Origin of the sequence: Desulfonatronovibrio magnus (assembly GCF_000934755.1) — a bacterium.
Taxonomy (GTDB): Bacteria; Desulfobacterota; Desulfovibrionia; order Desulfovibrionales; family Desulfonatronovibrionaceae; genus Desulfonatronovibrio; species Desulfonatronovibrio magnus.
This window is the reverse complement of the sequence record NZ_JYNP01000016.1, coordinates 1-115,343: the sequence shown is the minus strand read 5'-3', so window position 1 is coordinate 115,343 and position 115,343 is coordinate 1. Positions and strand designations below refer to the sequence as shown.

Sequence of the window (115,343 nt, the reverse complement as noted above, 5' to 3'; positions counted from 1 at the left end):
GCGTCCAAGGCGTTGTTCAAAAGATTCAAGAGAAGTTGACGCAACAAATAAGGTTCACTGAATATTATTGGCAGATTTTTTTCATAAATCTTGTTGATCGTGATATTATCCAGAAAAGCATCCTGTTCGCGCATGCTCACCACTTCATCAACAGCTTCCTTCAAATTTACATCACTGAAATTTGAGTCCATTTTTCTAGCAAAGCTCAGCAACTTATGGGTAACTTCCTTGCACCTGCGCACCTGATCCACAATGGCATTTAAAGAGTCTCTGAAATCATCTCCATATTTAAAGCTCTTTGCATCTTCCTTTTTTAAAAGATCCTGAAGCCACCCAGCTTCTTCCCCAATTACAGCTAAGGGATTATTGATCTCGTGAGCTACTCCAGAAGAAAGCTGGCCTATGGCTGCCAGTTTCTGGGACTGGATCAACTGTTCATCTATCTCGCATTTCTTTGCATCTGCCTGGCGGATTTTTCTCATAAGCACACTCGATGTTAGACTTCCTATTATGATAATAAAAATTACGCCCAGAAATACTATCATTCCAAAGCCTGTCTTGACCATGGAAATATCCTGGACAGCTTCTTCCATATCCTGCCCGACCACAACTAACCAGTTATGGTTGCTTTTTAGAGTGGCAACAGCGGCAAGCGCTTCCCGGCCCTGGTCATAAAAAGTGGTTGTTGTGATTTTATGGGCGTGAAGGTCTTGCAAAGGTATATCAAATATCTGCCCAAAATCCCTGTCTAAGCTGGACCTGGACTGGATTATGCCATTTGAGTTAACGATAAAAGCTTCTCCACTTTTACCAAGACGAACGGTTTCCACAAATGAACTGAGCCATCCACCATCCACCGAGACCATAAGGATGGCCCGATCTTCAGGGTGGTCAAGATGCACTGAAATTATGAAATAGGGATTCTTACGGGAATCAATATATATATCACTAACATACACCTGATGCTCGCAAGACATGACATACCATTGTTTACTGCTTAAATCCGCATACTTGCAGTCACTAAGTAAACTACCGGCAACAACATTTCCGTCATGATCAACCAGGGCTAAGTCCTTGATTACATTTCCTGTTTTCATTTCCAGTCTGGAAAAAATCCATTGGAGTTTATTATCATCTTGAAGGTCTTCCAGCCTGTCAGAAATGGCGAAAAAACTCAGCCCTCTGCAAAGATCAGTAATTCCAGCATCCAGATTGTATCTGATTTCAGCAGCAAAGTCGGACAGCTTAGAGTTTGCACGCTGGGTGATGCTGTCTTTAATGTACTGGTAGCCTGTGAAGTAGACTATAGCGATAACCAGAACAAATGGTACACTTAGAACAAGAAAGATAACCAGGGTGACATGCTGGCGAATCCAGGTATAGGTTGCTTGATAGTGGTCCGCCATAAAAAAGTCCTCCAGAAGGTTAAGACAGGGCAGGTCCCTTTCTCAAAAGGTGCTAACCCTTCTTGCTGCTTTTGGCCTCAAATGCGTTCTGAATTTTGACCATCAAATCTTCAAGGTCACAGGGCTTCATCAGATAGTCAAAAGCACCGAGCTTCATTCCCTCAATGGCTGGATCCACTGAGGCATGGCCTGTTAGCATGATAACCTCGGTTTCAGGGGAAATGTTTTTTATTTCTGTAAGTGTTTCAAGACCGCTCAAGCCGGGCATGCGCACATCCAGAACTACAACATCCATGGGGTCGTCCCGAATCATCTCTAATGCCTGAATTCCGTTGGCGGCATCAAAGACTTCGTAATCTCTGGATGAAATCCTTTTTTTTAAGGTTTTTCGAAACCTGTCTTCATCATCTACCAGAAGTATCCTGGGTCTAATCATTTTCTTGATATCCTTTGGTCTTATGATTTGAGTTTTAAGTTTTAAGATTTAAGATTTGAGATTAAGAGAAAGCTGGAAGGCCAGAGGCATCAGTCTGATCCTATTTCCAGCGGAAGCCTGATGGTGAAAGTGGTACCTTCGCCAACCTTACTGGCAACAAATATGGTTCCTCCGAGTTTCTCAATGATGCCGTGACATATGGACAAACCAAGTCCAGTGCCCTTGCCTGGTTCCTTGGTGGTAAAAAAAGGATCAAAAATCCTTGTGAGGTTTTCTTGATGTATCCCTGTCCCGGTATCCCTGATTGTTATGGCAACAGAACTATCTTTGTTTTTTCGGGTAGACAGATGTATCTCACCGTTTTTATCTATGGCATCAATGGCATTGTTTATCAGATTGAAAAGAACCTGCCTTACCTGGGAAGAATCGGTGAGGATCATGGGAAGAGTTTCATCGTAATCTCGGATGAACTTTATGGAGTATAGGGTTGCTTCCTTTTCCCGCAAAGCAGCTACCTCATCTATAAGCTGATTCAAATCCACCTTACGCAAAGTTGCATCCATTTTTCTGGAGAAGCTTAAAAGCTTGTGAGTTATTTTTCTACACCTGCCAGCCTGAACGCTGATCTCGCGCAGTGAGTCAGTCAATTCATCGTGCTCAGGTATTCCCTGCATATTTTCCCGTTTAAGTATATCCTGCATCCAGCCAGCTTCTTCCCCGATAATGGCCAGAGGATTGTTGATTTCATGAGCGATGCCTGCTGACAGCTGCCCAATGGAAGCAAGCTTATGAGATTGAATAAGCTGCTCGTCAAGAAGCTCCTTTTCCGCATCTATCAGCTTTACCCTGCGTAGCAGAAATTTCATGCTCAATAAGCAAAGTATTAGAAGCAATGAGCCGCCAAGTCCGAAAAAAATAACTGCATTCTGACGCAAGTGGTAAAGCTCGCCATAAATATCGTCTACGTCCTGCTCAACAACCAGAAGCCATTCATTATCCTTAATCCAGGTTTTGGCACGAAAAAAACTTCTCTGATCCTGATCGGTTTCCCAGAACCTGACCCCTTCAAAAACTTCCAGATCAAGATGGCCGGGCATAACCTGGTCCATGACCATATGGCCGTCCCTGGATCGGGTCTGATAGTATCCATCACGGCTGACTATGTAGGCAAAGCCGGTCTTGCCAAAGCGGACATGCTCCACAAGGGATGCAAATTTTTCAGCATTAACAGTTGCCCTGAGAATCCAGGATTCATTTCCGCTGGTCTGCTTGACCGCAATAATAAAGTGGGGAAGTTGGCGAAATCCCAGAAAAACATTGCTGATCACCAGGTCCTTTTCCAGAACATCCTGAAACCATCCAGCCTGACTGTAATTTCTGTCCATAAGATCAAAAGGACCCACATATGCCAAATGATCACCTTCAAGGTTCAGCACCCCAAGATCCTCAAATGAAACATCGTACTCTCTTTCCAGGGTGGAATAAACCTGCTCAAGAATATGCTGATTCTTCAGGTTATCAAAATCTTCCAGCAGGGTCACCATGCGCATGGTATTTGCCAGCTCAAATAGAAAGTTCTCAATGGTGCCTTTATGCTCCATAACCACTGAAACAAGCCTGGCAGTAGCCTGCTCACTGATGGAACTTTTGTACTGAAAGTATATGGTCCCATAAATCAGCCCAATTGAAATTATTGCTGCAAGACAATAGGAGATGATGATGTGCCAGCGCAGTTTAGTGCTGTATACACTTGGTCCTTTTATCTTTCTTTTCATGTTTTCGCCGTTGAGGTTGAGGTCTTGGTAAGGTTTAGTTAGTTGAAAAGAAATCCCAGATATATGGATAGATATAAAAAAGAATAATGATTACCACAGCGCTCACAGGCCAGAACCAGCGTTTCTTTATAAACTGAGGGTCCCAGGTGTTTTTACCTCTTGGAAGATTATGAAGGGGTTTGAGCATCTGGTAAAGGGGATCAACCTTTTCATCTGGAAGTTCACCCCCACATTTTATGCCCTTGCATTTTACAGGTGTTTGATCTCCTGTCCTGGCTTCAGCCTGAACTGGTTTGGGGGTTGTTTCAGTAAAAGATGATTTTTCCAGGTCACTCGTTCTTTTATCTTTTATGTTCATAGCCTTTACTGGTACCTGAAGCTATTGCTTAAAACCTGATAGCTTTTTCAAGTTTATCAAGACGGCTTCTTTCTTCAGCTTGCTTGATTCTTTGATCCCGCTCTACTTTGACAGTAAAAGCGCCATTTACTTTTTCCATCAGCTCGTCAAGTTCACATGGTTTTAAGAGATAATCATAGGCACCGGATCGCATGCCTTCTATGGCTGTTTCCACTGTACCATGACCTGTCAGCAGGACAACCTCTGTACCGGGAACAAGTCTTTTGACTTCGCCCAGGGTTTCTATTCCGTCTATTCCCGGCATCTTGATGTCTAACACCATTACGTCGACATGGTTGTTCCTGATATAATCAAGTGCTGCCTGACCACTGTCCACATCTGTTACATCAAAACCCTTCTCATGAATTCTTTTGGACAGCGTGGTACGAAAGCGCTCTTCATCGTCAACCAATAAGATTTTGGGTCCTGTGCTATCCTGCATGGTCATAAAGTCTCCTTAGTAATATAAGCTTAAGTATAGACTCGCACTTGCTTCGTCTACCAAGAAATTTGTAACATATTCGTCTGTTTGAGGAAAACATGTCAAGGTTTTTTTAACAAGGTCTGATTCTTTGCCCTGCTTAGAACCACAATCGTACGTATTGCAATTTTTTGATACTTGAGCTAATGAGCAGGCACATTTACATGGATGAAGCAACTTTAACAGCAGGCATTGTCAATGCTTACTGCCATGAAGGAACTTAGCTTGTTACCACTGCAACTTTAGTTTACGGGTAAAAGTTTAGCCTTTTGCTTGGTCAGGCGGGAGCAGGCACCTCAGTCCTTGTTTTTTACTGATAACTTTTAACTTTCAAGTTTTTAAAAGAAGGGGAAAATAATGTCCGGTTTTCTGGACTTTTTGATCAGCAAAATAAAGCGCAAAAACTTCGACAGTATTGAAGATGCTTTATTTAAGCGAAAATATGAGTACTTCAAAAGCCTTCTCGCTAACAACAATAAAGCTCTGGTGCTTATCAGCTCTCTTGAAGATCTGGTTCTTGAGCACAGAACTTTTGACTACAATGAGATTGTGTCCCAGTGCGAACAGCTCATCAGTACTGTGTATGATATTTCTGAAGATGTTAATGCCATTTCAGGAGGTAAATATTCCGGACTATTTGAGGCTACTGAAAAAATCGGCATATCCATTCTGCATGAATTTATGGACAAGAGAGAATTGGAAAGTGCAGAATGGGCCATTTCCCTCAAAGATCTTACCCGTGACAAGTATTACGAAGTCGGGGGTAAAGCTGCCAACCTGGGAGAAGTCCTAAACAGGGTGGGACTTTCTGCCCCTTCAGGTTTCAGCATTACAGCATATGCATGCCACCAATTCCTCAAGCAGGGCGGTATAAGCGAGCTTGTAAAGAAGAAGCTCAAAAACCTAAGTGTTTCAGATACAGAAAAGTTAAATAACATTTGTGCCGAAATCAAGGCAGCAATCATGTCTGCCCCACTTCCCCGGGATCTGGAAGAGTCTATAATGCAAGAGCTTGGCCTGATCCAGCAAAAGCATGGCAGCACTATAAGAATGGCTGTACGCAGCAGTGCCACAGGAGAGGACTCAGAGTCTTCCTTTGCAGGACAGCACAGCACCCTGCTCAATGTTCCTCCGGACAGCATTATCCAGGCTTACAAAGAAGTGGTTGCCAGCACTTTTAATCCTCGGGCAGTATTTTACAGACGCAGCAAGGGGTACCGCGACACTGATGTGGTCATGAGTGTTTTGTGTCTAATTATGGTTGATTCAGCAAGCAGTGGGGTTTTGTACAGCGTGAATCCCACCAGTGAACAGGATGACGATCTGTATATCAGTGCAAACTGGGGGCTTGGGGTAAGCGTGGTGGATGGTTCAATGCCAACTGATTTCTGGCGCTTCAGCAGAGAGTCCGGTAAAGTTGTCAGCAGCGAAATTAAGCTCAAAAAAGAAATGATTATTATGGACAAGGAGCAGGGCATTGTCACCAGGGAAGTTCCTGCTGATTTTCAAAATGCACCATGTCTTAACCAGAAACAGATAGAAACGCTGGTTGATTATGCCCTTAAGCTTGAAAAACATTTTTCCTGGCCTGTGGACATGGAGTGGGCAGTTGACAAGGATGGGACAGTACTCATGCTTCAGGCAAGACCTTTGAATCGGATTCAGGAAGATTACGAAGATGATGAATCCATAGAGCATGATCTGTCGCATCACGACCTCATTCTTGAAGGAGGCATGACTGCTTGTTCAGGTACGGCAACAGGCCCGGCCTATCATGTTCAGTCGGATCACAATCTATCTGCTGTTCCTGAGGGAGCTATAATCATCGCTCCTCAGACCTCGCCCCGCTTTGTATCCATTATGTCAAGAATATCAGGCATTATTACCGATGTGGGCAGTGTAACGGGTCATATGTCTTCAGTTGCCCGGGAATTCAGACTTCCAACCCTGGTAGCCACCAGCAATGCCACAAAACTCATACCAAATTACCAGGTCATAACTTTAGATGCTACCCGTAAAAAGGTTTACAGTGGTGAAATACAATCATTGCTCAGACAGGCTAAACCAGTAAATCTGATGAAGGATAGTCCGGTCTGGAAACTGGTTCATAAAACTATTAAAAAAATCATTCCCCTGAACCTGATTGATCCCAAAAAATGCAATTTTATACCCGCAGGCTGTGTTACGCTCCATGATATAGTCCGTTTTTCACATGAAATGGCCATGCGGGAAATGTTTAACCTGAGTCGGGACATCAGCACAGGAAGATACAGAAGTACACACTTAGACACAGACCCTGATCTGAAAATAGAAATACTTGATCTCGGCGGGGGGCTCAAATCCATTACTCCTGAAAGTAAGGCAACTCCGGGACATATCCTGTCCATGCCATTTAAAGCTCTCCTTACAGGAATGTTTAATGAAAACGTCCATTGGGCAACTCCTGCAGATTTAGACATGATGGAGTTTGCTTCAATAATGAAAAAAAAGGTTATGGAAGAACCAGGCCCCAAAACCCGCATGAGCAGGCCCAATTACGCCATCATTTCAAAAGAGTATCTGAACTTTAATGCCAGTCTTGGCTATCATTATGTTACTGTTGATGCCTATTGCTCTAAGTTCGTTAATGATAATTACATTACCTTTTCTTTCAAGGGCGGTGCTGCAGATGTACTGCGCAGAACTAGAAGGGCTGGCTTAATCGGTGCCATACTGAAGAAGCTTGGTTTCCGGGTTGAGCTTAACGGCGATATGGTCAGAGGGGAAATGAAAAAATATGACTGTAAAAGACTGGGAGACAGGCTTGACCACATTGGACGTCTGCTGGGCTCGATACTTCTGCTGGACATGGTACTTTCCAGCGATCAGGAAATTGACTGGTATGTTGAGCAGTTTATGAAGGGAAACTATACCTTTACCAGCGAACCTGCAGGACATAAATAGTCAAGACAGCATCCAGCATCATCCCGATTTTTTTGAAAGGGGCTGCTGTCCAGCAGCCCCTCTCTATAGTGATGCAAAAAACTGACATGAACAGTTCTGTAAAAACAGCTTAGAACCTTACCGCTTTCTCAAGTTTGTCTAACCTGCTTCTCTCCTCAGCCTTTTTAATTCGCTCGTCCCGCTCCTTCTTCACGTCATAGGCTCTCTCAATCTTGTCTATCAGGAGCTCAATTTCGCAGGGCTTCATGAGGTAGTCATGGGCTCCGGCCCTCATTCCCTGAATGGCTGTATCCACTGTACCGTGGCCGGTCAATAGAACGACTTCAGTTCCCGGACTAACCTTTTTGACATTTAACAAAGTTTCAATGCCGTCCATTTCCGGCATCTTGATGTCCAGAACCATTACATCTACACTGCTTTTTTTAAGATATTCCAACGCCTTAATTCCGCTTTCAACATCAGCGGCATCGAATCCCTTTTCCCGCAGTCGTTTGTTCAGGGTTTTTCTAAATCTTTCCTCGTCATCCACCAGTAGAATCTTCATGTCTGAATAATTTTCCATTCCTGTTCACCTCCACAGAATACATTTATTCTCTATTTATATGTAGTTTTGATTTGAACTATAGAGCTTCTAAGTAACTTATCACCTCAACCCTGCATCAAAAAAAGAACTGTTTTAACTTTGACATTGACAAGAGCAAAAAGGGCCAAGATCCGAATTCTTCAGCCTTCAGCCTTCAGCCTGAAAAGTCAAGTTATCGCCCCAGCTTAACGTTCCTTGTTTAAGGTAAGTTGTGGGCACAGCCCGCATTAGATAAATCCCAGCAATGGCCAGTAAAACATTACACAAATAACACAAACAACCAGCAGGATCAGACACCAGGGTACTGCAACCTTGATGAATTCAACCTGGGTAAAATACCCGGAACTGTAAGCAATAATTGTCGGAGGACAGCCAATCACCAGCATGATAAATGAAGTTGTCATGGGTGAGAGCAGAGCAACTGCAGTTGGAGACAGCCCCATCATATCAGCCATGGGCAAAGTAATGGGCAAGGTCAGGGCCACTGCTGCTGAATTACTCATGAGGCTGGAAAGGAAAGAACCAAAAAAGCCGAATCCGTAAAAAGTTACAAATGAGCTCCTGCCGTCAAGAAGCGGAAGAAAGGCCTCTGCAAGAAAAAGCCCTGCTCCTGTACTGAGCATAGCCATACCCAGAGAAACACCTGCTCCGAACACGATCCATGATTCCCATGGAAACTTGTCGCAGATAGTCTTAAATGAAATCCATCCTGGCGCGCAGAAACCTACCATGGCAATTACAGCAGGAACACTGACGTGCCAGCCTGTAATATCGCCCATAAACCAGAGCACAAAAGTGCTAATAAAAACTATCAGGACGCCAAGTTCTTTGGTGGACATGGGGCCCGGGGCATCCATCTTTACCCCAGCGAGCTCTTTTTCCTTGGGTCTGAATAATACCCAGAGCACAAGCCAGGTTCCGAGAGCAGTGAGAATGGCTATGGGGAACTGGATAATCATATACCGTAGGAAACTTATGGTTATGGCTCCATCTGAAAACTGATACAGAACCTCTAATGCCAGAGGGTTTCGTCCTCCGCCGAGAAGCGTTCCGAAACCTCCGGCCGAGGCAGCAAGAGGAATGAGAATAATGAAAAACTTGGGAAGACTGTGTCCCTGGCCAGGCTTAAGGCCCATAGCCATAAACACCGGTACAAAGGCAAAAACCATGATTACGGTTACAGTGGCATCATGAAATATGGTAGCCATCATTGTGCAGCCAATGGCCAGAATAAAGCTCAGACGCTTCACCCCGGTTCCAGCAAACTTAAGCAGATAATACATGAGCCTTCTGGCCAGCCCGACCTCATTGAGAACAACGCCGAACATAATGATCATCAGAACAAACATAACTGCTGAGTTGGCATACGGGGTCCAGGCTTCATTACGCCCTACTATGTCGAACATGATCATGCCACCGCCGACGCACAGAGCAGTAATGCCTATGGGAATAGCTTCTGTAACCCACAATATTATCACTGTTGTTAACAGGGCCAGAAGTCTGTGGCCCTCAGGGCTTAAATTTTCAGGAGTCGGCAGCAGCCACACAAAAAGTCCAAGGGCTGCAGCAATCACCGACTTAATGATGATGCTCTTTCCTGATTGCTGAGGGGATTCAGGATGCTCATCAATTATCAACTCACCCTGATTATTGTTGATTGTCTTCTCTGACATATTATCCTCCATGTATGGACTCCGGCTTTTTCCGGAATTGCTGAATGGTTACAAATCTTAAATCTTAAAACTTCAAACTTAAAACTTTTTCAACTACAACTACAACTTACACTCCTCAACAATAGTCATATAAATTTCAGCATAAAGATCTGAAAACTTGATAATACCCGTCAACTTCTCACCATCAAGAACGAATAATGAGTCAAATCTCCCAACAATAAACTTATGTAAGGCCTCGTTCAGACTGCTTTGGGCTTTGATGGTCTGAGCCTCTATTACTGGTTTCAAAAAGTCTTTGACCTTTGATTCACCTGTCTTCCGGCATAAGTCATTCAAAGGCTTTTCCAGAATGGACATTTGTTCTCTCATGCTTTTGATCACATATTCGTAATTGGCCACAAAAGCACTTTTACTGACATCAGCAAGCCTGTGATACTGTGGTTCCAAGCCGCGCATTAAGTCCAGGGGTGAGAGTTTACCCAAAATTTTTCCCTGCTTATTCTCAACAAGCAAAATTCTCTGCTTGCCTTTCCCAGATAAGTAGTTCTCCTGTGCCTGATGCAGGGCCTTTGCAGCTTCAGCAAAATTTGCTTCTTCGCTTATTCTTGGGAAATCTTTTATGGGAGCAGTCAATTCATAAACCTTGGTCTTTTCCATTTCATCCTCCAATTGTTTTTAGTATAGTTTAGCCCTTAGCATGTGGCTCTGGGCCTGTTAATTTGGTTAAATTGTTCAATGGGTAATAATATCAACTGAATATCTTATCATTAAGTGATTGATCCATTGATTGAAAGAGTGCTTCCACATTCAGCGGCATGAAAAAATAGTCCAGTGCCCCATACTTCATAGCCTCCATGGAAACAGCCTGATCATACTGGGGGCTGATAACAATCACTTCTGCTGCAGGAGACATTTTCTTTAAAATGCTCAGTTGGGATAAGTTTGAAGTGTTTACGTCCTGAACAACGAGAAGGATGATATCGATTGGCATCCTGCAAGCATGCTCTTCAACTTCTTCCCATGAAAAAACTGCAGCAACATAATACCCTCTTTCTTCGAGGGTTCTTGCCAGAACTTTGCAGAATCTCCTGCTTTCATCGAGAATCATTATATTGCGTTGCTTCATTATTTGCTCAGTGTGTCATTAACAGGCTTCTTGCCCTGAAATCCCACCAAACTTGTGAGTAACTGGACAATATGGAAATGATCATTTAGATCCAACCACCCCCAACCTCTCCTTTGTCAAGTATATAGTCAGCAATCTGTATGCCAGAATATATGTTAAATAAATTCAAGGTCTTATGTGAAAGCAGGACATGTAAGTGTTGCCTGTATGTTTCATTTAGTTCTGTAATCGTTCCCTGCCTGTGATTCATAATGACACATGTGGGTACGATATTTCTGTTTTCTGTCAAGATTGTGTTGCTTTTCAAAGCACTTTAAGTTAGTGTTTATTAGTCAAATCAACCATACAGATATGCAGGTGCGACTGAAATTGCCTGTGATTTTTTATACCTGAATTTTTTCAGGTCCTATAAAGGCCCACACTATGCGCAAAGCCATTGAATACGTTCTGGACAATTTAAAAATCCGCATGAAAATTGAGGATGTTGACGATGCTGATGTCAAAAAGAAGTATGACTATTTCACTAGCCTGCTTGCAGGAAATAATAAGGCTCTGTCCCTGATAAACGATCTGGAAAATCTTCTTATTGAACCGAAGCCTTTTGACTATGATGAAGTTGTGGAGCAGTGTGAGAAGCTGGTGAGTGTTGTTTATGATATAAGTGAGGATCTCAACGCCATTTCCAACGGAAAGTATCAGGGTATTTTTTCTGCCACAGAACGTATTGGAACTGAGATAATCAGTGATCTGGCCACGAAAAAAAAGTTGGACAAATCCTCATGGACAATACCGCTGGAAAATCTTACCAACGACAATCATCCTCAGGTGGGAAACAAAGCAGCAAACCTGGCAGAAATTTCCAACAGAGCTGAATTGCCAACTCCTCAGGGCTTTGCCATTACCGCATTTGCCTGCCATCATTTTTTCAAACAGGCTGAAATTTACTCCATGATCAGGGATGAGATGAAAGGCTTAGATCCTGATGATACCGAGAATCTGGAAAAAGCCTGCAACCGCATTCAAAGTATTATTATGGATGCAAGAATTCCCACTGGTTTAGACAAATCCATTAAAAGAGAGATTTCCAGACTGCAGGACAGGCTGGGAGATGATATCAGGCTGGCTTTCAGGAGCAGTGCTACAGGAGAGGATTCTGAGGGGACCAGTTTTGCAGGTCAGCACTCATCTGTGCTCAATGTCTCAATGTCTAATGCACTAAGGGCCTATAAAGAAGTAGTGGCAAGCACTTTTAATCCCAGGGCAGTTTTTTATCGCAGAAAAATCGGTTACAGGGATGTTGATGTTCTGATGAGTGTTCTTTGCTTAGTAATGGTGGACGCAAGGGCAAGCGGTTGTCTGTACACTATAGACCCCAACAATGCTGATGTTGATGATATTTATATTAATGCCAACTGGGGGCTTGGGGTTAGTGTGGTGGATGGCTCCATGCCTACTGATTACTGGAGGATTTCCAAAGAAGACAGAAGTATTATGATGGAAGAAATCGCTGTCAAGGATCAGATGATGGTAATGGACAGCGAATATGATCTGAAAACCGTCCCTGTGCCTGAAACTGATGCGGCTGTTCCTTGCCTTAGTCCTGAAAATATCGCCTGCCTGGTTGAATTCGGTTTGCGTCTCGAGGAACATTTTGGCTGGCCTCTGGATATGGAATGGGCTGTGGACAAAAAAGGAAAAGCTTATGTACTGCAGGCCAGGCCTCTTTACAGAGCAATGCAGGAAAGCCCCATCAATGCCCTGGACCGTGACTTTGACGATCAGGAACATGAAATTGTCCTTGCCGGGGGAATGACCGCCTCTCCAGGTACTGCCAGCGGCCCTGCTTATGTGCTTGAATCTGAGCACAACCTGTCAAACATCCCTCAAGATTCCATCCTGGTGGCGCCTCAGACTTCGCCCCTTTATGTTTCTGCCATGTCCAGGGTTAAGGGCATCATCACCGATGTTGGAAGCGTAACCGGCCACATGGCGTCTGTTGCCAGAGAATTTGGTATCCCCACCCTTGTGGGCACCTCAACGGGCACCCAGGCCATTGAGCCTTATGAAACAATCACCCTGGACGCATCCAGAAGAATAGTCTTCAAGGGCAGGGTTGAAAACATTCTCAAGGAAAGGCCAAGGCCTAATCTGATGAAATCCAGTCCGGCATACAAGACAGTCCAGAAGACCCTCAAACAGATCGTTCCCTTGAAACTTGTGGACCCTGCAGCTGAAAACTTCACTCCAGAGGGATGCATCACCTTGCATGACATTGTCCGCTTTGCCCATGAAATGGCCATGCGGGAGATGTTTCGACTGGGCGACGACATTCAGGGACGGGGAAAGTACATGGCGGTCAGACTGAAGACTTCCCTGCCTCTCAATATTTATTTCCTTGACCTTGGGGGCGGGGCAGCACTTGAACCGGGGAAAATGAAAGTTACCAAAAGAGATATCACATCCAGCCCATTCAAGGCATTACTTAACGGCATGTCTTATAAAGAGGTCAAGTGGGCGGGACGTTTGAGAAAAAAAGTCAAAGGACTGAAAGCCGCTTTCTGGGAAAAAATATCCGGAGACCCTGACAGGGAAATTGATCTCAGCACTCCCAACTATGCAATTATTTCAGACGAATATGTAAACTTTAATCTTCGTCTGGGACACCAGTATGTAACCATAGATTCTTTTTGCTCCCCCAGAATCAATGACAACTACATCAAGCTCTCTTTCAAAGGTGGGAAAGAAGATCCTGAGCAGAGAACCAGACGAGCCACGCTCATTGCCTTGATCCTGAAAAAGATGGGTTTTCGGGTTGAGCATAAGGGAGACATGCTCATGGCTGAAATGAAAAAATATGATGAATCAAGAACCAGGGAAAAACTGGACATAATCGGCAGACTTCTGGGCTCCATCAGGCTTCTGGATACAATTCTTAATAACGACAGCGAGCTTCGCTGGTATGCTGATGAGTTTTTGAGAGGTAATTATTCTTTTAAAAGTAATTAAGTGTTAAGTTTTAAGTGTTAAGCTTTAAGTATTAAGCTTTAAGTATCTCACCGGGGGGGACTGGGACCAAACTTGAGAGTAGCTTGAAATAGCCTTGGCGCGAGATTGCTTCGCTTAGCTCGCAACAAGGATTGCCACGCTCGCCCCAGTTGAATGGCTGCGCCTACACTGCGCCTGCCTCGTTGAATAGCTCGAAGAGCTGGCCCGCAGGGCATTCAACTGGGGTGTACTCAACGAGGTAAAATGACTCGCTCGCAATGACACATGAGGTGTCACAGATGTAGTTACGCAGAACCTGTCATTGCTAGGGAGCCTAAGCGACCGAAGCAATCTGTACGGTAAGACCATAACAATTATAATTTGCGTAACTGCTCAGCACAGCTCTTTCACTGGATAAAGCCTCTGGCCTGTTTGGTTTCCGGATTGTTGCGTGTTTGACCGGCCTTGAGCCCGTTAGCCAAAAGCATGGCTGAAACACAGTCTCCCGACAAATGGAAAACATAATGATTTTGGCTTACGGGCTTACGCCGGGAGTTTGCAGCAAAAGAAAACCAAATTGGGCAGAGGCTGCCGAGGTATTGAATAGTTACGAATTTGTTTCTGATTAAGTTTTTAAGGGCCTGCAGGAAGCAGGCCCTGTTTTGTACAAGTCCGGTTTTCAACTTATGAAAACCCGATAATGGGCCAATAGATCATCACACTTAAAGCGCAGACCACCAGCAGGAATAAACACCAGGGCACTGCGTACTTAACAAACTGCCCCTGTGAAAAATAGCCAGTGCTGTAAGCAATAATTGTTGGAGGACATCCAATGACCAGCATGATGAACGATGTAGTCATGGGGGCCAGAAGGGCCACTGCCTGAGGAGACATGTCCATCATCTCAGCCATGGGCAGGGTTATGGGCAGCATGAGTGCTACTGCTGCGGAGTTGCTCATCAGACTGGAGATGAAAGAGCCGAAAAATCCGAACCCGAAATACACCACGAACTCATGCCTGCCTTCGAGAAGTGGCAGCAAGGATGCAGCAAGGAACTCACCTGCTCCGCTGTGCAGCATGGCCATACCAAGTGACACGCCTGCTCCAAAAACAATCCATGATTCCCAGGGGAACTTGTCACAAATGGTCTGAAAAGATATCCACTTGGGTCCGCAAAATCCTGCTATGGCCAATGCTGCCGGAATGCTAACATGCCAGCCGGTCAGATCGCCCATAAACCACAGTGCAAATGTTGCAATAAACACAATCAATACACCAATTTCCTTGACCTGCATAGGACCGGGATGTTCAAGCCTTATCCCGGAAAGCTCCTTTTCCTTGGGTCTGAAAGCGAACCATAGTACTGCCCAGGTGCCAATGGCCGTTAATATGGCTATGGGGAACTGAATAATTATGTATTGCATGAATCCTATGGAGACTGCCTCTGCAAACTTTGGAGATTCCTCGGTAAAGACCTGAAGAATCTCTACAGCCAGAGGGTTACGTCCACCACCAAGCAATGTGGCAAAACCTCCTGCTGAAGCAGCCATGGGGATAAGCATCATAAAGAACATGGGAAGCCTGTGCCCCTGACCTGGCTTCATGCCCATGGCCATGAACACCGGAACAAAGGCAAATACCATGATAACCGTGACCGTGGCATCGTGAAAAACACTGGCGGTCATGGTGCAGCCAATGGACAGAATCAGGCTCAGTCGCTTGACCTTTGTACCAGCAAACTTCAGCAGATAATACATGATCCTCTTGGCCAGGCCGACTTCATTCAGGACCACCCCGAACATGATGATCATGAGCACAAACATAACCGCCGGACTGGCGTATGGGGCCCAGGCATCATGAGGGGTCTGAATGTTGAACAGAATAAGTCCAGAACCCACCAGAAGTGCAGTAACTCCGATAGGGATGGCCTCGGTCACGAACAAAATGACCACAGTGGTCAACAAAGCCAGCAGTCTATGTCCTTCAGGGGAAAGATTGTCAGGGGTGGGCAGTAAATACACAAACAGACCCAGTCCAATGGCAATGGCCAGTTTTACAGCAATAACCAACGGGCTGGCTTCTTTTCTAATAGATTCTACTTCTGCCATAGATATTTCCTCGCTTTTGTCATAAGACATTGAAGGTTAGGATTCACACGAATCATAATTCGCATGTGTCCTTGATCTTTCTGGAAATATGTTCATAAACATCAGAAAAAAGAAGAAGACCTACAAGTTTTCCCCTTTCAACCACAAAAAGAGAGTCATGACGACCCACAACAAACAGATGCAGGGCCTCGTCAATGTTATCTTCCTTCTTAACCTGGTGACCTTCTGTAGGCATCTTTAAGAAATCTTTGATCCTGGCGTTTTGAGCAGTCTGACACAAGTTTTCAAAGGGCCTGTCCCACAGAACTTTCTGATGTTTCATGGAAGTAATTACATAAAATGTATCCTTGAACTTGAGTCTGTTGGGATCAATAATATTGGAGTACTTGGGCTCAAGCCCCTGAATTAGATCCATAGGGGACAATTTCCCCACAATCCTGTCATTATCATCCTTAACAAGAAGTGTTCGATACTTGGACTTTCCTGTCGTAAAATCTTCGTTAGCCCTTTCCAGGGCATGGAAAGCCTCGATAAAAAGCGCTTCTCTTGAAATGGCTGGAAATTCATCAAGTCCAACCATTAAATCTTTAACAGTTAAGGGATCAGATTTATTATCAGACATAAACAGGAACCTCCTTGAATTTTCATAAAACATGAAACAAAATAAAACACTGATTGTGATAAGATTATCAAAGAGCAATTTGTGTTCAATGTTTTAAAACAAAAAACAGGTTAAAGTGTCAACAGGAAAAATGGAACAAAGTTAAAAAAAACAAAAAGAAACATTTAGAATCAAAAACCGGGGGCACAAGGTCGGCTCATGATCTGTACCAGTGCTTCTGCCAGTGCTCCATATCCTTCTTTACCTTATCACTGACTCGTTTTTCTTCTCTTTGGGTCTTGACCGCGTAAGCAGCGCTGATCTTTTCAAGCAGTTGTTCCAATTCACAGGGCTTCATAAGATAATCATAAGCTCCGAGCCTCATGCCTTCTACAGCTGATTCAACATTGGCATGACCAGTCAGGAGGATCACCTCAGTATCAGGGCTTATCTTTTTAATTTGCCCCAGAGTCTCAATCCCGTCCATTTCCGGCATCTTGATATCTAAGACAACAATATCAAATTCACTGTTCCTGATCATCTGCAGAGCCTCAATTCCTCCTGGAGCGTCCTTGGGATCGAATCCTTTTTCTGAAAGTCTTTTGACCAGAGTGGATCTGAATCTTTCTTCGTCATCCACCAGCAAAAGTCTTATTTTTTTGTACATTTCCAAATCATCTGAGTAATCCATAATTGTCTCCTTTCAGTAGTTTGGGCTATTTACAGTTTTTAGTAACTTACCGTTTCAATCCTGTAGAAAAGAAAGTTTTTTAACCTTGAAAGAGCAATAATGCCCAGGAACCTTAGTCTTCAGCCTTCAGTCTGAAAAGTACGGTTATCGCCCCCAACTTGACAAGCCTTGTTTTAATTGGGTTGTGGGCACAGCCGGCATTAGACAATTCAGTTATCCGGAACTTGATCCGCGGGCCAGACCTTTCAATTCGATATTGTCGAGTAGCTGCCAGGAGTTCTCAAAATCTATTGCCTGAATATCGTATCTTCCTTGAGTTCATCAAGTCGCCATGCTTCAACTGCAACGTCGGCAGGGCCGATGACGTTATCAAACACCCTGATCTTTTTCCATGTCAGATATTGAAAAAACTCCTCTTCAATTCCTCCACAAATTACATCCTGAACTCTTTCAGACTGCACAATGGAACATAGTTCTTCAGCAGAAGGTTCGGAAAGAAGAAGATTCTTCTGATCCAGAATGAGCCCGTTATCAGACTTTTCAACAATGAGAACTTCCAGGGTCATATCAAAACGGGGTGAAACATCATGGTCATGAACCGTTACAAGTACCCGTCTTACATCAGAGACAGAAAAGGGAACCATAGTTTACTCCAGTCCCAGCTTTTTTAATTTTCTCCACAGGGTACTCCTGCCCCAGCCAAGGATATCCGCTGCCTTGCTTTTTCTGCCTTTGGCAGCAACCAGCGCCTCAAGAATCATCTTTTTTTCCATGTCCTCCCATGTGCAGCTTTTGGAATCACCGCGATCCACCTGCACGGGAGGAGAAACAGGAACTGAAAGGCGGGCGGCCTGCTTTTGCCTCATCCCCTGTTCAAGTACATATTCTGGAAGATGAGAGGTTAGAATTGATTCCCCCTGACAGACATTAACCGCATACTCCAAGATATTTTTCAGCTCTCTGACATTGCCGGGATAATGATAGTCCAGAAGAATCTGCAAGGCATCCTGAGATACATCGGTAATGTTTTTTTTAAGCTGACTGCTTAGCTTCCTCAGCATCTGTTCGAGCAAAATCCGAATATCTCCTTCTCTCTCCCGCAAGGGGGGAAGATGAAGCCGCACAACATTCAGCCGAAAGAGCAAATCGCTTCTAAAGTTACCATCAGAGACCATTTGTTCCAATGGGCGCAGGGTAGCAGCGATAATCCTGACGTCAACCTTGATTCCCCTGGTGCTTCCAAGGGGGAATATTGTCTTGTCATCCAGGAAGGTCAAAAGCTTGCTCTGAAGCCCTGTGGGCAGATCTCCGACTTCGGTCAGGAATATGGTTCCATTGTGGGCCAGACGGAATCTTCCGGGTTTATTTTCAGTAGCGCCTGTGAATGCTCCCTTCTGATGCCCAAAAAGCTCTGATTCAAGTAGTGTTTCAGGCAGTGCAGCACAATTTACTTTGACAAATGGTTCCTTGGCCCGGTCTGATGCAAGATGAATGGCCTCGGCAACTACATCCTTGCCTGTGCCGCTCTCGCCGGTAATCAGGATGGAGGAATCTGTTTGAGCTACCATGGGTAATATGCTGAACACCTTTTCAATCTGGGGGCTTGTGCCAATCAGGGTTCCAAACCTGGCTCCGTGATCCTTTTTCCAGTCAGATTTCTGCTGAGCTCTCAAATCCTCGACTAACTGAAAATACCCTGCATGCTTTCCGTTAAGACCGTTTATGGGTGAAACAGAAATCCTCACTGGAATCTTCTGCCTCTGCCTGTTGATAATATTGCTCTGAATAAATGGATACTCCCGGGAATCACAATCATTCAAAGGACACTGCTGCAGACACATACTGCTACGAATAATACTTGAGCATACAAGGCCTCTGGCTTCAAACTGGTCATATCCTGTCAGGGCAGCCAGAGCCCTGTTTATGAGCAGTATTCTGCGTTCTCCATCCAGCAGGGCGGCTCCAACAGGAATTTCGTCAAGTATCCTCACCAGCTGCACTGGTGAGTCAAATAGCCCTTCAACCACAGCGCTGTTCAATTTGATTTCTGAATTTTTCATAATGGTTTAAGTTTTAAGTTTTAAGTGTTAAGTGTTAAGTTTTAAGCTTTGAGCTTTGAGTGGAGAGCCGAGATGTTATTGGTAATGTTGCAAAACGTTCTGGAATGAAAACAGGCATGAAACGATTTTGAACTTTTAAAAACAAAAAATCAAGCATAGATTCTCCCATCTCTCATAAAAAATGTTGAAGAGTTGAGAAGGTAAATTTCTCAGTAAATGATAAAGTAAAATCAAGTTCACTCCAGCTTGACTGAAAATCATTAAAAACTTACAAACCGCAGTTCTGCAACTGCTACAAAAAACAAAAACAATCACATGAATAATTTAGACCGTGAAGTGTACAAAAGAAGAACATTCGGGATTATAAGTCACCCAGACGCAGGAAAAACCACCCTGTCTGAAAAACTTCTGCTTTTTGGAGGGGCCATTCAGATGGCCGGATCCATAAAGGCCAAAAAAGCAGCCCGCCATGCCCGTTCCGACTGGATGAAAGTAGAACAGGAAAGAGGAATTTCAGTTACTTCATCTGTCATGAAATTTATTTACCAGGATTATGAAGTTAACCTTTTAGATACACCTGGTCACCAGGATTTTTCAGAAGATACCTACAGAGTGCTTACAGCTGTGGATTCAGCCCTGATGGTTATTGACAGTGTTAAGGGAGTTGAAGCCCAGACCAGAAAGCTTATGCAGGTCTGTCGCATGCGCGCTACCCCCATAATGACTTTTATCAACAAACTTGACCGCGATGGCCGTGACCCTTTTGAACTTTTGGATGAAATTGAGCAGACCCTGGGTATTCAGGCAACACCCATGACCTGGCCCATTGGCATGGGTAAGATCTTTCAGGGAGTCTATGATTTGAGGCGCAAAGAGTTGCGTTTTTTTTCTGCCGCTGACAGTAAAGGTCGAAAGCCCAAAGAAAACACAATCGTTAATGACCTTGCCGACTCCAAACTTGATGATCTTCTTGGTCCGACAGCTGCTGATGAACTGCGCCAGGATGTTGAACTAATAGAGGGAGCAGGCTACCCATTTGATGAGAATGCGTATCTGCAAGGCAAACAGACCCCGGTCTTTTTTGGCAGCGCTGTGAACAACTTTGGTGTTCAGGAACTTCTTGACACTTTTGTTCTGCTGGCACCCCATCCCAGGCCAAGGCAGGCTGAAACCCGTGAAGTTTCTCCCTTTGAAGAGCAGTTTTCAGGTGTGGTTTTTAAGATTCAGGCTAATATGGATCCTGCTCACCGGGACCGTATAGCATTTATGCGGGTCTGTTCAGGCAAGTTTGAAAAAGGGATGAAGGTCCGACACCACAGAATTGGCAAGGATATCCAGATATCCAACGCTATCATCTTCATGGCCCAGGACCGGGCTGGTGTGGAAGAGGCCTGGCCAGGTGATATTATTGGTGTTCACAATCATGGGACAATCAAAATCGGCGACACTCTGACCACAAGAGAAGAATTAAAATTTACAGGAATTCCCAACTTTGCGCCGGAGTTTTTTCGCAGGGTGATCTTAAAAAACCCCCTCAAGTCCAAGCAGTTGGAAAAAGGGCTGAAACAGCTGACAGAAGAAGGGGCAATACAGCTTTTTCGCCCTTTATCAGGTAATGACTATATTCTGGGAGCTGTGGGAGCTCTGCAGTTTGATGTAACAGCGGCTCGACTGGAAGCTGAATATGGTGTTCAGGCCCAGTACGAACCACTGAATTTTTCCACAGTTCGCTGGATTGATTCAGCTCAAAAAGCAGCACTGAAAGACTTCAGACAAAGATATTTTTCTTCACTGGTTCAGGATACTGAAGAAAACCTGGCAATTCTGTTTGCCAGTAAATGGCGACTGGAAAGAACAGCTGAAGAGTGGCCGGATATAAAATTCCTTGAGGTTCGTGAACATTAATCAAAGAACCAGGAACCAGGAACCAAGAACCAGGAACCAGGAACTCTCAAGACAGGGATCAATTATGAAAAAATTCAGAATTTACGAACATCCTCAAAAAGGTCTGGAAGCTGTAAAACTAGGATTTTCCTGGCCAGCCTTTTTCTTCGGCATCCTGTGGATGGTGTTTAAAAGTCTATGGAAATATGCTGGAATATGGTTTGTGCTTTATATTTTAATGGCCTTAATGGAGTCACATCTCAAGTCAGGAGATATTGAAACCGGCCTGACAGCAACATACGATATCATGCTTATGATTTTCTACCTCATTGTTATGCTTATACCTGCATTTATCGGCAACAGCTGGGTGGAAAAAAAGCTTCAGAACCAGGGGTATGTACTTTTAAAGGAAGTTACAGCATCTAATCCCAAGCAGGCTTTGGCAGACCTGTCCGCACAACAGGACCAGGATTAGCCTTTTTGGGTTAAACATGGCCGGTTTTTGTTTTTGCTACAGGATTGGAGCTGTGAATTATTAACGCGGGTTGTAACCGTAACCACAAAAAAGATATTTTTACCGCCCGTTCGAAGACTCACTCAAGACGCAAAGGGCGCAAAGGAAGAAAGAAGTTTTTTCATTTGCCGGGGAACGGCAAATAAAAAGGCAGCCTTTTTGAAAAACCGATGCCCGGTTTCCAAAAATATATTTTCCTTATTGTCTTTAACTTTGAGTCCTTTGCCTGCCCAGTTGAATTGCTCGCAGAGCAAACCCGAAAAGCATTCAACCGGGGCGTCTTTGCGGTTCAAATTTTCTTGTTATTTATAACATGGTTTCAGGAGTAAGTTACTGATCAAAAAATGTAATCTCACCGGCTTTATCAGCAATCATTTTAACTCGATTCTTGGCAAGAGCTTCCTTCTCAGCGATTTTTTGCTGATAAGTGGACTGGACGCGTTTCAGATAGACATCACCTGTATCGGTGAGAAAAAAAATCTTGCGTGAGTCCTGCCCCCCTACATCCTGGCTGACTACTCTTATGCCTTCATTGTGCAGAAATCCCTGCACAAAGCTGACAATCTTTTCTCCTACTCCATTTTGCTTAGAAATGCTCGATATCATGTGAGCACCGCCAAAAACCTTGGCAATGAGACTTCGTCTCGACGCACCAAGATTCATCATTCTGTTGATGAGCAGTTCCATGGCATTGACTCCATACCTCGCTGATACATCGTACTTTTCCAGGTCTGCCTGGCCGGGCAGAAGAATATGGTTCATTCCTCCAATTTTGTTCAGGGGATCAAAGAGGCACGCTGCTACACAAGATCCAAGTATGGTATGAATTATTGTCGGATCTTTGCTGGCATGATATTCGCCGATATGGATATGGATTTTCTTTCGCATCAATTTTCAGTAAAGATTATTAAGAAGTGTAACAGCTAAGCCATATGCTTGCAGCAACAAGGCTGGGATCTTTCTGCTTTCATAAGAAAATGGCAATACTGTAATTTTATGGTAATGCTTAGAGAATCACTGTGAAGCATAAAACAATACCACATTTGAAATCATGTGTAAATGATAGACGAAAAAATGGCAACACAAATGTTTAAAGTTGTCTGTGCCCAAAACCTGGCTGGAAAAAAACTCGAGATTGGGATGGTTAAGTAATCAGAGCGGTCAGGGAGCCAGGTGAAAAGTTTTTAATTCCGCATACAGTTAAAATCTGTCCACTCAACGAAATGACTTTTAGCTGATAAATGTTTTTATATAATAGCAATAACGGCATAAGGTCAGGAAAGTTTTGCAAATTTCCAAGTTCAGCGCTTTGTGAAAAAATGATTTTATTGACTATGATCAAACTAATTGGAATAAACTATGTAATTCTTGATATTTACATGCGAGAAACCCGTATAATTTATGTTTACCCCAATATAATGGATGGTATCAGTTTATGGAAACGGTAAGTTTTAAAGGTGGGCTCAAGCTCCCTGTTGTCCATGGGGGCGGAGACAGACCCATTATTTGTGTTCCCCCCGGAGAGCAGGTCATTGTACCCATGAAGCAGGATCTTGGACCTGAGTGTGAACCTCTGGTAAAAAAGAAGCAGATTGTTCGGACTGGTGAACTCATCGGGCAGAGCTCTCTCGAGCATGGAGCATGTATACACGCTCCTGTGGCTGGAAAAGTAACTGATGTTACCAAGTCCTTTATTCATTTTTCCGGCAAACGAATGTCAGCAGTTGTCATTTCCAGGGAAGGGCCGGTGAATAAAGCCAGGAGGCAGGAACAGGATGATTTTCTGTCTACCCTTGTTACATCTGGAATGGTGGATTTTGATAAGGATACAGTCCCCCTGGCAGTCAAGCTTGATGAGGCCAAACTCAATCATGTGGACAGCCTCATAGTCAATGCCATGGATGTGGAACCTTTTTTCTCCAGCAGGGTCAGGGTACTTTCTGAAAGAATACATGATGTTATGGCAGGCATCAGCGCAGTCAAAGACTATTTGAATATTCAGCAGGTTTATATTGTCCTTGATGAGCAGCACAGAGGGCATATTTCCGACAATCAGGCTCGACTGCTGCAGGATGTTACTCTGGTGCCTCTCAAATACAAATATCCTCAAGCCATTGACTATCTGCTGGTAAAGGCCATTCTCGGCAAAGAGGTGCTGTGTACCATTCCCTGTAGAGATATCATGCACAGTCAGGACATAGACGGGCTTGTTATAAGCGTTGATACTCTTGCCTCTCTGGGGTCAAAGGTGGTCTCAACCGAAAGAATACTGACCATCCGTGATCTTAACGGCGACCTGAACGAAAATGTACACGTTCAAATTGGTACACCTATTAAGGAAATCCTCAGTGCCTGTTCATACGAAGTGAATCCTGAGGCAAGGATCATTGCCGGAGGCCCCATGATGGGGCAGATTTTTGCTGACGCGCAAATGCCAGTAACCAAGGATTTGCAGGGCATTTTTATCCTCAATAAGGAGCAGCTGACTTTCAATAAGCCAAAGACCTGTATTAAGTGCGGGTTGTGCGTGGATGTGTGTCCTGCAAGACTTCTTCCGTTCATGATTTCCGGTTTTGTTGAAAAGGCACAATATGATCAGGCCCAGAGATACCAGCTGTCATCATGCTTTGAATGCGGCTGTTGTTCTTATGTCTGTCCATCCAATATTCCTCTTTTGCACTGGATTCAATTCGGCAAATTTGAAATCTTTAAACAAAGGAGCAAGTTGTGAACACTTCCAGGATGATAGCTGCGGCCAGTCCGCATATTCACAGCAGAAACTCCATTTCCAGGATGATGCTCAACCTGATCCTGGCATTGCTCCCGGTTACGCTTGTTGGAGTCTATCTTTACCAGATGGATGCAGTTCGGCTTATTGCCATCACTGTTTCGTCCGCAGTTGCCTGGGAAGTAATCCTGCAGAAACTTTTCCAGAGACGAGTCGCTGTCATGGATTTCAGCGCAGTAGCCTCCGGGCTGATGCTGGCCCTGCTGCTGCCTCCAACAGTGCCCTGGTGGATGATTGTCCTTGGAACATTTATGATGATCTTTCTGGGCAAGGAAATCTTTGGTGGTCTTGGCTGTAATCCTTTCAATGGAGTGCTGATTGCCTGGGTGGCTCTGAAAATATCCTATCCCATGGCCATGGAAGACTGGCCCTTCCCGGACAGAGATATTTTCGCTGACATGCCTCCATTAGATATTCTGCGTTATGACGGCATGTTCATGGTTGAACAGTTCTACCCATTGAGCACTTTGTTTACGGGTTTAGATGTTATAGGTCCGATAGGGGAAACATCCAAGCTGGCACTTCTTGTTGGAGGAGCCTGGCTTGTGGCCACAAGAACAATCTTCTGGCATGTACCTGTGGCCATGTTACTTGGTGTGGCAGCATTTTCCGGAATATTCTGGATGATTGATTCCCATGAATATCCATCTCCAGTCTTTCATATTTTTGCCGGCGGAACAATTTTTGCCGCCTTCTTTCTGGCAACTGACTCCAGTTCATCACCGGTCACCAAGCCGGGGATGATCATGTACGGACTTCTGGCCGGCATACTTACAGTAACCCTGCGCATGTGGTCTCAATGGACCGAAGGAGTATATTTCGCAGTCTTTTTAATCAGTCTGCTGACTCCTTTGTTAGATAAAATGAGGCCCTCGGCTTTTGGTAAAAAGAAATTTCTAAGGCTGCCTTCCGGCAGATGATGCAAGTGCGGGCTTTCTGGAAAATGGCAGTTAATCTGCTGACCCAAAAGGCCTGCTTTCAGGAGAGATATCAGTGACACGTAAAGATCTTATCCAGATGGTTTTCATTATGACGCTGGTGGCGTCCCTTTGTGGCGGTGCTCTCGCCATGGTCAAGATAGGCACTAAGGATCAGATAGAGTACCAGCAGATATTATTCATTAAAGAACCGGCACTGGTGAAAATACTGCCAGAAGGCTATGATAATGATCCTGTATCAGACAGACTGACCTTGAATATTGAAAGAAATGGACGTGAAGAAGAAATGACTTTTTTCATTGCCAAAAAGGACGGTCAGACTGTTTCCGTGGCCTTTGAAAGTTATGCAGGAGGGTATGCCGGGCCTGTAGGTGTTATGCTGTCCATAAATCCGGCTGAGGGAAAGCTGCAGGGTGCTGCTGTTACAACCCATTCAGAAACTCCGGGGCTTGGAACGCGCATTATTGATGTAGCCAGTTTTGTCCGCCAGTTCCAGGATCAGCCCTTGGACAAGGATTTTCGTCTTCGTTCTGATGGAGGTACCATTCAGGGTATAACCGGAGCTACTGTATCAGCAGCTGCCAAGGCCAATGCCGTGCACAGGGGTATAGCTGTTTATCAGGAAGTAAAAGACAAGCTGGAATTTGATTAAAGGTAACAATTTAGCCATTTGCATGTGGCACGGGGACTGGCTCTCCCAGTCCTTGCTTTATTAAGTCTGTGTTTTACATCAACAAAAAACAAGGGCTGGGGTGCCTGTTCCCTGCTTTCCTTAGAAAAGGGCTAAACTATTACGATTAAAGTTGTAAGTCCAGCGCCTGCTCCCAGGAAGCAGGCATGGCGCTGAATTGTTCAGGATAAAGGAGATTAATATGGCTGATTCTATGGTGAAGGTTTTTACAAGGGGCCTGTGGAAAGAAGTCGCCCCGCTGCGCTTTGCGCTGGGCATATGCCCGGCTCTTGCTGTTTCAACCAATGTAGAAAGCGCCATTGGCATGGGCATGGCTGTTCTTTTTGTATTGCTTTTAAGCAATGGGCTTGTTTCTGCTATTCGCAACGTGGTTCCAGACAAGGTGCGCATTGCAGTCTTCATAAGCATTATAGCCACAGGAGTGGTCATTGTTGAGCTGGTCATGCAGGCATATTTTTATCCTTTGTTTCTGGTTCTTGGTATCTGGATCCCGCTTATTGTTGTCAATTGTTTAGTGCTGGGACGCGCAGAAGCCTTTGCCCGGAAAAATCCTGTGCACCTGTCACTTGCTGATGCAGTGGGTATGGGGCTTGGATTTACATTGTCCCTGGTAGTTATCTCCTCCATCAGGGAGGTGTTTGGCAACGGGACCTGGCTTGGAATGAATGTGATGCCTGAAGGATACCCGGGATTTGACTATCTGTTAATGCCTGCCGGGGCGTTTCTTGTTTTTGGCCTTGTGCTGGCAGCCATGAACCTGATTTCAGCCACGCTGGAAAAAAATAACATTCAAAAAGTAGGATAAGGCCATGGAAGATTATCTTTTGATGATGGTTTCAGCCATGTTTATCAACAATATCGCCCTTATCAGGTTTATGGGCAACTGTCCCATTGTGGGCGTTTCAAGCTCTATGAGCAGCGCCGTGGGCATGTCCTTTGCGGTCATCTTTGTAACTACTCTGGCAGGAACCACTTGCTGGATTATTCAAAAGGCTGTGCTTGAGCCATTCAGCATTGAATATCTGCAAACTCTGGTTTTTATACTGGTTATTGCATCCAACGTGCAAATTACAGAAATGGTGGTTCAGAAAGTATCTCCACCACTTTACAGGGCTCTGGGTATATATCTGCCTCTGATAACCACAAACTGCATGGTTTTCGGAATATCGCTGCTTAATATTCAGGATGAACGATCATTTATGGAAACCCTTGTCTACTCTATATCGGCTGCCGGGGGATTTGCAGTTGTGCTCATCATTCTGGCCGGCATAAGAGAAAGAATGGCGGCTACTGCTTATGTGCCCGCTGTTTTGCAGGGAGTTCCCATTACACTTATCACTGCCGGAATCATGGCTTTGAGCTTTGCTGGGCTGCTGGGGCTTGATTAGATTATGCCTGCTTTGCCTGGCTGGATAATTTGTATCTGTTTAGCGCTTTGGATGTGGCACGGGGACTGGCTCTTCCGGGATCCACTTGTCCCAAAAATGAGTCATTTTGAGCACAAATTGATGCTCAAGTGGGTCCCGGAGTGCCTGTCCCCTGCTCTCCTTAAAAGCGCTAAACAGATACGATAATTTTAAGTTAAAACGTAAAAGCATAGCCCATTGTAAAGAAAGCAGGGGGGGCATGCTCTCGGAATCCAGTTGAGCATCAACCGATGATTTAAACGTCTCATTTTTGGGCAGGTGGGTCTTATAAGAGTCAACCTTCGTGCCGCACTGGAAGGCTCAAACTGTTACGTGAAAACAATTTAAGGAATACAGTATGGAACAGATACTTATTGCAATAGCAGCCATGGGACTAATGGGTCTGATGTTGAGTCTGATCCTTGGTATTACAGCCAAGGCATTTTATGTGCCTGTTGATCCCAGAATTGCCAAAGTGAATGATGCATTACCCGGAGCAAATTGCGGAGCCTGTGGTCTGGCAGGGTGTTCTGATCTGGCTACAGCCATTGTCTTAGGATATGCCGAGCCCAAGGCCTGTAAGGCTGGCAGCAGTGAAACCATTGCTGCCATATCAGACATTATCGGTGTAGAAGTTGATGCAGAAGAGCAGCAGGTTGCCCAGATGTTCTGCAGCGGAACCAAAAATTCTTCTGATCATAAATTTAAATATTTTGGTATTGACGACTGCAGAGCTGCTGAGCTGGTTTCAGGAGGGGACAAGGCCTGCAGTTACGGGTGTCTTGGATTGGGAACCTGTGAAAGGGTATGTTCTTTTGGAGCCATCACCATGCTCAAAAGTGGACTGCCTGTAGTTGCAGCAAAAAAATGTACTGCCTGCGGCAATTGCGTCAAGGTTTGTCCCAAGGGTATACCCAAACTTGTGCCCATCAGCCAGAAATCGGTCTGCTTTTGTCAGTCCCATGATCCTGGAAAAGTTGTCAAAAAAATATGTTCCGTAGGCTGTATTGGCTGCTCTCTCTGCAAAAAGGTCTGCCCCGAAGAAGCTATCAACATGGTGGACTCGCTGGCAGTGGTCAATCCGGAGAAATGCACAGGGTGCGGGATATGTTATGAAAAATGCCCCACTGGCGTTATACATAAACTTGTGGTTTAGTTTTTTTTGGTATATTAGAAATATCTTTATCAACTGATAAAGACTGTTCAGCCAACCACAAGCCATAATACAGGAGGGGACCATGCAGCACAAAATACTTATTTCTGTGGATGAGTCAAAAAATTCACTAAGTGCGGTTCAATATGTAGCCAATATTGTCAGGCCGGATAAAGTCAAAATTACATTGATCAATATTTTAGATACCCCTCCCGACCTGGACAGCCAGCCAACTATACATCCTTTTTTCAAGAGCAAGCTGCAGGAGCTTAAAGGCCAGAGCGGTATACAGCAGAAGCTAATTGAGCAGGTACTTGGCGAGTACTGTAATATTTTATGTGCTGCAGGCATACCAAAAGATTCAGTTCAAACCAGGATTGAAAAGGTTCGGGACGGTATTGCCAAAGATATAATCTCTGAAGCCAAGGAAGGGCAGTATGACACGCTGGTCATAGGCAGAAGAGGGGTTACGGGTATGGAAAAAATTCTACTGGGCAGTATTTCCAGTAAAATTGTGAAATCCATTAAAAACTGTTCAGTATGGATTATTGACAAACAATGAGTTCTGCCGGGGTCAAAAACGGAAAGGTGCTGTCTGTACATCAGAACATGGCCAGGGTCAGGATCAAACGTACCAGCTCCTGCGCCACCTGCTCATGTGCTGGAATGTGCAGTCCGTTTGGCAAAGACTGGATGATTATTGAGGCCCAGAATCTTCCGGGAGCAAGGGAGGGGCAGGATGTTGTAGTGACTTATGAAGTGGAAAATGAGCTTAAGGCTTCATTTATACTTTATATAGTTCCACTTATCAGCCTGATTCTGGGGGCTGTGCTGGGGGCCTGGGCAGACCCCTTAGAAAATGAAGATCTTTCAGCAGTGACCGGTGGTTTTGGCTTGCTGGCCCTGACCTATATTGGCATCAAAATGTATTCCAGAAAGAAGTACAGCACGCAGCAGAATTTTAATCCTGTCATCAGCGATATTCTTCCAGCTGAATCCAGTTCTTCCTGACAAAATTTCGGGCAAAAGCGGAACCTGCTCAACAGCCTGGGGGGATTACGCGTTTCTAAAAAGGTCAATTGGGGACAGTCCGCGCGAAAGACTGTCCCAACTTTTAGTAGCTTACTGCCTCAATCATGTAGAAAAAAACAGGAAAATTATTTAACCTTGACAAGAGCAGTAATACTCAAGATCCTTATTCTTCAGCCATCAGCCATCAGCCATCAGCCTGAAAATTAATGTGGTGGCGGCTTTCAGCTATCCTGGACTTTAATAGCCTGCAGGATGCAGGCTCCACTCGTCAATGCATTTACTCTCAGGTTGGTCCCGAGCCCCGGGTGAGGCGCTTATATATCAATTCCCCATTTTTTGAGAAGCTTCATACCTCCATAAACATTCAATGTATTATCTTTGCCATGTTTTCTCAATTTGAGTTGAGACTCATATGAACGTCCCCCTGTGTTGCAGACCAGCACAATAGTTTCAGCTTCAGGTACCTTGGCCAAATTGGCTTCGAGAGATTCATTGGCAATATTTCGCCATTTTTCAGGGTATTTTTCAAGGAACTCCAAGGCATTTTCCACATCACGGCAATCCAGAAAAAGCACATCTTTCTTGTCCCGGTTCTCCCAAAGCCTTGCAAACTCAGCCGGACCAATGCCGACATTCCTGCCCAGCATAATATTTTCAGCTGTATGACCCAGATTGTTCAGTGCATCCATGGCTGAATTGAAAGGTGGGGAATATGCCAGTTCCAGATTGCTGATATCCTTAGTTGTGGGCTTTTGAGGTAAAATTACTCCCACTGCATCAATTCTACCCTTGAGACTGTCTCCGTTAGTACTTAACCCTTGCAGGCCCAGAACCCTGCCGGTATTTTTCTCTACGCAGAGCTCTAATATAATCAGATCTTTTTCTGGATAAAAATGAGACTTGTCAAACTGGACCACAAATGCCCGTATGGCATCAAAACCATGTTTGGAAGCCGATTCAAAGCTAAGTCCTGTGCCGGATACACCATGATCAAAGATCTTAATTACAAAAGAACCAACAGCACCGGGAAAAGTGTCTGTGCCGCCTGCCAGATTGGTTCCAATAACCCTGCCCTGTCGATTGGCCATGGATCCGAGAGGAAAATAACCGGGCTTGCCGGTCACTAAGTTCTCTATCTCGACACAATCTCCACCAGCGTAAATATGAGGATCAGAAGTTCGCAGGTATTTGTCTACCACGATGGCGCCTGTATCTGAAACTTGCAGTCCAGCCTCAAGGGCCAGTTCTGAATTGGGCTGAACCCCCACAGCCATGATAACCAGGTCGGCCTGGATTTTCCTTTTATCAGTGGTAACTGTTTCGACACGACCGTTGCCGGTGATTTCAACAACTTTTTCTTCGGTCAGGCAGGTTATGTCGTTGTCATGCATGACCTGTTCCACCATGGCAGCCATGTCTTGACTTACAAAACCGGGAAGTAACTGAGGCGCTATCTCTATCACAGTAGTCTCAATTCCCCAGAGATCTGTCAGTGCTTCAGCCATTTCCAGGCCGATAAAACCGGCTCCAACAACAACAGCCTTACCCACTGCACCCTTGGTGATGGTTTCTTTGATGCGAACTGCTTCCTCTAATCCTGATACAGTAAAGACGTTTTCCAGTTGGCTGCCGGGCAGGGGAATCTTTCGGGGTCTGCTGCCGGTGGCCAGCACTAACTTGTCATAATCCAGGGTTTTCTTTTCTCCTGTGTCCACATTCTGCACAAGGACCTTCCTGGCAGCACGATCAATCTGTAATGCCCTGGTCCTGGTCAATACCTCTACCCCTTTGGCTTCCTGAAAAAACTTCGGGTCACGCACCATATGAAAAGTGGTGGACTGAAGTTCTCTGGCATCGCTTACATCTCCGGAAATATAATAGGGTATTCCGCACCCTCCGTAAGATATAATTTCGGACTCATCGATCATGATGACCGAGGAATCAGGTTCAAGCCTTTTAAATCTGCAGGCGGCCTTGGGACCCAGGGCCACAGCACCTATGATCAATACTTTCTTTGACATCTGTAAACTCCATCTGATATTGTTGCAGATAAAATAATATCTAATGCGGGCTGTGCCCACAACCCAAAAAAGATGTTTTAACCGCCCGTTCGAAGACTCACTCAAGACGCAAAGGGCGCAAAGGAAGAAAGAAGTTTTTTCATTTGCGGGGGACCCCAGTTAACCCCGCCTGCGACGGTGACTTCGTCTGTTTAACAAGGCAGGCGGCAAATGAAAAGGCAGCCTTTTTGAAAACCGATGCCCGGTTTTCAAAAAGATATCTTCTTTATTATCTTTAACTTTGAGTCCTTTGCCTGCCCAGTTGAATTGCTCGAAGAGCAAGCTCGAAGGGCATTCAACCGGGGCGCCTTTGCGGTTCAATTTTTTTTGTTTTTTATGACAGGGTTTCAAGAGTAAGTTACTAAATTTCAAACATGGAATCACAACACATATGCAGCACTTTTGTAATAAAGATCTGATCAGGGAAACATTTTCCAATTCCTGGTTCTCCCTGACTGTGGTGTGGAGTAAAGATCATATACATAAAACTGAGCTTGGTCCACCCCTGAACAATGCATGTAATTCAATACTCAGGCCATACTCGCGGCATATTGCCCGAGCTGTTGAAAAATATGGTTTATATGAGACAGTAACCTGGACGGCTCCGCCGCTGGACTGGATTCAGGTTACAGATTTTGGACGCAAGGTGCTGTCAACTTTGCTGGACAATGTCCTGTTTGGGCAGCACACCACTTATGGAAGGCTTGCAGCCATGGCTGACCATCCTTCAGCTGCCAGGGCAGTTGGCAGGGTAATGTCAACAAATCCCTGGCCATTGATTGTGCCCTGTCACAGAGTGCTGTCCTCTCAGGGGGGGCTGGGTGGTTTTTCTTCCGGCCTTGATTTAAAGAAAACTCTTCTCATGCTCGAAAAAAAGGCTGTGGCTGCTTCTCGACATTCGTAAAAAAAGTTGTGAGCACAGCCCGCATTAGTGCCTTACTCTTGAAACCCTGTCATAAAAAAACAAGATTAAGATCAGCATGAGGCAGGCACTCCTGGCCCCACGGGGGAGGTGCTTTCAATTCAAAAAAACTTGACAAAGGCCAATCACTATATCAGACAAATATTCTTCTGGGCATTCCTGATGACGTTCTAAGCCGTATCATTGATGAGATGTCATCCGATGACCGGGTGGTCATGATTAGAAATAATTGACTTTTGCACTCTTAATATTTAAGTAAAAAAGTTCATGGGGGAGTAGTCGCTTTGCTCATATGCGAGTAAAGGAATACGTCAACACAATCGACCGCAAAAAGGTCGTGGCGTACTCGGCTCAAGGCTTGACGAGACCTGTGACATCTATTCTGCCAGCCTTTATTGTCAGAGGCTGAACCTTTAACCGGGCGCAGCAGGATAATGTCATAGTCTGAATCAAGCGCCCGGCTAATCCACACTATGAATGCTTTTCTCATTTCCACCCTTACTGTGGGCATTGCTGAAATAGGCGATCGCTCTCTCTTTCTCGCTATCCTTTTAGGAATTCAATATAGACGTCCATGGCCAGTTTTCTGGGGCATGAGTGCAGGCTTGTTTGTTAATCAGCTTTTGTCGGCTATCCTGGGAGTGTGGCTTTTCAGCATTATCCCGGCAAGCTGGCAGGCTATGTTGGTGGGCTCGGTTTTTCTGATCATGGCTGTCTGGGTTCTTGTGCCTGAAGATGAAAATGTAGAAATTAAAAGCTCTGCCCGAGGCATATTTTTTTCTTCAGCTCTGGCCTTTTTTATTCTGGAGATGGCTGATAAAACACAGATTGCGGTAATAACTCTGGCCGGATATTTTGAAAGTGTAGTTCCAGTGGTTATGGGGGCAACTCTGGGTATTCTTGCAGTCACCACTCCTGCCCTGTGGCTGGGCTGCAAATTTTCGCACAGGCTGCCAGTCAAAAGCATCAAGGTCATTGCATCTGTATTATTCGCAGTAATTGGGATGTGGATAATTATTGATTCTTTTTCCAGCTTTTGATTGTGTTAATACATTGAAATATTTTCTTTTCTCCCATTCGGTCAAAATCTTTCGGCACCTGAATCTGTCCGGACAGGAAGCCTACGTGCCCTGTTTGCTCAGTGTCGGGAGTATCAATGTCTGTTACCCTGGCGATGGGCCTGCCTGCCTTGGCAATGACAAAAGGTTTTCCCAGCTGCACTTCTTCAAGGAGACGTGACAAATTAGTTTTGGCCTCACGGATATTCACTGTCTGCATATTGTTTGCCCCATGGTAACTGTTCACCACATATGGTATAAGGCTATTAAAACACCCTGGATTCCGGCTTTCGCCGGAATGACGGAAAAAGGCAATTATTTGCTTTAACCGTCACCCCGGTCCCGGATCGAGTCCGGGATGACGGATCCGGGGTCCAGGTCTTCTTATTCGATCGTACTGAATAGTTACGCTCCATGTATCATAGCATTTTATCTGTGAGTGTAGTTTTTGGGACTAACGTGGTCACATATATTGATTTAGTAGGCTGCCATGGTGATGGATAAACGGTTTTGTTGCTCTGGCAGCATATCCTGTGTTTAAAACGCATTAAAACAAAAAGCTCAGCACATACCTGCCGCCGGTAAATACCAAAATAAAGGCCAGCATCCATTTAATGGCCTTGGCAGGAATAAATTTCTGCACTCTGGCTCCGGTGTACATGCCTATCATTCCGCCAATGCCCATGAGAATTCCCAGCATCCAGTCAGGTGCAACGGCCATGTCCGGATAAAATGGAGCCAGAAACTGAAAGAAAAGGGCTGCGACAACTGAGGTGATGAAAGTGCCCATCAGGCAGGCTCCGGCAATGGTGTATACCGGCAGATGAAAGACAGCCACGAAAAAAGGCGCGATGATGGCACCTCCGCCGATTCCGTACATTCCCCCTACAACCCCGACAATGGCGCTTAACGTAAAAATGCCCATTGTGGGCGCTTTTATGTTTTCTCCGTAAAAGGAATAGTCAATGGACTTCAGTCCAAAGTGATGCAGCTGTACCCTGGGCAGAGGCTCCCTGGTTGCAGCATCCATTTTATGGAAACGACTGACCAGTTCCTGAAATCTTTTTTCAGAAGAAGCCTTGTCTGTTCCTGGAGGAGGACCCTGGATAAGTGAGCGGACCAGGACATAGCCGATATAAAGAAGCACCAGGCCGGCAAAGATGCGGAAGTGGGCTGGATCAGGGAGATACTGGATTCTGAGAAAGACCCCGATAAAAACTCCCGGCACAGTTCCGGCAATGACAATCCAGGTCAAAGGCCAGACCATTCGGCCCTCTCTGATAAACCTGTAAACTCCGCTGGGAATGGCGACTATATTGAAGAGATGGTTGGTGGCGCTTACAGCGGGTGTGACAAATCCCAGGACACTGACCTGAAATGGCAGCAGAAGATTTGCGCCTGACACTCCTCCCATGGAGCAGACAAAAGCCACTGCAAATCCGGCAACGAAAGGTATCCAGGGAGCAATTTCAATTCCGGCAACCGGGAAGTACATAAGCAGCCTCCTTTAATCTATGATGGCAGAGCTTAATCCTGGCTCTACCGGTAGTTTGCAGTTTAATGGTAAGGCTTACACTATTTTCTCAAATTCAGAATATCTATTAAAAAACACTCACTCGTCAAAGATTAATCTATCTTTGAAGAAAGGTATCTGTTTAGCGCCTTGGATGTGGCATGGGGACTGGCTCTTCCGGGACCCACTTGTCCCAGAAAATGATTCATTTTAAGCACAAATTGATGCCCAAGTGGGTCCCGGAGTGCCTGTCCCCTGCTTTCCTTAAAAGCGCTAAACAGATACGAAGAGAGCATGTGATGACATATCACCAGTTACTGCTGGTCCTAAATTGCTGTCCTGGCAGAAATAAGAGCTGCAATGACCTGGCGGTGGATTTTCTGGGCTGTGTCAGGGTCGTGCCTTTCAATGTCCAGCAGGGCTTCAGGAGTGAGCAGAGCAATTCTGACAGGGGTTTCAGCAACATAGTCACAGTGTGAGGGCATTGGAGTGTAGGCCGAGGCTTCACTGAAAAGCATTCCTGGTCTCAGAGTTCTGAGAGCTGTACTGCGGCCTGATGAATCAATAACCTTTTCTGTCACTGTGCCCTGCTGCACAAACATTATTCCCGGACTGAGATCGCCCTGAGCCAGCAGCTTTTGTCCAGCGGCAAAGCTTCGTGATTTCAGATACCCTTCAATCTTCTTGAGCAGGGTTTCAAGCTGTTCCTGTTGTTCCAGCTCTTTAAGCAGATCATCAGCCACCTGCTCAAACAGATCTTCCTGCCTTTTTCTGGTCTGAGCAGGATCATAAGTCACTGCTGCCTGCGCATCAGCAATAATACTCTCCTCGCACCATTCCAGAGCGGAATTTATATCTGGAAAAATCAAGTATGCATCAGACAGTTCACTGCCGCCTATCTGCCGGAACAGGTTTTGAAACAGTTTTGAGGGACCGGCAAATACAAACAACATGTTCTGAGATGAAATCTGCTGAGCCAGGCGGACAAAATTATTCACAGCCGAAACATCAAAGCCGGTAACTTTCTGAAAATCAACAATAATGAAGCGAGTGGTCCTGTTTTGCAGTACATTGCTGACCGCAGTAGTAAGTGAACTTACAGATCCAAAAAAGAGATAGCCGCTGAGTTCAAAAAAATGGGCTTGTTGACCGTGAATGGTCAGAATCTGCTGGTGTGGCAAAGGCCTTGTCCTGCGGCTTCGGGCATGGGTGATGGAGGAGCTGGACGACACGGCAGGTATGCTGCTGATCTTGGTGGTGAACAGGATTAAGGTGGCCATGAGCCCAAGAAGCACTCCGTAAAGATATCCGAATAGGCCGATGGTTGCAAAAACCAGGAGTACTATAATGTAGTCGGAAAGGGGCATGCGCAAGCGTGTGTCTACGATCCAGTCGGACAGAAAAAGCAGTCCCAGCAGGAGCAGGAAGCCGCCCAGAAGGGCTTTGGGAAAGATGGAAAGAACCTGGCCGCCGAAAAAAAGAGTGACACCAATTATAATGGCTGCTGTAAGTCCTACGATGCGCGTGTCTGCGCCGGTCTTAAATCCAAGCATGGACAGACTGAGTGTATTGTATCCGGCAGGTGATCCAGTCAAGGCAGCCAGAGCATTGCCTCCGCTGCTGACCATCAGTTCCCGGTTAAGGTCCAGGTCTTTTTGAGCTGCCAGTTCAATGCCGCCGGTATTAAGCAGCATGCCAATCAGGGCGATGAAAGGTATTACAGCCAGTATAGGAATTTCTCGCAGAATTGCAGACCACTGCACATGGGCAAAGTCAGCCGGGCTGAATGCCGGCCAGATGCTGGATGAAGGAAATGATGTAAAGAAAAGGCCGATTTCACGGGCCTGCTCCATGTTCAGCCCCAGAAGGGGCAGGGTCAGATGGTAGAGAATAAGGGCAAGGATCATGGAACCGGGAAGGATTAAGAAGTGGGACCAGCGTTTCAGGCAGAAAAACAGTAAAAGCGCATAGAGCGCACCTGGCAGCCAGAGCAGAATGATATTGCTGGACAAAAGTGATGGCAACACGTGCCATGACAGTGTGAGTCCGGTCATTACTTCTAAGCTGCCCTTAGTCAGCAGCCAGCCTGTTCCTGCAAGAAAGCCGGCCACCACAGGATAAGGCATGAAGCGGATGTACTTGGACAGTCCGGTTCTTGCAGCGAGAAAGAAAAAAACGGCTGTGGCCATGCTGGCAATCATCAGGGCTGCGACCACGGTGATAAAGGCAGTCTGACTCTGTCCTGTCCCCAGGCTAACTGCAATACCGGCTGCAGCCCCGGCAAAAATGGCCACCGGCGCATCCTGCGGAGAACTGACGTTGGGCCGAAATCCACTGAAAAGCGCTGTTGATACAGTAAGCACCAGAGCGCCGGCCAGAGTCAGCCCCATGCCGCGCTGAGCATAAACTTCCAATGGCCCGGAAAAGATCATGGCAGCAAATGATATTTCTATGACAATAATCATCAGACTGACGACAAGTCCGATGCTTATGCCGGACAAGGCTTTGGGAGAGCTCAGGTCCGTAAAAATATCCATTGGAATAAAGAGGTTATGGCGCATCATTTTATCAGCTTGAATTTTTTGACCACATCTCTGGCTTCAATTACTGGTTGGACTGACTTGTTGTTCATGACAGAGTTTTTACACCTGCTGAGCGCTGATGTAAATAGCACTACAGCGGCACTTATTTAAGCTGGAAGGGGACTGACACTTTTGTCGCAGGATAGTTTGCCTATTTTACTGCCTGAGGATTTCTTATTCCTTGGCATAGATTGGCAGTCAGCATAGTGTTGATGCTTTTCCCGGCTGGATTCGGGTCAGCCTGGTCCAGCAGCCGGTGATGGAGGAGTTTTGCCGGGCGTTGGGAGTGGTCTTGCATGGGTGAGATTGTCCGGTGCCAATGTTTCAACTGGCTTTGAACCAGCCCTTATCTGTGTGTTGAAAAAGTCCTAATCCGGCAGTCCGTTCAAAAATCCCAAGTGCAAGGAGCAAGAAAAGTTCAAGGTCGAAGCGTATTTATCCATACGTGAGAACTTGAACTTTTTGCAGCGACGCAGCAATTGGGAGTTTTTCAACGGACTGTTATTCTTTCATGATTGTAATAACCCTCTCATCCAGGCAAGAGCGCAGAAAGGTATTCATCGGCTTCTGATTGCCGGTTTCATAAAAATCGAGCATCAATTGATTGAACTCCAGTTTTCTTTTCGCGAGAAGATTAATCGCGGGGTATCCGCTGTTCAGCAAAAGTCCATTCATGACAAATCGTCCCATGCGCTTGTTCACATCATAAAAAAATTGGCATCTCGCCATTGTCAAGAAGAAATGGATAGCACGATCGTAAATATCCGGAATGCCATATGAGTCGTCAACCATTTTTTCAAACAGCTCCTGCAGCGAATCAGCCTGCGGCGGCAAATAGTCCGTCCCTGCTATAGTAACCCCACCGGATCTGAACTTCCCCCACTCCAATGCCTCGTCCTTGCCCGCTATGAGATGGATGGCGCAGACATTTTCCTGGGTGATTTCAAACTGATTGTTATCAATCAACCAAAATAACGCGCGCCATGCATCGGCTTGGTTCAAAGCTATTTGCTGGTCAGATATTTTATGTCCTCCAACGGTAATCCCATCCAGTAGCGTCTGGATTTCCGGCAAGGTTAAATTAATTCCTTCCAGGTTTACCGCGTCGCATACAAACTCAGCCAGTTGACGCTTGGCAAGCATTACTGCTTTGGCCTTGTTTGGCTTCATATTCCAGTGGGTTTCATTCATTTCGCTTGCCGCATTGATAATATGGTAGATGTTTTGAACGAGAAAATTCAGCATTCAGCCAGTCTATCATATATCCCTTTGCCCCGATCTGACTTGCTGAATTGAATCCTTTTATCCTGTCTAAAAAACCATTCATGCACTATTTTTTGATTTAACAAATATGGGAAACAAAAAGTTTCAGCTATTTTCAGGCTGTCAAGATCTCCGCAAACTTTCCAGCATCTTTCACTAACCTGATCAATGTGGTGCTCTAATTGTCTTGAGTATACAATTCTGGATTCCGTTATTTCCCCGATAGTTTTAGACTCTTTTTGAAGCCCTATCAATTTTAATCCACAATTTTGCAAAAAGTATAATGTTTCAAAATAGATTTCTTCCCAGTCCTTCTGGGCTATCATCTGAGGCAGTACATTTAATTCAACATAAACACCCATGTAAACCATCTCCTGCTTGTTTAGTAATAGGCACTTATTTGGAAATTTCAAACCAGCATGCTGGTCGTTAAAATTGCTTTAGGATTCAGGACAATCAGCACAGGTCGAAATCTCTACCTTGCTTACTGAGTAAATCTTAAACCATAATTCATTGATTTTATTGGTGCCCGGGGCCGGAGTCGAACCGGCACGCAGCTAAGCTGCAAGGGATTTTAAGTCCCTGGCGTCTACCAATTCCGCCACCCGGGCTTGTTTGGGGGAGGATTGATCTGGAAAGTCAGATAATTTAACCTTGTCTTTGGCAGGCGTCAAGAATTCATTTTCTACTCCTTAAAATAAATTTTGGTCCTGTCCTCATGTATTGGACTGTGAACCGGCATCATGGTAAAGAACCTTTATACGGACATTATCAAACTCAAGGCTGTAAAGCTCAGCCTGCATGAAGACCATAAGGAGAAGATACTTTTGGATAAATATGTAGATACATCGCTTGGTGCTCTTCTTTACGCCTTCACCGTTTTATGCAGTCGCAACCGACAGGTAATCACTGTAGTTCAATATGAAAATGGTAAAGAACAGACCCAAAGTGGAAAATTTATTCTAACCATTGGTAAAAAGGCTGTTTTTTTAACCCGGGATCGAGAGCCTGTCATTGTTAAACGATGGACTCAATTGGCTATCAAGGACTATTTAGACCAAGCCAGGATTGATGCACTTTCTCTTTCCGGAGCTACGATTGCCGGAGTTTATCGAGATATTGACGGCTGGATATGGGAAGGAACTGTCAAAGATAATGTTAATTATTTTAATATCTTTGCTAAAAACAAGTTATTGTTTACCATATCATTTTAGTTTTATAACGGACAGTACCATATCCCCAATGAAACAATCCCCCTTCAGTCAGGGAATAAATTAAAACTTCAGGGTGAAGGCTGGCGATTTAGGACATTGGACAAGACATAATATGCTTAAACCTACTCCCAAAACAGTGGTTCTCGGCATTGACGGACTGAGTCAAAGCCTGGCCAGAACTCTTTCAGAAAAGGGCGTATTCCAAAACCTCTCCCACCTTGTTAAATCAGACAAGTGTCTTGCCATCACCTCAGAACTTCCAGATGTCTCGCCTGTAAACTGGGCTTCTTTTTTTACTGCCAAAGGACCTGAAGAACATGGGATATACGGTTTTACAACAATTAATTCGTATTCCTACCAACTGAGCCTGACTGATTATACCCATGTCAGGGCCGGAGCTATATGGGATAAAATGGGCCAGCAGGGCAAAACAAGTAAAATAATTAATCTGCCATGTACTTATCCTGCCCCTGCTATCCGCGGCATGCTTATATCAGGATTCATTGCCCCTGATCTTGAAAATGCAGTCTATCCCAAGGCTGTTTTGCCCATGCTCAAAAGTATTGATTACAGACTTGAAGCCGACACCATAAAGGGGCTGACTAAGCCGCAGGTGTTGCTGTACGAACTTATGCAGACCATTTCATCACGCATCAGAGCCTTTGATCTTTTCTGGCCTGACCTGGCCTGGGATTTTTTCACCATTGTCTTTACAGAGCTTGACCGCATGAGTCACTTTCTTCAGGATGCCATCTTGGATGAAAATCACGGTCTGCACTCTTTATGTATGGACGTACTCAAAACCTTGGATAAAGCTGCAGGCCATGTATTAAGCAGATACGATGAACTTGAAGACCCCAAAGAACTGTTCATTGTGGCTGACCATGGGTTTAACAGTCTGGAATGTGAGGTGGATATCAACTGTCTTCTAAGAGCAGAAGGGTTTCTTTCCCTCATAAAACAACCAGAAAATGAGTTGGACCTCACTTGTGTGGATTTATCAAGCCGGTGTTTTGCCTTAGATCCAGGAAGGATATATATCCATACTCGACGGCGTTTTTCGCGAGGAAATGTATCTAATATTGAATACTCAAGCCTTCGGGAAAAAGTCAGAAACAGCCTCTTGAGCCTCGAATATAAAGGCAGAAAAGTGATGCGTGCGGTTTATCCGGGAGAAGAAATTTATCCGTCTGGAAAAGGTATGCCCCCGGATCTTTTATGTGTTCCCAACAAAGGATTCGATCTCAAGGCCAAATTTGACCGCAGCCTCATTTTTGGACATTTTGGCAGAACAGGTACACATAATTGTGATGATGTATTTTTTTATCACTCCAGGGGGGATAAACCCAGAAGAATCAGAGATATATTGTGTTCGAAATTTGATAACAGTCTGAAATGAATTAAAGCTGGTATTTCCCTCAATCCAACCTTTTAACTCTCAAGATCTATCTGGACAGTCAAAAGTTCTTGTGCAACCCCTTGGATTTATTGCCATTTTCCAAGCTTTAGATATCCAGACGTTTTCAAGGCCTAACCATGTGAAATCATAATTTTTTTCTTCAACTAATATTAATTAACTGATAACTTTTAACTCTCAAGATCCATGAGCAAAATCATTTAATTACAGTAACAACACATTAACACCATGATTAATTACAAAGAAAGCCTCAATACAGCCCAGTTAGAAGCAGTAACCTCCACACAAGGACCTATCCTGGTCATTGCAGGTGCGGGCAGCGGCAAGACCAGAACCATTGTCTACCGCCTGGCCTACCTGGTGGAACAGGGAATTGTACCAGAGAATATCCTTTTGCTGACCTTTACCCGCAAGGCGGCCAACCAGATGCTGTATCGCTCAGGTCAACTGCTGGAAAGAGAGATGAACAGCGTAAGCGGTGGCACTTTCCATGGCTTCAGCTATATGATGCTTAAAAAATTCGCCAACGTTCTGGGTTTCACCACTGGGTTTAATATCATGGACTCAGGGGATAGCGAAGAAATAATCAAGGGCATTCGCTCTGATCTTAAATTGGGTTCAGGAGATCGCTCATTTCCTCGCAACAGAACAATTTTGTCCTATATCAGTAAATCCAGAAACAAAGAAATTTCTCTTGCCCAGCTGGTTGAAAAGGATGCTTTTCATCTACGAGAATACATAGATGATCTGGAAAAAGTTGCTGAAATGTATAAAACTGAAAAGCAGCGGCTTGCCCTTCTTGATTATGATGATCTGCTGTTTTTTTTGGAAACCCTTTTAATGGAAAACAGCGAGGTGCTTGATTTCATCAGAAACGTTTACAAATACATAATGGTGGATGAATACCAGGATACTAATCTGGTCCAGGCCAGGCTGGCCAGACTCATTGCATCCCATGACGGAAACATAATGGTTGTTGGAGATGATGCCCAGTCCATTTATGGTTTCAGGGGTGCAGATGTGGGCAATATTTTGGACTTTCCCAAGCTTTTTCCCAAGGCCAGAATGATTCGTTTGGAAGAAAACTACCGTTCCACCCAGCCCATTCTGGAGTTAACCAATGACATTTTGTCCCACATGGAGCAAAAATTCGATAAAAACTTATTCTCAAGCAATACATCAGCAGATTTGCCTGAACTTATCCGTCCAGTAAGCGATATGAGCCAGGCCAGAACAGTGCTGGCTAAAGTGATGGAACTTTCCAAAATACATCCTCTGCACGAGATTGCTGTACTGTTCAGGGCAGGGTATCAATCCTATCCTCTTGAAGTCGAGCTCAACAAAGCATCCATACCTTACCAGAAATTTGGAGGCATAAAGTTCTCAGAAGCAGCTCATATTAAGGATGTCCTTTCTCTGGCCCGCATGGTTGATGCACAGCCTGATTATTTGTCCTGGAAAAGAGGTCTGGGGCTCTTACCGGGCATCGGGCCCAAAACCGCAGAGAAATTGTTTCGTGCCTATGAACAGGGCAAACATGAAGATCTGGAAAAATTCGGGGCAAAAAACAAAAATTTCCGCCAGTTAAGAGAGCTTCTGGTCAGCCTTGGAGGACTTGAAAATGATCCTTCCAGGCTGATGGAAGCAATCATTGAATTTTACCACCCCTATCTCGAGCAAAAATATGCAGAAGACCTTCCCAAACGGATAAACGGGCTGGAACAACTGCAGCAGATAGTTGCCGGCTACAACAATCTTGACTCATTTCTTTCAGACATGATTCTGGAAAATCCTGATCCTTTCGGTACCGGCATTAAAGATGACGCGCTTGTCCTTTCCACCATTCACTCATCCAAAGGCCTTGAGTGGTCTGCTGTTATGGTAATTGACCTTGTTGAAGAGCGGTTTCCTTCAAGACAGGCCATGTTTGATGCCAAGAGCATGGATGAAGAGCGCCGCCTGCTATATGTGGCATGTACCAGAGCAAAGAGCTATCTTGGACTTTTAGTTCCTTCTGCTGTGTACTCAAGAAACAGTGGTTTTAACCAGCCTGTCCAGGAAAGCCCTTTTATCAGAGAACTGTCAGTATCCAAATGCGTTGAATTTCTGGAAAATCATCTCGGGCAACTCAAAAAGAAAAAAAAGCCGGCTGAAATGAGCCGAAACCACAAGATCAAGACACCACCCAGCACTTATTGTACGCATAAAATCTTCGGTCGGGGAAAGATTATTTCCTCCATTCCACCCAATAAATACAAGGTGAACTTTCCCGGAGTCGGCCTTAAAGTCATCAATGGTGACTACCTTCAAATTGAGGATTAGCTCATGATTAGATCAGAACAGCATTTTATTGATATTATTGATTCAATTTTTCCAGGCAGCCACAGCCATATGCTGGTAGGCAGAGGAGATGACTGCGCAGTCTTGGCCTGTCCTCCCAAACTTTGCGTCAGCAGCGATCTTTTTCTGCAAAACATCCATTTCCGACTTTCCTACTTCAGCCCGGCAGACATTGGATACAAGGCCCTCGCAGTCAACCTCAGCGATCTCGCCGCACATGGCGCAACCCCTCTGGGATTTAATTTGAATATTACCTGGCCGGAACATCTTCAGTCTGACTTCTGTGTGGCTATGCTCAAGGGAATGGCAGAGCTGGCAAGTCAATATGAGCTGGGGCTGACTGGAGGAGATATCAGCTTCGGTCAGCATCTTGGTCTTTGCATAACCATATGGGGCGCAGGCCCGGAAAGGAACCTGCTGCGAGGTAAATGCCGACCCGGTGATATACTGTTTGTTGCAGGTGATACAGGACTTGCCCGTTGCGGACTTGCCTTGCTTGAGGGAAACAGCCCATTGATCAAAGACTACCCCATATCCATTTCCAGGCATCTGCGCCCCCTTCCTCTGATTATGGAGGGTCAGATTCTGGCGGATATAAGTATTGTCCGGGGGCTAATGGATCTATCTGACGGCCTGGCCCGAGATCTGCCGAGATTTCTGGCCCCTGATACTGGAATTGATATTGATCCCGACTTTATGGTGCATGAAGAAGTGCAGAAGTACTGCTATGAAACTAATAACGATCCGCATATCTTCTCTTTGCTGGGCGGTGAAGATTACGCCCTGCTGGGCGGCTGTCCAGCTGAGCAATGGCCACTTGTTCGCAGTCGCCTGGCTTCAGCCTGGAAGCTTGGCAGGGTTGTTCCGGAAATCGGTATATTTATCAGAGGAAGGAGAGTGTCTATCAAAGGCTTTGATCACTTTGAAAGGTAATACACTTTGACAGAATACGTTAGACTGCTACCACTGATCATAAAAAAGGCTTACGCCTCCTGAACAGAGACGTAAGCCTGAATAACATAACATGCGCGTTTTTTTAAGATCTACTTACCTTCAGGAGGTAACGTGCAATCTTCCAGACCACACTCACAGAGTTTCTCCTCAAGATAAGTTCTTTCATCAGGACCAAGTACACCCATGGCCAGAGCAATTATGGTCCAAAGGTGAACTGCCTCATAACCGCCCTCAAAGTGCTCTGACAGGTCATGAACCTGAGAGTGACAGTTGTGGCAGGGAGTTACAACATATCTTGCCCCGGTTTTCATGAACTGATCGTGTTTGAGCTTTCCGTACTGTCGGCGGGCTGAGGTATGACCTGCCTGCAGAAATCCGCCACCGCCGCCACAGCAGAAGTTGTTGGACTTGTTGGGCCAGGTGTCAATAAAATTCTCTTCGCCTACACAGGCCTTGAGTACATATCTCATGTCATCAGCAACAGGATCGCCGAATGTTTTGCGAACCAGATTGCAAGGATCCTGAATGGTGAATTTCATTTTAAGGTCTTTGTTCCAGTCAGAAGAGACTTTCAGCTTGCCTTCACGAAGCCACTGGGCATAAAGGCGCAGGATTGATTCAATTTTGAAGTTGTGAGGAATGTTGAATTTTTCGAGTCCGAACCGGACTGCGTAAAGTTCGTGTCCTCACTCAGTGTTGAGCCAGTACTCGCACCCAAGGTCATCTACCGCCTTGGCCTTGATCCTGACTATTTTCTCCCACTCTTCATCATTGGCTGCAAACATGCAGTAGTTTTCAGCTGCCCAGCCAACGGAACCATATGTCCAGTCAGCATCCACAGCTTTCATGATTTTCCATAAAGGAACCATTTCATCGGGTTCAGCCATGGGTTCACGTGAATTCTGATTCAGGAAATACTTGGCACCTTTACGGTCCATATCAATTTTGAGATCCTGATAACCTCTCTGCTCCTCATGAACTTTTTCAACAGTTTCTTGCACAGATTCAATAAAATCTTCAGGCATGGCTCCCATGGAGCTGACTGCATCACTAAGCATGGCTGCCTTACAGGATTGAACAATACCTTTGGGCTTTTCTTCTTCAGGCCATGTCTTTCTGGCCTGAAAGACAAGCTGAGGGATGTTGATCTGCATGGGGCAAGCATATACACAACGAGTACACATGGTACAGTGCCACACCCATGGGGTTTTGGTAACTTCTTCATCAAGACCAAGGGCTGCCATGCGTAGAAACTTTCTGGGATCCATATCATCCAGTCCCGTAGCCGGGCAACCGGATGAGCAGGCACCACAGGTCAGGCAAAGATTCAGGTGCCCTTCTTCAGGCAACAAGTCCTTTACCTTTTCAAAAAAGGTGGTTTTGGGCTCAGTGCCCAGTTTAATTGCTGCATCTGCCATAAAAATCCTCCTTGGGAAGTTGTGGGTAAGAACAGCCTTTGTTAAATTATTCTCAAATAAAGGCCTGGTACACCGTTGATTAAGCTTTAAAACATGAACATGACTATCAGACGCAGGGCGCTTGCAAGACTGTCCGCCAGGATAAACAAGGCAGACAACACTATTTTATAGTCACTCCTTCCTGCTAAAATGAGCTCGGACAAAAGCTGCAGGATCTTACCAATCCAAAACATAACATATCCTGCACTTCTTCTTTCATCCCTGCCTATTTATTCAAATGATTACATTTTTAAAATCAAATGGCAACAGTAATTTTCCATATTCTTGAAGAATTTTGTGTCGTTTACGCTAAGCGTTCCCGGACTTCGACTTAGGAACGAGAGATGTAAGTTACTCGCATGTTCGGTCCCGGGCCGCCCGGGTAAGGCGGTTCTAAGTAACGAAACCCAAATCATTAGCAAATTCAATCTCATTGACACCTTAACTGCTCTTGAGGCATATTTATTACTTATTGTGTTACGGGGAGAATGCAGCTGCAATGTCTAACTTTGTACGTAACATTGCTCTTATTCCTAAGCTCCATCCCGGGGACGTTTAGTTCTTGCGGCTCCAGCCGCTTCTTCAAAATGTGGCTGGAGCCACAAAAAAAAGAGGTGTAATAACCTCAACACGAGATTGCTTCGCTTCGCTCGCAACAAGGATTGCCGTGCTCGCCCCAGTTGAATGGCTGCGCCTACACTGCGTGTATTCAACGAGGTAAAAAGACTCGCTCGCAATGACACCTGAGCTGTCAGGGATGTAGTTGCGCATAACCTGTCACCCATCACCCACGAGGGAGCCTAAGCGACCGGATCAATCTGCACGGCACAACCATAACACTCTGAATTTATTACATATACGAATGTAGCTACCTGTAAACATAGTCAGATACAATGTGACGAATATTTCATGAACAGGGGTTGATTATTGGGCATAATAATTGGGGGAACTTCCAGTGGAACAGGCAAAACCAGTGTCAGTCTCGCTATCGCAGCAGGACTGAAGGACAAGTCTTTGAATGTTACCGGCTTCAAAGCCGGACCCGACTATCTGGACCCCATGTATATGGAGCTGGTATCCAGGCACCCTTGCTTTAACCTGGACCCCTGGATGAGTAGTCAGGATCATGTTCTGGAACTTGTTTCTCAAACTTCCGGCCTGGCACTTGTAGAAGGTGTGATGGGCTTTTACGACGGGGCCCAGGCAATCAGTTCTCTTGGTTCAACAGCCCATTTAACCAGCATCTTAAACTTACCAGCACTTCTTGTGACTCCGGCCAAAGCCATGGCCAGAAGTTTTGCGGCACTGATTCATGGCTTTGTTTCTTATGAAAACGAAGGTCGGAATATAAAGGGCATTATTGCCAATAACTGCGGATCACCAAGACATGCTGATATCCTGGCCAGGGCCCTTGAATCTTCAGGACTGCCCCCTCTGGCAGGAGCAGTGCCAGACAAAGCTTTTCCAGAGCTTTCTTCAAGACACCTTGGCCTGGAAGTTCCTGACAGTTTGGATTTTAAGCAAAAAATCACCCAGCCTTTTGCTGCTGCCGCCAGTAAATATCTTGACATGGGTTTTATCCAAAACCTGGTAAACACACCTGGCCAGTCTCCAAAAATTGTTCCAAGCCTTAGCATTCATGAGTCCAGAGTCAGAATCGGGATTGCCCGAGACAATGCTTTCAATTTTTACTATCAGGCCAATCTCGAGGCTCTGCAACAGGCAGGAGCTGAGCTTGTCTATTTTTCCCCCATCAGGGACAAAAATATCCCTGATAATACCGGGCTGTTATACTTTGGAGGAGGATATCCTGAACTTTTTGCCTATGAATTGAGCCAGAACAGTTCCATGCGTAAGAGCATTACCCGCTATATAAAGAGTGGAGGGCAAATTTATGCTGAATGCGGAGGTCTGGTATATCTTTGTTCCGACCTTAAAACCCTTAATGGACAGATCTTTCCCATGGTGGGAGCCTTGCCTTTCAGATCCATGATGCTGCCTAAAAGACAAAGCCTTGGGTACGTTGAGGTAACATTCACCAGCGACTGCATTCTGGGAGAGCAGGGGCAAAGTATCAGGGGGCACGAATATCATTATTCAGACATTGAACCAGGGAGCGGGTCGAATGGATGGGAAAACATTTACTCTGTGTTTAATGCCAGAGGAGAAGCTAAAAACACTCTGGGCATAAAAAAAGACAATATCCTGGCCAGCTATGCCCATGTCTATTTTGGGCACAGACCGGACGTAGCTCGCAGAATAGTAGCCATGGCCGAGTCAGGACTTTTTTGATACAAAAGAGTCACTGGATCAGTATTGCGGTTTTTGAGCAAGCTTTTGCCAAAGTTCAAAAACCTCTCTTGATTCAGCGCTCATAATCTGGATGCTGGGCATGGACCTTTTATTAAGTGGCAGCATTACTTCATGGTAAAATACATTGTCATCAAAACCAATATCCCGGGCGTCATACCGGTTGCATCCAAAGTAAAGCTTTTCCAGTCTTGACCAGTAAATGGCACCCAGGCACATGGGACAAGGCTCGCAGCTGGAATATATTTCGCAGCCTGCCAGTTCATAGGTGCCAAGTGTCAGACAAGCTTGCCTGATGGCCATGATTTCAGCATGGGCTGTTGGATCATTGGTGAGGATTACCTGGTTATAGCCCCTGCCTACAATGGTTTCGCCCTGGACAACAACTGCACCAAAAGGCCCTCCATGTCCTTTTTCAATGTTTTTTCTGGAAAGGGCAATGGCCTCAAGCATGAATTTCTGTTCTCTGATTGACACTTACAACCCCTTGAATGAAAATCGTATCTGTTTATCGCTTTTATGGAAAGCAGGGGACAGGCACTCCGGGACCCACTTGATAATCAATTTGTGCTCAAAATAACTCATTTTTGGGGCAAGTGGGTCCCGGAAGAGCCAGTCCCCCTCCGGGCAGGAAGCCGTGCCACATCCAAAGCGCTAAACAGATACTAAAAATCTAATAATAGCTGATCATTGCTATTTCCGTAACTTAGCTTTAATTTGAAATTTATGCAAATAAAACAATCAATAATCATCCTGGCCCATGGCAGCAGAAATACCCAGGCAATAAACAGTTTTCTGCACATGGTAGAAGTGGTCAAGGCAAGACTGAGAGACCATGTTGTTCCAGCTTTTTTTTCTCTTGGGAAGCCGGACCTTCCCAGTGTAGTGTCGGAACTGGTCAACGCCGGGTTTTCTGAAATTACCATTTTTCCCTATTTTTTATTTGATGGCAACCATATACGCAAAGATATACCAGCCATTATAAGTGAGCTTGAGAAAAAGTATCCGCATGTAAAATTCAGCGTATTGAAATCTTTAGAACACGAGCCCTTGATGCCTGAAATCATTGTGGAAAACATCTGGCAACACGCGGCTGCCCAAAAGTATGTGCCTGGACCGGATATAGAGATCTCCAGCCTTGACTTTATCCGGAATATGCTGGGAAAAAAGTTCAGTAGCGATCAAAAAGAAATCGCTGCCAGGGTTGTCCACTCCACTGCTGATTTTTCCCTCGGACACAGTCTCAGGTTTCATGAACATGCCATTGAAGCAGGACTTGCCGGGCTGCACTCCGGCAAACAAGTTATCTGTGATGTGACCATGGTAAAAAACGCATTAACAGGCTGCACAAATGTATTTTGCGCCATTGAACAGCCCGGGGCCGGACAAAAAGCTGTTGATGAAAAGACAACCAGATCAGCCGCAGGCATGGAACTTATGGCCGAACGTATTGAGGACTCCATTGTTGTTGTGGGCAACGCCCCTACAGGTTTGTGGAAAGTACTTGATCTGGCAGAGGAGCAGGGAATTGCTCCTGCCCTGATTGTGGGAGTACCTGTGGGATTTGTGGGAGCGGCCCAGTCTAAACAGGCCCTGATGAGCAGCGGGCTGGTTTATATTTCCAACCACGGCCCCAAAGGGGGAAGCCCGGCAGCAGGGGCAATCATTAATGCTTTGTTAAGAATTTCTGACACAAAACATCAGCAGTCTCCAGGGAAAGCGTCATGAAAAAACTACCCATTGGCATTCAGACATTTGAAAAGATAATTAAAGGCAATTATTATTACGTGGATAAGACCATGTTTGTCCATAAGCTTGCCCAAACTGGAGACTATCATTTTCTGTCCCGGCCGAGGCGTTTTGGCAAAAGCCTTTTTCTGAGCACCATCAAGTCTGCCTATCAGGGCAGAAAGGACCTTTTCCAGGGACTCTATCTCGAAAATAACTGGGACTGGTCCAGGACCTGTCCTGTCGTACATATAAGTTTTGGCTCTGGAATGTGCCGCAGCATTGAAGAGTTGCAGTCAACATTTTCATACTGTTTAGACAATGAGTCCAACGATTACCAGATTAGCTATGCATATGAGGATCTTAAAAACAGATTTTCCGAGCTGATAAAAACTCTGCATGACAAGTATGAACAGAAAGTGGTGGTGCTGATAGATGAATATGATAAACCCATTCTGGACAATATTGAGCACCCTGAAAGGGCTGCGGCAATCCGCGATGAGCTTAAGAATTATTACTCCGTTATCAAGGATGCTGACCCTTATATTGAATTTGTCTTCATCACTGGAGTATCCAAGTTCAGCAAGGTCTCATTGTTCAGTGGGCTGAACAATCTTGAGGATATCACTATAAACGCTGACTACTCTGCAATCTGCGGATATACCCAAAAGGACCTTGAAACAGTATTCAAGTCACTACTCAAGGAGGTTAATCTGGAGCAGGTCAAGCTCTGGTACAATGGATACAACTGGCTGGGTCAAGAAGTTTACAATCCCTTTGACATCCTGCTGTACCTTAAGACAAATGATTTGCGTCCCTACTGGTTTGAGACCGGCACTCCAAGCTTTCTCGTCAAGCTTTTACAGGGCCAGAACTATTTTATTCCAGACCTGGAAAACATCCAGACCAGCGAAAAAATGCTGGGCAGCTTTGATGTTGATCATTTAGAAGTTGAGACATTGTTGTTTCAAACAGGATACTTGACAATTTACAATGTGCGGCAGACTGCCGGAACAAGACGTTTTCAACTGCATTATCCTAATCTGGAAGTGAAGCAGAGCCTGACCGATGCTTTGTTGCCATATCTGACCAACAATCTTACAGGATCGGAAAAAGCCAAGTTTGCAGCTTATGATGCACTGGAAGCCAGTGATCTGGACGGCCTCAAGGACATTTTCCACTCCTTTTTCGCATCCATTCCTCATGACTGGTACCGCAAAAACCAACTTTCCGGGTATGAAGGCTATTATGCTTCCATCTTTTACTGTTATTTTGCGGCCTTGGGGCTTGAGGTGATCCCGGAAGATGTGACCAGCACCGGCAGAATTGATCTGACAGTAAAGCTTGAAGACAAAGTTTTTATTTTTGAATTCAAGGTGGAAGGCCTGGACAATACTCCGGGCAAAGCTCTGGATCAGATTAAAAAGAAAGGCTATGCCGATAAATACAGGAAACCCGGCAAGATAATCTATCTCATTGGAGTTGAGTTTGCCCCTGAAACCCGCAATATTGTGGGGTTTGAGTGGGACAGGGACGATAATAATGGGTATTGATTGCAAACTGGCATTAGATTGATTCATTTTTAAAATAGATTTGAGGCAGCTTTTATTTATGGAGGACCATATGGACATCACAAGCTTAAACAGGGACATAACAGAAAATAAACATGAACTTGAGATAGACCCTTTGATGCTCGAAGCTCTCCAATACAGAAACTTTAAGGAAGCAGGTTTGGACATGCTATACACTTCAGCTCTATCCAGACTTTCAATGTATGAGCATGAAGTGCAGCATTATGAAAGGAAATACAATGCCAGCTTCGAAGACTTTGCTGAACTGAACTCTAAGAAAAAGAATCTTGAAGATTTTGAGTAAGAGGATGACCTCATGGCCTGGCAATTTGCTCATGAGAATTATATTTACTGGAGAGAAAAAGTCAGGGAGATCAAGTCTTGCTTGGCAAATATCTGAAGACCTTCAAAAGTATACTCATAAAAAACTAACCAACAAATCCCATGACATTTGAAATTAATAAAGGACATTTTTATGCAGTTGGCGTCGGGCCGGGTGGGGAGGATCTGCTCACCCTGCGTGCAGTCCGGGTCATTGAAAATTCTCAAGTGATAATCTGTCCCAGATCAGATTCATCCCAAACCAGCCTTGCGTATGACATCATCCGCGGTTTTGTCACACATCAAAAAATAATTGAACATAACTACCCCATGAAGCGCAGCCAGGAACAGGTGCGTGAATCCTGGATCAAAGCAGCTGAAATTATTACTGAGCACTGCTTAAGTGGCAAAACAGTGTGCCAGGTTACCCTTGGGGACCCAAACATTTACAGCACCTGTGCATATGTAATGCCTTTGCTGGAAAAGACTATTGGCTTAGACAGGATTCATATTGTTCCGGGCATTGCTGCTTTTCAGTCCAGTGCTGCCAGGTTTCCATTCCCCTTGACCACCCAGGAGGACAGGCTGCTTCTTATGCCTGCTACTGACCTTAGCGCTGTGGAAAATGCTATGAACCACTGCGAGACTCTTGTGCTCTACAAGGTAGGGAAAAATATTGCCGCCATTTATGAGCTTTTAGCTAAAAAAGGTATTGCAGCAAATGCCAGAGCAGTTTTTAATTCAGAGATTCCTGGCAGGGAAATAATCTTTGCTGATCTGAAAAATGCCCTGCAGTCAACTCCCGGCTATCTGGCCTGCGTTATTGTTTATATCGGGCGAAAAGGATGGGATGCTGTTTGAGTGATGGAAGAGGGTTGAGATCAGGCCTGAGTACCGGGACTTGTGCTGCTGCTGCTGCCAGGGCTGCTGCTCTGTTAACCCTGGGCCAGGATCCAGGTCGTGAAGTTCAGGTTACTTTGCCCTGCAGGGAAAAGATAATAATGCCCATTGCCAGAGCCTTAACCAGGCGTGGTTTAAGCACTGCACTGATCCGCAAGGATGCTGGAGATGACCCGGATGTGACCCATGGCCTGCTTATTGGAGCCAGAGTAAGGTTTTCTGCAAATGGCCTTATGGTTACAGGGGGAAAGGGTGTTGGCCGGGTAACCAGGCCAGGACTTGCAGTAAAGCCAGGAAACCCGGCCATCAATCCAGTACCCATGGGCATGATAATTTCCAATGTTCAGGAAGTTACAAAACAGCCCCTGCACATTGAAATTTTTGTGCCCAGAGGTGAAAAAATCGCTGCAGCTACTTTTAATGAACGTCTGGGAATTGTTGGCGGTATATCCATCCTGGGTACATCAGGCAGAGTCCGCCCTTTTTCAGTGGATGCCCTCAAGGAAACCATCTCTTTGAATATCAAATCAGTAGCTGAATCCGGACGGCAAAAAATGGTCCTTGTTCCCGGAGGCATTGGTTTCAGAGCTGCTGTTTCTCTTGGCTATGAAGAGCATGACATTGTTGAGGTGGCCAATGAATGGGGATTTGCCCTTGGTGCGTGCACCCGGAAAAAAACGCTCAAGATTTCTGTGCTGGGCCATCCAGGCAAGCTGCTTAAATTTTTGCAAGGTGATTTTCAGACCCACAGCAGCAAGTCCGGTTCTGCCGCTCCAATACTGTCAAGTGCTGCAAAAAATTATTTAAATATAGACATGGGCCGGATAAACACTGTTGAGGATGGCCTTGCCAGACTTGAAGCTAATGAAAGATCAAAGCTTGGAAACTTCCTGGCATCTGAGATAAAAAAGGCGATCCAGGAAAAGGCAGGATTTATGCCTGATAGTATTATGCTCATTAACCTCAAGGGAGATGTTTTTGGTCAGTCCTGATTCATTCTCCACCACAGCCATCCTGACCTTGTCTTCCAGGGGGCTGATTATCGCCCGCAAACTCGCAGCAGAGCTTGAGGCCAGTGTGTTTGTGCACCAGGATGTTGAAAGCTCTGTTAATGAAAAAAAATTTGAGCGTATTGCTGAACTGACCAGTCAAATTTTTTCTGCTTATAAGTCTCTGATTTTTATTGCCCCCACAGGTGTGGCCCTCAGGGCTGTGGCCCCCTGTATCAGGCATAAACTGACAGATCCTGCTGTAGTTGTGGTGGATGCCGGGGCAAGATGGGCCATCAGCCTTTTGTCCGGACATGAAGGCGGTGCTAATGACTTGTCTGTCCGGGTCTGCAATATTCTGGGCTGCTTACCTGTTATTACCACAGCCACACAAGCTGCCCGGAACATCATCGCAGGAGTGGGCTGCCGCAAGGCAGTAACAGCTGAAAATATCATCAGAGCCCTGCACAGCGCCTTAGACAAGGCCGGGGTGAGCATATCGCAAGTAAGGCTCCTAACCAGCGTAGACATCAAAAAAAAGGAAGCCGGTTTGATTGAGGCAGCTGGCAAGCTCGGGCTGCCGCTACTATTTATTCCTTCCAGCAGAATCCGCAATATGCCCCTGAACATTTCCAGATCACAGCTGGTTCAGGAAAAGATCGGCCTGCCGGGTGTTGCTGAGCCATGTGCCCTGCTGGGTGGACATAACACCAAACTTATACTGGAAAAAACAATATGCAGACAGGTAGCAATAGCCCTTGCCAGGGAAAACTTTTTGCCGTGGGAATAGGACCGGGTAATGCCTTAGACAGGACTGTCCGGGCTGAAAAAGTCATCAGAAGCTCTGATGTTGTGGTGGGTTATCACAGGTACATAGAACATATTAATGATCTCATCACCCATCAGGAAATAATTGCTTCCGGCATGGCCCGGGAGCGTCACAGGTGTGCCAGTGCAATTGATGCAGCCCTGGCAGGCAGGACAGTCAGCCTCGTATCGTCAGGAGATGCCGGGATATATGGCATGGCCGGGCTGGCCTTAGAAATGATCAGGGAAAACGATTTGCACTTAGATATAGAAATTGTTCCAGGTGTTAGTGCTGCCCAGGCTGGAGCCGCAGCCCTTGGCGCCCCCCTGATGCTTGATTATGCCTGCGTCAGTCTTTCAGACCTTCTCATCAGCTGGGATGAAATTGATAACAGGCTCAAAGCCCTGGCCATGGCAGATATGGTCACAGTCCTTTACAATCCCAGAAGCAAAAAAAGAACCAGACAGCTGCAAAGGGCCAGGGAAATTTTTCTGGAGTTTCGCCCGGCGCAAACCCTGGTTGGCATAGTCAGAAACGCATCACTAAATAACCAGAATATCATTGCCACCAGCCTTACCCACATGCCCTTGGATAAAATTGACATGCGCAGCCTGGTCATAATCGGCAATTCCAGAACAATAAACATCGGCCAGTGGATGGTCACCACCCGGGGATATTTTGATGCCATCATTTAATAAACATGAAAGCAAGGTAATGTTCTTATGCAAAAAGCTTCCACAAACAACCACACTCCTTTGATTCATGTTGTCAATGATGATCCAGTGCAGGTGGTCCACCTGGCATGGCTGCTGGAAAGCAGTGGCTTTAAAACCAGAAAATTTCCAGGAGCTGAAGAAGCGCTGGATGCTCTTTCCAGCCAAGAATTCCCGGACCTTATCGTCACCGACCTGAACATGCCCGGTATAGACGGATGGCGTTTCTGCAGACTTTTGCGTTCACCCATGTACAAGTCCTGCAACCATATCCCCATAATGGTTGTCTCAGCCACCTTTGCCGGCACTAAAGCATTGCGGACAGTAACTGACCTTGGAGCCAACGCCTTTATGTCAGCACCTGTAGATCCGGAAATCTTTATTGAACGATCCAAATCACTTCTTCGCGGAGATTACAACCAGAATGTTGCCAACATCATGTTTGTTGAACCGGATTCTACAGTGGCCTGTCAACTGAAGGAAGTTTTTGAAGAAAGCGGTTATAATACTCTGCATGTCCAAACTGGCACAATGGCCAGAAAGGAATTCGCTTCAAAGCACTTTGATGTTCTTATTCTAAACCATCACCTGCCTGATACTTCAGGGCAGGAATTGCTCAAAGAATTTTATGCCTTGAACCCCAGTGCAGTCTATATCATGTCCACTTCTGACAGTCACCCTGGTTTTGCCGTTGACTGGCTGAACCTTGGTGCTTCAGGTTACCTGCGTAAGCCCTATGATCCTGAATATGCTCTGAAAATATGTACCAGCTCCAGAAGGGCAAGAGCGCTGATAAATATCGAAGACCTTTTGCACGAACGTACCATGGCCCTCAAGGAAAGTGAACAAAGGTACCGGTCCCTGTTTCAGGACAGCCATTCAGCCATGTTGATTATCGATCCATCCACCGGCCAGATAGTTGAAGCAAACCAGGCAGCATCCAGATATTATGGATGGAGTGTTGATAAGCTTACTTCCATGAAAATGTCAGACATGAGCATGTCTTCAGAGGAAGATTCTCTTGGAAAAATTGAAAAGCCCGATATTGAGAGCAGGAGCCAGTTTTATTTCAAGCACTGCCTGGCTGATGGCAGTGTCAGAGATGTAGAGATTTTCAGCGGTCCCATTTTAATTGAAGGAAAGACCATGCTCTATTCCATCATTCATGACATCACCAGAAGAAAAAGAATGGAACATGAACTGGTCCAGAGCAACATGGATCTTAAAATGGCTGAAGAAGTTGCTGGCATGGGCAGCTGGAAATATGATCCGGTTCAAGACTTTTTTACCGGATCTGAAGGTTTTTTCAGAATAATGAGAATTCAACCGGATCTTAAGTTGAGCTTTTCGGGTTTACTCAATAAAGTACACTTTGAAGACCGGATGGAATTTTCTAAAGTATGGGAAAAAGTTTTACATTCATTTGAGTCATTTGACTTTGAATTTCGTATAGTCAGTGGGCAAAATTTTAAATGTATCAGGTTTATTGGTGCAGCTCAGACCCGCATTCATGAACGTAGCGTTGCTGTCATGGGCATGGCTATGGATATCAGTGAAAAGAAAGCGCTGGAATTAAAGAAAAAACAGCACCAGGAGCAGCTTGCTCAGGCTTCCAAGATAACTGCATTGGGCACCTTAGTGGCAGGTGTTGCACACGAAATCAATAACCCCAACAACCTGATCATGCTCAACACTCCCATACTTGAAAACGCATGGAAAGACTCCCTGCCCGTTCTTGAAGCCTATCACAACAAGAACCCCGACTTTCAAATAGCCGAACTACCTTTCAGTGTCATGAAGGACTATATGTTCAGATTGTTTTCAGGAGTAAATGAAGGCAGTAAAAGGATCAGTACTATAGTGTCGGAACTTAAAGACTTCGCCCGTCAATCGCCTCTTGATACAAGCAAATACGTAGACATAAATGAAGTGGCCGAGTCCGCTCTTACCCTGGTGGAAAAAACCATGTCCAAATTTACAAGCAACTTTACATTTCACCCCCAACCTGATCTTCCTTTAATTTTGGGGGATTTTCAAAAATTAGAACAGGTTGTTGTCAATCTGCTTATAAATGCCGGACAGGCACTTGACAGCAAGTCCCAGTCAGTATCTTTTGAAACTTTTCACAATCTGGAAAAGAAATCCGTTGGTTTCAAGATCACTGACCAGGGCGCAGGTATATCTCAGGATATCATTAAACGCATTTTTGATCCTTTTTTCAGCACTAAGCGTCAACCCGAAGGCACAGGGCTTGGTTTGTCCATTTCTTCCTCCATCATTCAGGACCATCAGGGACAACTTCTCATAAAATCAGCTCCGGGACAGGGAACTGAAGCCACCGTTCTGCTGAAACTTCCTCATACTTCAACATGATTTTTTTTATATTCTCTTATAAACAGGGTTGAACCAATAATTTTCAGCTATGTACATAAACACTAACTCAAATCAGACGATATACATTTTAGACGATGAGAAAAGCCTCCTGGACAGCCTGTTTATCACTCTTCGTTCACATGGCTTTGAAGACATTCATGTGTTTAATCATGGTCAGGACATTCTTAACTTATTGCCTGGACTGCAGTGTAGAATTCTGCTTCTTGACCTTTTCATGCCGGAAGTTTCAGGTGAAGAAATCTTAGAGCAGATAAGCCGGCAATGCCCTGAAGTACAAGTAATAGTCATCACCGGGGTCAATGAAACAGATACTGCTGTCAGGTGTATGAAAAAAGGCGCTTTCGATTACCTGACCAAACCGGTTGATTCTCATAGGCTCACCACTACAGTTCGCAGAGCCCTGCATCACTCTGTAATTGTAAGGCAGAATCTGCTTCTTAAAAACAAATTATTGACCGGAGATCTGGAAAACCCTGATCATTTTGCCGATATCATTACGTCTGACTCAAAGATGAAATCTCTTTTCAGCTATATTGAAGTTATCGCGCCTGCTTCAGACCCGGTTCTCATCACCGGAGAAACCGGTACAGGCAAGGATCTTATGGCCAGGGCTCTGCACAAGGCCAGCAATAGAACAGGCTCTTTTATCAGCCTCAATGCAGCAGGATTGGATGACAATGTTTTTGCTGACACTCTTTTCGGACATATCAGGGGAGCATTTACAGACGCAAAGGAATCAAGAAAAGGTCTGGTTGAGCAGGCAGGAGGCGGTACGCTCTTTCTGGATGAAATTGGAGATCTGCCCCCCCCTTCCCAGGTGAAGCTTCTAAACCTTATACAGGACAAATCTTACTACCCTCTTGGATCTGACAATCCCAAAAAAGCAATGGCCAGGATTGTTGCCGCAACCAACAAGGAACTGGAGGATAGTGTAAAAAAAGGCGATTTTCGGGATGATCTCTTTTACAGAATCAATACCTACCATATCCATCTGCCACCACTAAGGAATCGTAAAAGCGACATTCTATTTCTCGCAAAATTTTTCCATCAAGCCGCTTGCCAGGATCTAAAGATCAGCATGGATCCCTTGAGTCCTACTTTGCTTGAGCTTTTGAAAGCATATGATTATCCTGGAAACATACGTGAGCTGCGCTCCATGATTTTCGGTGCCATGGCCAGAGGAGGCCTTGAATCTCTTGAAAACAGCCTGAGTCATTTGCGTAAAAAAAATTTTAAATGCTCAACTCCTGCCCAAGAGTCAAGCAGCAACTCGGACTGGGACTATCCAGACCCATTGCCCTCCATAGAACAGGCAACAATCAAACTCGTGAAACAGGCCATGATCAGATCAGAGGGCAATCAATCTCAAGCAGCCAGAATGCTGGGTATTTCAAGGCAGGCCCTGAATCAGCGCCTTAAAAAATACAACGATTACAAGTAACTTCAATCGTTTTGCAAAAAAAATCAGATGATTACAGTTTTCACATTTTCACGATTTTTGCTTATGATTGATGCACATTTGCCTGAAAAGTTCCGTCAAAGATGAGAGTTTTACGCCTGGCACAGCTTCCTGCCCGGAGGCTTACAGCCCGGAGGGGGACTGTCCCTCGCTGTGTAGATTTTTTCATCAAAGCAAATTTCTTCCAGGAATCAATGCAGAATCAATCTTTTTTATAGTACCTCGCGGGGACTGTCCCAATTTCGAAAATATGGGACTGTTCTTCAATGCGGAGGCAGCTTCCAGCCGCCTGGAATTAAATTGCCTGCAGGATGCAGGCTCCACTTTAAAGACAGTTACCCGCAGGTTCGATCCCGGTCCGCCCGGGTGAGGAACTTCTAAGCAAGCATCCACATCAAGCAAATTCTATGCAACGTCAATCTTTATTGACATCCCTTAGACACGTAAACTTTTCTTTCAAGTCCTGTTTTCTCAAGCACTAACCGGAACTGCAAATTCAAACACGTCAATTTTAATTGACACTCATCAATCTTGCTGACCAGACAATATTTTTTTCTACCATCTCATAACCCCTTATTCATATTGTAATTCCTGTCATGCATGCATACCTCAAGCAGCCTGGCACATTTAGTGCTAAAAATGACACATGAGTACCAAAACAATCCTCATAATAGACGATGAGTCTGATTTTCGTTTCTCCATGAGTCTGATTCTCAAGGCTCAGGGCTTCAATATCATTGAGGCAGGAGATGGCATTGAGGCGCTTGAAAAACTGTCAACTCTGCAAGAGCAGAACAAAAATGTCGCGCTTATTGTCACTGATCTGAGGATGCCGGGCATGGGCGGTATTGAACTTCTTGAAAGACTTTCCAGACATAATAATGAAATAAAGGTCCTGGTCATCACTGGATATGGTGACAGAGAAACTACTAACAGGATCAAGAAAATGGGATACAGCCAGATTCTAAACAAACCATTCAGTGCAGAGGTATTAATTAATCAAGTTAACTATGTACTTTCAGAAAATTACTGATGACACCTTCGGCCTTACGAGCAACTAAAACCAAATTGGATGCAAAATCAGATGGTTATAATTTTCATATTTTTACGATTTTTGCTTATGATTCATGCACATTTGCCAGCAAAGTTCCGTCAAAGATGGGAACTTTGTGCCTGGCACAGCTTCCTGCCCGGAGGCTTACAGCCCGGAGGGGGACTGTCCCTCGCTGTGTAAATTTTATCATTTAAGCAAATTTCTTCCAGGAACCAATGCAGCATCAATCTGTTTTATAGTACCTTGCGGGGACTGTCCCAATTTCCAGAGAAGTGACAGTATCCTAAAGTTACTCGCAGGTTCGGTCTCAGACCGCACGGGTGAGAAGTTTACGAGCAACTGACTAATTGTCGCTATTTAAATTGATAATCTGATACATTTTTTAAAAGCAACAGGAGGTAAGCAGATGAAGAACATTAAATTGGGAGTAAAGCTATTGGGCGGATTTGTTATTGTCGCCCTAATCGTGCTTATTGTAGGTTTTTTCGGGTGGCGGGGAGCAAACAGCCTCTCAGGACATATTGAATATGTGGGAACAGTTAACCTGCCCAGCGTACAATTACTCATGGAAATTGAAAAAGACTATGAGTCCCTTCGTGTAGCCCAGAGAACTCTGCTCGTTCCCGGTCTTGGACAGACAGAAATGGAAAGACAGCAGGGCATTCTGACCAGGCTGAGATCTGACATTGCGACTCTTCGGGAACAGTTTGAGGCCTTGCCTGCTACTTCCGAGGAGAGAGCTTTGTGGCGACAGGCTGTTGCTGCTCTTGATGAGTGGCGAAGAGTTAATGATGAATTTGTTGAAAGGTCAAGACAGCTTACGCGCCTTGGCATTGACAATCCAGCCCAGTTGCGCGGAAACTTTGAACAGTTCAGAGCTGACCACCATGCCCTTATGGGTGATGTATACGGCTTGATAACGAGAGGCGAACGCTTTGATGGCGGAACCGATCCTGCTGCGTGCAATTTCGGCAGATGGCTGGCTACTTTCCGCACTGAAAACCCAAGGCTTCTTGAAATCCTGCGTCAAATGCCTGCTTCTCATGATCCTTTTCACCACTCCATTGCCGAAATCAGAAACTATGTACAGGCCGACAATATCGATTCAGCCAATCAGGTCCTGGAGGATGTAACTCTGCCCATGGCCGAACAGACTTTTGCCAGGTTTGATGAACTCCTCGCTGTAGCTCAGGAGGCTGAAAACCTGTTTGACAATATGACAGAAATGGCCATGGTTGAAGTACGGGAACGTCAGGCTGAAGCTTTACGTTTTCTTAACCAGGTCCTGGAGATTAATGTAGAAGGTGCTGCCGTAGCAGTAGAAGAAGCACAGACTGATGCAGCACAGGCCCAGGTAATCGCCCTGGCAGGTATGGCCATTGGAGTCATCCTGGCCTTAATTCTCGGTGTTGTACTGACAAAGGCCATCACTTCTCCAGTTGCCAAGGGAGTGAGCTTTTCAAAGGATATGGCTGACGGAAACCTGACTGCTCAATTAGATGTAGTCCAGAAGGATGAAATTGGTATCCTGGCCTCATCCATGCAACGCATGCGCGACAAACTCAAAGATGTTGTTGTGGAGGTTAAGTCAGCCTCTGAAAATGTAGCAGCGGGTAGTGAGGAACTTTCCGCCTCTTCTGAGGAAATGTCCCAGGGGGCTACAGAACAGGCAGCTTCGGTAGAAGAAGTATCGTCCAGCATGGAACAAATGGCGGCCAACATCAAACAAAATACCGATAACGCTGCTCAAACAGAGAAAATAGCTATCCAGGCAGCCAAAGACGCTGAAGAAGGCGGCAAGGTGGTTTTTCAGGCAGTTGATGCCATGAAACAGATAGCTGACAAAATATCAATAATTGAAGAAATTGCCAGGCAGACCAATCTCCTGGCCCTGAACGCAGCCATTGAAGCTGCCCGGGCTGGAGAGGCAGGCAAAGGATTTGCTGTGGTGGCATCTGAAGTTAGAAAGCTGGCAGAAAGAAGTCAGACAGCTGCCGCTGAAATTATCGAGCTGTCAGGCTCAAGTGTGGATGTAGCTGAAAAAGCTGGAGAGATGCTTAAGAAAATAGTGCCAGACATCCAGAAAACCGCTGAACTGATTCAGGAAATTGCCGCAGCCAGTCGTGAGCAGAATTCAGGCGTTGAGCAAATTAATCAGGCTGTGCAGCAATTAGACCAGGTCATTCAGCAGAATGCTTCTGCTGCCGAAGAAATGTCCTCCACTGCTGAAGAGCTTTCCAGCCAGGCTGAACAGCTTCAGGCTACCATGGCCTTCTTCAAAGTCGGAGATGACGCCGGATTCAGCGGCCCAAGAATGCGCAAGGTCACCGTTAAAAAAGAAAAAACCGGACAATCTCAAAAAAGAGCTATAAACGAAAGCAAAGGTAAAAAGGATGGACGTTTTGCTCTGGACATGGGCTCTGACGACATTGACAAGGATTTTGAAAAATTCTGATTCCAGTCACAGGGTCATGGGGCACCTAATTCGCCCCATGACTCCTGAAAACTGAGTAAAAATATGCTTAACTTTTTAACACTACAGCATCACTTAGCTTAAAACCATATGATGGCTGGAACTTTATTGTGGATGAAAAGTGATAAACGCAAAGTGTTGCTGAAGAGTTAATATAACTCTGAGACAGGAGTCATTATGGCTGAAAAACAAGACAAGGCAATTGCTGCCAATCAATATCTGACTTTTACGCTGGCAAAGGAACTTTATGCCATAGACATTGCCAATGTCTGGGAAATTCTTGATTACACTCCTGTAACCAAAGTACCCAGGACGCCGGAGTTTCTTTTAGGCATAATCAATCTTCGAGGACGGGCTGTACCTGTGGCTGATTTGAGGCTGAAGTTCGGACTGCCCAAAACCGAGCGTACTGTAAATACCTGCATCATAATAACAGAGGTTAAGTTTGATGGCGAGTCAACAATCATGGGTGCGCTGGCTGATTCGGTACAGGAAGTTTTTGAGATAGATAAACAGAATATTGAACCACCTCCAAAGATAGGAACACAAATCAATATTGAGTTTATTCAAGGTATGGGTAAACAGGACGAGCGATTTATCATCATCCTGGATGTAAATAAGGTCTTTTCAACTGAAGAGCTGAACATCGTACAGGACGTTGGTGATGCTCACACTGACCAAGACCAGACACAAGCGCAGGAAAACCCTCAACAAACTGAAACGGAAACCGCTGCGTAACTTATGCGGGCCTTGCCCGCAACCCAATCTGGAGGAAAAAGATTATAAAATATGGAGCGACATTGAGTAATCTACAGAAGTAAGGCTGCAGGCTGAGGAATGTGGCTGGAGCCCCAAAAAAAGAGGTGCTCCCAGGCTGGAGCCTGGGAACAAGAAAAAAACTGGATTCCGGCCTTCGCCGGAATGACGGCAAAAAGTAATAGTTTGCTTTAACCGTCACCCCGGTCCCGGATCGAGTCCGGGATGACGGATCCGGGGTCCAGTTTTTTTGAAGTTACTTAGAAGCCTTTCACCCGGGCGGACCGGGACCGAACTTGTGAGTAACTGTTTTTAAGGTGGAGCCTGCATCCTGCAGGCTATGTAATTCCAGGCGGCTGGAAGCCGCCACCACATTAAAGAACAGTTCCATATCTGAAAATTGGGACAGTCCCCGCAAGGTACTATAAAACAGATTGATGCTGCATTGGTTCCTGGAAGAAATTTGCTTAAATGATAAAATTTACACAGCGAGGGACAGTCCCCCTCCGGGCTGTAAGCCTCCGGGCAGGAAGCTGTGCCAGGCACAAAGTTCCCATCTTTGACGGAACTTTGCTGGCAAATGTGCATGAATCATAAGCAAAAATCATAAAAATGTGAAAACTGTAACCGTCTGATTTTATTGGCAAAACGACTCCAGTTACTTGTAAGCCTGACTATCCGGCGGTAAAAGAGCCAGTCCCATTTGCCATTAATCTTTTTAAGTACTCTACTTCTTTTTTTATCATCAAAACCCATTGTTGGGAAAAGCGATTCGCATCTGCCAGCCATGAAACAAGGCTTTCAATAGACTTATTCACCCCATCTGTTTCATCAACCACTGCCGATGAAATAAGATCCAGGGCCTCAAAGCAGCTGAAGTCATTACTGCGTCCCAGTTCCTTTTCCAGATTTAGTGCTCTAAACTTACGGATATGCCCTGGAAAATGTCTTTCTAAGTCATTCCTTATATTTTCAGCTGCAGAGGCCAATGCCATAATGCGTGGGTCGTCTCCTGCACTGATAAATAATAACTCTGTAACTAAAATCTCCAGATGTCTGGCCATCAGTACCCGGGGCATTCCCCGGTTTGACAATACACCTCCCAGCCAGTCGATCTGGGAATGAAGTGTCTCGGACTTGAGATCGGCAAGAGTAACCAGCCAGGCGCCATCCGCGTCAGTGTAGCGTCTGCCTCTTTTCCCATAACGATATACAAAGTAAGGATATTCTGACAGACAATTATCAGAGGCCCTGAGCACCGCCACAAGATCCTGCTTATTCTGAGGCACAGGATGAGTACCAGACTCAGGATTAAATGTCGTTGCATGATACTTCTTTTCACCGTCCTGCAATGGCAAAAGGGCTTTGAATGACAAGTGCAGTTGCCTGAATATAAACTTGGCTGTATTGTCAACAACCTCAATCTCCTGTGGATTTGTTATTAATTCGTTCATGACTCTGGCTGCAGATTCCCAGTGTTCAGGCCCTTGCCCGCCATGGATGGATAAATAGGAAAGACCGCTGCTTAAATCTAAGCTCAAGGCTTTTTTTATTAATGGCAACATAATAACAGCTCCCTTGGTGGACCCCATCAGCACATAAATTGCTCCTGCCAGCGCTATGGGAGTTTCACCAGCCACCTTCCTGATGTGAGCAGCAGCCTCCAGAGCTGACTCAACCGCGCTTAGAGAGTCAGGGATCAGTTTCCACCTGAAGTAGTCATTATCGTCATTAAGCAGGGACGACCTTTGCATTTCACTCGACCAGATCTTCACTATTCTGGAATCATGACAATTGTTCAGGCAACCTTCTAATGCTGCATGAATTATCGCCAGAGCCCGAATATATCCCAGATACGTCTCTAAGGTCAGCTCTTTTTTCAATACTGCCTGAGCAAATGGAGTTGACTCAATAGACTTATGGATATCTTTTGTAGACTTTCTCAATATATCCGTAACTGAAATATTTTGCATGAAGTCTCCTGGTTAAATGTTATGTCAGCGTACTGCCAAGCCTGACAAAATGGCTGAGCTGTCATTTACCCATTCATTTTGACTGGCTTGAAGTCCTGTCAGCCAAATCCCTGATGCTTCTTGCATTTGCCAGTTGAGGAAAGTCTTCCATCAAATCGTTAAATACAAGTTCAGGCTCAATCAGCACCATTTCAACATTTTTGTTGACCCCTATTTCTCTGGCCTTTTGAACAGAAGAAACAAGGAGGTCGCCCCGCTTTGAATACCTGGCATTCATAATATCATTCACCAATCGAACTCCGTAGCCTCTAATATAAACACGCTTACCAAGTAAGAACTGCAGGTCAGGAGAAACGGCCATGGTATAATCAGGTCTTGGGGCCTGCATAATAGCGGTGTTTTCTGGATCATTATTGGTTTCTTCAGGTCTGGCAGTGTATGCTGTCAAATCAATAACCCAGCTGTTTTGAACTTTTTGGTACTCACTTAATATCTTCAATGCCAGCACTTCATTAGCCAGCTTTTCATTCTGAGCCTGCAAAATAAGCTTTCTTTCCGCCTTAATCTGAAATTTCTCTTGATACTGTTTTAATTTTACTGAATAGACTGCATATATACCAGACCCAAAAAGCACCATAAAAATCATGAGTATCTTGATTAAGGAGTCAAATCTGTTTCGCTTTACAGCTATACCATTTTTAATAATAAAATACGATTCGCTTGCCATTCTCTCACCTTAAGGTCGCGTATCAGCCCACTGTAGTTAGCCGTGGACCTGGCTCCATCTTTCTTTCAAAAGGTTAAAAATTGCCCACCCGGGAAGGGCAAAGGAGCCTGTCCCGGGTGGTAAAAGTTTATGTTTTGCTCAATTATTACAGTACAGGTAAGTATTTTTTTATTTCATATTCAGTAACCTGAGTACGGTAACTATCCCATTCAATCTTTTTGTTAGCAATAAAGTTTCGGAAAATATGATCACCCAGAGCCTCCCTGACCACAGAACTGGATTCCAGCACTTCCACTGCCTCAAACAGACTTCCGGGCAAGCTTGGAATGCCATGTTTTTTACGTTCCTGCTCATTCATTTCAAAAATATCAGCTTCCACTGCATCCGGCAAAGCATATTTTTCTTTCATACCCTTTAGCCCGGCTGCCAGCATACAGGCAAAAGCCAGATACGGATTGCATGCTGGATCTGGTGAGCGCATTTCAATACGGGTAGCAGTCTCCTTGCCTGGCTTGTACATGGGCACCCTGACCAGTGAAGTTCGGTTGCGCCTGGCCCAGGCCACATATACTGGAGCTTCATAACCTGGAACCAGCCTCTTGTAAGAATTTACCCATTGGTTGCACACAGCTGTAATTTCATTGGCATGCTTCAAAAGACCAGCTATATAGTGCCTGCATTCCTTACTCAGAGAGTCAGAAGCTGAATGGTCATAAAAGACATTACGCCCATTTTTAAATAATGACTGATGAACATGCATGCCACTGCCATTCTCTCCAAACAACGGTTTGGGCATAAAACTGGCGTAACAGCCGTGACGTCTGGCCACCTCTTTGGCAATTACCCTGTAGGTGACTGCTGTGTCCGCCATTTTAAGAGCTTCCTGATATCTAAGGTCAATCTCATGCTGACTCGGAGCAACTTCGTGATGACTGTATTCAACGACTATTCCCATGCTTGTAAGTCCGTTGATAATATCTCTTCGAATATCATTTGCAAGATCCAGAGGAGGCGCGTCAAAGTATCCCCCAAAATCAAGTGTTTTGGGTTCATGAGAACTTTCAAAAAGAAAAAACTCAAGCTCAGGTCCTACATAAAAACTATACCCCTCTTGAGCCGCCTTACTCAGCATCCTTTTCAGAACGTATCTGCTGTCTCCTTCATACGGACTGCCGTCAGGATTTTTAATATCACAGAACATCCTGGCCACAGGTCGATCCATAGGTCGCCAGGATACAAGCTGAAAGGTTGCAGGGTCTGGAAATGCCACCATGTCACTTTCATGAATTCTTGCAAAACCTTCAATGGAGGAACCATCAAAACCCATACCCTCTTCAAAGGCCTCCTCCAGTTCGCTGGGAGTAACCTGAAAACTCTTCAGAGTACCTAATACGTCCACAAACCAGAACTGGACAAAACTAACGTTAAAATCTTTAACCGCTTTTGTCACATCATCTGCATTGCGACAACTGAAAACCACTGGATCACTCATTTTTTAACTCCTTTTATCTTGCCGAGGGTTTGCACCAAGAGCATATCGACATTTTTGTATTGCTTTCTGGAAAAGCGTGCGAACGTATAACATCACAACATCCAACTCTCAAAATCAACACAAAAATGTAGCATGAAACCTGAACACTTACAAGTACACCCTTAGCTGGCCCCCATGGCCGGAGTTGCAACCTGTCGGAAAACTTATTATGCTGTACACTTACATACAAGCAACATCACTCAAATATGAAACAAATACAGGCACTTTGGGTTAACTTGAGCATCAGCCAATGTTTTAAATGTCTCATTTTTAAGGCAATTAGATCCCGGAATAGCCAATCCCCCTCCGGGTTGTATGCCTCCGGGCAGGAAGCCAAGCCACATTCAAAGTGCTAAACTATTACAAAACAAGCAAAAAGTTCCGTATATGAAAAATTTTTTATTGAGCTTCTTCAAACCATCTGCCAGAGCTTTTTTCACTGAAAAGGTAAGTGACCCACAATACTCTTTTATGAAAAGGCTGCATGGGTACATATATGCTCGCTGGCCTTTTTTATATATCTCCGTAGGAACAGGAAGACACCCTCTCACCAGATTTATAAAACCAGCCTGGAGGGTTGTTTTTGGCAATTCTTCAAAAAAATTCAGGGAAACAACACAAGGTAAAATCAATTTTGCGCATGGCTATCACGGCAAGGCATTGACCTTACAGCAGGCCGGCAAGCTGGTAAAAGTTGATAAAAGCATCAACCTTGGAGATCTGGAGCAGGTTGTGCCGTACAATCGTGCCAGAGAGATTGTTCTTAAAAATCCGGACCACATTGTTGCCCTTCAATGTCCATGCAGATCCTGCAGGGATAACCCATGCCTTCCATTAGACGTATGCCTGATTATTGGAGAGCCTTTTGCTTCATTCATTCTTGAACACCACCCCGACAAAACCCGCAAAATAACTCAAAAAGAAGCTGCAGAAATTCTGGAGGAAGAACATAAACGCGGTCATGTACAACATGCTTTTTTTAAGGACGCCATGCTTGACCGGTTTTATGCCATATGCAATTGTTGCTCTTGCTGCTGTGGTGCGATGCAGGCCCATAGAAACGGAGTTCCCATGCTGGCCTCTTCCGGCTATACCGCAGTGGTAAACCATCAAGAGTGCCAGGGTTGCGGAAAATGTGCAAAAAACTGTCAATTCCACGCCATCTCCATCAGACAAAAAAAGGCAGTAATTGACACAGCCGCGTGCCTTGGATGCGGAGTGTGCAACACAAAATGCTCTCGAGGCTGCTTAAGTCTCAAGCGCGATTTGGAAAAGTGCCCTCCCTTGGAAGTTCAGGAATTGATAAGGTCTGTACCGGGCTCTACGTGTGCCACGGGGACCGGCTCTTCAGGGGCCCAATTGCCTCAAAAAAAATGGCATATTTAAAACATCTGTTGATGATCAAGAGGATCCCAAAATACCTTACCCTGCCTTCCTTAAATTGGGCTGAACTGTTACGATTATTCTACAGGCTCAACTGCGGGACCATGAAACTCAATGGATAAAATTTCATATTCAATTTTGCCTTTGGGGGCGTTTACTACAGCTTCATCTCCTTCTTCCTTGCCCAGCAAAGCCTTGGCCACCGGTGAAAATACAGAGATGGCTCCCTGGGCATAGTCAACCTCATCAGGCCCCAGCAAAGTGTACTCCCGGACTTCTCCGGTATCAATATTTTCTATCTTAACCGTTGCACCATAACAAACCTTATTGCCATCCATGGTGTTAAGGTCAATAACATTGAACTGAGGGATCCTGGATTTTATGTAAGAAATCTTAGCCTCCAGCATGCCTTGCCGCTCACGGGCGGCATCATAACCTGCATTTTCCTTCAGATCACCCTCTTCTCTTGCTTCCTTGATGGCCTGGATAACCTCCGGACGCTCAGCTTCAAGCTTTTCAAGCTCTTGCTTTACTCTTGCAAATCCTTCCACTGATATGGGAATACTGCTCATATCAAATCTCCATCTTAATGAATTTATCAGCATCAAAAATTAAAAAAAGTTCAAAACTGGCGGTTAAGTCAGTTTTGAACTTTAGAAAAAAACGTTCAGGGACGTCTCCCTTAGATACAGGGCCTTTTTTACGGAATCAAATCATCAAACCACGCAAACAAATAATCTATATATGATATTAATTCAACAAAGGTCAACCCCGGCATTGGGCACTTTGACGTTATTACCAGAAAAGAAGCATTAACATTTTTTTATAACAGCTAATAGTTATTTTTCTTTTTTGGAAACAGAGGACAGGCACTTCCTGCCCAACTGAAGCAATAACAATTGTTTGAGCCCAGTAACAATACGCGTTTCTGAACTGCAAATTTGAGTTGTTTGTCATAGCTGTTTTGAAGTTAAAAACCGAAACCAATAATCTTGCTTGCTTTGTCAGCTTAAATGGTACAAACTACACGGAACGTAACAGTTTATCAACTTTCCTTAAGGAAATCATGAGTAAACTTCCCAGTCCCTGCTTTTTACTGAGGCAAAACAAGTACCAGAAATAATACAGGGAGAACAAGTCCGAGGTATTCAGATGACTAAGCTGTTATCAGGAAAAATTTCTCTAAACCTGACCATTAGTACCTTACCGTTTCAGTCTTGTAGAATAAAACAAGAAACTGTTATCAGTTAATAGTTAATTATTGATGAAAAAAAGCCTGAATTCACTGCCTTTCCCTGATAACAAATAACAGATAACTGGGTTGCGGGTACAGCTCGCGTTAGTGTCAAATATAAAGGACATTCTTAATCGTAATATGCACCAGGCTTAGACATCTTTTTCATCAGGAATGTACGTGCTCAAGGGTTGACATAGTTTTTCCAAATATCATATTATTCAAACCCAGAAACAAAAAAAAATGTTATTTATAACTTTGTATCAGTTTAGCAATTTCAAGAAAATCAGGCTCCGGGCCTTGCCTGAATAAAAATCCATGCTTAAGAAGTCTGTTTTTTTTCAACAGGCACCCGAAACCTGGTTCTTATGCCCCATGCAAAAGGGCTGAACTGTTACACAACTTCCCCAATGAAAGGAGACAAAGATGGCAAATCAAGTAACAGACAATACTTTTGAAGCTGAAGTTTTACAGTGCGACCTGCCAGTACTGGTGGATTTTTGGGCCCCCTGGTGTGGTCCCTGCAGAGCTATTGCGCCTGTAGTGGAAGAACTTGCACAGGAATATACCGGACAGGTCAAGGTGTTAAAGATGAATGTTGATGAAAACCCTAATACCCCGGGCAAATTTGGTATTCGAGCCATTCCTACACTTATTCTTTTCAAGGGCGGAGAAGTCGCTGAGCAGGTTACAGGAGCAGTCTCCAAGGCCAACCTGAAGCAGATGATCAACGACAAGGCGCTGTAAATAATGAAGGAATATGAAGCTTTGATTATTGGGGGTGGGCCGGCAGGGATTACGGCCGCCCTTTATCTTTTGCGAGCCGGGGTTAAAATGGGCTGGGTGGAAAAACTTGCTCCTGGCGGTCAGGTATTGCTAACAGAAGCCATTGACAACTATCCCGGCTTTCCTGATGGAGTCAAAGGTTATGAATTGATTGACAAGTTTACAGACCACCTTGCCCCTTTTGATTTTGATAAAATTCGTGATGAAGCATTAAGGATTGAAACAGGCTCTGAACTTCACAAAGTCATCCTGTCAGAGCAGGAAGTCCTGACAAAAACGCTTATCATATGCTCAGGTGCTCAATGGCGTAAACTTGGTGTCCCTGGCGAACGTAAATACATGGGCAGAGGTGTATCCTATTGTGCTGTATGTGACGGGAACTTTTTCAGAGGGCAGGAAATCGCTTGTATAGGCGGTGGAGATACTGCTCTGGAAGAATCACTGTACTTATCAAAATTAGTCAGTAAAATTTATCTTATACATCGTAGAGACAAATTTCGAGGCACAAAGTTCTACCAGGATAAAGTCCTTCAAAATCCCAAAATTCAAGTAATATATGATACTGTTGCCACAAGCTTTACCGGCAATGAGCATCTGACCGGAGTCAATCTCAAAAATGTTCAAACCGAACAAGAGTCTCTGCTTGAAGTTGATGGTGCCTTCATCTTTATTGGGCTTGATCCAGCTGGAGGTTTTTTTCCTTCTGCAATTGAAACTGACTCACAGGGCTTCATTACAACAGACGCTGAAATGATGACATCAGTTCCTGGAATTTATGCGGCAGGCGATATCCGCTCCAAACACTGCAGACAGGTTTCCACAGCAGTAGGAGATGGAGCCACAGCCGCTTACAATGCCTGGGCCTACTTGGAACAGCACAGCTGAATTGTTATAATCAAAAAGTGTAATTGTTAACCAAATTTTTACGTTTGCGTAAAGCCTGCATCCTGGTTGGTTTACGCCATTATTGTTTGCTTGACCAGCGCTGAGCCCGTTAGTCAAAATCAAGGATATGAAGACAGGCTCGCGCCTGCTCGAATAAATCAATGGTTTTGACTTACGGGCACATGCTGGAAGTTTGCAGCAACAGAAAACCAGTCAGGATACAGGCTGTCCTCGCAACATAACGGATAGTTACTAAAAAGTTTTGCATCACATCAGACTCTATGTATTGAAACTTTCAGTTAATGTATCTGTTTAGCGCTTTGGATGTGGCACGGCTTCCTGCCCGGAGGCATACACCCCGGAGGGGGACTGGCTCTTCCGGGACCCACTTGTCCCAAAAATGAGTCATTTTAAGTACAAATTGATGATCAAGTGGGTACCGGAGTGCCTGTCCCCTGCTTTCCTTAAAAGCGCTGAACAGATACTAGTTAATGAAAGCTGATGGCTGAGACAATAATTAATAACCGATAACAAACAAGCAGCTGTAAGGTGGAGGCGGCTTCTCGGCGCCTGTTTTTTAATTGTCTGCAGAGTGCAGACTCCACTTGCCAAGGCAGTTACTTGTCGGGCAGGCCCCTTGTCTGCCTGAATGGAGCGCTTCTAACTTGCAAGTTTATACAAAAAACCTGCTTAAAGGTTTAATAATAACAATACTCATCCTTTCGCTTACAGGATGTACATTATTCCAGAGAGGTCCGCGTCCTTTAGAGGATACCCCGTGGGAACTTGCTCAAGCTGGCACCTCAGCCATGGAAGAAGAACGTTATCGACAGGCTATCAGATACTTTTCCGAGCTTAAAGACAGGTATCCTTTCAGTCCGCATACTCCTGTAGCAGAGGTAGCCCTTGGGGATGCGTATTTTAAGGCTGGTAATTACACTGCAGCAGTGAATGCCTATCGTGAGTTCATTGAGATGAATCCCAGGCACGAGCTTACTCCTTACGCCCTATTCCGCACCGGCCTTGCCAACTACAGCAAATTCCGAACTGTAGACCGTCCCCAGGGTCACATGGTAGAGGCCTTAGAATACTTTCACCGCGTTAAAGAAACATTTCCAGATACGCCTTACGCAGAATATTCATCATATTATATTGTTCAATCTCGTTTGCGCATGGCCGAACATGAACTTTTTGTGGCTGACTTTTACTGGAGATCCAAAAAGTATGGTGCAGCTTGGCAAAGATATGAATATGTTCTGGAGAACTTTGAAGACCTTCCTGAAATTATTGATTATGCAAGGCAAAGATCCCAAATCAGCTATTATAAATTTCAAAAAGAAGAATCCAGAAACAAAAAACATGAAGACCAGGGATCATGGAGAGACTGGTTCAGGTGGTTGTAAGCTTCTCGCCATAGGACCAATATTTTAAGAAGTTATTATCATGTTTATAGAGGCAAACAAGGTGATGTGGGTATAGCCAAACTGGAATTTGCCGGTACCCTGAACGAGGATGAGCCCAGGTTTTTTACAGCCAGTACAGGTGATTTGTATGTAGTGGTGGCTGTCAATGTAACCACTCAAGCGCCTTATACCCAGGCCAGTGAACTGGCTGCCCGTGTTCATGGTGTTTTTGTGAAAATCCATCCTTTTGTGGACGGCAATGGCAGAACATCATGGCTGCTGATGAATCTGGAGCTCATGAAAAGCGGGCTCCCACCGATTGTTCTGCCTGTGGAAAAGCGGATGGAATATTACGAGACCCTGGATACAGCCCATACGAAAAATGATTATGAGCCATTCTTAAATGACCACAAATATTCACGACCATCAATCAACCCGCAAAGGCTTTGACCGGCCCGGCCAGTAGGGCTGATCAACAGGGGTGTCCATGAGTCCCACAAGTTTTCCCCTGTCCAGGTAGTTCAGCACCATAGGCATCAGTTCGGGTCCGCGCACAAAGCCCAGGCCTCCTGCTCCTGCTGATACTTCATCAAACTTTTTAACATAGTCTTTTCTCACACCAGGGCCAAGAATGCATAAGGGTACAGGCTCTCCGGAGTGGACCATTACACCTCTGCATGGAGTGGAATGATCAGCAGTAACTGCCAGAACAATATCTTTTCTTTTAAGAAGCTGCGGCAGTGACGCAGCCAGGCCCTTATCTAACTGTTCAATGGCCTGTCTTTTGAGCAGAGGATCTTTGGCGTGGCCTGCTTCATCCGGGGCTTTGGAATGGACGTGGATAAAGTTATGCGTGTCCAGAAGTCCGTGAGCCTGGTGGATTCTGTGCCTGATTTCCTCTCCAGGATCATCATCTTCATGACCTTTGATATGCTTAATCCCAAGATAGCTGCACAGCCCGGCGTATATAGCACCGGAAGATATGGATGCCCCATTCAGCCCGAACTTTTCATGAAAAGGAATCACTTTTTTGAGTTGTCCTGCCCTTTGAGTGATGAGCCCGTTGAGAACTGCAGCACTGCTGTCTGCATCTGGATCTGACTGTACATTACGGCTCAATGTTTTCCAGGCCCATGCCAGGTACTGATTCATAATCTTTGCTGTCCTGATGCTTGGCTCATGGCTGCTGTATTCTTTCCACGGAAAAACTTCCAGCAGAAAGCGGCCCTCAACAATGGGGTTTGAATCTGTAATGAATGGAGAAACAACGCCTGTTAATTTTATAATGGCAAAAGAACCTTTGTACGGGATCAGCTCAAGCTCTACCACGTCAGAACTGAATGAGGCAATTCTTTTAAAGGCCTGCTGAAAGTACGATTTATCAGCCTTGACCTTTTCCCGGACAAATTTCAAACACCCATCTTCTTCAGCCACCTGGACCAGGTTGGCCAGTACAGCCACATCATTCATGGCCAAATCAATGCCTGCACCCAGGGCTTCTAATGCTCCGCGCCCTGGAAAGTCGTCTGGCTTATATCCAAACATGGCAAAGTGGGCATTTTCACTGGGTAGGGCCTGGCCTTGAAATGAGGCATGAAACAGACCATTGCAGCCCATGCCTGCCAGCTCATCCAGAAAAGGGGTTTCAGCAGCCTGTAAAGGGGTCTTGCCTCCAAGTTCAGCATATGACCTGTCTCCCAGCCCATCTAACAAAATCAGCACAAAAGTTCTGTTCATTCAAGTTTTCCTTTATTGAAATAATCAATAGTATTCATCCATAATCATTTAAAAATAGTATTGGACATTATTTCACAAATATCACTATTGCTTGATCTATATACGTTCAACATTTATTTTACTCGTCGATAGCATACTTAGCGATCTGAACGTGCTATTTGCGCATCATTTTTTGGAAAACGTAGTAAGTCTTGAAGGCTTGATGGAATACTTCTGTTGTAAGTGTTCAACCATCCGGCCTGTTAATTTCAACCCTTGGCCCAAGGAGGTAGATCATGCCTAAAGTAGGCGTATATGTGTGCCATTGCGGTACCAACATCGCCGGAGTCATTGACATTGAGTCTGTACGAGCATTTGCTGAAACCTTACCGGAAGTAGCGGTTGCCCGTAAAGACCTTTTCATGTGTTCTGATTCCGGACAGGAACTCATCAAACAGGATATCAGGGAAGGTCTGGTGGACCGGGTGGTTGTTGCAGCGTGCACGCCCAGAACCCACGAGCCCATATTTCGGGCTGCTGTGGAAGCTGCCGGGCTGAACAAGTATCTCTTTGAAATGGCCAATATCCGGGACCAGGGCAGCTGGGTTCACCCTGATGAACCTGAGCTGGCCACTGAAAAGGCCATGAAGCTTCTGGCCAGTGCTGTGGGCAAGGCTTCCAGGCTCAAGCCCCTGGAAGACAAGTATGTGGATGTGACCCAGGCTGCCCTGGTCATTGGCGGTGGAGTGGCAGGCATATCCTCAGCCCTTGAACTGGCCAACATGGGCTACACCACCTATCTGGTGGAAAAAGATCCGTCCATAGGCGGAATCATGGCTCAGTTGGACAAGACTTTTCCCACCAATGACTGTTCTGCCTGTATCCTTACTCCCCTTATGGTTGATGTGGGCAACCATCCCAATATTAAGCTCATGACCTACAGTGAAGTGGAGGAAGTGGAAGGTTTTGTAGGCAATTTTAAAGTCAAGGTCAGGCATAAGCAGTCATATATTGACTGGAAAAAGTGTACCGGCTGCGGGGACTGTGCTGAAGTCTGCTTAGAGCAGACCAAGGGCAAAATCCCGGATGAATTCAACCAGGGCTTATCCCCAAGGGGTGCAGCATACATTCATTTTCCCCAGGCTGTGCCTAAAAAGGCAGTTGTAGATGCTGCCAGCTGTATCAGCTGTAAGGGCCATAAGTTTGGTCAAGAGCCAAAGATCAGCAAGAAAACAGGTAAGCCCATGATTGCACCCTGTCAGGAGGCCTGCCCGGCTGACGCCATTAACCGCAGCCAGCAGTTAGATCCCCAGGGCGAAATTGAAGAGATCCAGGTAGGAACAATTGTCGTGGCCACAGGCTATCAGGTCATGGACAAGAAATGGTTCAAAGAGCTGGCTCCTGATTCCCCCAATGTGGTCACTGCCCTGCAGTTAGAGAGAATCATCTCAGCTACAGGACCTTCAGAAGGCAAGCTGCTGCGTCCCTCTGACAAGCAGAAACCCAAGACCATTACTTTTGTTTCCTGTGTGGGCTCAAGAGATGAAAAATTTCACACCTACTGCTCAAGGGTCTGCTGCATGTACATGATCAAGCAGGCCAGGCTTATCAAGGAAAAGTATAAGGATATCAATATCTACATGCATTTTATTGATGTCCGGGCAGCAGGCAAGGAATACGATGAATATTATACCGGTGCTCGCTCTATGGGCATCAACATTTTGAAAGGAAAAGTAGGCGGACTGGAAATTCTGCCTGAAGACCGGCTCAGGGTTCTGGCCTATGACATGGAAGCAGCTGTACCCATTGAATACGAATCCGACCTGGTTGTCCTGGCTACAGCCATTGAGGCCCCGGACACTGCCAAGAAACTGGCCCAGGCCACAGGCCTGCAATTCTGCGGATCTCATTTTTACCGTGAACTCCACCCCAAGCTTGGACCCGTGGAAACCTCAGTGCAGGGTCTTTTCCTGGCCGGGTGCTGTCAGGGCCCCAAAGATATTCCAGACACTGTATCCCAGGCCAAGGGAGCAGCAGCCGTTGCTGCAGTACCTCTGGCTCAGGGCAAGGTCAGGATTGATCCCATCATATCCGAGGTTCATACCGAAAAATGCAGTGGATGTGGAATCTGTCTGCCCCTGTGTCCTTATGATGCCATTACTCTGAGGATCGTTGCAGATAAACCCAGAGCGGAAATCGACATGACCGCGTGTAAGGGTTGCGGGGTGTGCACCACTGCCTGTCCTTCAGCAGCCATTGTTCTACACGGATATGAAGAGGAACAGATCTACGCTCAGATCAGAGCGCTGACTGCCTGATAAGTTTCAAGTGGATATAAGTTGCAGCAGGTCTGCCAAATCAGACCACCTGTCTTTTCTTAACACTTAAAACTTAAAACTTAAATCTTAAATCTTAAAACTTCCAAAAGGATAACCATATGTCTGAATATATTAAATTAGACAGTGAAAAGATCTCGGAAGCTGTCAAGACCATTCAGGATTTTGGCGGGACCGGGATTCTCAAATGTGTCCAGTGCGGGGCATGTTCCGCAGTCTGTCCAGGGGTCAAAGCCGGATTTCCAGTATTGTGCAGACTGCTTATCAAAAAGGTTCTGAATGGTCAGCTTGAAGAAATAATCGAGGAAACATCCACCTGGGGCTGTCAGGCCTGCAACAGGTGCACAGAAATCTGTCCGCAGGGAGTAAGGCCTCAGGAAGTGGTCTTTGCCTTCAGGCGTTACCAGGCCAATGATCTGGCTTTTTCCACTTCAGCCATGACCAGTCAGATGAACCTGCATTCTTATGGTCATGCTGTGTTTACCGATGCCACAGAACTGAGGAAAAAAGTAGGCCTTCCACCTGAAGCTCCTACATCAGCTTACAATGAAAAGGCCCAGAAAGAAATTCAGACCCTGCTGGAAAACAGCCCCATGGGCGAACTGGGATTATATTAAAAGGAGACTCAAAATGGAAAAACTCGGTTTATACCTGGGGTGCAACATCCCTTTTAAAGCCCCGGACATTGAGCAGTCCTTCCGCAAGATCTTTCCAGCCCTTGGGGTTGAAATAGAAGATCTGGAAGGGGCCACCTGCTGTCCAGCCTGGGGAACAGCACCTTCATTTGATCTTGATACGTGGTGTACCATATCGTCGCGCAATATAACCCTGGCTGAAGACAAAGGCATTGATATCATGACCGGCTGCAACAGCTGCTACGGTGTTATGAACGAGGCCAAGCATTTTATTGAAGACAGCCCTGACCGCAAAAAAAGGGTCAATGCAAATCTCAAGACCATTGATCGCGAGTACAAGGGTACCTCGAACGTATTTCATGTTTCCCACGTGCTTTATGAAAAAGTCGGTCCAGAAAAGATTAAGGAAAGTCTGGTTTATTCTCTGGATGGCCTGAAAGTGGCCATCCAGCCCGGATGTCATATCCTGTGGCCGTCAGATGTGTATCCTGTCCAAGAGAAAAATTCCTTCTTTCCTACAATTCTAAAGGAGCTGACCCAGGCCCTTGGAGCGGATGTGCCTCACTACAGCCGGCTGGAGTTTTGCTGCGGTATGGGCGGAATGCGCTCCACTGATGTGGAAAAGTCATTAAAGCTGTTCACGGATAAGCTCATGTCCATGAAGGAAGAGATTGACCCGGACATGATTGTGACCACCTGTTCTTCGTGTTTTCTGCAATTTGATATGTCTCAGCAGATTCTCAAGGAACGCGGTGTGATCGATTTCAGCATACCTGTATTTTACTATACCCAGGTACTGGCTCTGGCCCTTGGTTTTGATCCAGCGCAGGTAGCAGCAATCAGTCAGACCCCAAGGGATGAAATGATCGCTGAGATTCAAAGTGATAAAAGAAAAATCCAGAAATAAGAATCAGGAGGATAGTTAAATGTCTTTCAGTCCAAATATAGTGGGCTTTGCCTGCCAGTGGTGTACATATGCCGGAGCTGACCTGGCCGGTAACCTGCGCTGCAAATACCCGCCTACCATTAAGCTTATCAGGGTCCCTTGTTCAGGAAGTGTTGAGCCGGAATATATCTTAGAGTCTCTGGCGAGAGGAGCAGATGGAGTGCTTGTGGGCGGATGTCATTACGGGGACTGTCATTACAAAGACGGTAACCACAAAACTTCCCGCAGGATGACTGTACTTAAGAAAATGATTGAAGATGCGGGTTTTGATCCCAGACGCTTCAGGCTGGAATGGATTTCAGGGGCAGAAGGCCAGCGCTTTGCTCAAGTGGTGGAGGAGTTCACCAGAGAACTGCAGGAACTGGGGCCTAACCCCCTCAAGGGAGGTGCTTAAATGGCTGATAAAATTAAATTCGGTTTTCTGCTGGCAGGTGGATGCGCAGGCTGTGAAATGGCCTTGGTGGACATGTCTGAAAAGCTGGTTGATGCACTGGATCATCTTGAAGTGGTTTTCTGGGCACCGACAGTTGCTGATGTCAAATATAAAGACTTAGAAGCCATGGAGGACGGATATATAGATCTGGCCTTTGTGGATGGTATGGTCCGCAATACTGAGAATGAACATACCGTCAAGGTCTTGAGACAGAAGTCCAAAACCCTGGTTGCCTTTGGTGCATGTGCGACCCTGGGAGGTATTGCAGCCCTCGGTGATATATATTCCAAAGAAGAGCTGTTTAATCAGGCCTATAAAGATACCTTTGGTACTGATAATCCTGACGGTATTATGCCTGAACCCCAATGTCTGTGGGAGGGAAAGTATGATCTGACCTTGCCGGCTTTTACCAACAGGGTCAGCACCATAGATCAGCTGGTGGATGTTGACTATTTTGTTGGTGGCTGTCCTCCACATCATGATTTTGTGGCCCAGGCTGTCCAGGCCATTGTTGCCGGCAACCTTCCCGCCAAGGGATCATGGCTGACATCAGGAAAGGCAGTGTGTGACGTTTGCAAGCGCAACCCGGCAGAGCATGATCAAAAAAGGCTTCCTGTAGGCGAAGTATTCAGGACCATAGACGGCCGTCCGGATGAAGATAAATGTCTGCTCCAGCAGGGCTATATCTGTTTTGGCCCTGTTACGCAGGGAGACTGTCAGGCATCCTGTCTCAATGTGAATATTCCCTGCCGTGGATGCGGCGGTCCTATTCCCGGTGTTAAGGATTACGGAGCAAGATGCGCTTCAATGATTGCTTCCAGTCTTAAGGATGACCAGACTGCGGAAAAGTTTGTGAGCAAGTTCAATGATATGGCAAAATTTTGCTATCGCTATTCTTACTCAGCAGGAATACTTAACCAGAAGTTGACCCCTGGCCGTAAAAATTAGCCCGGAGGTAGTAAGCATGAGTAAAATCTCGGCTTTCCTGAAAAAAGTCGTTGGGATGCAAAATAAAGGAGAATCAAAAGTGAGAAAAATAGAAATCAATCCCATGACCCGCTTGGAGGGGCACGGAAAGATCGCCATTTTCCTTGATGATAATGGCAATGTTGACGATGCCTTTTTCCAGACAGTGGAATTTCGCGGGTATGAAAAGTTTTTGCAGGGCATGCCCATTGAGGAAGTGCCAAGGACAGTGTCAACTGTTTGCGGTGTTTGCAGGGCAGTACATTTCCTGTGTGCCATGAAGGCTTCGGATGATGTTTATGGCGTAACTCCACCAACAACAGGCAGAAAGCTGCGAGAACTTTTTTACAGTGCCCATACTGTGGAAGATCATACAGCAGTGCTTTATGCCCTTGGCTTTCCTGATTTTGTTGTGGGGCCTGATGCGCCCGCCGGAGAAAGAAACCTTGTGGGGCTGATCAAAGCTGTTGGTGCTGAAACTGGTAAACTGGTTCTGCGCAAACGCGGACTGGCTGTAAAGATATTCGAGCTTCTTGGAGGCAAGCCCAACCATCCGGTATCTGCCCTTCCTGGCGGCTGGTCCAAAAGGATCAACGAAGATGAACGGGTCCAGATTGAAAAGTGGGCTGAAGAGCTTGTGGAACTTGGTAAGCTGACCCTGCAGGTCTTTGAAGACGTTGTCCTGAAAAACCCCAAGTACATGGAGCTGGTTACCGGTGACATGTTCAAGGTTGAGGTTGGATACATTGCCACTGTGGATGAGCAGAATAAAATGGCCTTTTATGATGGAACCCAAAAGGCCATTGATGCCAGGGGCAATGTTGTTGGCACATTCAAGGGCAAGGAATATCTGGATTTCATATCTGAAAGAGTTCTGCCCTGGTCATATCTCAAGTTCCCTTACAACAAGAAGCTTGGAGCGTGGGACGGAATCAAAAGCGGCCCTGATACCAATATCTATTGCGTAGGACCTCTGGCCAGAATGAATGTTACTGAGGGAATAACCACTCCCTTAGCTCATGAGCATTTTGAAAAGTTCCATAATACTTTTGGAGCAAAGCCAGTGCACTATATCCTTGGCTATCACTGGGCCAGGGCCATAGAAGTACTTGCTGCCGCAGAAAAATGTCTGGAGCTGTCAAGAGATCCGGAAATTACCGGCACTGACACCTGGAACCAGCCTACATCATGCACTAAGGAAGGAGTGGGCATTCTTGAGGCAAATAGAGGGGTTTTGATTCATCATTATATTACAGATGATAACGGGATAGTGGAAAACGCTAACCTTGTGGTGGCCACAACACATAACAATGCTCCCATTAATCTGGCTGTGAAGACTGCTGCCAAACACTTTATCAAAGATGGAAATGTAACTGAAGGACTTCTCAATCACGTGGAAATGGCCTTCAGGCCCTATGACCTGTGCCTGGCCTGCGCCACCCACACTGTAACCGGTGGGCAGATGCCTATGGAAGTAAATATCTTCAACAGTAATGGTCAGTTGAACAGACAGATCAAAAACTTCTAATGCAAATTGTCTGTAGTTAAATGATATGTGCGGGGAGCATATAACTCCCCGCACGTCTTTCGAGTATCTTTAAACGTATATGTAAGATTTTACTGCAAAAAAACCTTTTGCAGTCTCAGGAGTCAGGGATCAGGAGTCAGGAGTCAGTAAAAACAGAGGCTTATGGAGATATTTTTTGCAGAATAAGTTATTGTCTGACTTTTTGCACGAAAAACATGTAATGAATTCAGGGCACTATGGTTTTACCATACAGATTGCTTCGGTCGCTTAGGCTCCATAGTGAGTGACAGGTTTTCAGCAACTACATCCCTGACAGCTCAGGTGTCATTGCGAGCGAGTCTTTTTACCTCGTTGAATACACGCAGTGTAGGCGCAGCCATTCAACTGGGGCGAGCGCGGCAATCTCTAACGCGTTGAGGCAATTTTATGTTACTCACAGGTTCGGTCCCAGGCCGCCCGGGTGAGGAGCTTACAAGTAACTTCAAAAAACTTGACCCCGGATCCGTCATCCCGGACTCGATCCGGGACCGGGGTGACGGTTAAAGCAGGTTGCTACTCATTACCGTCATTCCGGCGAAAGCCGGAATCCAGGTTTTGAACGGTGTGAGTTACTCGCATGTTAGGCTGTGTCCGGCACACACTTGTGTAAAGATTATCCCGGCATAAGTATTTTATGACACTTAAAGTGAGTGCCGGGTCCCGGACCTTCTCGCTGTAGTCTTCAAATCTTAAAACTTAAAACTTAACACCTAAATCTTAAATCTTAAATCTTAAAACTTAAAACTTAAATCTTAAAACTTTTCTTATGACTAACAAAACCATTGTCATGGGCATTGGCAACCCTTTGCTTCAGGATGACCGGGCTGGTCTGGAAGTGGTGCAGCGCATTGCCCGCATGAATCTGCCGGTTGATACAGAAGAACTCTATACTGTGGGCTTTGATGTCATGGACAAGCTCATGGGTTATGAGCAGGCGTTTGTTGTGGATTCCTGTTGCCTGGGACACAAGCCCGGAACCATACTTCATGTAAGCATTGATGATATTTTTTCATCTAAAGATTTGACCAATTCCCATGCAGTGACTCTTGGAGCCACCCTAAAGACCGGGTACGAACTTTTCAGTGATGAAATGCCAAAAGAGCTGATCATCATTCTCATTGAGATAGAAAAAATTGAAGAATTTACCGACGTGATGTGCCCTTCAGTTGAAAAGGCAGTACAGGAAACAGTATGTATGCTTCATGAAAGAATAAAAAACAGCGTTGCTGCTCGTCCGGCAACTGTCTGACTTGAACAGCTTCAACATCCGGAAAGAAAGACTTTCGGGATGGAAACAAATAGATATGTGTTCATTTTTACTCAGGAGGTGGGTATGAAATTCAGTGTTGGCCTCGGAAAAACCGGTGGTCTTGAACGTCTTGAACAAAATGGAGTAACCAGGCGTGATTTTATGAAATTCTGCGCTACTGTGGCCGCTGTTATGGGCATGGAAGCATCCTTTGCCCCAAAAATTGCTCAAGCCCTTACAGCAGAAAGAAGGCCGTCTGTGGTTTATCTGCACTTTGCTGAATGTACCGGCTGCTCAGAGTCAGTATTAAGAACTGTGCAGCCATACATTGATGACCTTATTCTGGACACTATTTCTATGGATTACCATGAAACCATTATGGCTGCTGCCGGAGATGCAGCAGAAGAAGCTCTGGAAAAGGCCATTAATGCACCAGAAGGATTTATTTGTGTAGTTGAAGGGGCAATACCCACCAAGCTGGACGGCATCTACGGCAAAGTCGGCGGACATACCATGCTCCAGATGGCCAATGAGATAATCCCCAAGGCCCAGGCCACCATTGCCATTGGAGCCTGTGCTAATTTCGGAGGAGTCCAGGCGGCTGCTCCCAATCCCACTGGGGCAAAAGGAGTTAACGATTTATTGAAAGACAAGGGAATCAAGGCCATTAATATTGCCGGATGTCCACCCAATCCGTACAATTTTGTCGGCACTGTGGTTCACCTGCTGACTGAGGGAATGCCTGATGTTGACTTTTTGATGCGGCCCACCATGTTTTATGGCACTTCCGTGCATGAGCTGTGCGAAAGACTTGATCATTTCCATAATGGAGAATTTGCTTATTCTTTTGATTCTGAAGAAGCCAAAAAGGGCTATTGCCTTTACGAACTGGGCTGTCGCGGACCATGGACTTACAATAACTGCCCCAAGGTCAAATTCAACCAAACCAACTGGCCGGTTGAAGCCGGGCATCATTGCATTGGATGCAGTGAGCCTGACTTCTGGGACAAAATGAGTCCCTTTTATGATCTGTAGGCTGTCAGTACTGAGTTCAAAGCATTAAACTTTTTTTCAGAATCAGGAGGAAATACATATGGCCGGTTGTAAACCCCAGGCAGCACCGATAATTCCGGTGACTCCAAAAAGCACGTATTCCGGGCCCATCATAATTGACCCGGTAACCAGGATAGAAGGTCACCTTAAAATGGAAGTAGAACTGGAAAATGGTAGAGTAAAGAATGCCTGGTCCAGTTCACAGTTATTTCGCGGACTTGAAATCATTCTAAAAGGCCGTGATCCAAGAGACGCACAGCATATAACCCAGAGGGCCTGCGGTGTATGTACCTATGTTCATGCCCTGGCATCCACGAGATGCGTGGACAATGCAGTGGGCGTGGATATCCCTGACAACGCAAGGATTATCCGCAATCTGGTTATGGCTTCCCAGTTTATGCATGATCATATGGTTCATTTTTATGTTCTGCATGCCCTGGACTGGGTGGATGTCACCAGTGCCCTCAAGGCTGACCCACGCAAGGCAGCCCAGATAGCCAATGATATTTCGCCAAGAAAGACAACTGCTCAGGATCTGCGGGCAGTTCAGGAAAGGCTGACCAAATTTGTGGAAAGCGGTCAGCTTGGTCCCTTTACCAACGCCTATTTTCTTGAGGACCATCCTGCTTATTATCTGCCGCCGGAAGTTAACCTCATTGCCACTGCCCATTATCTGGAAGCTCTGCGTTTGCAGGTTAAGGCTGCAAGGATGATGGCTATTTACGGTTCTAAAAATCCACATACTCAATTTACCATTGTGGGTGGAGTGACCTGTTATGATGGTCTCAGGAAGGAAAGAATTGATCAGTTTGCAGAACTGCTCAAGGAAACCAGAGACTTTATTGAAGATGTCTATATTCCTGATCTGCTGGCAGTGGCATCTTTTTACAAAGACTGGGCAGGTTTTGGAGGAACAAAAAACTATATGAGTTTTGGCGAGTTCCCCAAAAATGAAAAGGATCTTGAGAGCAGATGGATTCCACCCGGTGTAATCATGAACCGCAATCTCAGCCAGATTGATCAGGTAGACCCCAAAGCTATTTACGAGCATGTGGCAGCCAGCTGGTACAAAGGCAATGAAGCAAAGCATCCCTATGAAGGGGTGACTGAGCCACAATATACCAGTTACGATGACAAGGAACGCTATTCCTGGTCCAAGGCTCCAAGGTACAATGACCATCCCATGGAAGTAGGACCTCTGGCCTCAGTGTTGGTGGCTTATGCCAAAGGGCAACCAGAAATAGTGAGTGCGGTCAACACTGTGACCAGGCATCTTGGAGTAGGACCTGAAGCCCTGCACTCCACTCTTGGCAGGACTGCTGCCAGAGGCATCAAAGCATTGGTCATTGCTCAGAAAACAGCAGACTGGCTCAGGGAACTTGAAGGAAATGTTGCTGGTGGTGACATGAAAATTGCCCAGGAATGGGAAATGCCGGATGAGGCTGAAGGTGTAGGTTTTGCTGATGCCCCAAGAGGAGGCCTGAGCCACTGGATCAAAATCAAGGACAAAAAGATTGAAAACTTCCAGTTAGTTGTTCCAACCACATGGAACTTTGGTCCAAGATGCGCCAATGGCAGGCTTGCTCCTGTTGAACAAGCGCTAATCGGCACTCCCGTGGCTGACCCCAAAAGACCTGTGGAGATCCTGCGCACGATTCATTCTTTTGATCCGTGCATTGCCTGTGGAGTACACGTAATAGATCCTCACAGCAATGAGGTTTACAAATTCAGGGCTAGTTAAGGTCAACCCTTCAGAATACTTTAACTGCCACAAAGGGCGTTGCCATTCCAGGGAGAGCAGCATCACAATATCTGCCAGGCTCTGGAGATAGACGTCCTTTGTGGCTTTTTGTTGCCATTGTTTACGGGAACATTAAGGGATTCTGAAAACTACAGTTACCGGAAAATAAGCATGAAAAATATACTTGTTCTCGGAGTGGGGAATATTCTTCTGGGTGATGAAGGAATCGGGGTTCGGATTGTGGAAAAGCTGGAGCAGGAATACGAATTTTCCGAAAATGTCAGGCTCATGGATGGAGGAACCCTGGGCATCAGGCTCATGGAATATATTATGGACTGCGACTTTCTGATAGTGGTGGATGCAGTTCTTAATAAGCATCCTCCTGGAACAGTATATCGCCTTGAAGGCAATGATTTGCGAAAGAGCATGGCCTTCAAAGACTCCATGCACCAGGCTGACCTGTTGGAGACCCTGACCCATTGTGAACTTATTGGAAGTCGTCCGGAAAGTGTGATTATTGGGATTGAACCTAAGGAATACGAACCCTGGAGTGAGAAGCTTACCTTTGAAGTAGAGAGAAAAATTGATGACCTGTGCAAGGCTGTTTTAGATGAGATTTCAGCTGCGGGTGGAACATTCAGACTGAAACAGGAGGGCTGATATGGCTGCTATAATTTATGATCCTGTACAATTTTCAAAAAAAATTGATAAACTTGAAAAGGCAGGCGGCAAAGCCGCATTTGTTGCTTCTGAAGCCCTGGAAATAATTCAGGATCTGGCAAACAATGCTTATATGCTGCCCAGATTGAAACGCAAGTTGACTAAAAGTGGTGATGCCAGGCTGGCCAACTGTTGTAAGTTTCAGCTTGGGAGCGGTTACAGACTGGTTATTACCATAAAAGATGGTTGTTTTGTGATTCTCTTTCTGGGCACTCACGACGAAACAGACAATTGGATCAAGAATAATATGGGAGTCAGTTTTGACTGCTCACGCGGTGAGGTTGTGCCTGCAGTTAAGGTCAGCAGAGATGAGTCAGACAAGAATGTATGTGACGTAATTGACTATCCGCCGAGCATTCATGACCTTGATGTGCCTCTGGATGAAGTACTTGACCAGAAAACCCTCAGAGAAATATTTTGCGGTATTACCGGAACTCAGCAATGCTGAGTTTCATGACAAAATAGATAAATGTGACTCTGAGCATTTTTCCCCCGTGCGACAAGTTTACTTGTCCTTGCCTGGAGATAATGCAGACATTCTTCTTCCGCATTTTGGACATTTGAGCTTTCCCTTGTCACAGATTTCACAGAGCCATGCACTGCAGGCAGAGCAGAATCTGATATCCTGGGAGTGACGGTCTGAGCAACCCTTGCCGCATTGAAAACAGTTTGATGATCTTGACATGATGAATCCTCCAGTAAATTGGATTGCTGGTAAATAATTGGCAGACAATATTGATGGCCGGGCTTTCTATTGATATTTTAAATTGGACATATTGTTCATATTAAGTAAGTTTCTATAATTGAATATATGGACGGACTTTTTTAGTAACTTACTCTTGAAACTTTGTCATAAAAAAACAAGAAAATTTGAACCGCAAATGCGCCCCGGTTGAATGTCCTTCGGGCTTGCTCTTCGAGCAATTCAACTGGGCAGGCAAAGGACTCAAAGTTAAAGATAATAAAGAAGATATTTTTTTGAAAACCGGGCATCGGTTTTCAAAAAGGCTGCCTTTTCATTTGCCGTTCCCCGGCAAATGAAAAAACTTCTTTCTTCCTTTGCGCCCTTTGCGTCTTGAGTGAGTCTTCGAACGGGCGGTTAAAACATCTTTTTTGGGTTGTGGGCACAGCCCGCATTAGCTATTGTTACAGGCAAAATTATTACATTAAAACCTAATAAACACGGAGGCTATACCGGAATGTTTGAAGTGACTGAATCTGCAACAAATCAACTGGAAAAATATTTTGAAACTCAAGAGAAATCTCCGGTCAGGGTTTATCTGGCGTCTGGATGCGGCGGTCCAATGCTGGCTCTTGCCTTAGATGAACAAAAAAATAATGATCACACTTATGACATAAATGGCTTTCAGTTCTTAGTGGATAAAAGCCTTATGGATACAGTTGCACCTATTCAGATTGATCACACTGAAGCAGGCTTTAAGATTAATTCCAGCCTCAAAGTTGATCCCGGTGCCTGCGGTTCATGTACTTCCTGCTGATGTGATTGAAATCATGCGCTGTTTTTAATGGCATGGATTGAATAGTAAAGGTTCGCATTGAAATCAAAGATTGCGGGAGTGGAATATCTGTGCTTGCTAAACCACATGCCAGTATTCTGCTGTCTCAACGATCTGTCATATTGGCCCTGCTGCGGAAACAGCCAAGGAGTGGGAAAGGCTGGTCATGAAATTAATGGGTCTGATTCGACTGAAATAACAGAGTGGATGGAATGGCAAGTTTGCCCAGGGCCGGAACAGCAATGTCCGGCCCTGGAAAGCGACATTCAGGATTTTTAGTGAATGGGAAGGGAGATAAATCCCCTCTGGCCATAGCCCATTGCTGACAGAAAAGTATTGTTCACTGTTTCGATGCCCCTGATCAAGTTTTCAGGTTCCAGGGGAACGCGGCGCATGGCAATGTAACAGGATTCCATGCGTACACCAGGCAGTTCAATTATCTGCTGCAGACGTTGCTGCAGGTCTTGAATGTCTGGACGGGATTCTTCGGAATGTCCGGATAAATCCGAGGCCAGCAAGCGAACAGAACCTCCCCTAAAGGCCAAGATCATTTCAGGAGTCACATTCTGCCTGACCATATCCCTATAAGTTTGATCGATTACCCCAAGACGTCCAAATAGCAGCTTGGGATCACCAATGGTCACGTCCCAGAAGATACGACCTACTTCAATTCCTTCCAAAGCAGCCCGGTCATTCGGCTGCCTGGCTTCATACTCCTCATCCGTCAGACAATGTTCAGTACCAATATTTTCTGCAGCTACAGAAGATGAGATTACAATTACAATCATAGCAAATAATGCCAGAATAAAGTTGTTGATTCGCATTTTAAAGTCCAATGGGTAAGTTTTTTCTATGAATAAATAAAAGTTAAAAATTAAAAGGGTTATCTGAATATATTTGTGGCTGGTTAAAATATGCTCTCAGGGCCAATAGCTCTGCTAAGCCAATTTGGCCGCACATCCACCGCTGCGGTGCAGCCAGTAAATCCCGACAATAATAAACAGTGTAGTTAGCAAAGCAAGGATCCATGGAGGCATGGCGCCTGCCCCGATATTTACTCCAATAAGTGCCAGGCCCACGGCCAGGAGCGGGAGTCCTCAGGCACTGGCAAACCAGACCAGAACCGCAATGGCGGCGCTGCCTGCCACTGCTTTGCCCGACAGTCTCCTGGCCATGGTTAAGGCGTACGCCCCGAAAGCAAATGCCAGAGCCAGGGCGTATCCAATCCAGTAGGTCTGGGTCATCACATAAAGCCGCCACCAAATGGGGCTGGAATTCTGGGCAATGTATTTATAATAGAGGAGGTGCCCTATAAAGACCACAGCAAAAATCAGGACCGGGATAATGAGCATGCGCAATATCCAAAAAACTTTGCTCACTTTTTAACCTCCAGCAGGAAATTAAGATAGTCATCAAGCTCATTCCGTTCTTCATCAAGGAGCACATACCCGGATTTGGCAATTGCTTCCCTGGCTTCGGGCTCATTGGGAATATCAGCGATGAGGCGCATATTATCCCCGTTTTTCAAGCGCTGGCTTTCATGCATGATAAGCCCGACGAATTCATTGGTGTTCAGGCAGGCTCCCCTAGTGTTTACAGTGGGCAAATTTTCGGCATCAGCCTCTGCGGGCGTGGATACGGAAAAAACCAGCAGCGCGGCAAGAAAAAAGAAACAAAACTTTACTAAACGCATCTTTCACTCCAATTAATAAAGGTTATTTAACGAGTATTTCTCACCGGCGACTTAGTGCAGCCGGTGAGATAGAAATTTACAGCCAAACTGTCCAGGACTCCATGACACTGCGCATCAAAACAATTCCGTCCTCTCGCTGGCACCATGGATACAGATTGTCACCAACAGCTCCGTGCCAGTCGGCGCACGGGGGGCAGACCCCGATTTGCGCACCGTTTCTGGCCAGTCTTTCCAGCATTCCCAAGGCATCTCCCAGGCGGTGGAAATTCGAAGATGATATTTTTTCAGGATGGCCTACCCTACACAGCTCAGCTGCTTCACCCCACAGGTAGAGATGGACATCGCCAAAGTTCTGTTTCTGGACCACATCAGCCAAAAGCAAGGCCATCATAGTTCGGTTGGGATCATTGGAACCGGCGCTCATGACAAACAAGAACTTGCCTTTTTTGGCTTCTCCGGCCATAGCCGGGCTGCCCATGCCCATCATGGCCGCCATTCCAAGCCCTCCGGCCCCGGCCATCTTAAGAAAGTCATTTCTGCTCATGCCGGTTTTCTGATCTTTCTTTTGCTGTTCCTGGGCCGAGACAATTGATTCCATGATTTCAAGATCTTTTTCTTTATCTGACATCTGGCATACCTCTCTGTATCAAGTTAGTGGCTTTGAGCACGTCATCTGTTCTCCGCAAACAAAAAGGCCCTTTTAGCCGTTAATATTGATAGGAAATATAACTGATTAGAAAAATATAATGCAAATAGAAAATATTAATTGAATATCAGCAAATCGATTATGAAAATTGATAGATACAATGTCATATTTTTTGACCTAAGTTGGGCGATTCACAATTTCAATATACATAAAAAAGACCTCTCCATTCGGATTAAGTCAGGGGCTAAGTCGTGAATGAGATTGAATATGTTATATAGAATAGGAACATTAAAATTTAAGTGACACAATGTTACCAGTTCCCCTGTATAGGTGGAATCCTGGATCGGACCTGGTCAACTCAAGAAGTGTCTAAGAAAATACGCTTTTTGATCATGATATGTCAGTGCTGGATTTCTTCGGTGTCTCATAAATGTAATGATCGTGTTCAGCTGACCAGTCTGTTGGAGCTTCAACTGTACCCTTGAGTGCCTCAAGAATATCCCAAGTTGATTCGGTGCTTATTTCAGATGGTATTTCCTGAACGATTAGAGTGTAGTTCCTATCTGGAATTAAGTTTATTTCTTTCAAGGGGAAAAAAGCATTACCATCAAATCGGGCTTCAATAATCTGCGACTTGTTTTCTTACTCCTCTTTTCAATTTAAGATAATTTATGGCAACGAACAAGGTAACGCAAGTCAGGCCATAAAACAAAATTTGAAACACAAAGGCACTTTGATTATTCATGTATATGTAATTATTTAGAACATCCAGGACTACTTGGCAAGTGTCAATCAAAAATCGCCTTTACGCTTCTTTCGGGATGAAGCTTAAAGCAGATTCTTATCTTGTACAGTCATGCCAGCTAAGCATTTGCCGGGCTTGAACCGGGAGCCGAGATCGTGAGTGCATTAATATTTATATATAGATATCATCAATGTTTTTAGCTATCTCTTATTATTTTTTTCAATTGGACATTTGGCTCTGACATAGTTGATAATTTTAGGTTAACATGTTGTCTGTCGGGATAGCAGGATGAAAAATTACCATCTTGCTTGTGTATTAACTTCACCTTTATCTTTCCGTCAGTCAATTCCCTGATAAATTAGAGGGATCTAAAAATCATAGGAATATAAAATGCAAATAGTTATACCGGGTTACAAAACCCTTGAGCTTGAACATCTGGCCCTGGACTATAACGGAACTCTGGCTTTTGATGGTGAGATAATTGAAGGGGTGGTTCCAAGGCTTAAAACATTGTCTGAATCCCTGAGCATTCATGTGTTGACAGCAGATACCTTTGGTCATGCAAGACAGAAGCTGTCCGGGGTTGACTGTTCCTTTCACTTGATCGGTAAAGGTGATCAGGCCCAGGCCAAAGCTGACTATATTGACAGGCTGGGGGCTGAGCATACAATAAGCATGGGTAATGGCCGCAATGACAGGCTGATGCTTGAAAGGTCCGCACTTGGTATAGGTCTGGTTCAGGGTGAAGGAGCTGCAGTAAATTCTTTGACCAGCGCAGACATAATATGTACCCACATCAACCACGGACTTGATCTGTTGCTATTCCCCCTGAGACTCACTGCTACACTCCGGGGTTAAGTGCTGATTCTGGAAATTTCAAACAGATATGTTTGCTTTTCAAAAGAGATAATCTCTCACGGAATACACGGAAGGTACTGATTTTTTTAACTTGTTAATGAATAGATGTCACAAAATACTTGAAGAACCACACCTCCCGTTCCAATCTTAAAACTTAAAACTTAAAACTTAATGCTCAAAAAGACTCCATACCAGCCCATAACTCTTGCTTTTGCAGTCAATTACCCAGACGCCCGGCACAAAAGACAGTGGGCTCTGGATAATTCCCACGCAGTTCAATACTCACCTGATCTCTGCTGCCTTGATATGCTCCCTGAAAGGATTGTGCCTTTTGTAGAAAGCGGCATTCCTGTCCGGGTACATGCCCGGTACTTCGGCTGTGAACTGGGGCATGCTGATAAAGATCTGGCAGACAGCGCTCTTAAGGTACATGAACAGACCCTTGTGGCGGTAAAGGGAATGGCAGAACCTGAGATCACAGTGCATACAGGACTTACAAAAGGGTGTCCGGTAAAAGAAGAGCATATCATTGAAAATCTATCCCGCCTGGCTGAGACCGCTGATAAGCTGGGAATGGTGGTCTGCCTGGAAAATCTGCGAAAGGGACATGGTGCAGATCCATTTAAAATCTTTGAATGGGCCAGGATTTCAGGGGTCAGGCTGACCCTGGATCTGGGCCATGCCCTGGGTTGCGCTGCAGTGCAGAGCAATCTGATAAGCATGCCGGACCTGGTTGATTTATTTGCCTCGCATCTGTCTGAGGTGCACATATACGGCAAAGAGGATGAGCACGGGCATCATCCCATAACTGATATCAATATCTTAACTGAAACACTGGACAGGCTGATGCAAACCGACTGCATGTGGTGGACCATTGAGCTTGGTGATCCAGATGAGGCCATGGACACCAGAGATATTATTGAGGCTTATTTGGAATCCTGAGGGCAGAAGTCAGGAGTCAGGAGTCAGGAGTCAGGAGTCAGGGATCAGGAGTCAGAAGTCAGGGATCAGGAGTCAGGGATCAGGTGTCAGGAGTCAGAGGTCAGAGGGAAGAGATCAGAAGTCAGGAGTCAGAGGTCAGAGGGTAATTTGGGGGGTAGTTACTGTTTCGCTGCAGAAATAATCAACGTAACTGCTCACCACATATGGTATAAGGCTATTAAAACACCCTGGATTCCGGCTTTCGCCGGAATGACGGAAAAAAGGCAACTATCTGCTTTAACCGTCACCCCGGTCCCGGGATGATGGAACCGGGGTCCAGGTCTTCTTATTCGATTGTACAGAACAGTTACTAATCTACAACAAAAGTTCAACGGAAATAAAGATGAACCAGTTTGGAGTAATTCATGGCAGGTTTCAGGTTCTGCATAATGATCACCTGAAATATCTCATGGCGGGCAAAGAGTTATGCCACCATCTTATTGTGGGCATCACCAACCCTGACCCAGTGCTGACCAGTGATGTTGACGTGGACCCCAAACGCTCTGAGTCTGCAGCCAACCCTATGACTTATTATGAGCGAATGGTCATGGTGAGAGAAGTGCTGCTTGAGGCAGGAGTGAATTATGATCAACTGAGCATTGTTCCATTTCCCATAACCCGCCCGGACCTTTACAGGTATTATGTGCCCTTGGATGCAGTGTTCTTTCTGTCCATCTATGATGACTGGGGAAGAAAAAAACTCAGCCACTTCAAGTCATTAGGTCTTGACACTCATGTCCTGTGGGAAGTTCCACCTGAGCAGAAAGGATTAAGTTCTACTGACATCAGAGGCTTGATGGCTGAACAGAAGCCGTGGGAGCACTTAGTACCCCAGGCCACTGCAAGGGTTTGTAATATGTGGAAAATTCCAGACAGGCTGCGCAGTATTCAGGCAGGTAAAGGACTGTAAAGGCAACAAGGTAAATGACTGTGCCTGGAAATCAATATGAGCACATCTAAGCAGCTGAGTGCATATTCTCCTTTTTATGACGAGCACAAGGGCACTGCATAGTATCAACAGAATCAATTGAAAACCATAAAACGCATTTAAAATATGTATTTGACTGAAAATCCATGGCGGGTAAAATAGTAGTTTTAATCATCATCCATGGAGGTTTGGTTCATGTTTAACAAAAATTTGTTTGTATTGTGTTTTCTGTTGCTGTTTCTTGTTTCTCCGGGCTGTTCTAAAACTGACACCAGTGAATATAACTACATTACGCCTGAAGAACTCAATACAAGGCTTAATGCTGGTGAGATTGCTGCGGGCAGTCTGCTTATGGTCAGCAGCCAGACTGAAGACGAATGGGCAAGCGGCCACCTTTCTGATGCTTTTCCTTCCTTTTCCAGACCCCTGACTGAAGACGCTCACTTTGCAAAGCTGGATCCCTTTCTCGATATTGCAAAAAATGCTGATGCAGATATTATCATTATCTGTCCCAGAGGAGGAAGCGGGGCAACAAGGCCGTTTGATTATTTTCTGGAAAATGGAATCAGTAAAGAACGACTGTTGATACTGGAAGGTGGTCAAGAGGCTTATAACGATGCTTTTCCTGAGGATGTTGTTACTGGTCAAGGTTAACTTCCCTCCATAAGGCCTGATCAAGAACACCTTTAAGGCAGGGTAACATGTTATTGCGATCCTGCGCTGGAAAGTCCTGTAGCTGATGATTTCTAAATATAATAGTTAGAACTTTCAGTTACAGGGCTTTTTTGTGCTAAGCCACAGGAGTCAGAGGTCAGGAGTCAGGAGTAAGTAAAAGCAGAGGCTTATAAAGATGTTTTTTGCTGAGTAAGTTTCTGTCTGACTTTTTGCACGAAAATCATAAATCACAGGCGGCTGCAAGCCGCATTCACCTTTTAATGACTCACTGACAGCTTTTTCTGTTATTATTCAGGAAAAAATGCACACAGGGAGGTCATGTAATTTTATACAGCCAAACAAGGAGTTAAAACCCAGATGCAGATAACCGATCTCATCAGCAAATCCAAAAACAACGAATCACTTTCCCTTGAAGAGCTTGTGTTTCTTCTTTCTTTTCCTGCCTACTCTTCAGAGTCTTTACAAATTATGGCTGAAGCCGGGGAGATTTCCAGAAAGCTTGTGTCTGAAAAAGCAGAAGTGCATGGCCAGCTTGCTCTTGACCTTGCTCCATGCTCCTGCGGCTGCCTGTTCTGCTCTTTTGCCCAGGTTAACAATATTTTTCAGCAGGAGAACAGGATCAGCGCTGAAGAAGCGGTGTTTTACGCCAGACAGCATGAGAAGGATTGTGCAAATGCTGTATATGTGATGATCACAGGTCAGTACCCATTTGGAAAATTCATAGAAATATCTCAGGAAATAAGAAAAAGTTTGCAGCCGGAAACAATAATGGTGGCCAATGTTCCGGATCAGTCCTTAGAAAGAGCCATGAAAATTAAAGATGCAGGCTATTCTGGTGTTTATCATGCATTGAGAATGCGCGAAGGCATTGACACTCTGCTTTCTCCGGAAAAAAGAAAGCAGAGTATTCACAATTTCAAAGAAGCTGGGCTGAAAGTTGGTACATGTGTGGAGCCTGTGGGGCCTGAACATAGCAATGAGGAAATTGCCCAGGCCATACTTTTTGCCGATTCTGTAGAGCCTGCATTCAGTGGAGCAGCCAGGCGCATAGAAATTCCTGGAACTGAGATTGCCAGGCGCGGCATGATCAGCGAGTTGCGCATGGCGCAGCTTGTTGCTGTGACCATCCTGGGCACCAGGAAGTCTGTGAAAGGCTTTTGCACTCATGAACCATGTACTCTTGGGGCGCTGGCCGGTGCCAATTTGTTCTGGGCCGAGACAGGATCAAACCCAAGAGATGTTGAAGAGAAAACAGAAAAAGGCAGAGGTATAGGAGTTCATGAGTGCATGAATATCTACAGGGAAGTTGATAAAAGTGTTCTTAAAGGACCTTCACGATATTTTACCGAATAGAAGAACATTCCCATATTTGGAAATTGGGACAGTCCCCGCGATGTACTATAAAAAAGATTGATACTGCGTTGGTTCATGGAATAAATTGGCTTTGATGAAAATATTTACACAGCGAGGGACAGTCCCCCTCCGGGCTGTAAGCCTCCGGGCAGGAAGCTGTGCCGGGCGCAAAGTGCCTATCTTTGATGGAATTTTTCAGGCAAATGTGCATGAATCATAAGCAAGAATCGTAAAAATGTGAAAAATGGAAACGTCTGATTTTATTAGCAAAACGATTGTAGTTGCTTGTAAGCTCCTCACCCGGGGGCCCCGGGACCGAACCTGTGAGTAACTTGAAATAGCCTTAGCGCGCTATAGATTGCCGCGCTCGCCCCAGTTGAATGGCTGCGCCTACACTGCGTGTATTCAACGAGGTAAAAAGACTCGCTCGCAATGACACATGAGCTGTCAGGATGTAGTTGCTCAAAACCTGTCACCCACGAGGGAGCCTAAGCGACCGAAGCAATCTGTATGGTAAAACCACAATGCTTTGAACTTGTTGCCGAACTTGTTCTATGAACTTACTTGCAAGCATGCTGAATAGATACCCTATCTGTTCTTTTTCAGCCGCCTTTTGAGGATCAGCCGGTTAATATAAGTCAGGGGTGATTTTGATGCCCTGGTTTTTCCAGCCAGGGCTCTGTCCGGACTGAATATCACATCCCCAACATGGCAGACCTTGCCCCATCTGCCAAGAAAGCCTGCACAGCCGGCGCAGTATGTGACCATCAAGTCATCACCTGCAAGTTGAGCGCGCTTTTTTCCCCAGGCTTTGGCGAATCCAGGGTTATGAAAACCCACTGCTCCACCTTCGCCACAGCATATGGTCTTTGGACCGGATTTTTTCATCTTTTTCATCTCAAATCCAGTTTTTTCAAGGAGCATTCTGACCGATTTCTGGATTTCCTCTTCATAACGCAGCGGACAAGGATCATGAAGGGCCAGTTGAGCAGGTGTGGAAATGTTTGGAAATTCATTGTTTTCTGCCAGGACCTGGTAAACAGTTTTGACCTGAAACTCTGATCCATACCTTGCAAACACCTTGTAGCAATTAGGACAGGCGACCAGTATTTCCTGAACACCTGCCTTTTTCAGACGACTGGTAATGACTTGGAAACGTTCTTCAAAATAGTCCTGACGCCCCAGGTCGTGGGATGGTTTGTGGCAGCAGTCAAGGACCATGCTCAGGTCTGGATTAATCTTTTTCAACTCCTGAAACATTTTCCAGGTTGTTTCCAGCCGGGTTCCGGGCAGGGTGCATCCAGGAAAGAAAACTGATCTGCATTCCCGGGGGGGATACCAGGTAAATAATTTTGTATGGCCGGTGCTTTCATATTTTAAAAGAGGGGCATACCTGGCAAGATTTACTGTCTGTTCTTGCACAGCCTGGCGGCGCATGCTCAGAAACATATCAACAGGAGCGACTTTTTCCGGACATATTGCACTGCAATGGTCGCATAGACTGCATTCAAAGGGGTCAGTCAAATTCTTTCCAGCCAGGACTTCTTCAGCTATCTTTCTAGGGCTTCCATATTTTTTAAGAAAAAGACACTGGCTTTCACATATGCCGCAATCAGTGCATTTTTCTTTATTTTCAGCAGCATATTCAGCCAGCTCAGAGCTTGCCTGGCCCCTCGGGGCGAAAGATACCACAGGATCAGTCATGGGCAATTCCTGATCCTGTGTCTGACCGGCAGAGCCATAACGTTTTCTGAGGGCACTAATAATTTTTTTGGCTATCAGAGGAAATATCCCGATGAGGATAAATGAGATAATCAATCCTGGAGAAAAGATGTCACCGGCAGATTCAATCCTGCCCAACTGGCTTCCAGCATTGACAAAGACAAAGGTTCCAGGAAGCATCCCCAGTTGGGAAACCCAGAAAAAAGTTTTCAGGGGCATGGATGTTACGCCCATGACCATGTTGATGACAAAGAAAGGTATGACTGGAATCATGCGCAGGGTAAAGAGATAAAAGGCACCTTCTTTGTTTATGCCTTTATCCACGCTGCTGATAAATCCGGTAAAGCGATTCCTGACCCAGTCCCTAATTAAATATCGGGCAAGAAAGCAGGCAATGGTCGCACCAATGGTACTGGCAAAGGAGACAATAACTGTTCCAGCCAAAGCCCCGAACATGGCTCCTGCAAGAAGCCCCAGAGGTAAAGCTCCGGGAAGGTTCAGACTGACCACTGTAAGGTACACTGCAAGGTATACGCTCAAGACCATTATGGGCCTTTGATCCAGAATGGTGGCAAACTCTTCCCGGGAGGCCTTGATGTTTTCAAGGGTGAGGTAAGTGTTGAGATCCAGCAGGAAGTAGGCGGCTACAGCCATGGCAATCACAGCAAGAATAATCAGTTTTTTAATGATTTTGTTCATAGTTTTCTTTCATTTGTATGTTTCGAAATTAGAGCTCATGATCCTAATAAGTTATGACCAGAGATGTCCAATTTAAAGCATGAATACTTTTGCGCCATTTCAATCAGTATTTTCGATACCTCTTAAATATCATCTGGAAGTAGATTTGATCATGACTTTGAAGTAGGGGAGTTGAAAAAAAATTGTTTGTGAAAAGAAAGCAGGAAGAATTATAATGAGCAACCACATATGCCTTGTAGTGATGATCAAGTATCCCGAACCTGGAAATGTCAAAACCCGGCTTGGCCGCGAAATAGGCATGGTTAGAGCGGCCAGGCTATATAATGATTTTGTTCTGGCAATGATTGCCAGGTGCAGGGAGATGAGTTTTCCTGTTATTTTCAGCTGCCATCCGGACAGGTCTGAGGAAGATTACCGAAAGTGGCTTGGCACTGATAATCCAATTATTTTTCAGAACGGGACAAATCTTGGCGCTATTATGCAGGATTGTTTTGAGCAGCTGTTTTTGATGGGATTTGTGAGGGTAGTAATGACGGGCAGTGATATTCCCCATTTACCAGTGAAATATATTGAAAGGGGCTGCAAGGCTCTTGATGATAATGACATTGTCATGGGACCGGCAATGGATGGTGGCTATTACCTGTTAGGCATGAAAAAGAGTTGTTTTCTGAGCAGAATTTTCAATGGTATTCCCTGGAGTACCTCGCAGGTTTATCCCATGACCATGCAGATAATTAAAGAGAACCGACTGAAATGCTATGTTCTGCCAGCCTTAAGAGATGTTGATACCTTAGATGATCTTGAGGAGCTTAATTTAGTCTGCCCGTTACCCGGCCAGTAAAGAGTGGCCATACAATATGAACTTGTCTGACCAGATGCATCCGGTAATATCTGTAATAGTTCCTGTGTATAGAGAGCAGGAGGCAATAAATTGTTTTGCGCAGCAGATGCTGAGAATTTTTCCCGGCCATAGATGTGAAATTATTATAATTGACGGCAGTCCTGAGCAGGAAACTATATCTGCCATGAAAGTGAGCGAAGTCATTGCTGTGAGCTCAGGCAAGGGCCGGGGAAGGCAGATGAATGTCGGCGCATCAATGGCCAGGGGGCAGGTTCTGCTTTTTCTTCACTGTGATACACTGCTGCCGGATAACGCACCTGACTTGATTATCAAGGCCTTGTCAGCTGAAAATAATATTATGGGCGGAGCATTTTCTCTAAGGATTGAATCTAAGAAGTGGGCGCTGAAAATCATTGAGTTCATGGCCAACATCCGCTCACGTATGACCAGAGTGCCTTATGGAGACCAGGCAATTTTCATCCGCAAAGATTTTTTTCATAAGGTTGGAGGATTCAGGGAAATCCCTGTCATGGAAGATCTGGAGCTTATGACCAGAATAAAAAAGCAAGGTGCAAGTATTGTCATCCTGCCCCAAAAAGCAGTAACTTCCCCCCGGAGGTGGGAAAAAGAGGGTATTGCCATGTGCACCCTGCGCAACTGGTTCATCAGGGTTTTGTACCATCTGGGAGTTTCAGCAGAGAGAGTTGGTAGATTTTACAGGTAGCGGCCAGTTCTTTTAAAATGATGAGAATGGTTTACTGCTGAATTATTCATGACCTGCTGAAGGCACATCATTACATGTTCAACTGGATGATCTGGTTCAGGCGCAGGCAGACATCACGAAATAGCGGATTCTTCAATTTCCCCAGGGGATGTGGTTTCGCCCCGCGCAATCGCCAGTCAAATGATTTTGGCTGATGGCACAGGACATAACTTGTTTTACGACCTTTGCGCCGTCCTAAAAAGCCCACGGCAACGGCAAATGGATTGTCGGAGTTGTATTCAGCCGTAGTCATGGGCAGGCCAATGACCAATGAGGTCCTGGCGTTAAAGACCCTGGGGGAAAGTACAAGGAAGGGGTGCACATCGCGCATTTCCTGCCCTACCTGGGGATTGCAATCAATCCAGATGATGTCCTGCCTCTGGGGCACCCATGATTTTTCCTGGCCGCTTGTCTCAGAAGGCTCCATAGCTTTGGCCTCTACCACCGTTCCGCACCGATTGCCTGCGCAGCCATGGCTTCCCCGCGGTGACGCTCAGGGTCGAACAGGGCCAGACGCTGTTCAAGGCTTAACTCGTTTTCCGGCAACGGGGATATGATTACCTGCTGATCTTCCACCCGCACGGATACATGCTGATCCAGCCGCAGCCCAGCTGCCTTGACCACTGCGGAAGGGAGCCGTACTCCCAGACTGTTGCCCCATTTTTTGATTCCTAAGACAGCTTCAGACATGGTAACCTCCAGAGAAAAAACGTTTCTACATTTGTTTAAACATGCTGGGCTGGCCCGTCAAGAAAGAAAACCAAATTGGACAAAGGCTGACAATATGGTAACAGTTACGTTAAGTTTTTAAAAAGATTATTCTTCATCCTCAAAAGGGTCAAGATGTCTTCTTGAGCCAGTTTATAAGCCCAGGTCAGAAAAAACGCTACCTGCCCAGAGTGCATCAACTTATCCAGCCTTCATATTGATAAATCAAATACATTTTCTGGAAATAGATTTGTATAATCAATTTGACCGTGTTTTTGATTATGTCATAAGGAAACATATGTAACTTATGGATAAATCAGCGATTTTGTGTCTGATCGTGTTTGTGAAAGTTGAATGCCAGCCTCTAATCCTGAAATATGGCTGATTACCACAATTTATAAGGGAGCAAAATGTCAGATAAATATCCAGAACACTGGGAGTTTGACGATGAGTTTGACGGAGGTGAGGAAACCTGCGGCAGAGTGATAATAAATCTTTATACCTATCTGAAACCCATGCCTCCGGGGTACAAAGTACTGCTCATCTCCAAAGACCCGGCAGCTCCCACAGAATTTCCAGCCTGGTGCCGGATGACCCAAAATGCCCTTCTGGACATGGCGCATCCATATTATCTTTTAGAATATAAACCTCAACAGAAAAAGGAGTAGAACATGGCTGACAAGTTTTGCGTGACCATTACCCATTGCCGGACCGACGGAGACAAGGCGACTCTCGGTTTTGTTGTAGCCAATGCTGCCCAGGGCAGTGAAAAAGAGACCATGATTTTTCTTAGCTGCGATGGCGTATACTGCGCTGTCAAGGGTGAAGCTGAAAAGATTGATGAAGGAGCGCCTTTTGCTCCGCTGAAAGAGCTTGTAACCAAGTTTGTCAATGCCGGCGGCAAGATCTGGGTCTGCACACCCTGCCTGAAAAAACGCGGCCTGACAGAAGATGATCTTGTGGAAGGGGCAAGTCCTGCTGGAGGAGCTGCTCTGGTGGAGTGGCTTTCATCAGGCTCACCCAGTGTTGCTTACTAAGAATCACTGCATGTAAGCTTATTGCTGTCGAACTAACAATTTTGGCCATGGTATTCGCTGCATTGCCCGGATACCATGGCCCAAGAGGTTTTTATGACCCAAGATAATCAAAATAGTAGTTTAGATAATATCAAGCCGGACTTTATGTTTGATGGAGGTGATCTTGACTGTGGATCAGGTCTGAGCCTGCTTATCCGGGAAAATATGCTCAAGGTGCCTGTGGGCGGTGTTATGGAGATGCGCAGCAGGGATGCTACAGTCAAGGATGACCTTCCTCCCTGGTGCAGGCTGGCCGGTCATGAATATCTCGGCCATCAGGATGATGATGGATTTACTCGCTATTTCATTCGCCGGGGCCAGGCCAAAAGCTCCTCGGATGAGGGTGCATCAGATGAAGAAGCCCTGAAAAGCGACAAGGACAAAGCCAGGGATTATGAATGGCGGCTCAGGATTCGTTCCACTGGAAGTCAAAAAAGCACAGTCTACTGCCGTAATTTTTCATGGAATGTGGGACAGCCCATCAGCTTTGAAGAAAAGGATGAATTCCCCTGTTCCATTGAGTCTTTTCTTGGAGCCCTGGGGGGAGCCCTTGCCTCGGGATTTGCCACGGAATGCTCCCGGGAAGGCTTGGATATAGATGATATTGAAATAACAACTCGCGGCAGGCTGAATAATGTTCTGGCTCATTTGGGGGTTGAAGAGGGTGATCCTTCATTTTCTTCTATCGAGGTCAAGTGTTTCGCATCAACCATGGATGATGAAGCAAAGGTCAGGCAGGTCTGGGAGCAGACTGTAAAACGCTCTCCCATTGCAGCAACCCTGGCTAAGGCAACAGATATGAATATCAAACTTATGGTGGTATAAAATGTTTACAACTACTCAGGTGGGCAGCTGGCCCCGTTCCAGAAAGATGCTCAAGGCACTCAGGGACAACAGGGTGGGTAAAATTGACAGGAAAGAATTCAACCTGATTGCTGATGAGGAAGTTGAAAGGACAGTCCGGATTCAGGAAGAAGCTGGCTTGGACATTGTTGTGGACGGCGAGCACCGCAGAGATAATTTTTATTCCTTTATTACTGACAAGGTTGAAGGGACAAAGCTCATGTCTCTTGCTGAGATGCTGGACGAAATTGAAGATAAGTCCGGATTTGAAGAAATGCTGGACACCCTGGATGTTCCGGCTTCAGCCATCCGCAATCCCACGTGTACAGGCAGGTTGAAACGACGTGAACCGCTGGCTCTTGATGATTATCTCTTTGTAAAAAAGCTGACAGACAAGCCGGTAAAAATCACTCTGCCTGGACCTTATCTTCTTTCCAGGTCCATGTGGGTGACCAGATATGCGGGAAAAATATACAAAGATCAGTTTGAAATGGGAGATGACGTTGTTGATATTCTAAGAGCTGAGCTGCAGGAACTGGCTCAGGCAGGGTGTGAATTTGTCCAGTTTGATGAACCGGTTCTCACAGAAATTGTCATGTCCCAGGAGTGCGGCAGACGAACATTCATGTGAGCTACTCTGGCCACCCGCCGTGATGTGGGTGTTGAACTTGAATACGCTGCCCAGCTCATGAACAGAATCATTGATGGCATCCAGGGTCCCAGAACAGGAATTCACATTTGCCGGGGTAACTGGAGCAATAAAGAAGAAGTCCTGCTTACAGGCGACTATACACCGCTTTTACCCGCACTGACTGCCATGAAAGTTCAGCAGTTTGTCCTGGAGTACGCTACTCCCAGGGCAGGAGAGATCAGGGTGGTTGGCGAGGCTTTATCCGGAAATATTCCTGGAACAGACATCCCAAGAGAAATCGGCCTTGGGGTGGTCAATCCCAGGACATCTGAGGCTGAAGCTCCTGAGGAAATAGTAGCCAAAACCAAGCTGGCCTTAGAACACTACAAGCCTGAGCAGATATTTCTCAATACAGACTGTGGATTTGGCTGTTTTGCCAACAGATGCGTAAATATTGAGGAAGTGGCTGCTGAGAAGATAAGGTCAATTGTCAAGGCTGCTGAAATGCTGAAAAAAGAATATTCCTGAGCAGAAACTTTTTTCACGGTATAAGTGCTTGTTCCCAATTTTTAAACTGGCGTAACTATTCAGCAAGATCGAATAAGAAGACCTGGACCCCGGATCAGTCATCCCGGACTCGATCCGGGACCGGGGTGACGGATAAACCAGGGAGATTCCCTTTTTCGTCATTCCGGTGAAAGCCGGAATCCAGGGTTTTTAATAGTCTTATAACAAATGTGGTGAACAGCTACGTGGGTTTTCCTATTCACAATCCCTTGAAAATCATATCAACCTTCCCTCTTCCTGTCCTTTCTTGACAATCTGGTTACAAAAATCCTGACAACAATTATTTGGGTGTAATTGTTCACCATATTGTCCCCATGTGTCAGGATAGATGTCGTCTAGGATGAAATTCAGGCAGGGCCAAGAGGAGGCCCCCCGGGGGGCCTCCTCTTGGAGTAAAAATCCCTTTCATCCTCTCATGTTCAATATAACAAGGGGCAGGAGCTGTTTTATATGACTTACCCTTTGCAATTTAAAGAAAACGTGGTCAAAATGGTACTTTCAGGAACTAACTCTAAAGCCCAGATCGCCAAGGACATGGGAGTTCCAACTTCCACCATGCAATACTGGCTTAAAAAAGCAAAAAGCACTGGAGATACCAACATTATGACCAAACAAGAGAAACGCCCACAGGACTGGTCCTCGAAAGAAAAACTGGATGCCCTGCTTGAGTCTGTCAAGCTTACAGATGAGCAGCTGGGAGCATGGTGCAGACAAAAAGGAATACATACGCATCACCTGCAGAAATGGAAAAAAGAATTCTCCAGTGATCAGTCCAGGAAAAAGGACAATAATGTCCGTCAGCTTAAAAAAGAAGTCAAAGATCTCCAGAAAGAGCTGAACCGCAAGGATAAGGCCCTGGCTGAAACCACAGCCCTTCTGGTGCTCAAAAAAAAAGTGGATGCTATCTGGGGAGACAAAAGGGACGACTGATCCCGACCCAGGAAAAAAAGCGCATCCTGGCACTTATAGATGAAGCCTGCAGTTCAGGAGCCAGGTTAAAAAAAGCTTGTGACATTATCGGTTTAAGTCCCAGAACTGTCCAACGGTGGCGTGACCCTGGGAAACTTAAAGACCTGCGCAAAGAGTCAAACAGGACACCAAACAACAAGTTGAGTGAAGTGGAACGTCAAATCATTCTGAACACCATCAACGGGCCCGAATACAGGAACCTGAGTCCGCATCAAATAGTTGCGGATTTGGCTGACCAGGAAATATACTTGGCATCCGAGGCAACCATGTACCGTATTCTTCGAGAGGAATGTCAAAACACCCATAGGCAGCCTTCAAAGCCTAAAAAGAACAATAGGCCTGAAGAACTAACGGCTGCGGCTCCCAATCAGGTCTGGACCTGGGACATTACGTATCTACCAAGCCCGGTTAAAGGCGTGTTCTTTTATCTGTACATGATAATTGATCTCTACAGCAGAAAGATCATCACCTGGCAGGTACACACCCGGGAAGATTCCACTCTGGCTGGCGCCTTGATCAGCGAAGGGTGCTACCTGGAAAACATAGTCAAGGATCAACTGGTTCTGCACTCTGACAACGGGTCTCCCATGAAGGGAGTAACCATGCTGGCCACCCTGCAGCAGCTGGGTGTGATGCCGTCCTTCTCCAGGCCAAGCGTTAGCAATGATAATGCCCATTCTGAAGCTTTATACAAGACACTGAAATATCGCCCCTGGTATCCACAGGAGCCCTTTAAGGACTTAAAGGATGCCAGAACATGGGGCGAAGGTTTTGTAAAGTGGTACAACCATGAGCACCGTCATAGCAGCTTAGCTTATGTGACTCCCAATGAGCGCCACACTGGCAGAGACAAAGAAATCTTGACCAGACGCCAGCTTGTCTATCAAAGAGCAAAAAAGAAAAACCCGGAACGGTGGTCAGGTCATATCAGAAAATGGTCTGCACCTTCAGAAGTCACCTTGAACAAAAAAAGAACCTCGAAAACAGAAAAAATTGCGGCTTAGAAGAGACATCTTTCTTGACATCTACCGAAGTTTGGACTTGGTGAGTCTATTATTCTCTATGATTTGACCAACACGTACTGTGAAGGTGATGCCGGGACTTATGAAAAGGCCAAACGTGGACATTCAAAACAAAAACGCAGTGATCGTCCTTTAGTTACTTTGGGCCTTATCCTGGATGAACATGGCTTTCCTAAAGCCAGCCAAGTCTTCGCAGGTAATGTCACTGAGGCCAAAACGCTCATGGGTATGGTCAAGAAAATACACAACAGGGCCAAAGAGCAGCAACCTTTTCTACTAATAAATCAAAAGCCCACAGTAGTCATTGATGCAGGCATTTCCACACAGGAAAACTTGCAAGCTCTAAATGACAAAGGCTATGCGTATATTGTCGTATCTCGCTCAAAACCTGCAGAAGTGCCGTCAGAACATGAACTCGTAACAATTAAAGATGGCATAAAGATTAAAAGCTTTAAACAGCATGACGAGCTATTTCTGCACTGTAAAAGTGATCAAAAGGCCAAAAAAGAACAGGCAATGATCCAAAGTTCTAAAGAAAGAGTAGAAAAAGAACTTGAGTACCTGCGTCAAGGATTAGGTGTTAAAAGAAGGTTCAAGAAGTATGATAAAATTATCGAGCGCATAGGGAGAATTAGACAAAAAAACTCGCGTGTTTCTGCAGGCTTTGAGATCAATATGACACGTAATGAAGATGTTGCGACAGACATAAACTGGAGTTTTAATCCAGATAAGCTTTGTAAGGCTTATAATGGAAGTTACTTCCTGAGAACCAATCGCACTGATCTGAGTGACAAGAAAAATATGGTCTCTCTATGTAATGCTTACTACCGTTGAAGATGCTTTTCGGTGTTTAAAAAGCGAACTTGGTCTGCGCCCAAACTACCATCAAAAGCCTGAACGTATTGAAGGTCATATCTTAATCACAGTGCTAGCTTATCATCTTTTACAATACATTCGATATCAATTGACTCAAGCAGGCCTTTCTCACCGCTGGGTGAGTATATGCTCCTGGCTTGAGACTCATCGGATTCAGACCACTTATCTTCCTAAAGAAGAAGGAGGTGTTATCTCAGTCAGAAACTGTACTAACCCGACCATTGAACAACAAAAAGTTTATTCTGCCCTTGGGATAAGCAGCATTCCAATAAAACCGAGGAAAACAATGACGTAACAAAAGTAGTGCCGAAAAAATAAGCCAGAAATAAGGTAACATTCTGAAATAACAGAGAATTTCGTCCAAACATGCGGAAACTGGGGTTAAGTGTTTGTTAGTCTTATACTGCAGGGTAGGGGGATTACTTCGTGGGGACGTGCTTGATGTCCAGGACTGGGTATGTGGACTTGGACTGATACCTGGTGATATCCTGGCCCAGCTCTTGGAGTAGTTGGGATATAACCTTGTTATCCGTTGAGGTTCTTGATCTCTGGCTAAGTGAGATACGGAAATCTCCGGCTTCATATTTACCTGGTTCAAGCATTCCCAGAATAGCGATCTTAACCGGGACTTATCTTTGGCTGCTTCTTTTTCTGTTGCTGCAGCACTATGATACTCAGCGATCAGAGGGGTAATTTCTTCAGGTAGGGTACTGCCTTCAAAGGCCGGACAGTCAGATAAGTGCTCACAGACGCAGCATAGAGGAGATGGCTTAGTCTCCTGGTCCTTATCTGCAAATCTCAGAGATTCCCATAGATTGATAGCCTTACCAATTATCTCATCCGCAGTTGATTCGTTCAACGTGTAGGGTTCAGAGAGGTTCAGGGTTCCTTCAGCTATATCCATTGATAAAATATAGCCCTTCGGGGTTGTTCCCTGCAGTTCCTTGTACAAATACATCTGGGCTTGGAGCTGCATTTCCCAACTTTTCTGTGTGCCTGGTAGACTGGTAGTCTTTACTTCCAGAATTGTATGATCTGGGAATACAAAGTCTAAGTGAGCTGTGAGGGGCAGGGAACTCAACTGATTATTGCATTTGGGGCAGTGGCTGGGATTTTGGCCATACCAATGGCATAAGGGGCAATAAGACAGGGCATATTCAAGAGTCATCTGCCTCTCATGTGGAAATGCGTGTAAGGCCTCAGAAATAATATCCTCAGCTATATGGCCTCTCTTAAATCTTATCAGCGTCTGCAGGGTGTGAGGTTGAGGGTTGGTTTTGGCGTTGAATACTTTACGGGGGCACTGGGTGATATCACTGGCTCCGATGTAGAGCTTGCGATCTCCCAGGGTTGCCTCTGTTTCCAATATCTGAGCTGTCTGTAAGCCCGTGTGGAAGCTTTGCAGGTTTAACATAGCTAACACCTCCACTATCCTGGAGTCATGCAGGTCCAGGGCTGCTTTCTGGGCTTCTTGCAGGGTGGGGAAAATAATGGGGATGCCTTGCTCGTCATTGAGAATACAAGGAAATGTGGGGTCGAACAGTTCTAAGATGATGTACATAATAGCCCTGCCCTTTACCCATAACTATTCCGCTGAAGTTCTCCATAATCAAATAATGCTACTCCGAAGCACATATGCTGCAGAACTTGATAACCTTCCCAGATGACCTGATGGCCAGGGGGTAAATCATTTTTTCGTCCAAGATACCCGCCGAGTCTTGCAACCAAGCGTACTGCCTCTCCAAGTTCATATGGCTGTTTCAGCTTTTTTTTTTCGCAAAAGCTGAAAGAACGCGCAACTCAATGTCCGAGAAGAGTATCTCGGCAGGCAAAGCGGGCTGCTCTCGACCCAGCAGAGTCATGAGCATGATCCGCCAAGCGATGACCATGTTGATAGCTATGGCCCTGCGCAACCGTTCGGCCGTCTCGTAAGCGAGATCCTCGACGTTGCAGCGGAATGTGTCAATGAAAATGAGACACATATTTAATTTATTTAAGCACTATTTTTTGTATTATCCGGCTTGTTGATCCAGACCTCTTTAGGCAGAGGTGGATGTTGCGGCATCTTATTTTTGAACCTGATTGGATTTTTCAGATATGCCTCGTAAAGCACTTGATTCCTGAAGGCGATGACCTGTTCGGCCTGTCCGTGATGAACCTATGATGGGCTTGTATACTTCTTCCTTACCAGACACTTCACCGAAACCAGTCTGGAACTTCAGAGATATCTTATCAGGTACTTGCAGCAGGGTGACCATTCTCTGGGCGAATAGACTTAACTGCTCACCATTCCATATTGGTGTCTGGCCCCGTACGAATACGTCCCGTCTGAAACTCTGATTGATAGCCATGTCCTTGAACAGTTCCCGCATAGCCATATCTGGTGCAGAGTCTATAGCTTTACGCATTGGTTCTGGCAGCATACCGTCATAATTCTCTGGCAAAGTAGCACTACCAAGAAACCGGAGTTTGCCTTCAGAAGCTTCCTGTGCGATCTGGCTGAAATAAAATAAGGTCCAAGATGAATGGAAATACTCGTGGTATATGTAATTTTCGTTATTGGCTGCTTGCTTCTGCAGCTGCTCCAGTCTGGACTGGATACCAGGTTGAGACTTAAATACCGCAGCACCAGCATCTTTGAGGTTTTCCAAAGCTGTAAGGGCAGACTCAAAAGATTGCTTGTTCACCCCAGTTCTATCCGCAAACTGGGTCATCAAGTGCTGCACTGGATGTGTTGCCAGCCAGCCGGGCAGGGCATTATAACTGAAATAAGCCATTCCGCCTGGGGTCAGTGTTTTGTCGATTATTCTGTATATGGCTGAGCGTACTTCCTGGTTTACCCAGGTTAGTATTCCATGGGCCACTACATAATCACACGGTTCAAAAGGTTGGTCTTTTCCAGCCAGCGACACAAAGTCAGCTTCGTGAAACTCAATATTGGTCAGGCCTGTTCTTCTAACCAGACTGCGGGCATGTGCTATCTGTTCCGGGTTAAAGTCCACTCCCACAAAGCGAATAGTCGGGTTAGCTGCAGCCATTACGCATAGGCCTAACCCTTATCCGCAGCCAAGCTCCAGCATTCTATTGCTGGTGTTGGGAGGCTCTGAGCCTTTGAGTAAAGCTACCCAGTCCAGCCAGTTGGGTGCAAATTCTTTGTAGAAACCGTAGGTGTAGGAAGTGTCTGAATAGTAGCCGTGTTGCCATGCGGTGGTCATTGGTGGGGTCTCCTTTTATATCAAAAAAGCCCACAGGCCTTTAAGGCAGTGGGTTATTGTTTATCCAGCATCTCAGATAAAGCCCGTGCATAACCATTACGGGCAGTCTGATAAACAGCTATTTCGTTCTTCAATTCCTCGATTTTCTTATCCACAAACTGGATTGAATCCAGCTGCTGCTTGGCTTCTTCTGAAAGTGTTTCTGAATCGTACTCTTTTCCGTCAATAGTAATTGTAGGCATGTTTTGTTCTCATTAATTTTTACCTAATTTAAAGCTTAGACCTTGACGTTTCTCTTGGTCATTCTGAATATCCTCCACCAACCCCCGCAATATCTCTTGCTCATCCCTGGCCGACATTATCTCAAACCCATTTTGCTCCAGTTCTGACCTGCGGGTATTATCTTTGACCAGCATCTGGCATGTCTGAACCAATTGCTCATAGGGAACCGCTGCTACTGCCTGTCTGATATCAGGTTCAATCTCTGTTTGAGGGTTGCACTCTGCCACTACAGCTTTTTTATTGGCCAGCAGATAAGATACCCGAACCATCTCAAGAATGCTTGCACTGTAAAAATGCATGTTCAGCACAACTTTGGACCTGGAGATAAGGTTGTCTCTGTCCTGGCCGTATACGCCAAAAACTGAGGCAACCTTCAGGCCTGCCTGCTTAAGAGCATTGAGAATACTGGCCCGGCGCGGATTGACTGATCCGTAAAACAGGACATCAATATCCAGATCAGAACTCTTGGGGATACAAGTCAGCTGGGGCATGTAGCCAACAGGAGCATGCCTGAAATCCCCACCCGGAAATAACTTTTCAAGCCTGGCAATATTACGCAGACTATAGTCCCAAGTGGTTAACCGGCCCATCATCTCATAAGTATGCTGGCCAAGAGTGTGAGAGTCTCTGTCCAGAGGCTCAAGATTATACACTATACAGGATTTGGGCAGTGACCGGGATTGTGCAGGACTTAACAAAAAAGCCCCGAGAATAATGGTTGTGCCTCCATCCAGAATTGAATTTTCATCAATCTTTACTGAACACCCCAACCCCTTGAAAGCATGATAAAGCGTAAGGGCCATTTCCTGGAAAGCCCTGGCATGCCCAAAACCCTGGGGGTTAATTATACTTATGCAGTAGTTTCTGCTCATGTTTCAGATTCAATTACCGCCCGCAATGTATCATCAAGAGGGATAATCGGCTCCCAGCCAAGAATTTCCCTTATCTTGTCAGTACTTGGTATGCGGCGCTGCATGTCCTCAAATCCTTTTGCAAAAGCCTGTTCATAGGGAATAAGCGCTATTTCCGAACTTGATCCCGCCAGCTGTCTGATGCGCTTTGCCAGATCCAGCATGCTGATCTCCTGTGAGCGACCAACATTAAAAAGTTTGCCTACAGCTTCAGGACGCTGGGCCAGTGATTCTATTGCCCTGATTACATCGCGAACATCACAAAAGCTTCTGGTCTGGGTTCCGTCACCGTAAACAGTAATCGGTTCGTTTTGAATGGCTTGTCTGGCAAAACGTGGTATAACCATACCATACTCACCGGTCTGGCGTGGGCCAACTGTATTGAACAGCCTGAATAAAACAACTTCCAGACCGAATTCCCGGGCATAGGCATAACCCAGGTACTCATCCACCATTTTGCTTGCAGCGTAAGCCCAGCGTGTCTTGTCTGTAGTTCCCAGAAGAACATCATCATCTTCACGAAATGGAAACTTGATTCCCTTGCCATATACCTCGGATGTACTGCACAAAAGAGTGCGGCAGCCATAACGAAGGGCAGCCTTAAGAACAGCTTCTGAGCCCAGAATATTGGTCTCCAGTGATTAGTATTGTGTCTTGTGTTTTCATAGATGTATTCTTTATTCTTCTCAGTGCCCCCTGTGTCTCTGTGGTGAAAAATCTTTTCTTTTTTTTTTTTTATTAACCACAGAGGCACAGAGAACACAGAGTTAAGAAAGTTTACTTATGCCGCAGAAATTCATCAACCGGAATAGATATGTCCTCTGCAATCTGGCGCAGTAAAATTGGAGAAATATCTTTTCCTGGATGAAATGGGACGGTCGTTCCCCGGCCATCAGGATGACGAAATTGTTTGTGGGAACCCTTCTGGCGAATCTCTGAAAAGCCAAGTTTTTTCAGAATCGAGACTACTTCCTTTGGTTTAAGGACAGGCAGGGAACCCATTTAAGCAACCATCACATTCTGGGTTCCTATGAATTCTGCTTCCAGGTGCGGTTCTCCGTCTTCAAGAAGCATTTCTATTACTTCCTTTAGATTTTGATTGAGCTCATCTAAGGTTTCTCCTTGTGAATGAGCCCCTGGAAATCCAGGTACATAGCCGACATACAAGCTGGTTTCAGGGCATTTTTCTATTACAGCGGTATAATATTTCATTTTTTTAGCCTCCATACATTCAGATAAGGCTATTCTATGGGACTTTCAAGGCTGAGTAAAGGTTTGACCTACTCATGAAAATTACAAACCTCATACCCATGGTCATTACAAAGCTTATCACGCTTAGCCTGATCCAGATCGTGGCGGACCATCTCTTTTACCATATCAGTAAAGCTTATTTCCGGAACCCAGCCAAGTGTTTCTCTGGCCTTGGTTGGATCGCCAAGCAGGGTTTCCACTTCTGTAGGTCTGAAATATCTGGGATCTACCTTAACTGCCGGTTTGCCTTCAAGCAGACCCACCTCATCTACGCCTTTGCCCTGCCAGGTTAAATGCATACCAAGCTCAGCAAAAGCCAGCTCACAAAACTCTCGTACACTATGCTGCTCACCAGTGGCTATTACAAAGTCCTGCGGCTCATCCTGCTGAAGCATAAGCCACTGCATGCGTACAAAGTCCCTGGCATAGCCCCAGTCCCTCTTGGCGTCTAAGTTACCCAGATAAAGTGCGTCCTGCAGTCCCAAAGCTATTCTGGCTGCAGCTCTGGTAATCTTGCGGGTTACAAAGGTCTCGCCTCTAATTGGTGACTCATGGTTGAACAATATGCCGTTACAGGCATACATTCCGTAGGCTTCCCGGTAATTAACCGTTATCCAGTAGCCGTACAGCTTGGCTGCTGCGTAAGGTGATCTGGGATAGAACGGCGTTTTCTCAGTCTGCGGTGTTTCGACTACCTTGCCGAACAGCTCAGAGGTAGAGGCCTGATAAAATCTGGCCTTATCGGTTAGGCCCAGAAGCCTAATAGCTTCCAGAATCCTGAGCGTTCCCAGGGCGTCAGCATTGGCCGTGTATTCGGCAGTCTCAAAAGATACCTGCACATGGCTCTGGGCTGCCAAGTTGTATATCTCATCAGGCTGCACTTCCTGGATAATCCGGATCAGGTTGGTGGCATCTGTCAGATCACCGTAGTGCAGGATAAAGTTTCTGTTTTTAGTGTGCGGGTCCTGGTAGAGGTGGTCTACCCGGTCCGTATTGAAGCTGGAGCTTCTTCTTTTTATACCGTGGACTATGTAGTTCTTGTGCAGGAGCAGTTCTGCTAGATAGGCTCCGTCTTGACCTGTTATGCCGGTGATTAGTGCTTTTTTTATGGTTTTATTCTAAAGATTTTAGGGCTACATCCGGGGCTTTGGATACTATTGTAAGCAATGCAGCAGCTGGTCCGGACGGCTTACGTCTATGTTGTTCCCAGTTTTGCAGGGTTTTTACGCTGACTCGCATCAACCGGGCAAATTCACTTTGTGACAGCCCGACTCTCTCTCGCAGGGATTTGACATCAGTTGAGCTTACTTCAAAACGGCGTGAAGGCTGAGATTCGCCATGGGAAATTTTTTTAGCTTCTTTAAGACTGCTTACCAGATCATCGAATAATTGTTGCTCCATAATCAAAGCTCCTTCACAAGTTTACGTAAGACAGCCAATTCCTTTGAGGACAAAGTGTCTTTTCTGCTTTTTGGATATGCGACAAGAAAATAAATATGATCTCTATCATTCATCCAATAGTAAATCACCCTAATGCCTCCGCTTTTCCCCCGTCCTTGCAGTGCATAGCGGATTTTTCTAAGACCGCCCCCTCCCTTGATGAGGTTCCCACTTTCTGGATTTTCCGTTAATAGGTTTTGTAGCCCCAAGTATTCTTCATCGTGCATAATTTCAGTGATCATTCGAGTGAAGGTAGGGGTTTCAATAAATACCATAGAATGGACTTTATCCGCCTTTGGCGGAGAGGTCAAGTCAGATTGTTGTACCTTAACCGATGTTTTTCAATGCTTAATCATACCAGGGTGGCTATATCTGTCTATCTCAGTCCGCACCCAATCGCTTCATAGAATACAAACCCTCAACCCCGCCTACAGGAGTAAATTTTCTTGTATCCTTAGACCCCAGCAGATGCTTGACCTGGTCAAATATTTACCCCGTAAAATTTCTTTCCATTTTACTGGGGCCTCCTGGACAAAGTCTTTGCCACCGATAACCCCGGAATCAGTTTACCCTGATAACCATTTAAAAGGCACCTCCCAAGTATAGCTTGGCAAACAAAAACCGGCTATACAAAGAGGCAATCAACAACTCTAATATGGGAGGTGCCTTATGAAATTGTATGCTGGTTGTGATTTACATTCAACAAATAATTACTGGAGTATTATTGATAATGACAGCAAGCAAATTTTTTCCAAGAAAATACCATGTAACCAACAGAAAATTTTAAAAATGCTTGAACCATTCAAACCAGATTTAGCTGGCATTGCAGTGGAGTCCACCTACAACTGGTACTGGTTAGTTGATCTTCTCATGGATGAGGGATATCCAGTTTTCCTGGCTAATCCTGTTGCAATGAAAA

The 115,343-nt window shown here is 45.3% G+C and carries 110 protein-coding genes, 1 tRNA gene, 2 pseudogenes and 1 riboswitch (1 of these 114 running past the window's edge); of the genes and pseudogenes, 62 read left to right on the top strand and 51 right to left on the bottom strand.

The window, feature by feature from the left end:
• The 5 genes from LZ23_RS02235 to LZ23_RS02215 form a co-directional block, all read right to left on the bottom strand.
• On the bottom strand, positions 1-1,406 hold the 5' portion of the coding sequence (locus LZ23_RS02235; RefSeq protein WP_045211208.1) for a sensor histidine kinase. 298 nt of this gene lie to the left of the window's left edge; only the first 1,406 of its 1,704 coding nucleotides appear in the window; it begins with the start codon at positions 1,404-1,406; its stop codon lies beyond the left edge, outside the window.
• Positions 1,407-1,458: 52 nt separating this feature from the next.
• Complete coding sequence (locus LZ23_RS02230; protein ID WP_045211206.1) at positions 1,459-1,842, bottom strand: sigma-54-dependent transcriptional regulator; 384 nt, start codon at positions 1,840-1,842, stop codon at positions 1,459-1,461.
• Positions 1,843-1,931: 89 nt separating this feature from the next.
• Complete coding sequence (locus tag LZ23_RS02225; RefSeq protein WP_045211205.1) at positions 1,932-3,617, bottom strand: sensor histidine kinase; 1,686 nt, start codon at positions 3,615-3,617, stop codon at positions 1,932-1,934.
• Between the two features lie 34 nt (positions 3,618-3,651).
• Complete coding sequence (locus LZ23_RS02220; protein WP_045211203.1) at positions 3,652-3,975, bottom strand: hypothetical protein; 324 nt, start codon at positions 3,973-3,975, stop codon at positions 3,652-3,654.
• Positions 3,976-4,003: 28 nt separating this feature from the next.
• Positions 4,004-4,462, bottom strand: a complete 459-nt coding sequence (locus LZ23_RS02215; RefSeq protein WP_045211201.1) for a response regulator — start codon at positions 4,460-4,462, stop codon at positions 4,004-4,006.
• A gap of 390 nt (positions 4,463-4,852) precedes the next feature.
• Here LZ23_RS02215 and LZ23_RS02210 point away from each other — a divergent pair, with 390 nt between their 5' ends.
• The gene (locus tag LZ23_RS02210; protein WP_045211199.1) at positions 4,853-7,438 is read left to right on the top strand and encodes a PEP/pyruvate-binding domain-containing protein; all 2,586 of its coding nucleotides are present in this window, start codon (positions 4,853-4,855) and stop codon (positions 7,436-7,438) included.
• 109 nt (positions 7,439-7,547) lie between these two features.
• Here the strand turns inward: LZ23_RS02210 and LZ23_RS02205 are convergent, their stop codons facing one another.
• From LZ23_RS02205 to LZ23_RS02190, 4 genes are all read right to left on the bottom strand, one after another.
• On the bottom strand, positions 7,548-8,000 hold the full coding sequence (locus LZ23_RS02205) for a response regulator (RefSeq protein ID WP_045211197.1): 453 nt from the start codon (positions 7,998-8,000) through the stop codon (positions 7,548-7,550).
• Positions 8,001-8,248: 248 nt separating this feature from the next.
• On the bottom strand, positions 8,249-9,694 hold the full coding sequence (locus LZ23_RS02200; RefSeq protein ID WP_045211254.1) for an SLC13 family permease: 1,446 nt from the start codon (positions 9,692-9,694) through the stop codon (positions 8,249-8,251).
• A 99-nt stretch (positions 9,695-9,793) separates the two neighbouring features.
• A complete protein-coding gene (locus LZ23_RS02195) occupies positions 9,794-10,351 on the bottom strand; it encodes a CBS domain-containing protein (protein ID WP_045211195.1) in 558 nt (185 codons plus the stop codon).
• A 91-nt stretch (positions 10,352-10,442) separates the two neighbouring features.
• Entirely contained in the window at positions 10,443-10,820 is a 378-nt protein-coding gene (locus LZ23_RS02190; RefSeq protein WP_084590860.1) for a response regulator, read from the bottom strand.
• A 423-nt stretch (positions 10,821-11,243) separates the two neighbouring features.
• Here LZ23_RS02190 and LZ23_RS02185 point away from each other — a divergent pair, with 423 nt between their 5' ends.
• Complete coding sequence (locus LZ23_RS02185; RefSeq protein ID WP_052507041.1) at positions 11,244-13,826, top strand: PEP/pyruvate-binding domain-containing protein; 2,583 nt, start codon at positions 11,244-11,246, stop codon at positions 13,824-13,826.
• A gap of 663 nt (positions 13,827-14,489) precedes the next feature.
• On the opposite strand, the gene LZ23_RS02175 is transcribed toward LZ23_RS02185, so the two are convergent.
• The 5 genes from LZ23_RS02175 to LZ23_RS02155 form a co-directional block, all read right to left on the bottom strand.
• A complete protein-coding gene (locus tag LZ23_RS02175; RefSeq protein ID WP_045211190.1) occupies positions 14,490-15,914 on the bottom strand; it encodes an SLC13 family permease in 1,425 nt (474 codons plus the stop codon).
• Positions 15,915-15,966: 52 nt separating this feature from the next.
• Positions 15,967-16,536: a CBS domain-containing protein gene (locus LZ23_RS02170; RefSeq protein WP_045211189.1), complete on the bottom strand. Its 570-nt coding sequence runs from the start codon at positions 16,534-16,536 to the stop codon at positions 15,967-15,969.
• A gap of 196 nt (positions 16,537-16,732) precedes the next feature.
• Entirely contained in the window at positions 16,733-17,206 is a 474-nt protein-coding gene (locus tag LZ23_RS02165) for a sigma-54-dependent transcriptional regulator (RefSeq protein WP_232300360.1), read from the bottom strand.
• A 287-nt stretch (positions 17,207-17,493) separates the two neighbouring features.
• Positions 17,494-17,850 carry a NifB/NifX family molybdenum-iron cluster-binding protein gene (locus tag LZ23_RS02160; RefSeq protein ID WP_045211187.1) on the bottom strand — a complete coding sequence of 119 codons (357 nt, stop codon included), beginning with the start codon at positions 17,848-17,850 and terminating at the stop codon, positions 17,494-17,496.
• 3 nt (positions 17,851-17,853) lie between these two features.
• Positions 17,854-19,266, bottom strand: a complete 1,413-nt coding sequence (locus LZ23_RS02155) for a sigma-54 interaction domain-containing protein (RefSeq protein WP_045211186.1) — start codon at positions 19,264-19,266, stop codon at positions 17,854-17,856.
• A gap of 315 nt (positions 19,267-19,581) precedes the next feature.
• Between LZ23_RS02155 and LZ23_RS02150 the strand changes: the two genes are divergently transcribed.
• Complete coding sequence (locus LZ23_RS02150) at positions 19,582-21,171, top strand: peptide chain release factor 3 (protein WP_045211184.1); 1,590 nt, start codon at positions 19,582-19,584, stop codon at positions 21,169-21,171.
• The gene (locus LZ23_RS02145; RefSeq protein WP_045211182.1) at positions 21,161-21,625 is read left to right on the top strand and encodes a DUF2628 domain-containing protein; all 465 of its coding nucleotides are present in this window, start codon (positions 21,161-21,163) and stop codon (positions 21,623-21,625) included. The genes LZ23_RS02150 and LZ23_RS02145 overlap by 11 nt, the downstream gene beginning before the upstream one ends.
• 369 nt (positions 21,626-21,994) lie before the next feature.
• On the opposite strand, the gene LZ23_RS02135 is transcribed toward LZ23_RS02145, so the two are convergent.
• Positions 21,995-22,552 carry a chemotaxis protein CheD gene (locus tag LZ23_RS02135; RefSeq protein ID WP_045211179.1) on the bottom strand — a complete coding sequence of 186 codons (558 nt, stop codon included), beginning with the start codon at positions 22,550-22,552 and terminating at the stop codon, positions 21,995-21,997.
• 547 nt (positions 22,553-23,099) lie between these two features.
• On the opposite strand from LZ23_RS02135, the gene LZ23_RS02125 reads away from it, so the two are divergent.
• From LZ23_RS02125 to LZ23_RS02085, 8 genes are all read left to right on the top strand, one after another.
• Complete coding sequence (locus LZ23_RS02125) at positions 23,100-24,395, top strand: RnfC family protein (protein WP_045211176.1); 1,296 nt, start codon at positions 23,100-23,102, stop codon at positions 24,393-24,395.
• Positions 24,392-25,372, top strand: coding sequence for an RnfABCDGE type electron transport complex subunit D (locus LZ23_RS02120; protein WP_052507040.1), 981 nt, complete (start codon positions 24,392-24,394; stop codon positions 25,370-25,372). The genes LZ23_RS02125 and LZ23_RS02120 overlap by 4 nt, the downstream gene beginning before the upstream one ends.
• Positions 25,373-25,445: 73 nt before the next feature.
• Positions 25,446-26,042 (top strand): RnfABCDGE type electron transport complex subunit G, encoded by a 597-nt coding sequence (locus tag LZ23_RS02115; protein ID WP_052507039.1) that lies wholly within the window; start codon positions 25,446-25,448, stop codon positions 26,040-26,042.
• Positions 26,043-26,262: 220 nt separating this feature from the next.
• Positions 26,263-26,886, top strand: coding sequence for an electron transport complex subunit RsxE (gene rsxE, locus LZ23_RS02110; protein WP_045211174.1), 624 nt, complete (start codon positions 26,263-26,265; stop codon positions 26,884-26,886).
• A gap of 4 nt (positions 26,887-26,890) precedes the next feature.
• Positions 26,891-27,469, top strand: a complete 579-nt coding sequence (locus LZ23_RS02105) for an electron transport complex protein RnfA (protein ID WP_045211172.1) — start codon at positions 26,891-26,893, stop codon at positions 27,467-27,469.
• A 376-nt stretch (positions 27,470-27,845) separates the two neighbouring features.
• Positions 27,846-28,643 (top strand): RnfABCDGE type electron transport complex subunit B, encoded by a 798-nt coding sequence (locus LZ23_RS02095; protein ID WP_045211169.1) that lies wholly within the window; start codon positions 27,846-27,848, stop codon positions 28,641-28,643.
• 82 nt (positions 28,644-28,725) lie between these two features.
• Entirely contained in the window at positions 28,726-29,202 is a 477-nt protein-coding gene (locus LZ23_RS02090; RefSeq protein WP_045211167.1) for a universal stress protein, read from the top strand.
• The gene (locus tag LZ23_RS02085) at positions 29,199-29,651 is read left to right on the top strand and encodes a SoxR reducing system RseC family protein (protein WP_045211165.1); all 453 of its coding nucleotides are present in this window, start codon (positions 29,199-29,201) and stop codon (positions 29,649-29,651) included. Before LZ23_RS02090 ends, LZ23_RS02085 begins: the two co-directional genes overlap by 4 nt.
• Before the next feature lie 335 nt (positions 29,652-29,986).
• Here the strand turns inward: LZ23_RS02085 and LZ23_RS02080 are convergent, their stop codons facing one another.
• Positions 29,987-31,693 (bottom strand): FAD-dependent oxidoreductase, encoded by a 1,707-nt coding sequence (locus LZ23_RS02080; protein ID WP_045211164.1) that lies wholly within the window; start codon positions 31,691-31,693, stop codon positions 29,987-29,989.
• A 430-nt stretch (positions 31,694-32,123) separates the two neighbouring features.
• Between LZ23_RS02080 and LZ23_RS02075 the strand changes: the two genes are divergently transcribed.
• On the top strand, positions 32,124-32,636 hold the full coding sequence (locus tag LZ23_RS02075) for a methylated-DNA--[protein]-cysteine S-methyltransferase (protein ID WP_052507038.1): 513 nt from the start codon (positions 32,124-32,126) through the stop codon (positions 32,634-32,636).
• Between the two features lie 276 nt (positions 32,637-32,912).
• A riboswitch (yybP-ykoY riboswitch) is annotated at positions 32,913-33,048 on the top strand.
• Positions 33,049-33,127: 79 nt separating this feature from the next.
• Positions 33,128-33,694 (top strand): TMEM165/GDT1 family protein, encoded by a 567-nt coding sequence (locus tag LZ23_RS02070; protein WP_045211162.1) that lies wholly within the window; start codon positions 33,128-33,130, stop codon positions 33,692-33,694.
• On the opposite strand, the gene LZ23_RS02065 is transcribed toward LZ23_RS02070, so the two are convergent.
• The 6 genes from LZ23_RS02065 to LZ23_RS02035 form a co-directional block, all read right to left on the bottom strand.
• The gene (locus LZ23_RS02065; protein WP_045211160.1) at positions 33,669-33,932 is read right to left on the bottom strand and encodes a type II toxin-antitoxin system Phd/YefM family antitoxin; all 264 of its coding nucleotides are present in this window, start codon (positions 33,930-33,932) and stop codon (positions 33,669-33,671) included. The genes LZ23_RS02070 and LZ23_RS02065 overlap by 26 nt on opposite strands.
• A gap of 327 nt (positions 33,933-34,259) precedes the next feature.
• Positions 34,260-35,207, bottom strand: coding sequence for a sulfite exporter TauE/SafE family protein (locus LZ23_RS02060; RefSeq protein WP_045211158.1), 948 nt, complete (start codon positions 35,205-35,207; stop codon positions 34,260-34,262).
• A gap of 344 nt (positions 35,208-35,551) precedes the next feature.
• Positions 35,552-37,789 (bottom strand): SulP family inorganic anion transporter, encoded by a 2,238-nt coding sequence (locus LZ23_RS02050; protein WP_045211155.1) that lies wholly within the window; start codon positions 37,787-37,789, stop codon positions 35,552-35,554.
• 519 nt (positions 37,790-38,308) lie between these two features.
• The gene (locus LZ23_RS02045) at positions 38,309-39,052 is read right to left on the bottom strand and encodes a Fic family protein (protein WP_198145876.1); all 744 of its coding nucleotides are present in this window, start codon (positions 39,050-39,052) and stop codon (positions 38,309-38,311) included.
• Positions 39,046-39,432, bottom strand: coding sequence for a hypothetical protein (locus LZ23_RS02040; RefSeq protein ID WP_045211153.1), 387 nt, complete (start codon positions 39,430-39,432; stop codon positions 39,046-39,048). The genes LZ23_RS02045 and LZ23_RS02040 overlap by 7 nt, the downstream gene beginning before the upstream one ends.
• Before the next feature lie 161 nt (positions 39,433-39,593).
• Positions 39,594-39,681 (bottom strand) — tRNA-Leu (locus LZ23_RS02035).
• Positions 39,682-39,813: 132 nt separating this feature from the next.
• Here LZ23_RS02035 and LZ23_RS02030 point away from each other — a divergent pair.
• The 4 genes from LZ23_RS02030 to thiL all read left to right on the top strand — a co-directional run bounded on the left by LZ23_RS02030 (position 39,814) and on the right by thiL (position 44,974).
• Positions 39,814-40,284 (top strand): hypothetical protein, encoded by a 471-nt coding sequence (locus LZ23_RS02030; protein WP_045211151.1) that lies wholly within the window; start codon positions 39,814-39,816, stop codon positions 40,282-40,284.
• Positions 40,285-40,396: 112 nt separating this feature from the next.
• Positions 40,397-41,683, top strand: a complete 1,287-nt coding sequence (locus LZ23_RS02025; RefSeq protein ID WP_045211150.1) for an alkaline phosphatase family protein — start codon at positions 40,397-40,399, stop codon at positions 41,681-41,683.
• A 246-nt stretch (positions 41,684-41,929) separates the two neighbouring features.
• Complete coding sequence (locus tag LZ23_RS02020; protein WP_045211148.1) at positions 41,930-44,023, top strand: ATP-dependent helicase; 2,094 nt, start codon at positions 41,930-41,932, stop codon at positions 44,021-44,023.
• Between the two features lie 3 nt (positions 44,024-44,026).
• The gene (gene thiL, locus LZ23_RS02015; RefSeq protein WP_045211146.1) at positions 44,027-44,974 is read left to right on the top strand and encodes a thiamine-phosphate kinase; all 948 of its coding nucleotides are present in this window, start codon (positions 44,027-44,029) and stop codon (positions 44,972-44,974) included.
• A 110-nt stretch (positions 44,975-45,084) separates the two neighbouring features.
• On the opposite strand, the gene LZ23_RS23225 is transcribed toward thiL, so the two are convergent.
• Positions 45,085-46,413 (bottom strand): (Fe-S)-binding protein, encoded by a 1,329-nt coding sequence (locus LZ23_RS23225; RefSeq protein WP_084590858.1) that lies wholly within the window; start codon positions 46,411-46,413, stop codon positions 45,085-45,087.
• A gap of 86 nt (positions 46,414-46,499) precedes the next feature.
• Positions 46,500-46,646, bottom strand: a complete 147-nt coding sequence (locus LZ23_RS23860) for a hypothetical protein (protein WP_157493078.1) — start codon at positions 46,644-46,646, stop codon at positions 46,500-46,502.
• A 733-nt stretch (positions 46,647-47,379) separates the two neighbouring features.
• Here LZ23_RS23860 and LZ23_RS02000 point away from each other — a divergent pair.
• Positions 47,380-48,744 (top strand): cobyrinic acid a,c-diamide synthase CobB, encoded by a 1,365-nt coding sequence (locus LZ23_RS02000; protein ID WP_045211140.1) that lies wholly within the window; start codon positions 47,380-47,382, stop codon positions 48,742-48,744.
• An 18-nt stretch (positions 48,745-48,762) separates the two neighbouring features.
• Here LZ23_RS02000 and LZ23_RS01995 read toward each other — a convergent pair whose 3' ends face one another.
• On the bottom strand, positions 48,763-49,239 hold the full coding sequence (locus LZ23_RS01995) for a nucleoside deaminase (RefSeq protein WP_198145875.1): 477 nt from the start codon (positions 49,237-49,239) through the stop codon (positions 48,763-48,765).
• Between the two features lie 249 nt (positions 49,240-49,488).
• Between LZ23_RS01995 and LZ23_RS22135 the strand changes: the two genes are divergently transcribed.
• From LZ23_RS22135 to LZ23_RS01925, 12 genes are all read left to right on the top strand, one after another.
• Complete coding sequence (locus tag LZ23_RS22135) at positions 49,489-50,490, top strand: precorrin-8X methylmutase (RefSeq protein WP_052507037.1); 1,002 nt, start codon at positions 49,489-49,491, stop codon at positions 50,488-50,490.
• Positions 50,487-52,043 carry an ATP-binding protein gene (locus LZ23_RS01985; RefSeq protein ID WP_045211139.1) on the top strand — a complete coding sequence of 519 codons (1,557 nt, stop codon included), beginning with the start codon at positions 50,487-50,489 and terminating at the stop codon, positions 52,041-52,043. The genes LZ23_RS22135 and LZ23_RS01985 overlap by 4 nt, the downstream gene beginning before the upstream one ends.
• Before the next feature lie 70 nt (positions 52,044-52,113).
• The gene (locus LZ23_RS01980; protein ID WP_045211137.1) at positions 52,114-52,365 is read left to right on the top strand and encodes a hypothetical protein; all 252 of its coding nucleotides are present in this window, start codon (positions 52,114-52,116) and stop codon (positions 52,363-52,365) included.
• Between the two features lie 140 nt (positions 52,366-52,505).
• Positions 52,506-53,243, top strand: a complete 738-nt coding sequence (gene cobI, locus LZ23_RS01975; protein ID WP_045211135.1) for a precorrin-2 C(20)-methyltransferase — start codon at positions 52,506-52,508, stop codon at positions 53,241-53,243.
• Entirely contained in the window at positions 53,240-54,274 is a 1,035-nt protein-coding gene (gene cbiD / locus LZ23_RS01970; RefSeq protein WP_052507036.1) for a cobalt-precorrin-5B (C(1))-methyltransferase CbiD, read from the top strand. Before cobI ends, cbiD begins: the two co-directional genes overlap by 4 nt.
• Positions 54,261-55,061: a cobalt-precorrin 5A hydrolase gene (locus LZ23_RS01965; RefSeq protein ID WP_198145874.1), complete on the top strand. Its 801-nt coding sequence runs from the start codon at positions 54,261-54,263 to the stop codon at positions 55,059-55,061. Before cbiD ends, LZ23_RS01965 begins: the two co-directional genes overlap by 14 nt.
• Positions 55,007-55,774 carry a precorrin-3B C(17)-methyltransferase gene (gene cobJ / locus LZ23_RS01960; protein WP_052507035.1) on the top strand — a complete coding sequence of 256 codons (768 nt, stop codon included), beginning with the start codon at positions 55,007-55,009 and terminating at the stop codon, positions 55,772-55,774. Before LZ23_RS01965 ends, cobJ begins: the two co-directional genes overlap by 55 nt.
• A gap of 27 nt (positions 55,775-55,801) precedes the next feature.
• Positions 55,802-58,165 (top strand): response regulator, encoded by a 2,364-nt coding sequence (locus tag LZ23_RS22130; RefSeq protein WP_052507034.1) that lies wholly within the window; start codon positions 55,802-55,804, stop codon positions 58,163-58,165.
• A 49-nt stretch (positions 58,166-58,214) separates the two neighbouring features.
• Positions 58,215-59,627, top strand: coding sequence for a sigma-54-dependent transcriptional regulator (locus LZ23_RS01950; RefSeq protein ID WP_045211128.1), 1,413 nt, complete (start codon positions 58,215-58,217; stop codon positions 59,625-59,627).
• A 664-nt stretch (positions 59,628-60,291) separates the two neighbouring features.
• Positions 60,292-60,678 (top strand): response regulator, encoded by a 387-nt coding sequence (locus LZ23_RS01940; protein ID WP_045211124.1) that lies wholly within the window; start codon positions 60,292-60,294, stop codon positions 60,676-60,678.
• Between the two features lie 427 nt (positions 60,679-61,105).
• Positions 61,106-63,154 carry a methyl-accepting chemotaxis protein gene (locus LZ23_RS01930; RefSeq protein ID WP_045211121.1) on the top strand — a complete coding sequence of 683 codons (2,049 nt, stop codon included), beginning with the start codon at positions 61,106-61,108 and terminating at the stop codon, positions 63,152-63,154.
• 195 nt (positions 63,155-63,349) lie between these two features.
• Positions 63,350-63,910 carry a chemotaxis protein CheW gene (locus LZ23_RS01925; RefSeq protein WP_045211119.1) on the top strand — a complete coding sequence of 187 codons (561 nt, stop codon included), beginning with the start codon at positions 63,350-63,352 and terminating at the stop codon, positions 63,908-63,910.
• 692 nt (positions 63,911-64,602) lie between these two features.
• Here the strand turns inward: LZ23_RS01925 and LZ23_RS01915 are convergent.
• The 3 genes from LZ23_RS01915 to LZ23_RS01905 form a co-directional block, all read right to left on the bottom strand.
• The gene (locus LZ23_RS01915; protein WP_045211115.1) at positions 64,603-65,901 is read right to left on the bottom strand and encodes a biliverdin-producing heme oxygenase; all 1,299 of its coding nucleotides are present in this window, start codon (positions 65,899-65,901) and stop codon (positions 64,603-64,605) included.
• 73 nt (positions 65,902-65,974) lie between these two features.
• On the bottom strand, positions 65,975-66,628 hold the full coding sequence (locus LZ23_RS22125; RefSeq protein WP_052507033.1) for a 3D domain-containing protein: 654 nt from the start codon (positions 66,626-66,628) through the stop codon (positions 65,975-65,977).
• A gap of 145 nt (positions 66,629-66,773) precedes the next feature.
• On the bottom strand, positions 66,774-68,120 hold the full coding sequence (locus LZ23_RS01905) for a glutamine synthetase family protein (protein WP_045211114.1): 1,347 nt from the start codon (positions 68,118-68,120) through the stop codon (positions 66,774-66,776).
• A 426-nt stretch (positions 68,121-68,546) separates the two neighbouring features.
• Here LZ23_RS01905 and LZ23_RS01900 point away from each other — a divergent pair, with 426 nt between their 5' ends.
• Entirely contained in the window at positions 68,547-69,545 is a 999-nt protein-coding gene (locus LZ23_RS01900) for a DUF362 domain-containing protein (protein WP_045211112.1), read from the top strand.
• 74 nt (positions 69,546-69,619) lie between these two features.
• Here LZ23_RS01900 and greA read toward each other — a convergent pair whose 3' ends face one another.
• Positions 69,620-70,114, bottom strand: coding sequence for a transcription elongation factor GreA (greA, locus tag LZ23_RS01895; protein WP_045211111.1), 495 nt, complete (start codon positions 70,112-70,114; stop codon positions 69,620-69,622).
• Positions 70,115-71,202: 1,088 nt separating this feature from the next.
• Between greA and trxA the strand changes: the two genes are divergently transcribed.
• The 4 genes from trxA (at position 71,203) to LZ23_RS25640 (ending at position 74,300) form a co-directional block, all read left to right on the top strand.
• Positions 71,203-71,523, top strand: coding sequence for a thioredoxin (gene trxA / locus LZ23_RS01890; RefSeq protein ID WP_045211109.1), 321 nt, complete (start codon positions 71,203-71,205; stop codon positions 71,521-71,523).
• Between the two features lie 3 nt (positions 71,524-71,526).
• A complete protein-coding gene (gene trxB / locus LZ23_RS01885) occupies positions 71,527-72,447 on the top strand; it encodes a thioredoxin-disulfide reductase (protein WP_045211108.1) in 921 nt (306 codons plus the stop codon).
• A 665-nt stretch (positions 72,448-73,112) separates the two neighbouring features.
• A complete protein-coding gene (gene bamD, locus LZ23_RS01880; RefSeq protein ID WP_052507032.1) occupies positions 73,113-73,850 on the top strand; it encodes an outer membrane protein assembly factor BamD in 738 nt (245 codons plus the stop codon).
• 66 nt (positions 73,851-73,916) lie between these two features.
• Positions 73,917-74,300, top strand: coding sequence for a Fic family protein (locus tag LZ23_RS25640; protein ID WP_045211106.1), 384 nt, complete (start codon positions 73,917-73,919; stop codon positions 74,298-74,300).
• On the opposite strand, the gene LZ23_RS01870 is transcribed toward LZ23_RS25640, so the two are convergent.
• Positions 74,277-75,587 (bottom strand): BPG-independent phosphoglycerate mutase family protein, encoded by a 1,311-nt coding sequence (locus LZ23_RS01870; RefSeq protein WP_045211104.1) that lies wholly within the window; start codon positions 75,585-75,587, stop codon positions 74,277-74,279. The two genes, LZ23_RS25640 and LZ23_RS01870, sit on opposite strands and share 24 nt — an antisense overlap.
• Positions 75,588-75,862: 275 nt before the next feature.
• On the opposite strand from LZ23_RS01870, the gene LZ23_RS01865 reads away from it, so the two are divergent.
• The 11 genes from LZ23_RS01865 to LZ23_RS01815 all read left to right on the top strand — a co-directional run bounded on the left by LZ23_RS01865 (position 75,863) and on the right by LZ23_RS01815 (position 87,660).
• Positions 75,863-77,884 carry a CoB--CoM heterodisulfide reductase iron-sulfur subunit A family protein gene (locus tag LZ23_RS01865; RefSeq protein ID WP_045211102.1) on the top strand — a complete coding sequence of 674 codons (2,022 nt, stop codon included), beginning with the start codon at positions 75,863-75,865 and terminating at the stop codon, positions 77,882-77,884.
• Positions 77,885-78,003: 119 nt separating this feature from the next.
• Entirely contained in the window at positions 78,004-78,519 is a 516-nt protein-coding gene (locus tag LZ23_RS01860) for a 4Fe-4S dicluster domain-containing protein (protein ID WP_045211100.1), read from the top strand.
• Positions 78,520-78,532: 13 nt separating this feature from the next.
• A complete protein-coding gene (locus LZ23_RS01855; protein WP_045211098.1) occupies positions 78,533-79,444 on the top strand; it encodes a CoB--CoM heterodisulfide reductase iron-sulfur subunit B family protein in 912 nt (303 codons plus the stop codon).
• Positions 79,445-79,463: 19 nt separating this feature from the next.
• Entirely contained in the window at positions 79,464-79,877 is a 414-nt protein-coding gene (locus LZ23_RS01850) for a hydrogenase iron-sulfur subunit (protein WP_045211096.1), read from the top strand.
• Complete coding sequence (locus LZ23_RS01845) at positions 79,878-80,864, top strand: NADH-quinone oxidoreductase subunit B family protein (RefSeq protein ID WP_045211095.1); 987 nt, start codon at positions 79,878-79,880, stop codon at positions 80,862-80,864.
• 79 nt (positions 80,865-80,943) lie between these two features.
• Complete coding sequence (locus LZ23_RS01840) at positions 80,944-82,410, top strand: Ni/Fe hydrogenase subunit alpha (protein ID WP_045211236.1); 1,467 nt, start codon at positions 80,944-80,946, stop codon at positions 82,408-82,410.
• Positions 82,411-83,215: 805 nt separating this feature from the next.
• The gene (locus LZ23_RS01835) at positions 83,216-83,698 is read left to right on the top strand and encodes a hydrogenase maturation protease (protein ID WP_045211093.1); all 483 of its coding nucleotides are present in this window, start codon (positions 83,216-83,218) and stop codon (positions 83,696-83,698) included.
• 84 nt (positions 83,699-83,782) lie between these two features.
• On the top strand, positions 83,783-84,733 hold the full coding sequence (locus tag LZ23_RS01830) for a hydrogenase small subunit (protein WP_045211092.1): 951 nt from the start codon (positions 83,783-83,785) through the stop codon (positions 84,731-84,733).
• Positions 84,734-84,791: 58 nt separating this feature from the next.
• Positions 84,792-86,492 (top strand): nickel-dependent hydrogenase large subunit, encoded by a 1,701-nt coding sequence (locus LZ23_RS01825; protein ID WP_045211090.1) that lies wholly within the window; start codon positions 84,792-84,794, stop codon positions 86,490-86,492.
• 171 nt (positions 86,493-86,663) lie between these two features.
• Positions 86,664-87,152 carry a HyaD/HybD family hydrogenase maturation endopeptidase gene (locus tag LZ23_RS01820; RefSeq protein WP_045211088.1) on the top strand — a complete coding sequence of 163 codons (489 nt, stop codon included), beginning with the start codon at positions 86,664-86,666 and terminating at the stop codon, positions 87,150-87,152.
• Position 87,153: 1 nt separating this feature from the next.
• Positions 87,154-87,660, top strand: a complete 507-nt coding sequence (locus LZ23_RS01815) for a hypothetical protein (protein ID WP_045211086.1) — start codon at positions 87,154-87,156, stop codon at positions 87,658-87,660.
• A gap of 57 nt (positions 87,661-87,717) precedes the next feature.
• On the opposite strand, the gene LZ23_RS01810 is transcribed toward LZ23_RS01815, so the two are convergent.
• Positions 87,718-87,897 carry a hypothetical protein gene (locus LZ23_RS01810; protein ID WP_045211085.1) on the bottom strand — a complete coding sequence of 60 codons (180 nt, stop codon included), beginning with the start codon at positions 87,895-87,897 and terminating at the stop codon, positions 87,718-87,720.
• Between the two features lie 514 nt (positions 87,898-88,411).
• Between LZ23_RS01810 and LZ23_RS01805 the strand changes: the two genes are divergently transcribed.
• Positions 88,412-88,711 carry an IscA/HesB family protein gene (locus tag LZ23_RS01805; protein ID WP_045211083.1) on the top strand — a complete coding sequence of 100 codons (300 nt, stop codon included), beginning with the start codon at positions 88,412-88,414 and terminating at the stop codon, positions 88,709-88,711.
• A 293-nt stretch (positions 88,712-89,004) separates the two neighbouring features.
• Here LZ23_RS01805 and LZ23_RS01795 read toward each other — a convergent pair whose 3' ends face one another.
• The 4 genes from LZ23_RS01795 to LZ23_RS01780 all read right to left on the bottom strand — a co-directional run bounded on the left by LZ23_RS01795 (position 89,005) and on the right by LZ23_RS01780 (position 91,050).
• Positions 89,005-89,553 carry a hypothetical protein gene (locus LZ23_RS01795; protein WP_052507031.1) on the bottom strand — a complete coding sequence of 183 codons (549 nt, stop codon included), beginning with the start codon at positions 89,551-89,553 and terminating at the stop codon, positions 89,005-89,007.
• A 273-nt stretch (positions 89,554-89,826) separates the two neighbouring features.
• Complete coding sequence (locus LZ23_RS01790) at positions 89,827-90,108, bottom strand: hypothetical protein (protein WP_045211079.1); 282 nt, start codon at positions 90,106-90,108, stop codon at positions 89,827-89,829.
• Positions 90,105-90,422 (bottom strand): hypothetical protein, encoded by a 318-nt coding sequence (locus LZ23_RS01785; protein ID WP_045211078.1) that lies wholly within the window; start codon positions 90,420-90,422, stop codon positions 90,105-90,107. Before LZ23_RS01785 ends, LZ23_RS01790 begins: the two co-directional genes overlap by 4 nt.
• Before the next feature lie 76 nt (positions 90,423-90,498).
• On the bottom strand, positions 90,499-91,050 hold the full coding sequence (locus LZ23_RS01780) for a DsrE family protein (protein WP_045211076.1): 552 nt from the start codon (positions 91,048-91,050) through the stop codon (positions 90,499-90,501).
• Between the two features lie 1,153 nt (positions 91,051-92,203).
• Between LZ23_RS01780 and LZ23_RS01775 the strand changes: the two genes are divergently transcribed.
• The 5 genes from LZ23_RS01775 (at position 92,204) to LZ23_RS01750 (ending at position 96,608) form a co-directional block, all read left to right on the top strand.
• Positions 92,204-92,671, top strand: a complete 468-nt coding sequence (locus LZ23_RS01775; RefSeq protein WP_045211074.1) for an HAD family hydrolase — start codon at positions 92,204-92,206, stop codon at positions 92,669-92,671.
• 171 nt (positions 92,672-92,842) lie between these two features.
• Complete coding sequence (locus tag LZ23_RS01770; RefSeq protein ID WP_045211073.1) at positions 92,843-93,613, top strand: TIM barrel protein; 771 nt, start codon at positions 92,843-92,845, stop codon at positions 93,611-93,613.
• Positions 93,614-93,995: 382 nt separating this feature from the next.
• Complete coding sequence (locus LZ23_RS01760; RefSeq protein ID WP_045211070.1) at positions 93,996-94,562, top strand: nucleotidyl transferase family protein; 567 nt, start codon at positions 93,996-93,998, stop codon at positions 94,560-94,562.
• 213 nt (positions 94,563-94,775) lie between these two features.
• On the top strand, positions 94,776-95,234 hold the full coding sequence (locus tag LZ23_RS01755; protein ID WP_045211068.1) for a rhodanese-like domain-containing protein: 459 nt from the start codon (positions 94,776-94,778) through the stop codon (positions 95,232-95,234).
• Between the two features lie 378 nt (positions 95,235-95,612).
• Positions 95,613-96,608, top strand: coding sequence for a radical SAM family protein (locus LZ23_RS01750; RefSeq protein ID WP_045211067.1), 996 nt, complete (start codon positions 95,613-95,615; stop codon positions 96,606-96,608).
• Positions 96,609-97,196: 588 nt separating this feature from the next.
• On the opposite strand, the gene LZ23_RS23210 is transcribed toward LZ23_RS01750, so the two are convergent.
• Positions 97,197-99,029: a VTT domain-containing protein gene (locus LZ23_RS23210; protein WP_084590856.1), complete on the bottom strand. Its 1,833-nt coding sequence runs from the start codon at positions 99,027-99,029 to the stop codon at positions 97,197-97,199.
• A gap of 214 nt (positions 99,030-99,243) precedes the next feature.
• Here LZ23_RS23210 and LZ23_RS01735 point away from each other — a divergent pair, with 214 nt between their 5' ends.
• Both LZ23_RS01735 and LZ23_RS01730 read left to right on the top strand, forming a co-directional pair.
• A complete protein-coding gene (locus tag LZ23_RS01735) occupies positions 99,244-99,870 on the top strand; it encodes a TIGR04282 family arsenosugar biosynthesis glycosyltransferase (RefSeq protein WP_045211065.1) in 627 nt (208 codons plus the stop codon).
• 16 nt (positions 99,871-99,886) lie between these two features.
• The gene (locus LZ23_RS01730; RefSeq protein WP_052507030.1) at positions 99,887-100,594 is read left to right on the top strand and encodes a TIGR04283 family arsenosugar biosynthesis glycosyltransferase; all 708 of its coding nucleotides are present in this window, start codon (positions 99,887-99,889) and stop codon (positions 100,592-100,594) included.
• 70 nt (positions 100,595-100,664) lie between these two features.
• On the opposite strand, the gene LZ23_RS01725 is transcribed toward LZ23_RS01730, so the two are convergent.
• On the bottom strand, positions 100,665-101,078 hold the full coding sequence (locus tag LZ23_RS01725; protein WP_232300357.1) for a type II toxin-antitoxin system PemK/MazF family toxin: 414 nt from the start codon (positions 101,076-101,078) through the stop codon (positions 100,665-100,667).
• Entirely contained in the window at positions 101,072-101,323 is a 252-nt protein-coding gene (locus LZ23_RS01720) for an AbrB/MazE/SpoVT family DNA-binding domain-containing protein (protein WP_045211064.1), read from the bottom strand. Before LZ23_RS01720 ends, LZ23_RS01725 begins: the two co-directional genes overlap by 7 nt.
• A gap of 428 nt (positions 101,324-101,751) precedes the next feature.
• Between LZ23_RS01720 and LZ23_RS01715 the strand changes: the two genes are divergently transcribed.
• The 6 genes and pseudogenes from LZ23_RS01715 to LZ23_RS01685 form a co-directional block, all read left to right on the top strand.
• On the top strand, positions 101,752-102,009 hold the full coding sequence (locus tag LZ23_RS01715; protein ID WP_045211062.1) for a sulfurtransferase TusA family protein: 258 nt from the start codon (positions 101,752-101,754) through the stop codon (positions 102,007-102,009).
• A 3-nt stretch (positions 102,010-102,012) separates the two neighbouring features.
• Entirely contained in the window at positions 102,013-102,378 is a 366-nt protein-coding gene (locus LZ23_RS01710) for a DsrE family protein (protein WP_045211060.1), read from the top strand.
• A 93-nt stretch (positions 102,379-102,471) separates the two neighbouring features.
• Positions 102,472-103,242 carry a sulfurtransferase TusA family protein gene (locus tag LZ23_RS01705; RefSeq protein WP_045211059.1) on the top strand — a complete coding sequence of 257 codons (771 nt, stop codon included), beginning with the start codon at positions 102,472-102,474 and terminating at the stop codon, positions 103,240-103,242.
• A 1-nt stretch (position 103,243) separates the two neighbouring features.
• A complete protein-coding gene (locus tag LZ23_RS24925) occupies positions 103,244-104,419 on the top strand; it encodes a cobalamin-independent methionine synthase II family protein (RefSeq protein WP_269745151.1) in 1,176 nt (391 codons plus the stop codon).
• 489 nt (positions 104,420-104,908) lie between these two features.
• Positions 104,909-106,431, top strand: a protein-coding gene (locus tag LZ23_RS01690) for an IS3 family transposase (RefSeq protein WP_435050733.1) whose coding sequence is annotated in 2 segments (ribosomal slippage) — positions 104,909-105,341 and positions 105,341-106,431 — 1,524 coding nt in all. Because the reading frame shifts where the segments join, the coding sequence is not laid out codon by codon here.
• A 39-nt stretch (positions 106,432-106,470) separates the two neighbouring features.
• Positions 106,471-107,283 (top strand): annotated as a pseudogene (locus tag LZ23_RS01685) (IS1634 family transposase); the annotation flags it as partial.
• 235 nt (positions 107,284-107,518) lie between these two features.
• Here the strand turns inward: LZ23_RS01685 and LZ23_RS01680 are convergent.
• The 13 genes and pseudogenes from LZ23_RS01680 to LZ23_RS24920 all read right to left on the bottom strand — a co-directional run.
• Complete coding sequence (locus tag LZ23_RS01680; RefSeq protein WP_045211051.1) at positions 107,519-108,886, bottom strand: PD-(D/E)XK nuclease family protein; 1,368 nt, start codon at positions 108,884-108,886, stop codon at positions 107,519-107,521.
• A gap of 14 nt (positions 108,887-108,900) precedes the next feature.
• A complete protein-coding gene (locus tag LZ23_RS25450; RefSeq protein WP_084590852.1) occupies positions 108,901-109,089 on the bottom strand; it encodes an IS4 family transposase in 189 nt (62 codons plus the stop codon).
• Positions 109,090-109,391: 302 nt separating this feature from the next.
• The gene (locus LZ23_RS01670; RefSeq protein ID WP_045211048.1) at positions 109,392-110,363 is read right to left on the bottom strand and encodes a class I SAM-dependent methyltransferase; all 972 of its coding nucleotides are present in this window, start codon (positions 110,361-110,363) and stop codon (positions 109,392-109,394) included.
• 18 nt (positions 110,364-110,381) lie between these two features.
• Complete coding sequence (locus LZ23_RS23855; protein WP_157493076.1) at positions 110,382-110,540, bottom strand: hypothetical protein; 159 nt, start codon at positions 110,538-110,540, stop codon at positions 110,382-110,384.
• A gap of 53 nt (positions 110,541-110,593) precedes the next feature.
• Positions 110,594-110,782, bottom strand: coding sequence for a DUF6447 family protein (locus LZ23_RS01665; RefSeq protein WP_045211046.1), 189 nt, complete (start codon positions 110,780-110,782; stop codon positions 110,594-110,596).
• 12 nt (positions 110,783-110,794) lie between these two features.
• Entirely contained in the window at positions 110,795-111,694 is a 900-nt protein-coding gene (locus tag LZ23_RS01660; protein ID WP_052507027.1) for a hypothetical protein, read from the bottom strand.
• A complete protein-coding gene (locus tag LZ23_RS01655) occupies positions 111,691-112,359 on the bottom strand; it encodes an NAD-dependent epimerase/dehydratase family protein (protein ID WP_332308252.1) in 669 nt (222 codons plus the stop codon). Before LZ23_RS01655 ends, LZ23_RS01660 begins: the two co-directional genes overlap by 4 nt.
• Before the next feature lie 151 nt (positions 112,360-112,510).
• Complete coding sequence (locus tag LZ23_RS01650; RefSeq protein WP_045211045.1) at positions 112,511-112,735, bottom strand: type II toxin-antitoxin system HicA family toxin; 225 nt, start codon at positions 112,733-112,735, stop codon at positions 112,511-112,513.
• Positions 112,736-112,945 carry a type II toxin-antitoxin system HicB family antitoxin gene (locus tag LZ23_RS01645; protein ID WP_045211044.1) on the bottom strand — a complete coding sequence of 70 codons (210 nt, stop codon included), beginning with the start codon at positions 112,943-112,945 and terminating at the stop codon, positions 112,736-112,738.
• A gap of 68 nt (positions 112,946-113,013) precedes the next feature.
• On the bottom strand, positions 113,014-114,093 hold the full coding sequence (gene gmd / locus LZ23_RS01640; protein WP_045211042.1) for a GDP-mannose 4,6-dehydratase: 1,080 nt from the start codon (positions 114,091-114,093) through the stop codon (positions 113,014-113,016).
• A gap of 4 nt (positions 114,094-114,097) precedes the next feature.
• Complete coding sequence (gene nadS, locus LZ23_RS01635; protein ID WP_008871832.1) at positions 114,098-114,385, bottom strand: NadS family protein; 288 nt, start codon at positions 114,383-114,385, stop codon at positions 114,098-114,100.
• Positions 114,386-114,387: 2 nt separating this feature from the next.
• Positions 114,388-114,699, bottom strand: a complete 312-nt coding sequence (locus LZ23_RS01630; RefSeq protein ID WP_045211039.1) for a type II toxin-antitoxin system RelE/ParE family toxin — start codon at positions 114,697-114,699, stop codon at positions 114,388-114,390.
• Positions 114,700-114,805: 106 nt separating this feature from the next.
• Positions 114,806-114,990, bottom strand: a pseudogene (locus LZ23_RS24920) (hypothetical protein); the annotation flags it as partial.
• A 103-nt stretch (positions 114,991-115,093) separates the two neighbouring features.
• Between LZ23_RS24920 and LZ23_RS01625 the strand changes: the two are divergent.
• A partial coding sequence (locus LZ23_RS01625; RefSeq protein WP_045211037.1) for an IS110 family transposase occupies positions 115,094-115,343 on the top strand: 250 nt, incomplete at its 3' end.

Coding starts and splice junctions, on each gene's coding strand:
- LZ23_RS02095 (WP_045211169.1), top strand. CDS start 27,846: ATGGAACAGATACTTATTGCAATAGCAGCCATGGGACTAATGGGTCTG.
- LZ23_RS01730 (WP_052507030.1), top strand. CDS start 99,887: ATGAACTTGTCTGACCAGATGCATCCGGTAATATCTGTAATAGTTCCT.
- LZ23_RS01940 (WP_045211124.1), top strand. CDS start 60,292: ATGAGTACCAAAACAATCCTCATAATAGACGATGAGTCTGATTTTCGT.
- cobJ (WP_052507035.1), top strand. CDS start 55,007: ATGCAGACAGGTAGCAATAGCCCTTGCCAGGGAAAACTTTTTGCCGTG.
- LZ23_RS23860 (WP_157493078.1), bottom strand. CDS start 46,646: ATGTTTTGGATTGGTAAGATCCTGCAGCTTTTGTCCGAGCTCATTTTA.
- LZ23_RS02075 (WP_052507038.1), top strand. CDS start 32,124: ATGCAGCACTTTTGTAATAAAGATCTGATCAGGGAAACATTTTCCAAT.
- LZ23_RS02125 (WP_045211176.1), top strand. CDS start 23,100: ATGGAAACGGTAAGTTTTAAAGGTGGGCTCAAGCTCCCTGTTGTCCAT.
- LZ23_RS01950 (WP_045211128.1), top strand. CDS start 58,215: ATGTACATAAACACTAACTCAAATCAGACGATATACATTTTAGACGAT.
- LZ23_RS23210 (WP_084590856.1), bottom strand. CDS start 99,029: ATGAACAAAATCATTAAAAAACTGATTATTCTTGCTGTGATTGCCATG.
- LZ23_RS02060 (WP_045211158.1), bottom strand. CDS start 35,207: ATGTACTTCCCGGTTGCCGGAATTGAAATTGCTCCCTGGATACCTTTC.
- LZ23_RS02200 (WP_045211254.1), bottom strand. CDS start 9,694: ATGTCAGAGAAGACAATCAACAATAATCAGGGTGAGTTGATAATTGAT.
- LZ23_RS01660 (WP_052507027.1), bottom strand. CDS start 111,694: ATGAGCAGAAACTACTGCATAAGTATAATTAACCCCCAGGGTTTTGGG.
- LZ23_RS01720 (WP_045211064.1), bottom strand. CDS start 101,323: ATGTCTGAAGCTGTCTTAGGAATCAAAAAATGGGGCAACAGTCTGGGA.
- LZ23_RS02085 (WP_045211165.1), top strand. CDS start 29,199: ATGAGTTCTGCCGGGGTCAAAAACGGAAAGGTGCTGTCTGTACATCAG.
- LZ23_RS02070 (WP_045211162.1), top strand. CDS start 33,128: ATGAATGCTTTTCTCATTTCCACCCTTACTGTGGGCATTGCTGAAATA.
- LZ23_RS02020 (WP_045211148.1), top strand. CDS start 41,930: ATGATTAATTACAAAGAAAGCCTCAATACAGCCCAGTTAGAAGCAGTA.
- LZ23_RS01805 (WP_045211083.1), top strand. CDS start 88,412: ATGTTTGAAGTGACTGAATCTGCAACAAATCAACTGGAAAAATATTTT.
- LZ23_RS02205 (WP_045211197.1), bottom strand. CDS start 8,000: ATGGAAAATTATTCAGACATGAAGATTCTACTGGTGGATGACGAGGAA.
- LZ23_RS02185 (WP_052507041.1), top strand. CDS start 11,244: ATGCGCAAAGCCATTGAATACGTTCTGGACAATTTAAAAATCCGCATG.
- LZ23_RS02150 (WP_045211184.1), top strand. CDS start 19,582: ATGAATAATTTAGACCGTGAAGTGTACAAAAGAAGAACATTCGGGATT.
- LZ23_RS02160 (WP_045211187.1), bottom strand. CDS start 17,850: ATGGTTCCCTTTTCTGTCTCTGATGTAAGACGGGTACTTGTAACGGTT.
- LZ23_RS01865 (WP_045211102.1), top strand. CDS start 75,863: ATGCCTAAAGTAGGCGTATATGTGTGCCATTGCGGTACCAACATCGCC.
- LZ23_RS01645 (WP_045211044.1), bottom strand. CDS start 112,945: ATGAAATATTATACCGCTGTAATAGAAAAATGCCCTGAAACCAGCTTG.
- cobI (WP_045211135.1), top strand. CDS start 52,506: ATGACATTTGAAATTAATAAAGGACATTTTTATGCAGTTGGCGTCGGG.
- LZ23_RS01785 (WP_045211078.1), bottom strand. CDS start 90,422: ATGCGTTTAGTAAAGTTTTGTTTCTTTTTTCTTGCCGCGCTGCTGGTT.
- LZ23_RS02045 (WP_198145876.1), bottom strand. CDS start 39,052: ATGCTGAATTTTCTCGTTCAAAACATCTACCATATTATCAATGCGGCA.
- LZ23_RS01985 (WP_045211139.1), top strand. CDS start 50,487: ATGAAAAAACTACCCATTGGCATTCAGACATTTGAAAAGATAATTAAA.
- nadS (WP_008871832.1), bottom strand. CDS start 114,385: ATGGAGCAACAATTATTCGATGATCTGGTAAGCAGTCTTAAAGAAGCT.
- LZ23_RS01980 (WP_045211137.1), top strand. CDS start 52,114: ATGGACATCACAAGCTTAAACAGGGACATAACAGAAAATAAACATGAA.
- LZ23_RS01780 (WP_045211076.1), bottom strand. CDS start 91,050: ATGTCAGATAAAGAAAAAGATCTTGAAATCATGGAATCAATTGTCTCG.
- LZ23_RS01810 (WP_045211085.1), bottom strand. CDS start 87,897: ATGTCAAGATCATCAAACTGTTTTCAATGCGGCAAGGGTTGCTCAGAC.
- LZ23_RS01915 (WP_045211115.1), bottom strand. CDS start 65,901: ATGCAAAATATTTCAGTTACGGATATATTGAGAAAGTCTACAAAAGAT.
- LZ23_RS02220 (WP_045211203.1), bottom strand. CDS start 3,975: ATGAACATAAAAGATAAAAGAACGAGTGACCTGGAAAAATCATCTTTT.
- LZ23_RS02030 (WP_045211151.1), top strand. CDS start 39,814: ATGGTAAAGAACCTTTATACGGACATTATCAAACTCAAGGCTGTAAAG.
- LZ23_RS02025 (WP_045211150.1), top strand. CDS start 40,397: ATGCTTAAACCTACTCCCAAAACAGTGGTTCTCGGCATTGACGGACTG.
- LZ23_RS02165 (WP_232300360.1), bottom strand. CDS start 17,206: ATGGATTACTCAGATGATTTGGAAATGTACAAAAAAATAAGACTTTTG.
- LZ23_RS02190 (WP_084590860.1), bottom strand. CDS start 10,820: ATGAAGCAACGCAATATAATGATTCTCGATGAAAGCAGGAGATTCTGC.
- LZ23_RS01905 (WP_045211114.1), bottom strand. CDS start 68,120: ATGAGTGATCCAGTGGTTTTCAGTTGTCGCAATGCAGATGATGTGACA.
- LZ23_RS01795 (WP_052507031.1), bottom strand. CDS start 89,553: ATGCGAATCAACAACTTTATTCTGGCATTATTTGCTATGATTGTAATT.
- LZ23_RS01715 (WP_045211062.1), top strand. CDS start 101,752: ATGTCAGATAAATATCCAGAACACTGGGAGTTTGACGATGAGTTTGAC.
- LZ23_RS02155 (WP_045211186.1), bottom strand. CDS start 19,266: ATGAAAAATTCAGAAATCAAATTGAACAGCGCTGTGGTTGAAGGGCTA.
- LZ23_RS01930 (WP_045211121.1), top strand. CDS start 61,106: ATGAAGAACATTAAATTGGGAGTAAAGCTATTGGGCGGATTTGTTATT.
- LZ23_RS01670 (WP_045211048.1), bottom strand. CDS start 110,363: ATGGCTGCAGCTAACCCGACTATTCGCTTTGTGGGAGTGGACTTTAAC.
- LZ23_RS01630 (WP_045211039.1), bottom strand. CDS start 114,699: ATGGTATTTATTGAAACCCCTACCTTCACTCGAATGATCACTGAAATT.
- LZ23_RS02135 (WP_045211179.1), bottom strand. CDS start 22,552: ATGCGAAAGAAAATCCATATCCATATCGGCGAATATCATGCCAGCAAA.
- LZ23_RS01665 (WP_045211046.1), bottom strand. CDS start 110,782: ATGCCTACAATTACTATTGACGGAAAAGAGTACGATTCAGAAACACTT.
- LZ23_RS02040 (WP_045211153.1), bottom strand. CDS start 39,432: ATGGGTGTTTATGTTGAATTAAATGTACTGCCTCAGATGATAGCCCAG.
- LZ23_RS01870 (WP_045211104.1), bottom strand. CDS start 75,587: ATGAACAGAACTTTTGTGCTGATTTTGTTAGATGGGCTGGGAGACAGG.
- LZ23_RS01830 (WP_045211092.1), top strand. CDS start 83,783: ATGAAATTCAGTGTTGGCCTCGGAAAAACCGGTGGTCTTGAACGTCTT.
- LZ23_RS22130 (WP_052507034.1), top strand. CDS start 55,802: ATGCAAAAAGCTTCCACAAACAACCACACTCCTTTGATTCATGTTGTC.
- LZ23_RS01770 (WP_045211073.1), top strand. CDS start 92,843: ATGCTCAAAAAGACTCCATACCAGCCCATAACTCTTGCTTTTGCAGTC.
- LZ23_RS01820 (WP_045211088.1), top strand. CDS start 86,664: ATGAAAAATATACTTGTTCTCGGAGTGGGGAATATTCTTCTGGGTGAT.
- LZ23_RS01850 (WP_045211096.1), top strand. CDS start 79,464: ATGTCTTTCAGTCCAAATATAGTGGGCTTTGCCTGCCAGTGGTGTACA.
- LZ23_RS22125 (WP_052507033.1), bottom strand. CDS start 66,628: ATGGCAAGCGAATCGTATTTTATTATTAAAAATGGTATAGCTGTAAAG.
- LZ23_RS01900 (WP_045211112.1), top strand. CDS start 68,547: ATGAAAAATTTTTTATTGAGCTTCTTCAAACCATCTGCCAGAGCTTTT.
- LZ23_RS02195 (WP_045211195.1), bottom strand. CDS start 10,351: ATGGAAAAGACCAAGGTTTATGAATTGACTGCTCCCATAAAAGATTTC.
- LZ23_RS01825 (WP_045211090.1), top strand. CDS start 84,792: ATGGCCGGTTGTAAACCCCAGGCAGCACCGATAATTCCGGTGACTCCA.
- LZ23_RS01680 (WP_045211051.1), bottom strand. CDS start 108,886: ATGTACATCATCTTAGAACTGTTCGACCCCACATTTCCTTGTATTCTC.
- LZ23_RS01735 (WP_045211065.1), top strand. CDS start 99,244: ATGAGCAACCACATATGCCTTGTAGTGATGATCAAGTATCCCGAACCT.
- LZ23_RS02225 (WP_045211205.1), bottom strand. CDS start 3,617: ATGAAAAGAAAGATAAAAGGACCAAGTGTATACAGCACTAAACTGCGC.
- LZ23_RS01835 (WP_045211093.1), top strand. CDS start 83,216: ATGACTAACAAAACCATTGTCATGGGCATTGGCAACCCTTTGCTTCAG.
- LZ23_RS02065 (WP_045211160.1), bottom strand. CDS start 33,932: ATGCAGACAGTGAATATCCGTGAGGCCAAAACTAATTTGTCACGTCTC.
- rsxE (WP_045211174.1), top strand. CDS start 26,263: ATGGCTGATTCTATGGTGAAGGTTTTTACAAGGGGCCTGTGGAAAGAA.
- LZ23_RS01650 (WP_045211045.1), bottom strand. CDS start 112,735: ATGGGTTCCCTGCCTGTCCTTAAACCAAAGGAAGTAGTCTCGATTCTG.
- LZ23_RS22135 (WP_052507037.1), top strand. CDS start 49,489: ATGCAAATAAAACAATCAATAATCATCCTGGCCCATGGCAGCAGAAAT.
- LZ23_RS01860 (WP_045211100.1), top strand. CDS start 78,004: ATGTCTGAATATATTAAATTAGACAGTGAAAAGATCTCGGAAGCTGTC.
- LZ23_RS02170 (WP_045211189.1), bottom strand. CDS start 16,536: ATGTCTGATAATAAATCTGATCCCTTAACTGTTAAAGATTTAATGGTT.
- LZ23_RS01755 (WP_045211068.1), top strand. CDS start 94,776: ATGTTTAACAAAAATTTGTTTGTATTGTGTTTTCTGTTGCTGTTTCTT.
- greA (WP_045211111.1), bottom strand. CDS start 70,114: ATGAGCAGTATTCCCATATCAGTGGAAGGATTTGCAAGAGTAAAGCAA.
- LZ23_RS01855 (WP_045211098.1), top strand. CDS start 78,533: ATGGAAAAACTCGGTTTATACCTGGGGTGCAACATCCCTTTTAAAGCC.
- LZ23_RS02105 (WP_045211172.1), top strand. CDS start 26,891: ATGGAAGATTATCTTTTGATGATGGTTTCAGCCATGTTTATCAACAAT.
- LZ23_RS01710 (WP_045211060.1), top strand. CDS start 102,013: ATGGCTGACAAGTTTTGCGTGACCATTACCCATTGCCGGACCGACGGA.
- LZ23_RS01750 (WP_045211067.1), top strand. CDS start 95,613: ATGCAGATAACCGATCTCATCAGCAAATCCAAAAACAACGAATCACTT.
- trxA (WP_045211109.1), top strand. CDS start 71,203: ATGGCAAATCAAGTAACAGACAATACTTTTGAAGCTGAAGTTTTACAG.
- LZ23_RS02050 (WP_045211155.1), bottom strand. CDS start 37,789: ATGATGCGCCATAACCTCTTTATTCCAATGGATATTTTTACGGACCTG.
- LZ23_RS23855 (WP_157493076.1), bottom strand. CDS start 110,540: ATGACCACCGCATGGCAACACGGCTACTATTCAGACACTTCCTACACC.
- LZ23_RS01845 (WP_045211095.1), top strand. CDS start 79,878: ATGGCTGATAAAATTAAATTCGGTTTTCTGCTGGCAGGTGGATGCGCA.
- LZ23_RS02210 (WP_045211199.1), top strand. CDS start 4,853: ATGTCCGGTTTTCTGGACTTTTTGATCAGCAAAATAAAGCGCAAAAAC.
- thiL (WP_045211146.1), top strand. CDS start 44,027: ATGATTAGATCAGAACAGCATTTTATTGATATTATTGATTCAATTTTT.
- LZ23_RS02090 (WP_045211167.1), top strand. CDS start 28,726: ATGCAGCACAAAATACTTATTTCTGTGGATGAGTCAAAAAATTCACTA.
- LZ23_RS02215 (WP_045211201.1), bottom strand. CDS start 4,462: ATGACCATGCAGGATAGCACAGGACCCAAAATCTTATTGGTTGACGAT.
- LZ23_RS01775 (WP_045211074.1), top strand. CDS start 92,204: ATGCAAATAGTTATACCGGGTTACAAAACCCTTGAGCTTGAACATCTG.
- trxB (WP_045211108.1), top strand. CDS start 71,527: ATGAAGGAATATGAAGCTTTGATTATTGGGGGTGGGCCGGCAGGGATT.
- LZ23_RS02175 (WP_045211190.1), bottom strand. CDS start 15,914: ATGGCAGAAGTAGAATCTATTAGAAAAGAAGCCAGCCCGTTGGTTATT.
- LZ23_RS01760 (WP_045211070.1), top strand. CDS start 93,996: ATGAACCAGTTTGGAGTAATTCATGGCAGGTTTCAGGTTCTGCATAAT.
- LZ23_RS02080 (WP_045211164.1), bottom strand. CDS start 31,693: ATGTCAAAGAAAGTATTGATCATAGGTGCTGTGGCCCTGGGTCCCAAG.
- LZ23_RS01815 (WP_045211086.1), top strand. CDS start 87,154: ATGGCTGCTATAATTTATGATCCTGTACAATTTTCAAAAAAAATTGAT.
- LZ23_RS01925 (WP_045211119.1), top strand. CDS start 63,350: ATGGCTGAAAAACAAGACAAGGCAATTGCTGCCAATCAATATCTGACT.
- LZ23_RS01705 (WP_045211059.1), top strand. CDS start 102,472: ATGACCCAAGATAATCAAAATAGTAGTTTAGATAATATCAAGCCGGAC.
- LZ23_RS02230 (WP_045211206.1), bottom strand. CDS start 1,842: ATGATTAGACCCAGGATACTTCTGGTAGATGATGAAGACAGGTTTCGA.